Source organism: Massilia sp. TS11, from assembly GCF_022012445.1.
Lineage (GTDB): Bacteria > Pseudomonadota > Gammaproteobacteria > Burkholderiales > Burkholderiaceae_D > Telluria.
The window spans coordinates 169,081-250,287 of the sequence record NZ_JAKLTS010000007.1 but is presented as its reverse complement, the minus strand read 5'-3'; the positions used below and the strand labels follow the sequence as shown (position 1 = coordinate 250,287).

The 81,207-nt window shown below is 65.0% G+C and carries 80 protein-coding genes and 1 tRNA gene (1 of these 81 only partly in view); 26 read left to right on the top strand and 55 right to left on the bottom strand.

Features of this window, described 5'->3' with window-relative positions; genetic code table 11:
- Positions 1 to 166: 166 nt before the first annotated feature.
- From LZ005_RS13215 to LZ005_RS13200, 4 genes are all read right to left on the bottom strand, one after another.
- Positions 167 to 787 carry a hypothetical protein gene (locus LZ005_RS13215; RefSeq protein WP_237808538.1) on the bottom strand — a complete coding sequence of 207 codons (621 nt, stop codon included), beginning with the start codon at positions 785 to 787 and terminating at the stop codon, positions 167 to 169.
- Positions 788 to 885: 98 nt separating this feature from the next.
- The gene (locus tag LZ005_RS13210) at positions 886 to 3,186 is read right to left on the bottom strand and encodes an AAA family ATPase (protein WP_237808537.1); all 2,301 of its coding nucleotides are present in this window, start codon (positions 3,184 to 3,186) and stop codon (positions 886 to 888) included.
- Positions 3,187 to 3,661: 475 nt separating this feature from the next.
- Positions 3,662 to 4,219 carry an outer membrane beta-barrel protein gene (locus LZ005_RS13205; RefSeq protein ID WP_237808536.1) on the bottom strand — a complete coding sequence of 186 codons (558 nt, stop codon included), beginning with the start codon at positions 4,217 to 4,219 and terminating at the stop codon, positions 3,662 to 3,664.
- Between the two features lie 128 nt (positions 4,220 to 4,347).
- Positions 4,348 to 4,938 carry an alpha-ketoglutarate-dependent dioxygenase AlkB gene (locus LZ005_RS13200; protein ID WP_237808535.1) on the bottom strand — a complete coding sequence of 197 codons (591 nt, stop codon included), beginning with the start codon at positions 4,936 to 4,938 and terminating at the stop codon, positions 4,348 to 4,350.
- 41 nt (positions 4,939 to 4,979) lie between these two features.
- On the opposite strand from LZ005_RS13200, the gene LZ005_RS13195 reads away from it, so the two are divergent.
- Positions 4,980 to 5,558, top strand: a complete 579-nt coding sequence (locus tag LZ005_RS13195; RefSeq protein WP_237808534.1) for a molybdopterin-dependent oxidoreductase — start codon at positions 4,980 to 4,982, stop codon at positions 5,556 to 5,558.
- Here the strand turns inward: LZ005_RS13195 and LZ005_RS13190 are convergent, their stop codons facing one another.
- From LZ005_RS13190 to LZ005_RS13150, 9 genes are all read right to left on the bottom strand, one after another.
- Positions 5,559 to 5,921 carry a hypothetical protein gene (locus LZ005_RS13190; RefSeq protein WP_237808533.1) on the bottom strand — a complete coding sequence of 121 codons (363 nt, stop codon included), beginning with the start codon at positions 5,919 to 5,921 and terminating at the stop codon, positions 5,559 to 5,561.
- 147 nt (positions 5,922 to 6,068) lie between these two features.
- Positions 6,069 to 6,578, bottom strand: a complete 510-nt coding sequence (locus tag LZ005_RS13185; RefSeq protein WP_237808532.1) for a GNAT family N-acetyltransferase — start codon at positions 6,576 to 6,578, stop codon at positions 6,069 to 6,071.
- A gap of 22 nt (positions 6,579 to 6,600) precedes the next feature.
- Complete coding sequence (locus tag LZ005_RS13180) at positions 6,601 to 8,427, bottom strand: glycosyl hydrolase family 18 protein (protein WP_237808531.1); 1,827 nt, start codon at positions 8,425 to 8,427, stop codon at positions 6,601 to 6,603.
- 243 nt (positions 8,428 to 8,670) lie between these two features.
- Positions 8,671 to 9,522, bottom strand: coding sequence for a Rossmann-like and DUF2520 domain-containing protein (locus LZ005_RS13175; protein ID WP_237808530.1), 852 nt, complete (start codon positions 9,520 to 9,522; stop codon positions 8,671 to 8,673).
- On the bottom strand, positions 9,522 to 10,100 hold the full coding sequence (locus LZ005_RS13170) for a DUF924 family protein (protein ID WP_237808529.1): 579 nt from the start codon (positions 10,098 to 10,100) through the stop codon (positions 9,522 to 9,524). Before LZ005_RS13170 ends, LZ005_RS13175 begins: the two co-directional genes overlap by 1 nt.
- A gap of 2 nt (positions 10,101 to 10,102) precedes the next feature.
- Positions 10,103 to 10,846 carry an MgtC/SapB family protein gene (locus LZ005_RS13165; protein ID WP_237808528.1) on the bottom strand — a complete coding sequence of 248 codons (744 nt, stop codon included), beginning with the start codon at positions 10,844 to 10,846 and terminating at the stop codon, positions 10,103 to 10,105.
- 10 nt (positions 10,847 to 10,856) lie between these two features.
- On the bottom strand, positions 10,857 to 11,114 hold the full coding sequence (locus LZ005_RS13160) for a hypothetical protein (protein ID WP_237808527.1): 258 nt from the start codon (positions 11,112 to 11,114) through the stop codon (positions 10,857 to 10,859).
- A complete protein-coding gene (locus LZ005_RS13155; RefSeq protein ID WP_237808526.1) occupies positions 11,111 to 12,907 on the bottom strand; it encodes an aminopeptidase P family protein in 1,797 nt (598 codons plus the stop codon). Before LZ005_RS13155 ends, LZ005_RS13160 begins: the two co-directional genes overlap by 4 nt.
- Before the next feature lie 75 nt (positions 12,908 to 12,982).
- Positions 12,983 to 13,669 (bottom strand): Crp/Fnr family transcriptional regulator, encoded by a 687-nt coding sequence (locus tag LZ005_RS13150; protein WP_237808525.1) that lies wholly within the window; start codon positions 13,667 to 13,669, stop codon positions 12,983 to 12,985.
- A gap of 134 nt (positions 13,670 to 13,803) precedes the next feature.
- Here LZ005_RS13150 and LZ005_RS13145 point away from each other — a divergent pair, with 134 nt between their 5' ends.
- The 10 genes from LZ005_RS13145 to LZ005_RS13100 all read left to right on the top strand — a co-directional run bounded on the left by LZ005_RS13145 (position 13,804) and on the right by LZ005_RS13100 (position 25,448).
- Positions 13,804 to 15,750, top strand: a complete 1,947-nt coding sequence (locus tag LZ005_RS13145; RefSeq protein WP_373889330.1) for an AMP-binding protein — start codon at positions 13,804 to 13,806, stop codon at positions 15,748 to 15,750.
- Position 15,751: 1 nt separating this feature from the next.
- Positions 15,752 to 16,567 carry an ABC transporter ATP-binding protein gene (locus tag LZ005_RS13140; RefSeq protein WP_373889329.1) on the top strand — a complete coding sequence of 272 codons (816 nt, stop codon included), beginning with the start codon at positions 15,752 to 15,754 and terminating at the stop codon, positions 16,565 to 16,567.
- A gap of 9 nt (positions 16,568 to 16,576) precedes the next feature.
- Positions 16,577 to 17,473, top strand: a complete 897-nt coding sequence (locus LZ005_RS13135) for a branched-chain amino acid ABC transporter permease (protein WP_237808545.1) — start codon at positions 16,577 to 16,579, stop codon at positions 17,471 to 17,473.
- Positions 17,474 to 17,476: 3 nt separating this feature from the next.
- Complete coding sequence (locus LZ005_RS13130; protein ID WP_237808522.1) at positions 17,477 to 18,535, top strand: branched-chain amino acid ABC transporter permease; 1,059 nt, start codon at positions 17,477 to 17,479, stop codon at positions 18,533 to 18,535.
- Between the two features lie 25 nt (positions 18,536 to 18,560).
- Positions 18,561 to 19,862 carry an ABC transporter substrate-binding protein gene (locus tag LZ005_RS13125; RefSeq protein WP_237808521.1) on the top strand — a complete coding sequence of 434 codons (1,302 nt, stop codon included), beginning with the start codon at positions 18,561 to 18,563 and terminating at the stop codon, positions 19,860 to 19,862.
- 4 nt (positions 19,863 to 19,866) lie between these two features.
- The gene (locus LZ005_RS13120) at positions 19,867 to 20,673 is read left to right on the top strand and encodes an ABC transporter ATP-binding protein (RefSeq protein WP_237808520.1); all 807 of its coding nucleotides are present in this window, start codon (positions 19,867 to 19,869) and stop codon (positions 20,671 to 20,673) included.
- Positions 20,670 to 21,023: an MmcQ/YjbR family DNA-binding protein gene (locus LZ005_RS13115; RefSeq protein WP_237808519.1), complete on the top strand. Its 354-nt coding sequence runs from the start codon at positions 20,670 to 20,672 to the stop codon at positions 21,021 to 21,023. The genes LZ005_RS13120 and LZ005_RS13115 overlap by 4 nt, the downstream gene beginning before the upstream one ends.
- 22 nt (positions 21,024 to 21,045) lie before the next feature.
- Positions 21,046 to 22,305 carry a phenylacetate--CoA ligase family protein gene (locus LZ005_RS13110; RefSeq protein WP_237808518.1) on the top strand — a complete coding sequence of 420 codons (1,260 nt, stop codon included), beginning with the start codon at positions 21,046 to 21,048 and terminating at the stop codon, positions 22,303 to 22,305.
- Between the two features lie 73 nt (positions 22,306 to 22,378).
- Entirely contained in the window at positions 22,379 to 22,966 is a 588-nt protein-coding gene (locus LZ005_RS13105; RefSeq protein WP_237808517.1) for a hypoxanthine-guanine phosphoribosyltransferase, read from the top strand.
- Positions 22,967 to 23,111: 145 nt separating this feature from the next.
- Positions 23,112 to 25,448: a bifunctional diguanylate cyclase/phosphodiesterase gene (locus LZ005_RS13100; RefSeq protein ID WP_237808516.1), complete on the top strand. Its 2,337-nt coding sequence runs from the start codon at positions 23,112 to 23,114 to the stop codon at positions 25,446 to 25,448.
- A gap of 142 nt (positions 25,449 to 25,590) precedes the next feature.
- On the opposite strand, the gene LZ005_RS13095 is transcribed toward LZ005_RS13100, so the two are convergent.
- Positions 25,591 to 26,562: a nitronate monooxygenase family protein gene (locus tag LZ005_RS13095; RefSeq protein WP_237808515.1), complete on the bottom strand. Its 972-nt coding sequence runs from the start codon at positions 26,560 to 26,562 to the stop codon at positions 25,591 to 25,593.
- Between the two features lie 124 nt (positions 26,563 to 26,686).
- On the opposite strand from LZ005_RS13095, the gene LZ005_RS13090 reads away from it, so the two are divergent.
- Positions 26,687 to 27,517 carry an outer envelope protein gene (locus LZ005_RS13090; RefSeq protein WP_237808514.1) on the top strand — a complete coding sequence of 277 codons (831 nt, stop codon included), beginning with the start codon at positions 26,687 to 26,689 and terminating at the stop codon, positions 27,515 to 27,517.
- A gap of 809 nt (positions 27,518 to 28,326) precedes the next feature.
- On the opposite strand, the gene LZ005_RS13085 is transcribed toward LZ005_RS13090, so the two are convergent.
- Genes LZ005_RS13085 through LZ005_RS13075 form a run of 3 tightly spaced genes read right to left on the bottom strand, consistent with a single transcriptional unit; the run spans position 28,327 to position 29,827 of the window.
- Complete coding sequence (locus LZ005_RS13085) at positions 28,327 to 29,220, bottom strand: MBL fold metallo-hydrolase (protein WP_237808513.1); 894 nt, start codon at positions 29,218 to 29,220, stop codon at positions 28,327 to 28,329.
- Positions 29,217 to 29,408, bottom strand: a complete 192-nt coding sequence (locus tag LZ005_RS13080; RefSeq protein ID WP_237808512.1) for a DUF1289 domain-containing protein — start codon at positions 29,406 to 29,408, stop codon at positions 29,217 to 29,219. The genes LZ005_RS13085 and LZ005_RS13080 overlap by 4 nt, the downstream gene beginning before the upstream one ends.
- Positions 29,405 to 29,827, bottom strand: a complete 423-nt coding sequence (locus tag LZ005_RS13075; protein ID WP_237808511.1) for a thioesterase family protein — start codon at positions 29,825 to 29,827, stop codon at positions 29,405 to 29,407. Before LZ005_RS13075 ends, LZ005_RS13080 begins: the two co-directional genes overlap by 4 nt.
- Positions 29,828 to 29,871: 44 nt before the next feature.
- Here LZ005_RS13075 and LZ005_RS13070 point away from each other — a divergent pair, with 44 nt between their 5' ends.
- On the top strand, positions 29,872 to 30,702 hold the full coding sequence (locus tag LZ005_RS13070) for an AraC family transcriptional regulator (RefSeq protein WP_237808510.1): 831 nt from the start codon (positions 29,872 to 29,874) through the stop codon (positions 30,700 to 30,702).
- 20 nt (positions 30,703 to 30,722) lie between these two features.
- Complete coding sequence (locus LZ005_RS13065) at positions 30,723 to 31,682, top strand: DMT family transporter (RefSeq protein WP_373889328.1); 960 nt, start codon at positions 30,723 to 30,725, stop codon at positions 31,680 to 31,682.
- A 5-nt stretch (positions 31,683 to 31,687) separates the two neighbouring features.
- Here the strand turns inward: LZ005_RS13065 and LZ005_RS13060 are convergent, their stop codons facing one another.
- Positions 31,688 to 32,077 carry a VOC family protein gene (locus tag LZ005_RS13060; protein ID WP_237808509.1) on the bottom strand — a complete coding sequence of 130 codons (390 nt, stop codon included), beginning with the start codon at positions 32,075 to 32,077 and terminating at the stop codon, positions 31,688 to 31,690.
- A 69-nt stretch (positions 32,078 to 32,146) separates the two neighbouring features.
- Between LZ005_RS13060 and LZ005_RS13055 the strand changes: the two genes are divergently transcribed.
- Positions 32,147 to 32,881 (top strand): DeoR/GlpR family DNA-binding transcription regulator, encoded by a 735-nt coding sequence (locus LZ005_RS13055; RefSeq protein WP_237808508.1) that lies wholly within the window; start codon positions 32,147 to 32,149, stop codon positions 32,879 to 32,881.
- Here the strand turns inward: LZ005_RS13055 and LZ005_RS13050 are convergent.
- Genes LZ005_RS13050 through LZ005_RS13025 form a run of 6 tightly spaced genes read right to left on the bottom strand, consistent with a single transcriptional unit; the run spans position 32,878 to position 38,297 of the window.
- Positions 32,878 to 33,138 (bottom strand): SemiSWEET transporter, encoded by a 261-nt coding sequence (locus LZ005_RS13050; RefSeq protein WP_237808507.1) that lies wholly within the window; start codon positions 33,136 to 33,138, stop codon positions 32,878 to 32,880. The genes LZ005_RS13055 and LZ005_RS13050 overlap by 4 nt on opposite strands.
- Positions 33,138 to 34,277 (bottom strand): two-component system response regulator, encoded by a 1,140-nt coding sequence (locus LZ005_RS13045; RefSeq protein WP_237808506.1) that lies wholly within the window; start codon positions 34,275 to 34,277, stop codon positions 33,138 to 33,140. The genes LZ005_RS13050 and LZ005_RS13045 overlap by 1 nt, the downstream gene beginning before the upstream one ends.
- Before the next feature lies 1 nt (position 34,278).
- Positions 34,279 to 37,293: a response regulator gene (locus tag LZ005_RS13040; RefSeq protein ID WP_237808505.1), complete on the bottom strand. Its 3,015-nt coding sequence runs from the start codon at positions 37,291 to 37,293 to the stop codon at positions 34,279 to 34,281.
- 41 nt (positions 37,294 to 37,334) lie between these two features.
- Positions 37,335 to 37,529, bottom strand: a complete 195-nt coding sequence (locus LZ005_RS13035) for a cysteine-rich CWC family protein (RefSeq protein WP_237808504.1) — start codon at positions 37,527 to 37,529, stop codon at positions 37,335 to 37,337.
- Positions 37,526 to 37,711, bottom strand: coding sequence for a zf-HC2 domain-containing protein (locus LZ005_RS13030; protein WP_237808503.1), 186 nt, complete (start codon positions 37,709 to 37,711; stop codon positions 37,526 to 37,528). Before LZ005_RS13030 ends, LZ005_RS13035 begins: the two co-directional genes overlap by 4 nt.
- A 10-nt stretch (positions 37,712 to 37,721) precedes the next feature.
- The gene (locus LZ005_RS13025) at positions 37,722 to 38,297 is read right to left on the bottom strand and encodes a sigma-70 family RNA polymerase sigma factor (RefSeq protein WP_373889332.1); all 576 of its coding nucleotides are present in this window, start codon (positions 38,295 to 38,297) and stop codon (positions 37,722 to 37,724) included.
- A 126-nt stretch (positions 38,298 to 38,423) separates the two neighbouring features.
- On the opposite strand from LZ005_RS13025, the gene argB reads away from it, so the two are divergent.
- Both argB and LZ005_RS13015 read left to right on the top strand, forming a co-directional pair.
- Positions 38,424 to 39,350, top strand: coding sequence for an acetylglutamate kinase (gene argB, locus LZ005_RS13020; protein ID WP_237808501.1), 927 nt, complete (start codon positions 38,424 to 38,426; stop codon positions 39,348 to 39,350).
- Between the two features lie 42 nt (positions 39,351 to 39,392).
- A tRNA-Thr gene (locus LZ005_RS13015) sits at positions 39,393 to 39,467 on the top strand.
- 10 nt (positions 39,468 to 39,477) lie between these two features.
- Here the strand turns inward: LZ005_RS13015 and LZ005_RS13010 are convergent.
- The gene (locus LZ005_RS13010) at positions 39,478 to 40,377 is read right to left on the bottom strand and encodes a TraB/GumN family protein (protein WP_237808500.1); all 900 of its coding nucleotides are present in this window, start codon (positions 40,375 to 40,377) and stop codon (positions 39,478 to 39,480) included.
- A gap of 89 nt (positions 40,378 to 40,466) precedes the next feature.
- Between LZ005_RS13010 and slmA the strand changes: the two genes are divergently transcribed.
- The 3 genes from slmA (at position 40,467) to LZ005_RS12995 (ending at position 43,523) form a co-directional block, all read left to right on the top strand.
- Entirely contained in the window at positions 40,467 to 41,042 is a 576-nt protein-coding gene (gene slmA, locus LZ005_RS13005; RefSeq protein ID WP_237808499.1) for a nucleoid occlusion factor SlmA, read from the top strand.
- A 3-nt stretch (positions 41,043 to 41,045) separates the two neighbouring features.
- The gene (pabB, locus tag LZ005_RS13000; RefSeq protein ID WP_237808498.1) at positions 41,046 to 42,857 is read left to right on the top strand and encodes an aminodeoxychorismate synthase component I; all 1,812 of its coding nucleotides are present in this window, start codon (positions 41,046 to 41,048) and stop codon (positions 42,855 to 42,857) included.
- A 63-nt stretch (positions 42,858 to 42,920) separates the two neighbouring features.
- Positions 42,921 to 43,523, top strand: a complete 603-nt coding sequence (locus LZ005_RS12995; protein WP_237808497.1) for a DUF6058 family natural product biosynthesis protein — start codon at positions 42,921 to 42,923, stop codon at positions 43,521 to 43,523.
- Here LZ005_RS12995 and ftrA read toward each other — a convergent pair.
- Both ftrA and LZ005_RS12985 read right to left on the bottom strand, forming a co-directional pair.
- Positions 43,509 to 44,465: a transcriptional regulator FtrA gene (gene ftrA, locus LZ005_RS12990; protein WP_237808496.1), complete on the bottom strand. Its 957-nt coding sequence runs from the start codon at positions 44,463 to 44,465 to the stop codon at positions 43,509 to 43,511. The two genes, LZ005_RS12995 and ftrA, sit on opposite strands and share 15 nt — an antisense overlap.
- Before the next feature lie 44 nt (positions 44,466 to 44,509).
- The gene (locus tag LZ005_RS12985; protein ID WP_237808495.1) at positions 44,510 to 45,106 is read right to left on the bottom strand and encodes a glutathione peroxidase; all 597 of its coding nucleotides are present in this window, start codon (positions 45,104 to 45,106) and stop codon (positions 44,510 to 44,512) included.
- Positions 45,107 to 45,163: 57 nt separating this feature from the next.
- On the opposite strand from LZ005_RS12985, the gene LZ005_RS12980 reads away from it, so the two are divergent.
- Positions 45,164 to 46,204, top strand: coding sequence for a poly(3-hydroxybutyrate) depolymerase (locus LZ005_RS12980; protein WP_237808494.1), 1,041 nt, complete (start codon positions 45,164 to 45,166; stop codon positions 46,202 to 46,204).
- A 96-nt stretch (positions 46,205 to 46,300) separates the two neighbouring features.
- Positions 46,301 to 47,641 (top strand): HD-GYP domain-containing protein, encoded by a 1,341-nt coding sequence (locus LZ005_RS12975; protein WP_237808493.1) that lies wholly within the window; start codon positions 46,301 to 46,303, stop codon positions 47,639 to 47,641.
- A 3-nt stretch (positions 47,642 to 47,644) separates the two neighbouring features.
- Here the strand turns inward: LZ005_RS12975 and LZ005_RS12970 are convergent, their stop codons facing one another.
- The 17 genes from LZ005_RS12970 to LZ005_RS12890 form a co-directional block, all read right to left on the bottom strand.
- On the bottom strand, positions 47,645 to 49,825 hold the full coding sequence (locus LZ005_RS12970) for a xanthine dehydrogenase family protein molybdopterin-binding subunit (protein WP_237808492.1): 2,181 nt from the start codon (positions 49,823 to 49,825) through the stop codon (positions 47,645 to 47,647).
- Positions 49,822 to 50,283: a (2Fe-2S)-binding protein gene (locus tag LZ005_RS12965; RefSeq protein WP_237808491.1), complete on the bottom strand. Its 462-nt coding sequence runs from the start codon at positions 50,281 to 50,283 to the stop codon at positions 49,822 to 49,824. The genes LZ005_RS12970 and LZ005_RS12965 overlap by 4 nt, the downstream gene beginning before the upstream one ends.
- Positions 50,284 to 50,285: 2 nt before the next feature.
- The gene (locus LZ005_RS12960) at positions 50,286 to 50,696 is read right to left on the bottom strand and encodes a nuclear transport factor 2 family protein (RefSeq protein ID WP_237808490.1); all 411 of its coding nucleotides are present in this window, start codon (positions 50,694 to 50,696) and stop codon (positions 50,286 to 50,288) included.
- Between the two features lie 324 nt (positions 50,697 to 51,020).
- A complete protein-coding gene (locus tag LZ005_RS12955) occupies positions 51,021 to 51,443 on the bottom strand; it encodes a F0F1 ATP synthase subunit epsilon (RefSeq protein ID WP_237808489.1) in 423 nt (140 codons plus the stop codon).
- A gap of 52 nt (positions 51,444 to 51,495) precedes the next feature.
- Complete coding sequence (gene atpD, locus LZ005_RS12950; protein WP_237808488.1) at positions 51,496 to 52,899, bottom strand: F0F1 ATP synthase subunit beta; 1,404 nt, start codon at positions 52,897 to 52,899, stop codon at positions 51,496 to 51,498.
- A gap of 35 nt (positions 52,900 to 52,934) precedes the next feature.
- Positions 52,935 to 53,813, bottom strand: coding sequence for a F0F1 ATP synthase subunit gamma (gene atpG / locus LZ005_RS12945; protein ID WP_237808487.1), 879 nt, complete (start codon positions 53,811 to 53,813; stop codon positions 52,935 to 52,937).
- Between the two features lie 61 nt (positions 53,814 to 53,874).
- Positions 53,875 to 55,416 carry a F0F1 ATP synthase subunit alpha gene (gene atpA, locus LZ005_RS12940; protein WP_237808486.1) on the bottom strand — a complete coding sequence of 514 codons (1,542 nt, stop codon included), beginning with the start codon at positions 55,414 to 55,416 and terminating at the stop codon, positions 53,875 to 53,877.
- A gap of 62 nt (positions 55,417 to 55,478) precedes the next feature.
- On the bottom strand, positions 55,479 to 56,018 hold the full coding sequence (locus LZ005_RS12935) for a F0F1 ATP synthase subunit delta (RefSeq protein WP_237808485.1): 540 nt from the start codon (positions 56,016 to 56,018) through the stop codon (positions 55,479 to 55,481).
- A gap of 2 nt (positions 56,019 to 56,020) precedes the next feature.
- A complete protein-coding gene (locus LZ005_RS12930; RefSeq protein ID WP_237808484.1) occupies positions 56,021 to 56,491 on the bottom strand; it encodes a F0F1 ATP synthase subunit B in 471 nt (156 codons plus the stop codon).
- A 41-nt stretch (positions 56,492 to 56,532) separates the two neighbouring features.
- Complete coding sequence (gene atpE / locus LZ005_RS12925; protein WP_373889331.1) at positions 56,533 to 56,802, bottom strand: F0F1 ATP synthase subunit C; 270 nt, start codon at positions 56,800 to 56,802, stop codon at positions 56,533 to 56,535.
- A gap of 76 nt (positions 56,803 to 56,878) precedes the next feature.
- Positions 56,879 to 57,700, bottom strand: coding sequence for a F0F1 ATP synthase subunit A (gene atpB, locus LZ005_RS12920; protein WP_237808482.1), 822 nt, complete (start codon positions 57,698 to 57,700; stop codon positions 56,879 to 56,881).
- Positions 57,701 to 57,724: 24 nt separating this feature from the next.
- Positions 57,725 to 58,096 (bottom strand): ATP synthase subunit I, encoded by a 372-nt coding sequence (locus tag LZ005_RS12915; protein ID WP_237808481.1) that lies wholly within the window; start codon positions 58,094 to 58,096, stop codon positions 57,725 to 57,727.
- A 196-nt stretch (positions 58,097 to 58,292) separates the two neighbouring features.
- Positions 58,293 to 59,168 carry a ParB/RepB/Spo0J family partition protein gene (locus LZ005_RS12910; protein ID WP_237808480.1) on the bottom strand — a complete coding sequence of 292 codons (876 nt, stop codon included), beginning with the start codon at positions 59,166 to 59,168 and terminating at the stop codon, positions 58,293 to 58,295.
- Between the two features lie 12 nt (positions 59,169 to 59,180).
- Positions 59,181 to 59,951: a ParA family protein gene (locus LZ005_RS12905; RefSeq protein ID WP_237808479.1), complete on the bottom strand. Its 771-nt coding sequence runs from the start codon at positions 59,949 to 59,951 to the stop codon at positions 59,181 to 59,183.
- A 114-nt stretch (positions 59,952 to 60,065) separates the two neighbouring features.
- Complete coding sequence (gene rsmG, locus LZ005_RS12900; protein WP_237808478.1) at positions 60,066 to 60,713, bottom strand: 16S rRNA (guanine(527)-N(7))-methyltransferase RsmG; 648 nt, start codon at positions 60,711 to 60,713, stop codon at positions 60,066 to 60,068.
- Positions 60,710 to 62,644, bottom strand: coding sequence for a tRNA uridine-5-carboxymethylaminomethyl(34) synthesis enzyme MnmG (gene mnmG, locus LZ005_RS12895; protein WP_237808477.1), 1,935 nt, complete (start codon positions 62,642 to 62,644; stop codon positions 60,710 to 60,712). The genes rsmG and mnmG overlap by 4 nt, the downstream gene beginning before the upstream one ends.
- 128 nt (positions 62,645 to 62,772) lie before the next feature.
- Positions 62,773 to 63,543, bottom strand: coding sequence for a TSUP family transporter (locus tag LZ005_RS12890; protein WP_237808476.1), 771 nt, complete (start codon positions 63,541 to 63,543; stop codon positions 62,773 to 62,775).
- Positions 63,544 to 63,635: 92 nt separating this feature from the next.
- On the opposite strand from LZ005_RS12890, the gene LZ005_RS12885 reads away from it, so the two are divergent.
- Positions 63,636 to 64,793 carry an iron-containing alcohol dehydrogenase gene (locus LZ005_RS12885; RefSeq protein ID WP_237808475.1) on the top strand — a complete coding sequence of 386 codons (1,158 nt, stop codon included), beginning with the start codon at positions 63,636 to 63,638 and terminating at the stop codon, positions 64,791 to 64,793.
- A gap of 202 nt (positions 64,794 to 64,995) precedes the next feature.
- Here LZ005_RS12885 and LZ005_RS12880 read toward each other — a convergent pair whose 3' ends face one another.
- From LZ005_RS12880 to LZ005_RS12855, 6 genes are all read right to left on the bottom strand, one after another.
- Positions 64,996 to 65,991, bottom strand: a complete 996-nt coding sequence (locus tag LZ005_RS12880) for a branched-chain amino acid ABC transporter permease (protein ID WP_237808474.1) — start codon at positions 65,989 to 65,991, stop codon at positions 64,996 to 64,998.
- A complete protein-coding gene (locus tag LZ005_RS12875; protein ID WP_237808473.1) occupies positions 65,991 to 66,875 on the bottom strand; it encodes a branched-chain amino acid ABC transporter permease in 885 nt (294 codons plus the stop codon). The genes LZ005_RS12880 and LZ005_RS12875 overlap by 1 nt, the downstream gene beginning before the upstream one ends.
- A gap of 9 nt (positions 66,876 to 66,884) precedes the next feature.
- Positions 66,885 to 68,081 (bottom strand): ABC transporter substrate-binding protein, encoded by a 1,197-nt coding sequence (locus tag LZ005_RS12870; RefSeq protein WP_237808472.1) that lies wholly within the window; start codon positions 68,079 to 68,081, stop codon positions 66,885 to 66,887.
- Positions 68,082 to 68,106: 25 nt separating this feature from the next.
- The gene (locus tag LZ005_RS12865) at positions 68,107 to 68,811 is read right to left on the bottom strand and encodes an ABC transporter ATP-binding protein (protein WP_237808471.1); all 705 of its coding nucleotides are present in this window, start codon (positions 68,809 to 68,811) and stop codon (positions 68,107 to 68,109) included.
- The gene (locus LZ005_RS12860) at positions 68,808 to 69,581 is read right to left on the bottom strand and encodes an ABC transporter ATP-binding protein (RefSeq protein ID WP_237808470.1); all 774 of its coding nucleotides are present in this window, start codon (positions 69,579 to 69,581) and stop codon (positions 68,808 to 68,810) included. Before LZ005_RS12860 ends, LZ005_RS12865 begins: the two co-directional genes overlap by 4 nt.
- A 78-nt stretch (positions 69,582 to 69,659) precedes the next feature.
- A complete protein-coding gene (locus LZ005_RS12855; RefSeq protein ID WP_237808469.1) occupies positions 69,660 to 71,276 on the bottom strand; it encodes a GMC family oxidoreductase in 1,617 nt (538 codons plus the stop codon).
- A gap of 539 nt (positions 71,277 to 71,815) precedes the next feature.
- On the opposite strand from LZ005_RS12855, the gene LZ005_RS12850 reads away from it, so the two are divergent.
- Positions 71,816 to 72,526 carry a 5'-methylthioadenosine/adenosylhomocysteine nucleosidase gene (locus LZ005_RS12850; protein ID WP_237808468.1) on the top strand — a complete coding sequence of 237 codons (711 nt, stop codon included), beginning with the start codon at positions 71,816 to 71,818 and terminating at the stop codon, positions 72,524 to 72,526.
- Here the strand turns inward: LZ005_RS12850 and ald are convergent.
- Both ald and putA read right to left on the bottom strand, forming a co-directional pair.
- Positions 72,477 to 73,592, bottom strand: a complete 1,116-nt coding sequence (gene ald / locus LZ005_RS12845) for an alanine dehydrogenase (protein WP_237808467.1) — start codon at positions 73,590 to 73,592, stop codon at positions 72,477 to 72,479. The two genes, LZ005_RS12850 and ald, sit on opposite strands and share 50 nt — an antisense overlap.
- Before the next feature lie 19 nt (positions 73,593 to 73,611).
- Positions 73,612 to 77,232, bottom strand: coding sequence for a trifunctional transcriptional regulator/proline dehydrogenase/L-glutamate gamma-semialdehyde dehydrogenase (putA, locus tag LZ005_RS12840; protein ID WP_237808466.1), 3,621 nt, complete (start codon positions 77,230 to 77,232; stop codon positions 73,612 to 73,614).
- A 205-nt stretch (positions 77,233 to 77,437) separates the two neighbouring features.
- Here putA and LZ005_RS12835 point away from each other — a divergent pair, with 205 nt between their 5' ends.
- A complete protein-coding gene (locus LZ005_RS12835) occupies positions 77,438 to 77,893 on the top strand; it encodes an Lrp/AsnC ligand binding domain-containing protein (protein WP_237808465.1) in 456 nt (151 codons plus the stop codon).
- Positions 77,894 to 77,905: 12 nt separating this feature from the next.
- Here the strand turns inward: LZ005_RS12835 and LZ005_RS12830 are convergent, their stop codons facing one another.
- A complete protein-coding gene (locus tag LZ005_RS12830) occupies positions 77,906 to 78,853 on the bottom strand; it encodes a LysR family transcriptional regulator (protein ID WP_237808464.1) in 948 nt (315 codons plus the stop codon).
- Positions 78,854 to 78,985: 132 nt separating this feature from the next.
- Here LZ005_RS12830 and LZ005_RS12825 point away from each other — a divergent pair, with 132 nt between their 5' ends.
- Positions 78,986 to 79,219 carry a hypothetical protein gene (locus LZ005_RS12825; protein ID WP_237808463.1) on the top strand — a complete coding sequence of 78 codons (234 nt, stop codon included), beginning with the start codon at positions 78,986 to 78,988 and terminating at the stop codon, positions 79,217 to 79,219.
- Between the two features lie 63 nt (positions 79,220 to 79,282).
- On the opposite strand, the gene LZ005_RS12820 is transcribed toward LZ005_RS12825, so the two are convergent.
- The gene (locus tag LZ005_RS12820; RefSeq protein WP_237808462.1) at positions 79,283 to 79,879 is read right to left on the bottom strand and encodes a chalcone isomerase family protein; all 597 of its coding nucleotides are present in this window, start codon (positions 79,877 to 79,879) and stop codon (positions 79,283 to 79,285) included.
- Positions 79,880 to 79,907: 28 nt separating this feature from the next.
- On the bottom strand, positions 79,908 to 81,207 hold the 3' portion of the coding sequence (locus tag LZ005_RS21665) for a methyl-accepting chemotaxis protein (protein WP_269106687.1). It continues 368 nt past the right edge of the window; only the last 1,300 of its 1,668 coding nucleotides appear in the window; its start codon lies beyond the right edge, outside the window — the gene reads right to left on this strand; it ends in the stop codon at positions 79,908 to 79,910.

Sequence of the window (81,207 nt, the reverse complement as noted above, 5' to 3'; positions counted from 1 at the left end):
CGGGTCACCCCGCCGTTGCCGAAATCGAGCCAAATATACGCAGCCCCTTCTGCCCCGCCCCCTTGACCCACGTTTGCCTCCTCCCTTGAGAAACAAAAAACCCGCATAAAGCGGGCTCTTGGGTATTGTTGGTTTAGCGGCAAAGGCAAAAGTCTTCCTACCTTTATTAGAAGTAGCCTCCAAACCTTCTTGATCGCAGGTCCTCATGAACCTCGGTCAGCGACCATTCAGGCAGGTTTTTTCCGTTTGTTTCAAAACCGCCCAACCTATATCTATTTTCACCCAAGACGAGCTTACACGGAATAAGGAGAGCTTCAATTAAGGCCACATCACTTGGCTTAGGATCAATAAGGGCGTGATGGGCAGAAATCTTATTTCGCCATTCCTTGATAGCAGAACCGTTTAACACAGAATCTGAATATTTCAACGAGTAATCTTTAAAAGCAGCAGGATCTCCGCTTAAATTAGACAGGCTCAAATCTCTCTTCACAAGCCCGCACAAAACCCCATTTAATCTTATGAAATTCATCAATGCGACAGCATACCAATGAAATCGAGGCTCAATCAAAAACAACTTATCATTAAACGCTTTAAAAACTGAAACGCCCTTACCGTAACTTTTAAGCTCTTCTTGTTCTTTAAGCTCTTCAGCCTTAACGCTGTCATATATCTGAGCCAACCCGCATGCCATTGATTGCAGGGTCCCCAAATGATTATGAAACTCTTGCCGCAGCGGATTTGAAAGATCATCAGGAATATCGACCTGAAGCACGTCATCAATTCTCATCTAAAGCCCTCACAGTCATTTTTCAGTCAACAAAAGCAGCGGGGGAAACCTAGCAGGCAAGAAGACCGCCATAGCGTTCATGCCGCCGCTGCCGCTTCCTATGCCGTCAAATCGGCTGCCCCTTTTGCCCCACCATCTTGGTCCTCGATTCCTGGCACCTCCGCCGCAGCTGCCATTGGTTCTTCAAGCTCGACGTAGGCATCGCCCATCATCATCTTGTAATGGGCTTCATGGTCCGACAGCTTGAAGATCAAATGGAAGACCTTCATGTAGCTGCCGACCGCGCCTTGATTAAGGCTCACAAAAATGTCGTCCTGGGCATAGTGCGAACCGTCATTCACCCACGACAGAAGGCTGTTGCAGATCATTTGGTCTTTGCCCGGCAGACTCGCGCAAATGTTCCTCGGCTCTATGCCCCCGAAGAACTTGAAGTAGTTCTCGAGGATTCTGCGCATGACGTTTTGAATGTTTAGGAGAGACGGACTCGGATTCTTCACCTCCGACCAAAGCAGCTCATACGAAGTCCTGATCGGGTTGCCTTCATGCTTCTCCAGCTTCGACTGCTTGGCCGGCTTGCGCACGACCCAAAACGTCTCATCTTTGAGAGCCTTGTCCGTCCGGGAGTTGTTGAAAGATACTTCCTTATGGAAATAGACGTTGTGAGTCAAAACGAAAACTTGCTTGATCAGGCTCGACCCGCTGCGCGCTTCATCGAACACCTTTTTGATGAGGCTCCCGACGATGAACAAAATCTCACTATCCAAGCTCGACACCGGGTCATCAAACACCACCACCCGATCCGTGTTGATCCCGCTTTCCGTGTCGCTGCCTTTGAGCAAGTGGTAGAAATACAGGAAGGTCACGAAGGTTTTCTCCCCTTCGCTCAGCGTCTCCTTGGCGTCCGTCTTGTCCTCCCGGATCAGCTTATATGACTTGCCGTCGTCTGCCATCGCCAGAGCAAAGCCGTGGAAACCAAAAGAGGCAAGCAAGGCATTGATCGCATCAATCGTCGGCCTAACGCTCGTGGTCTGCTTTTCTAGCTCCCGAATGGCTGCGTCCCTAGTCCGAGCCTCTTGGCCGAACGTGTCTATCTTGTCCTCAATCGACTTGATAGTTCCTTCCAGCCCAGCCTTCTTGGTCTTGTAATCGCCATAGGCTGCGCCAAGGTCCACTTCCACCAGGTGCTTCCAGACCTCCGAAATCAGTTTGGCTTTTTCCTTCGCGATATTTTTTACCAGATCGTTGTGCTCGGCGACCTTTTTGTTGGCTTCCGAAATCAATCCTTCAATGGCGGAAGCAAGGTTCCCGACCGATTCCAGCTCAAAAATCTGGCTAGGCTCCTTGCTCTTCTTGATCAGTTGCTGCACATTCAGCCGCAGCTTAGCTTCCAGCAAGTCCCTTTCGCTCTTGAACTTCGCGGCATCCAGAAACTTGGAGGGGGCCGCCAATATTTGCCCAAGCTCTTGCAGAACGCGGTCAGTGTCGGTTGTGTAGTTGTCGAGCAACGCCGCGATGGCTTTGCTGTCCCGCTCGAACGACTCGTTGAAATACTCGCTGAGGCTCTTTTCAAACGCCTCGTCTGTCTTTTGCTGGCAGAAGGGGCAAAAACTTTGGTTTGCCTCGTAGTAGCGTCGACCTTCCCTCACCCAATCGCTGTTCCCGAGCTTCTTGATCATCTCGGCGATATTCACGTCTTCCTTACCGATGACTCTGGTTTTGATGATCGGGTCGGCCTCGTATCCCAGCAAGGCGGCAAAGCGGACCTCGGGCACTACCGGCGCCTCGCTGAGAGCCTTCCCGAAAATCGTCTCGGCCCTCTTGTGCAGCTGGTCCAAGGGTACGGCCGCTGACTTGTTGGAGTCTGCTTCCTGAAGCACCTTAGCCTTGAAGTCTTTCTTGCTGTTTCTGAACCCCTCAAACGCATGGGAAAGCTTCTCTTTATGTTTCCCAAAGGCCTCCCAGCAACGTTCCTGAAAGGCGGCTTCCAACTCCGCCAAATCGCCGCGCTTTCCTCGCGTAGCGCCGCCATCCCCGTCAAGAACCTTTTTGAGCTCAGCCACCTTCTCTTTGTAGCTGTCGGCTTCTTCCTTCTTTGCTTTGATCTCTTCTTGAACCTTGACCTGCTTTTCGCCGAGAGTGAAGACACCTTTGAGTTCGGCTGACCGGCTGAAATTGCGCTCCACAAAATCCCGGTTATAGACCAACGCTTGGATCGGACGCCCGTCCTTCCAAGCAACACCGCACGAGGCATACCCCGCCCCATCGGCAATCACCCGGCTGATCGTCGTCTTGCCTGTGCCGTTGGTTCCGAAGATGAAATTTATGCGTCTGAGCGGTCCCAGAACCTCGGGCTGATCACCGTAGGTCGCCGTCTTAGAAAGGGAAATGGTCTCGATCATTCTGATGTCGCCCTTCTCTGCTCTTGAAATTGGCATCACAATATGCCGATTGCATAGAGATTAAACCTACAATCGGTTTAACGGAAGACTATGAATAATCGTCCAAAACACCCAATGTACCCCTTACTTAGGAAGTCCCCAGAAAAAATTCACCCACCGATGCAGGTGAATATTGCCTCAACCATTGTTCGGCGATACTCAAAAACAATTGCAGCTAGGTCTTCTATCTAACCTGAGTTAGCCTTACCAAGAAAGTTGCCAAAATGTCGTTGCCGCAGACTGCGACACCGCGTAGCAAAGGCCTTTGGAGACAAATGACGGTTAGCAGGAATACGAAGCCGACAAGAAGAAACGTCTGGGCGAGGAAGGGGCCAAGCCCAAGCGCATCCGCTACAAGCCGCTCAGCCACTAAGCGGCGCCCCAAAGGAAAAGGCCGGTCCAGGGACCGGCCTTTTTTACATCGGTAACGCGGGAGTTAGAAAGCGAACTTCACGCCGGCGCTCCACACGTCCGGCTTGGCGCCGACGGCGGTCTTGGTGCCATAGCGCTCGTATTCGAGGTTCAGCGCGACTTGCTTGTTCAGCGCGAACTCGGCGCCCAGGCCACCGTAGGCGCGGGTGTTGCTGTCGCTGGTGTTGAGTGCGCCCGAGACGCTGTTCTTCACGCGGGTCAGGCCCAGCTTGCCGTAGACATTGACGGTGTCATTCACCGGCACCGAGTACTTGCCGGCCACGTAGAAGGCATGGCCATCGGACTCGGCAAACTTGCTGGCCGTGCCGGCCGTGTAGTTGTAGGTCGACTTGGCGAAATCGGTGTAGCCGGCTTCCAGGGCCACGTTCTTGTCGAAGTTGTAGCCGCCGAAGATCTTGCCCGAGGCCTTGTAGCCGGTCGAGCCCATATTCGAGGCGCCGGCGATGTCGGCATTGTGGTCCACGGTGGCGACACCCACGCCCACATAGGCGGTGCCCGGTTCAGCAGCGTGAGCGGAGAAAGCGAAAGCGGCGGCGATCAGTGCAAAGACAGTCTTTTTCATAGCGAATCCTTGTTCGTATTGTTACGTCCTGGATCGCAATTCCCAATGAATCGCGATTGGTGACACGATATCAAACAAGTTTTCGCACGTCCGTGCGGAAACCGTAAGAACGGTAAGAAAATGTAAGCTCAGCGAATCAGACGGAAAGTCAGGTTCAGGCGCGGGCCGAGGGCGCGCGTGGCCTTGTGGATGCCGTGCTGCCAGTGCTGCTGCAGCGGGCCGGCCATCAGCAGCAGGTCGCCGTCGGCCAGCGGCAGGCGCAGAGTCTGGCCGCTGCGCTTGTGGCGCAGCACGAAGCTGCGCGTGGCGCCCAGGCTGAGCGAGGCGATCTGCGGCATCGGTCCGAGCTCGGGCTCGTCGTCGCTGTGCATGCCCATGCTGTCGCGCTGGTCGCGGTAGTAGTTGAGCAGCACGCTGTTGAAGGCCAGGCCGGTGGCCGCCTCCACGCTGGCGCGCACGGCCTGCAGCAGGGGCGTCCACGGCTGCGGCGCCAGGGCCAGGCCCGAATAGGTGTAGCCGGCGTCGCCATACCAGGCCGTCAGACGCGGCTGCAGATGGCGGCGGCCGAACACCAGGATCGACTCGGCGCGCCAGGGCGTCTCGGCCTGCAGGCGCGCGAACAGTTCGGCGCTGGGCAGCGGCAGCGCAAACGCGCGCCACAAAATCAGTTCCCCGTCCTGCACAGGCAGGCGTTCGGGGCCGGATGCAAACAGGTCCATTCTTGTTATGATGACAGAATTGCCAAGCAAGGAGACGCCCGATGGACAAACGCCAGTTTCTCACCGCCAGCGCGCTGGCCAGCCTGACGCCGGCACTCGCCAGCGCCGCCCCGCGCGCGCGCGGCCCGATCCTGCTGACCATCAGCGGCGCGATCGGCAAAAGCAACCGCGGCGCGCTCAATCCCCATTTCGACCAGCTGCTGCTCAAGCAGCACCAGAATTTCCAGAAGGCTTTTACCTTCGACGCCGACGCCATCCTCAGCCTGCCCTACTTCCAGATCCGGCCGACCCTCGAGTACGACAACAAGGTGCACACGGTACGCGGCCCGCTGCTGGTGGACGTGCTGAAGGAGGCCGGGGTGCCGGCCACCAGCAATGGCAAACTGGTGTTGCGCGCGATCGACGGCTTTGCCGCCCAGATCAGCCTGGCGCAGGCGCGCGCCCAGCGCTTTATGGTGGCCACCCATCTGGACGAGCAGCCGCTCGCGCTCGGCGGCCTGGGGCCGCTGTGGGCCGTCTATGATGCCGACCGCGTGCCCGAGATGGCCGCGCAGCCGGTCGCCGACCGCTTCGGCCAGTGCCCGTGGGGGCTGTACCACATCGAGGTCAGTGCGGCCTGATCAGGCGTAGGCTTCGGCCAGGGTCATCACGCGCGGGGCGATCTGCACGCCGACGCCGGCGAACAGCTGCTCGATGGCGGCCATCCAGGCCTCGCGCTCTTCATTCTTCCAGCCCTGGAACAGGTCGGTGCCGGGTTTCTGGAAATGCAGATCGAGCACCTTGCCCTTGTCCTTGTGGGTGTAGGCCTGGCGGTGGGTATTCTCGAAGCCCAGCTTGGCCAGCGCTTCGAGCACGGCCGTGGGCGGATTGTCCGGATCGGTAGCCATGTAAATCCCGAAGGTTTTGCCGGGCGGCTTGGCGGCCACGTCCACCTCGTAAATACCGGGGGCCTTGAAAGTAGACGTACTCTTCAGAAACAACATGATTGCTCTCCTTGCTCCACGCTACCACCAGTGTGCTTTAGATGATTTTCTTGAGAAAACACTGGAGCAGCAAGATTATTGCCTTTTACGGCATTTGTCACTCTATCCTGAGAACAATTTGTATCGCGGCGGAATAAACCCGCGGTTTCACACCGCTTCCGGGCGCAACCAGCCCATGGCCACATCATCCTCGAGCTGACCGAGCGGATTGCGGATCCGTTGACGCAAGCGCCCCTCCTCGACGAAGCCGAGCGCGCGGTACAGGGCCTGGGCGCGCGTATTCGAGGCGCGCACCATCAGTTCGACCCGGCCGATATGGGGGTAGTCGCGGACGATGGTGGCGAGCAGGGTCTGAAACAGCTGACGCCCGAGGCCGCAGCCCTGGGCCGCGGGCGCAATGGCGATCGTCAGATCGCCGAGTACGCTGGAGAAGCAGGCCAGACCGGCCGGGGCGCAATGGATCTCGCCGACCACCCGGCCAGCGGACACGGCCACCAGCTCCAGGCCGCCGGCAGCGGCGCGCGCCATGAACCCGGCCACATAGTCGGGCGACACTTCATCGGGAGATCGAGCGATGCCGCCGGGCACCGCCGCCACCTCGCGATACAGGGCGAGGATGGCGTCGGCGTCGGCGGGAGAGGCGGGGCGTATCTGCATACGCCCCATTCTAACGCGGCAATTAGCGGCTGGCGCAGAAACCGATGCTGCTGTTGCTGGCGCCGGCGGCCAGGTTCGGGTTCCAGTCCGGGCCGGCCAGGGTGATGCTGGCCCCGCTCTGGGTGAACTTGCCGTTCCACAGGTTCTGAACCGTGCCCTGCACCGGCAGGCTGATCGACCAGTTATTGATCGCCACGCTGCTGCTATTGGCCACCTTGATCGAGGCGCAGTAGCCGCTGGTCCAGTCGCTGGTGATCGTCACCGAGCCGCTGAGTGCACCTTCCGGCACCGGCGCCGGCGGCGGCGGGGCCTTGGGCGGACGGTTGGCGCAGAAGCCGGCCGTGCGCGGTTCGCCCGGATAGACGACGCGGTTCCATTCCTGGCCCGCGACGCTGAGCTTGCCGTCCGCCACCGTGAACACCGCGTTCCAGCTATTGGCCACCGTATCGCTGAACGGGAAGCTGACATTCCACTCGCCCGCCATCTGGCCCTCGTTATTGACCACCACGCTGGCGCAGTAGCCGCTGCCCCAGTCGCTGCTGATGTTCATGGTCGAGGTGATGATGGCCGGGGTCGGCGGCGGCGGCGGCGGCGGGCCTTCGCCCGGAGCGCTCGGATCGAGGAAGGCCTTCTTCACGGCCGCCATCAGCGGATTGTTGACGCCATCGGTGGTGCCATAGTTGAGCACCCAGACGATGGTGCCGCCCACGCCCGCGTTCGGCGCGGTCGACAGCGCCCAGGCGCCCTTGGCGGCGATACTGGTCGGGTCTTCATAGCTGAGGTAGCCCGAGGTCGGACGGCCCTCGACCGCATAGCCGCCCGGATAGGTGCGGTAGGCGTTCTGGGTGGCGGCGTCCCAGTGGTACTCACCATTGCTCAGGTAGCCATACTTGGCCAGCTTGTTGTAGCTCCAGGTGTAGTCGTTGACGCTCCAGGTGTCCATCGGATAGCCGTCGGTCGACTTGCCGGGCGCGCTGAACGGCGGCTTGTAGTTCATGCCATAGAAGCCGATGCCCATGCCAATCTTGCTACGCGGGATGCCCGCGTCGACATAGGCCTGGACCGAGGAGGCGATGTCCATCGGGCGCTGCGGGTTCTGGCCGGTCAGCGGCGCGAACACCGTGCTCTGCCAGCCCATGCCGAACCAGCCCATGCCGTAGCTCATCAGGTTGAACTGATCGACCATGGCGGCCAGGCGCACCGAGTGGGCCGAGACGCGGTCGATATTGGTGTTCAACATGCCGGCCGGATAGGTGATCAGGAAACCCGACTGGGCCCAGCGCGGGTGGGCGTTGGCGGCCGCGCGCAGGTCGGCCACCAGGGCTTCGAGCAGGTCCTGGTCCGAGGTGGTGGTGACGTTTTCCCAGTCGACGTCGATACCGTCGTAATCATGGGCGGCCAGGTAATCGATTAGGTTCTTGACGAACAGCGGGCGCACGTCCGGCTGGGTGGATTTGGTAAAGCCCGGGCCATCGCCTTCGCCGCCCAGCATCAGCAGGGCTTTGACGTTATTGGCGTGAGCGCGCGCGATCATCCAGTCTTCGACGGTCTGGTTAGGCGCACCCGGACCGACCGATTTCATCGACTGGGCGGTGCCGCCGCCCGGCATCACCTGGCCCGGCTGGCCGCCCATCTGGCCGCCGCCCGGGCCGACGCGGGCGAACACGAAGTGCGTCATGGCGGTGAAGTCGACATACTGGGGTTGCTGGTATTCCGGGTTATCCCAGAAATAGGAGCCGTAGTAAGCCGTCACCCACTTACCAGTGGGGGCGGCTTCGACACAGAGGGGTGCGGCCGTCACACCGGCGGCCAGCACCAGGGCGGCAAGGCGCCTGAGCGAAATTCTCATAGTGGTCAATTCCCGTTTCGTTATTGGACTGACCGGTACTGCGACGTCGATCCAGCACCGGCTGAACCCAGTCTAACTTTCCATACGGAAATTTTGTACCGAATATTTGTCGGGAATTGTCATCAAATTGTCACGCCAGAAAAATCGGGGTCAGACCCCATTTATCCAACGCGCAATTTTCTTTGCCGGACAGATAAATCGGGGTCAGACCCCATTTATCTGGGGCGCAAGTTTGGCTGGGCCTCAGGCGCCTTTGTTGCCGTCCGGGGAAATTGGGGTCTGACCCCGATTTCGCCGTGCGGCAAGATCTTGGGTGGCGGCGGCGAGCGCGGCGTAGAGCGCGCCGCTGGGGGCGTCCCAGGCGCTGACGGCGGCCTGCTGGCGCGCTACCGTGGCCAGGTCGCCGCGCGCGATCGGGCCGCTGAGCGCAGCCTCGGGACCGAGACGCAGTACGTTGGCCAGGGTCTCGCTCGCCAGCGGGGCGGCCAGCGCCCGTGCGACCTCGGGCGCGATCCCGGCCGCCGCGTAGGCGCGCAGGGCCGCGTCCATCACGGCGACAAGGTAGTTGGAGGCGAACACGGCCGCCGCGTGGTAGACGGTCTTGGCCGCGGTGTCGATCGGCACCGGGCGGGCGCCGATTGCTTCCAGCGCCGGCGTCAGCACGGCCAGCGCGGCGGGCGCGCCTTCGATGCCGACGTAGGTGCCGGCGAACTCGGCCGCCACGCGCGCCGGATCGGCGAAGCTGCGGATCGGGTGCGCGCTGGCACAGTGGGCGCCATTGAGCGCAGCCAGCTCGGCCGCGGTCTTGGCGCCGCTGCAATGGAACACGGTGGCGCCGGCGGCGCGCGCGCCGAGGGCGGCCGCCACGCCGGCGATCTGGTCATCGCCGACCGCCACCAGGATCACCTCGGCTGGACGCAGCGCATCCAGGCTGGCGACACCACGCCCGGCGCCGATGAAGGCGACGGCGGCGTCGGCGCTGGCGGCGCTGCGGGTCAGCACGTCCTGCACCGTGAACACGCCGTGCTCATGGAACAGCTTGCCGAGCACACGGCCGACGTGGCCGGCCCCGATCAGGTTCAGGCGCGCGCGCATCAGAAACCGGACCCGGGCTGGGCCAGGTAGGCCAGTTCGTCCGCGCTCGAGGCGCGCCCGAGGATGGCGTTGCGGTGCGGGAAGCGGCCGAAGCGGGCGATCACGCCGCGGTGGCGGTGCGCGTAATCGAGCGCGCCCGCCAGGCTCGGATCGGCCTCGGCCAGGGCGCTGAACAGGGCCACCGACTGCGCCTGCATGGCGGCGCTTTCCGCATGCTCGAACGGCAGGTAGGCGAACCAGCGCTGCAGCGGCGTGAGCGCGCGGTCGGCCCCGCTGGCGACCAGGGCCTGGGCCGCGGCCAGCGCCAGCGTGTCGCCGGCGAAGGCGGCCGCCGTGTCGCGCCCGGCGTTGCGCGTGAACTGGTCGAGCACGATGATGCGCGCCAGCGCGCCGCCCGGGCCTTGCGCATCCCAGTCGCGCAGGCCGCCGTTGACGGCCTGGCTGATGGTCGGCCCGAATTGGTTGCGGATGCTGGCGTCGAAGGCGGGGTCCTTGCGGAACCATTCGGCGCGCTGCTGGCCGTGGCGCGGATCGGCCGCCGGCAGGAACCAGAAATCGAGGACGTCCTGCGGCTGCATGCTCAGTTCCTCGCGTGCGCGACCTGGTAGCCGTCCACGCCCTCGAGCAGGCGCAGGGCGTTACCGAGTTCGCTCAGGGTGGCGCAGTGGTGGCGCGACAGGGCCTGGCAGACGAAGCGCCATTCCTGCTGCTTGCCGTCGGCGCTGATATTGAGCGAGCCGAGGGCGATCTCGTAGCCGTGGTCGAGCGCGAAAGCGCGCATCTGCGCCTCATCGGGAATGACCCCGTGGCCGAAGCGGATCATGATGGCGACCGCATGCCGGCGCGGCAGCATCACTTCGAGCGAGGGCAGGCCGATCATGGCGATCGCGCTGGCGCAGGCCAGCGAAATGGCGGCCAGGTAGAAGTTCAGGCCGACCAGCACGCCGATCACGGAGGCCGCCCACAGCGAAGCCGCGGTCGACAGGCCGCTGATGTTGAAGCCCTCGCGCATGATCACGCCGGTGCCGAGAAAGCCGATGCCGGTAACGATGCCCTGGATGATGCGGGTCGGGTCGGCCGCGGCCGACGCGGGCAGACCGCCGCCGAACCACATGCCGGGGAAGCCGGCGATGATGGTCAGCGCGCACGAGGCCATGCACACCAGGCCATAGGTGCGCATGCCGGCCGCGCGCCCGTGGTAGCTGCGCTCGTAGCCGACCAGCAGGCCCAGGGACAGGGCCCCGAGCAGGTTCATCACGATGATGGTGTTGGCGAACAGCTCGCGCTCGGACCAGTAGGTGGTGAGTGTCTCGATCGTGGGCATCGGCGGCCTCTCAGTCTTGGGTTTTGCGCAGCTGGCGCTCGAATGCGCGGTCATGCTTGCTGACGCGCTTTTCCGCCTGCGGTCCGAGCTTGTCGACGTAGGCGACAAACTCGTCCAGCTCGAGCGGCGCGTGCAGCGGCGCGGCGTCCGGATGTTCGCTCAGCTGGAACAGGCCGGCGCCGGTGATCGTCATGCTCCAGTCACTCTGGCCGGTGCGCCGCTTGAGGCGCTCGACGGCGCTGCTGGCGCGGGTGGAACGGGCGCTCACAGGGCCTCCGTACGTTGTTCGAGCCAGGCGCGCGCGGCCCCGTCCACATGCGGCAGCAGGCGTGCGCGCACGCTGGCGTGGTAGGCGTTGAGCCAGTCGATTTCGTCCTGGCGCAGCAGGCTGCGCTCGATCAGGCGGGTGTCGATCGGGCACAGGGTCAGGGTCTCGAAGGCGAGGAAGTCGCCGAATTCGGTCTGGCCGGCGGCCACCGTCAGCACCAGGTTCTCGATCCGGATGCCCCAGCGCCCGGGGCGGTACAGGCCCGGCTCGTTGGAGGTGATCATGCCCTCTTCCAGCGCCGTTTCGGGCGTCGCCAGGGCGGCCGGCGAAATCGACTGCGGCCCTTCGTGCACATTCAGGAAGTAGCCGACCCCGTGGCCGGTGCCGTGGCCGTAGTCGGCGCCGGCCGCCCACAGCGGCGCGCGTGCGATCGCGTCGAGCATGGGCGAGCGGGTCGCGCGCGGGAAGCGCGCCACCGACAGCGCGATCATGCCCTTCAGGACCAGGGTGAAGTCGCGCCGCTGCGCGGCGCTGGCCTGGCCGACCGCGACCACGCGCGTGATGTCGGTGGTGCCGCCCAGGTACTGGCCGCCGGAGTCGATCAGCAGCAGGCCGTCGGCATTGATGGTAGCGGCCGTGGCCGGATGGGCGCGGTAGTGGATCACCGCGCCATTGCTGTTAAAGCCGGCGATGGTGGAAAAACTCGGGCTGATGAAGCCGGGCCGCGCCACGCGCAGCGCCAGCAGCTGGTCGGCGATATCCGTTTCGCGCAGGGTGCAGGCCGCCGGCCTGGCCAGCTGCGGCTCGAGCCAGGCGAAGAAGGCGCACAGCGCGGCGCCGTCCTGCTCCATGGTGGCGCGCACGTTGGCGATGTCGGCCGCGCTCTTGCGGCTCTTGGCCAGGGTGCTCGGATTGAGCGCCTCGATCACGCGCATGGCGGCCGGCACGCAGTCGCGCAGGCCGGCCGTGATGCGGCGCGGGTCGATCAGCAGGGTCTCGTCCGGATCGAGCGCGCCGACGGCGGCAGCGGCCGCGCCATACGGCGCCAGACGCACGCCGTCGGCGGCCAGACGCGCCTGCAGCTCGGGCGCCAGCTTGGCCGCCTCGACGAACAGGGTGGCGCTGTCGGCGCCCAGCAGCAGATGGGCGCAGAACACCGGGTTGTAAGCGATGTCGCTGCCGCGCAGATTCAGCAGCCAGGCGATGTCGTCGAGGGTCGACACCAGATGGCGCGTGGCGCCGGCCGCCGCCATTGCCGCGCGCACCTGGGCCAGCTTGGCGGCGCGCGTCAGGGTCGCGTAAGGGGCCGCGTGCTCGAATACGGGGGCGGCCGGCAGGCCGGGGCGCGCGGGCCAGATGGCGTCGAGCAGGTCCAGATCGGTGCGCAGACTGATGCCGCGCGCGGCCAGGGTCTGGCGCAGCTGGCGCGCCACGGCCAGGCCGAGCACATTGGCGTCGACGGCGGCCACCTGACCCGGCTGCAGATGGGCGGCCAGCCAGTCGATGTATTGCAGGCTGGCGCCGGAGCTGAGCTTCATCAGCTCGATGCCGCTGCCGGCCAGCTCGGTTTCGGCCTGGGTCCAGTAGCGGCCATCGGTCCACAGGCCGGCATGCTCGGCGCACACGATCAGGGTGCCGACCGAGCCGGTGAAGCCGCTCAGCCACTCGCGCCCCTGCCAGCGCGGCGGCAGGTATTCGGACAGGTGCGGGTCGGAGGCCAGCACGAGGCAGGCGTCGATGGACTGGGCGCGCATGGCGGCGCGCAGCGCAGCCAGCTTGTCGGGGGTCGTCATACTTCTTGGCTAAGGAATGGGATGCGGATGGAAGCGATCATACGCGCTTGGGGCGCGAGATGCGAGGGCGCGCGCTCAGGCCTGGAAGTGGCGCAGGCCTTCCAGATCGAGCACGCGGATGCCGCCGTAGTCGAGCCGCACCAGGCCTTCTTTTTCCAGCAGCTGCAGGGCCTGATTGGCGCGCTGGCGCGAGGCGCCCGACAGATAGCCGACCTCCTCCTGCGAAATCTGCACGAGGGTGCCGATGCCCGGATACAGGTGGGAGTTGAACATCGCGGCCAGGCAGCGCGCCACGCGCGTGTCGACGTCGAGCAGGCGGTCATGCTCGACCTGGCCGATGAACTGGCCGAGCCGCTCGTTCAGCTGCACCAGCAGAAAGCGCGTGAACGGCAAGCTGTGCTCGAGCAGCCATTCGAAGGTGGCGCGCGGCATGCGCGCAATGCGCGAGTCGCGCAGTGCGATCACGTCGTATTTGCGGGTGTCGTCCTTGAGCAGCGAGCCTTCGCCGAACCAGCCGCCGGTCGGCACCCCGGTGAAGGTGACGCTCTTCCCGGACGGGGAGAAGTTGTTCATCTTGACCAGGCCCTCGATGATGCCGACCCAGTTCTCGATGGCCTCGCCCTTGCGGCAGACGAAGCCGCCCTTGGGCACGAACTGCTCGAAGCAGGTGGCCTCCACGCGCGCCATTTCGGCGGGCGTCAGCACCTGGCCCCAGATGGTGGCGCGCAGGTGCTCGATCAGGGTCGGTGTGGGCTGGTCCATTGGTGCGTCGCACAATCGAAAGTCGGGCAATTGTCGTCTGGATGACAACTGCGGAAAAAAACGCAGGCTAATATTGATCCAACAAATCCGCGCCATTGTACTGTCTGCAGGGCGCAGGAAAACAAGAGGGGACAGTGGTGGAGACAAAACAGCAGACCTTCCCCCGGTGTCTGCTCGCCCACGGCACGGTGCGTGGCGAGCGGCCGGCCTTTCGCGAGAAGTATCTCGGCATCTGGCAGGCCTGGACCTGGGGCCAGGTGAACGCCGAAGTGCGCGCCCTGGCCTGCGGCCTGGCCGCGATCGGCTTCCGGCGCGGCATGCACCTGGCGATCATCGGCGACAACCGCCCGCGTCTGTACTGGGCGATGCTGGCGGCCCAGGCCCTGGGCGGCGTGCCCGTGCCCCTGTACCAGGACGCGCCGGCGGCCGACATGGCCTTCGTGCTCGACAACGCCGAGATCCATTACGCCATCGTCGAGGACCAGGAGCAGGTCGACAAGCTGCTCGAACTGCGCGCCGCCAATCCGGCCCTGGCCCACATCATCTACGAGGACGAACGCGGCATGCGCCACTACGCCCAGCCGGGGCTGCAGTCGTATGCGCAGCTGCAGGCCCTGGGGCGCGCGCACGACGCCGCCCACCCGGATTTCTACCTGGCCGAAGTGGCGGCCGGCCAGGCCAGCGACCCGGCCATCATCCTCTACACCTCGGGCACCACGGGCAAGCCGAAAGGCGTGGTGCAGTCGCATGCGGCGCTGCTCGCGGCCGGCGCCGGCGGGGTCGGCTTCGACCAGCTGAGCGAGCGCGAGGACGTGCTGTCCTACCTGCCGATGGCCTGGGTCGGCGACTGCCTGTTCTCGCTGGCGCAGGCGATGACGGCCGGCTTCACCGTCAACTGCCCGGAGTCGGGCGAGACGGTGATGACCGATATGCGCGAGATCGGCCCGACCTATTATTTCGCCCCGCCGCGCGTGTTTGAAAACCTGCTGACCCAGGTGATGATCCGGATGGAGGACGCCAGCCGCATCAAGCGCGCGATGTTCGACTATTTCATGGCGGTGGCGCGCCGCGTCGGCGCCGATATCCTCGACGGCAAAGCGGTGCCGGCCGGCGAGCGCCTGCGCTATGCGCTCGGTAATCTGCTGGTCTACGGGCCGCTGAAAAATGTGCTCGGCATGAGCCGCATCCGCGTCGCCTACACGGCCGGCGCGGCCATCGGGCCCGACCTGTTTCGCTTCTACCGCTCGATCGGCGTCAATCTCAAGCAGCTGTACGGCTCCACCGAAACCTGCGCCTACGTCTGCCTGCAGCCGGACGGTCAGATCAAGTTCGACAGCGTGGGCCTGCCCGCGCCCGGCGTCGAAGTGCGCCTGGCCGACAACGGCGAGGTCCTGGTCAAATCGCCGGCCACCATGGACGGCTACTACAAGCGCCCCGACGCCACCGCCGAAGTGATCGACGCCCAGGGCTACTTCCACACGGGCGACGCCGGCATGTTCGACCACGAGGGCCACTTGCGAATCATCGACCGCGCGGCCGACGTCGGGCGCCTCAACCAGGGCGCCATGTTCGCCCCCAACTACATCGAGAATAAGCTCAAGTTCTTCCCCTTCATCAAAGAGGCGGTCGCCTTCGGGCATGGGCGCGACATGGTCTGCGCCTTCATCAATATCGACATGGAGGCGGTTGGCAACTGGGCCGAGCGGCGCGGCATCGCGTATGCGGGCTATACCGACCTGGCCGGCAACAGCGCCACCTATGAGCTGATCCGCGAATGCGTCGAGAAGGTCAATGCCGACCTGGCCGGCGAGGACCTGATGGCGGCCACCCAGGTGCAGCGCTTCCTGGTGCTGCACAAGGAGCTCGACCCGGACGACGACGAGCTGACGCGCACGCGCAAGGTGCGCCGCAAGTTCATCGCCGACAAATACGCGCTGCTGATCGAGGCTCTGTACAGCGGCAAGAGCTCGCAGTTCATCAGCACCGAAGTCAAGTTCGAGGACGGGCGGCGCGGCAGCATCAGCGCCGACCTGCGCATCGTCGACGCGCGCAGCTTCGCTGCGGTCGGAAAGGCGGCCTGAGATGGACATGCACAATCCGCACGCCCTGCACGCGCCCCAGCGCACGATCGGCGAGGTGATCCTCGACCTGCGCCATATCTCGCTCTCGTTCGGCGGCGTGCGCGCCCTGACCGACATTTCCTTCGACGTGCGCGAGCACGAAATCCGCGCCATCATCGGGCCGAACGGCGCCGGCAAGAGCTCGATGCTGAATGTGATCAATGGCGTGTACCGCCCGCAGCAGGGCGAGATCGCGCTGCGTGGCCAGGTGCGCCGGAATATGGACTGCCACGCGGCCGCCAAGGCCGGCATCGCGCGCACCTTCCAGAATATCGCCCTGTTCAAGGGCATGAGCGTGCTCGACAACATCATGACGGGCCGGAACCTGATGATGAAGTCGCACTTCCTGCTGCAGGCCCTGTACTGGGGCCCGGCGCGGCGCGAGGAGATCGCCCACCGCGCGCGCGTCGAGGAGATCATCGACTTCCTCGAGATTCAGGCGATCCGCAAGACGCCCGTGGGGCGCCTGCCGTATGGCCTGCAAAAGCGCGTCGAACTGGGGCGCGCGCTGGCGGCCGAGCCGCAGATCCTGCTGCTGGACGAGCCGATGGCCGGCATGAATGTCGAGGAAAAGCAGGACATGTGCCGCTTCATCCTCGACGTGAACGACCAGTTCGGGACCACCATCGTGCTGATCGAGCACGACATGGGCGTGGTGATGGACATCAGCGACCGCGTGGTGGTGCTCGACTACGGCAAGAAGATCGGTGACGGCACGCCCGACCAGGTGCGCAGCAATCCGGATGTGATCAACGCCTATCTGGGAAAGACGCATTAAGCCATGAACATCAACTTCTTCTTCGAAGTGCTGATCGGCGGCCTGCTGTCGGGCGTGATGTATGCGCTGGTGGCGATCGGCTTCGTCCTGATCTACAAGGCCTCCGGCGTTTTCAACTTCGCCCAGGGGGCGCTGGTGTTCTTCGCCGCCCTCACCTGCACCGGCATCATCGACAAATTCGGCGTCTCGCTGTGGGTGGCGCTGCCGGCCACCATCGCGGTGATGGTCGTGTGCTCGGTGCTGATCGAGCGGGTGGTGCTGCGGCCGCTGGTCAACCAGCCCGACATCGCCCTGTTCATGGCCACCATCGGCCTGTCCTTCTTCCTCGAAGGCCTGGCCCAGCTGATCTGGGGCTCGCAGGTGCGCAAGCTCGAACTGCCGATCGAGGACGTGCCGATCGACTTCCTGCTCACGCGCTACAACATCATCGTCTCGCAGTTCGACATGACGGCCGCTGCCATCTGCGCGCTGCTGGTGGTGTCGCTCGCCCTGTTCTTCTCGCGCACCCGCATCGGGCGCGCCCTGCGCGCCGTGGCCGACGACCACCAGGCCGCGCTGGCGGTCGGCATTCCGCTCCAGCATATCTGGGCCGTCGTGTGGTCGGCGGCCGGGCTGGTGGCCCTGGTGGCGGGCCTGCTGTGGGGGGCGCGCAACGGGGTCCAGTTCGCGCTCACCTTCGTCGCCCTGAAGGCGCTGCCGGTGCTGATCCTGGGCGGCTTCACCTCGGTGCCGGGCGCCATCGTGGGCGGCCTGATCATCGGCGCCTCGGAGAAAATGGCCGAGGTGTATATCGGCCCGCTGGTGGGCGGCGGCATCGAGGGCTGGTTCCCGTATGTGCTGGCCCTGGGCTTCCTGCTGGTGCGGCCGGAAGGCCTGTTCGGCGAAAAAATCATCCGGAGGATCTGAGCCATGTTCTATCGTGAAGCCGGCCAGTTCAAGACCAGCTATGAGGCCGATGGCCAGATTTTCCCGATCCGCCAGGACCGCATCGCCTTTGCCGTCCTGCTGGCCGTGGCCCTGCTCGTGGTGCCGGCGCTGGCCAGCCCCTATCTGCTGTCGGCGATACTGATTCCCTTCCTGATTTTCGCCCTGGCCGCGCTCGGCCTGAATATCCTGACCGGCTATGCGGGCCAGCTCTCGCTCGGCACCGCCGCCTTCATGGCGGTCGGCGCCTTCGGGGCCTATAACTTCATGGCGCGCGTGCCCGGCATGCCGGTGCTGCTGGCCTTTGTGCTGGGCGGGGTGTGCGCGGCCCTGGTCGGCATCGCCTTCGGCCTGCCTTCGCTGCGCATCCGCGGCTTCTATCTGGCCGCGGCCACGCTGGCCACCCAGTTCTTCGTGGTCTGGTGCCTGACCAAGATCGGCTGGCTGACCAACTACTCGTCCTCGGGCGTGATCACGGCGCAGAAGATCGAGATCCTCGGCTATGCCTTCGACACCCCGGCGCGCAAATACGTGCTGGTGCTGCTGCTGGTGGCGGTGCTGGCCCTGCTCGCCAAGAACCTGATCCGCTCGAATGTGGGGCGGGCCTGGATGGCGGTGCGCGACATGGACGTGGCGGCCGAAGTGATCGGCTTTCGCCTGATGCGCACCAAGCTGCTGGCGTTTGCCGTCAGCTCCTTCTACTGCGGGGTGGCGGGCGCCCTGTATGCGTTCGCCTACCTGGGCACGGTCGAACCCGAGGCCTACAACCTCGACCTGTCCTTCCGCATCCTGTTCATGATCATCATCGGCGGGGTCGGCTCGGTGCTCGGCTCCTTCCTCGGCGCCGCCTTCATCGTGCTGCTGCCGGTCGGTCTGAATATCGTCGCCCACGGCGCCGGCCTGCCCACCAGCGTCGCCTCGAACCTCGAGCTGATGGTGTTCGGCGCGCTGATCATCTTCTTCCTGATCGTCGAGCCGCACGGACTGGCGCGCCTGTGGCAGATCGCCAAAGACAAGCTGCGCCTGTGGCCCTTCCCCCATTAATCACCACGCATAACAAGGAGACAGCATGAAACACGTGAAGATCGCCCTGCTCACCGCCGCCCTGTGCGGCGCCTTCGGCACGGCCCTGGCGGCCGACCAGTTCGTCGCCCTGCCCTCCTACCGCGTCGGTCCGTATGCGGCCGGCGGCAGCGGCTTTTATGGCGGCATGATCGACTACTTCAACCTGGTCAACGCGGCCGGCGGCGTGAATGGCGTGAAGATCAGCTGGGAAGAGTGCGAGACCGAATACAACCCCTCGCGCGGGATCGAGTGCTACGAGCGCCTGAAGACCAAGAGCGGCGGCGCCACCGCCGTCGAACCGCTGTCGACCGGGATCGCCTACGGGGTGCTGGACCGGCTGGCGGCCGACAAGGTGCCGATGACGACGCTCGGCTACGGCCGCTCGGACGCCGCCAACGGCAAGGTCTTCCCCTACGTGTTCCCGCTGATTACCAGCTACTGGAACCAGGCGGCCGGCATGGTGCGCTACCTGGGCGAGAAGGCCGGCGGCATGGAGAAACTCAAGGGCAAGAAGATCGTCCACCTCTACCACGACTCGGCCTTCGGCAAGGAGCCGCTGCCGGTGCTGGAAGCGGAAGCGGCGAAATGGGGCTTTGAGCTGATCAAGATTCCGGTGGCGCCGCCGGGCAGCGAGCAGCAGTCGCAGTGGCTGCAGATCCGCCAGGCCAATCCCGACCACGTGATTCTGTGGGGCTGGGGCGTGATGAATTCGGTCGCGATCAAGACGGCCCAGCGCAATGGCTTCCCGCGTGAGAAGATGCTGGGCGTCTGGTGGGCCGGTTCGGAAGAAGACACGGTGCCGGCCGGCGACGCCGCCAAGGGCTATACGGCGATGACCTACAACACCCCCGGCAATTACCCGCTGCTCGACGAGATCCGCAAGAAGGTCTACGACGCCGGCAAGGGCAATCTGGTCGACCGCAACCGCATCGGCCACATCTACCACCTGCGCGGCGTCACGGCCGGCATCCTGTGGGTCGAGGCGATGCGCAAGGCCCAGGAAAAATTCGGCAAGGGCAAACCGGTCAACGGCGAGCAGATGCGCTGGGGCCTGGAGAACCTCGACATCAGCGAGGCGCGCCAGAAGGAGCTGGGCGCGCTCGGCATGTTCCCGCCCGTGAAGACCAGCTGCGACGACCACGAAGGCTCGGGCGCGGTCAAGGTCCAGCAGTGGGACGGCAACAAGTGGGTGGCCATCACGCCCAACTGGGTGATCGGCGACAAGGCCCTGACCAAGAAGCTGATCGACGAATCCTCGGCCAAGTACGCAGCCGAGAAGAAGATCACGCCGGCCTGCCAGAAGTGATGCCATGAGCGCCCCGGTCCTGGCAGTCAATAACGTCGAGGTCATCTACGACCATGTGATCCTCGTGCTCAAAGGCGTCTCGCTGCAGGTGCCGCAGGGCGCCATCGTGGCCCTGCTGGGCGCCAACGGGGCCGGCAAGTCGACCACCCTGAAGACCATCTCGACCCTGCTGCGCGGCGAGCGCGGCGAGGTCACCAAGGGCGAGGTGCTGTTCAAGGGCGAACGGGTCGACCAGCTGACCCCGAACGCCCTGGTCACGCGCGGCCTGGCCCAGGTGATGGAGGGGCGCCACTGCTTCGCCCACCTGAGCATCGAGGAGAACCTGCTGACCGGGGCCTTCACCCGCAAGGACGGGCGCGCCGCCGTACGCCAGTCGCTCGAACGGGTCTACCACTACTTCCCGCGCCTGCGCGAGCGCCGCCACAGCCTGGCCGGCTACACCTCGGGCGGCGAACAGCAGATGTGCGCGATCGGGCGCGCCCTGATGGCGCGGCCCAGCATGATCCTGCTGGACGAACCCTCGATGGGGATCGCGCCCCAGATCGTGGAGGAGATTTTCGAGATCGTGCGCGACCTCAACCGCAAGGAGGGCGTGTCCTTCCTGCTGGCCGAGCAGAACACCGCGATCGCCCTGCGCTACGCCGATTTCGGCTACATCCTGGAGAACGGGCGCGTGGTGATGGAAGGCGCGGCGGCCGACCTGGCCGATAACGCCGACGTCAAGGAGTTCTACCTGGGCGTGGCCGGCGCCGAGCGCAAGAGCTTCCGCGACATGAAGTTCTACCGGCGCCGCAAACGCTGGCTGGCATGAAGCGCGAACAGGCCCTGGCCGTGTGCCGCGCCCTGCCCGGCGCGACCGAGGACATCAAGTGGCAGGACCAGCTGGTGTTCAGCGTCGGCGGCAAGATGTTCGCCCTGGCCAGCCTGCAGGCGCAGGCCCAGAGCATGTCGTTCAAGGTCGAGCAGGCACGCTTTCTCGAACTGAGCGACCGGCCCGGCATCGTGCCGGCCCCGTATCTGGCGCGCGCCCACTGGGTGCAGGTGCAGGATCTGCGCCGCCTGCCCGCGGCCGAAGGCGAGGCCCTGCTGCGCCGGGCCTGGGAGCTGGTGTTCGCCAAACTGACCCTCAAGGCGCAGGCCGCGATTCTGGCCGGCGTCTGAACCGCACACGCAAGGAGTTCCGATGCAGCAGACCACGCTCGACACCCTCGAAAGCCGCGACCCGCACGAGCGCGAGGCGGCCCTGATGGCGGCCCTGCCCGGGCTGGTGGCGCGGGCCCAGCGCGCGCCCGGCTGGGCGCGCATTCTGGCCGGCGTGGAGCCGGGCGCGATCGACCACCGCGCCGCCCTGGCCCAGCTGCCGGTCACACGCAAAAGCGAGCTGCATGCGCTGCAGCAGGCGGCGCCGCCGTTTGGCGGCCTGGCCGTGGCGGCGCCCGGCCAGCTGCGGCGCGTATTCATGTCGCCCGGGCCGATCTTCGACCCGGAAGGCGCGGGCCCCGACTACTGGCGTTTTGCGCGCCCCATGTACGCGGCCGGGATCCGCGCCGGCATGCTGGTGCAGAACTGCTTTGCCTACCACTTCACGCCGGCCGCGGCGATGGTCGAAGGCGGGGCCGCGCGCATCGGCGCGGCCGTGATACCGGCTGGCGCCGGCCAGACCGAGCTGCAGCTGCAGGCGCTGACGGCGCTGCGCCCGGCCGCCTATGTGGGCACGCCTTCCTTCCTGCGCATCATCGTCGAGAAGGCGCTCGAACAGGGCCAGGACATCTCCAGCCTGGAGCGCGCCGTGGTCGGCGCCGAAGCCCTGCCCGAATCGCTGCGCGCCTGGCTGCGCGCGCACGGCGTGCCGCATGTGTTCCAGACCTATGCCTCGGCCGATTGCGGCTCGATCGCCTACGAGACGGCGCACGAGGGCCAGATCCTGCCCGGCATGGTGCTCGACGAGGACGTGCTGCTCGAGATCGTGCGGCCCGGCTCGGGCGAGCCGGTGGCGCCGGGCGACATCGGCGAAGTCGTGGTCAGCGTCTTCAATCCCGACTATCCGCTGCTGCGCTTTGCCACCGGCGACATGTCGGCCCTGCTGCCGGCCGCGCCCTCGCCCTGCGGGCGCAGCAACCAGCGCATCCGCGGCTGGCTCGGGCGCGCCGACCAGACCACCAAGGTGCGCGCCATGTTCGTGCACCCGGCCCAGGTGGCGAATGTGGTGCGGCGCCATCCGCAGATCCTGAAGGCGCGCCTGGTGGTCAGCGGCCAGATGGCCAATGACGTGATGACCCTGCATTGCGAAGTGGCCGATCCGGCCGCCGAAGCGGCGCTGGTGCCGGCCGTGGTCGAGACCGTGCGCGAGATTACCAAGCTGCGCGCCGAGGTGGTGCTGGCCGCGCGCGGCAGCCTGCCGTCCGACGGCAAGGTGATCGAGGACGCGCGCGACTACACGTGACGCGCTGCAGCGTTGAGAAGCGCGCCCGGACTTGGGATAATGGAGGCCTTGCAGTCAACCCGGATTCGCCATCATGCATGAGTACCAGACCGAACGCGCGCGCGCCCTGATCGCGCATGCCCAAGAAATCGTCAGCCCCGCCGAGGTGCAGGCCGCCGTCCAGCGCGTGGCCGCCACCCTGAACGCGCGCTTTACTGCGGCCGGCGACGACTTTCCGCTGGTGTTGTCGGTCATGGGCGGGGCCGTGGTGTTCACCGGCCAGCTGCTGCCCCAGCTGGCCTTCCCGCTCGAATTCGACTACATCCACGTCAGCCGCTACGGCGACGAGGACCAGGGCGGCCGCGTGATCTGGAAGGTGATCCCGCGCTCGAATGTGGCCGGGCGCACGATCATCGTGGTCGACGACATCCTCGACGAAGGCGAGACCCTGGCCCACGTCAAGCAGCGCCTGCTCGACATGGGCGCGGCCGAAGTCATCATCGCCGTCTTCGCCGACAAGGCGATCGCGCGCGCCAAGCCGATCCAGGCCGACATCATCGGCCTGTCGATCCCCGACCAGTTCGTGGTCGGTTTCGGCATGGACGTGTACGGCTACTGGCGCAATCTGCCCGGTCTGTGGGCCATCCACCCCGACGATCTGAGCGCGCGCAGCGAGGCCTGAGGCGACGGCGGGATTCAAAATCTTTTGATTAATAACAAGAAACTAGCTGTTAAGTTTCTATAAATACCGAATAGAAAGTTTATTTGCGGCAAAAAATGCGCTACCCTCGACGGGAAGCCCTTGTTGTTCTTGCAGTTTTTTGCCCATGGATCCCAGCCGCCCCCTGCCTTTGCGTCATTTTCTCCGATCTCCCGCCGGGATCGTGCTGGTGTACGCCGTCTTCTCGCTGCTCTGGATCTTTCTGACCGGCCATCTGGTGCTGACCCGGCTGACCGACATCGCCACCATCGGCTTCGTCGAAAACCTGAAAGGCTTCCTGTTCGTGGTCGTCACCAGCGGCCTGCTGTACGGGCTGCTGCGCGCCTGGCAGGCCAAGGTCGACCAGGCGACCACGCGCATGCTGCGCCAGCAGGCCCGCCTCGAGCGCGTGCTGCGCGGCTCCAGCGACGGCTGGTTCGACTGGGACCTGGCCAGCGACCGCCTCTACTACTCGCCGCGCTGGATGGCCATGTTCGGCCTGCAGGCCGGCGATCTCGCGCCCGATTCGCGCGGCTGGCGCGGCATCACCCATCCGGCCGACCTGCCCGGCATCGACGCCCTGCTGCAGGAATCCCTGCGCGGCAGCGAGAGCACGGTCTCGTTCGAGGCGCGCGCGCGCCACAAGGACGGCCACTATCTGCCGATCCTGGTGCGCTATCTGATTTCGCGCGACGCGTCCGGCCAGGCCGTGAACGTGGCCGGCACCGTCACCGACCTGTCGGCCCAGAAGCAGGCCGCGCGCCGCCTGCACCAGGCCGCGACCGTGTTCGAGACCACGCGCGAAGGCGTGATGGTGACCGACCCGAACGGGCGCATCACCATGGTCAACAATGCCTTCACCGAGATCAGCGGCTACAGCGAGGCCGAAGTGCTCGGCAAGACCCCGGCCGTGCTCAGCTCCGGCCGCCATGACGCCGACTTCTACCGCGATATGTGGCGCGCCCTGGCCGAGAATGGCTACTGGTGCGGCGAGATCTGGAACCGGCGCAAATCGGGCGAGGTCTATCCCGAGATGCTGTCGGTATCGGCCGTGCGCGACGAGAACGGCGATGTGCTCAACTACGTGGGCGTGTTCGCCGACATCACCCGCATCAAGGATTCCGAGAGCCGGCTCGACTACCTGGCCCACCACGATCCCCTGACCGGCCTGCCGAACCGGCTGATGCTGCTGTCCACGCTCGAACACAGCATCAAGGCGGCCCTGCGCGAACACACGCGCGTGGCCCTGCTGATGCTCGACCTCGACCGCTTCAAGGACGTCAACGACAGCTACGGCCACGCCGTCGGCGACCAGCTGCTGATGCAGGTGTCCGAGCGCCTGCGCGCCTCGCTGCGCGAGATGGACACCGTGGTGCGCCTGGGCGGCGACGAATTCGTGATCGTGCTCGAGCGCCTGGCCCATCCGGAAGACGCCGGCCGCATCGCCAACGACATCATGCTGCGCATGGACCAGGGCTGGCGCCTGCCGAACGGGGTCGAAGTGCGCATCAATGCCTCGATCGGGATCAGCATGTGCCCCGAACATGGCAGCACGGCCGAACTGCTGCTGCAGCAGGCCGACGCCGCCATGTACCAGGCCAAGCAGGAAGGGCGCGCCTGCTTCCGCTACTTCTCGGCCCACCTGACCCAGGCCGCGCGCGACCGCATCGAGATCGAAGCGCGCCTGCACCAGGCCATCCTCAACGAGGCCCTGCGCGTCTACTTCCAGCCCCAGGTCGATTTCGCCAGCGGCCGCATCATCGGCGCCGAAGCCCTGGTGCGCTGGCACGACCCCGAGCAGGGTCTGATCACGCCCGACCGCTTCATCCCGGTGGCCGAGGCCTCGGGCCTGATCAGCGACATCGGCCGCTGGGTGCTCAATGCCACCTGCGTGCAGGGCCGGCGCTGGCTCGACGCCGGCCTGCCGCCGCTGACCCTGGCCGTGAATGTCTCGCCGCGCCAGTTCCTGCAGCAGGATATTCACGCGCTGGTCGAACAGACCCTGGCCGATACCGGCTTCCCGGCCGCCATGCTGGAGCTGGAACTGACCGAGAGCGCGCTGATGGAGCGCGGCGACACCGCGGCCGCCGTGCTGGCCGACCTGCGCCAGCTCGGCATCCGCCTCGCCATCGACGACTTCGGCACCGGCTATTCGTCGCTCGCCTACCTGAAGCGCTTCCCGGTCGATGTGCTGAAGATCGACCGCAGCTTCGTGATCGACCTGCCCGGCCAGCGCGACGACGCGGCGATTGCCGCCACCATCGTCAGCATGGGCCACACGCTCGGCTTCAAGGTGTTGGCCGAAGGGGTCGAGACGGAGGAGCAGCTGCGCTTCCTGCGCGATCAGGGCTGCGATATGTTCCAGGGCTACTACACCAGCCCGCCGGTGCCGGCCGAGCGTTTCGAGGCCCTGCTGCGCGCCCAGGGCGATGGCGCCAGCGCCAGCGAAGCGGCGCGCGCCTGAGTCCGCGATCCTGAACAGCGTCAGCGGGCCGGCATCGCGCTGCGGCGCCTTAGATCAAACATGCTCGTTTTGCGCGGCTGCGCAGTTTCCGGCTTGCAGGACCACGGCAAACGAGCAGGTTTGATACAAGGCGCGCCGCGCCTCAGTCACTGCCCGCGCACAGGCGCCGTTTTGCCGCCACGTATTCAGCCTGCAGACGCGCCACCATCTCAGCCACGGTCGGCACATCGTTCATTAGGCCGACGCCCTGGCCCGCGCCCCAGATATCGCGCCAGGCCTTGGCGCCAGTGTTGCCGCCCGAGCCGAAATTCATCTTGCTCTTGTCGGCTTCGGGCAGATTGTCCGGGTCCAGACCAGCCGCCTCGATCGACTGGCGCAGGTAGTTGCCATGCACGCCCGTGAACAGATTGGTGTAGACGATGTCGGCCGCGCTGGCCTGCACGATGGCGTCGCGGTAGCCCTGGCTGACATTCGATTCCTGCGTGGCCAGCCAGCGCGAGCCGATGTAGGCCAGGTCCGCGCCCATGGCCTGGGCGGCCAGAATGGCGTCGCCGCTGGCGATCGAGCCGCTCAGGGCAATCGGACCATCGAAGAATTTGCGCACCTCGCCCACCAGCGCGAACGGCGACAGCGTGCCCGCGTGGCCGCCGGCACCGGCCGCCACCAGAATCAGGCCATCGACGCCCGCCTCCAGCGCCTTGTGCGCGTGGCGGATCGAGATCACATCATGCAGGACGATGCCGCCATAGCTGTGCACGGCGTCGAGCATCTCCTTGGGCGGCGCGCGCAGCGATGAAATGATGATCGGCACCCGATGCTTGACGCACACCTCGACATCGCGCGCCAGCCGGTCGTTCGACTGGTGCACGATCTGGTTGACCGCGATCGGGCCGACGATGGCATCCGGATGCGCGGCCTGGTAGTCGGCCAGTTCGGCCTGCAAATCCGTGAGCCAGACATCGAGCTGCTCCTGCGGGCGCGCATTCAGCGCCGGGAAAGAACCGACAATGCCAGCCTTGCACTGGGCCGCCACCAGGGCCGGGCCGCTGGCGATGAACATCGGGGAAGCGATCACAGGCAGCGACAGTCGCTGCAGCACGGGAGGCAGGGCCATGTTTTGCTCGCAGAATCAGAATACGGGCAATCATTATGCACAAAAACGAACGGTCGTGCTACTTTTGTGCGGCTGCCGGCTGGTGTAGGATCGTGGCTAACACCTTCACTGCAGGGAATCCACCATGCCGACCACCCGCCTCTGCCTCGCCCTGTGCGCGGTGCTGGGCGCCAGCAGCGCCCAGGCGCTCGACTGGAGCAGCACCGCCGTCAGCTGGCGCTATGGCACGCAATTCGCCGAGCCCTTCAACGGCCAGGACATCCACAAGCACATCCTCGCCCTGACCCATGCCGATGGCTACCAGTACGGCAGCAACTACCTGAATCTCGATCTGCTGTTCTCGGATAAAAACGACGCGCGCAGCCTGGGCAGCGACAGCGGCGCGCGCGAGGCCTATCTCGTGTATCGCCACACGCTCGACCTGGGCAAGCTGGCCGGGCACAAGCTCGATCTGGCCGGCGCGCGCGGGCTCGGTCTGACGGCCGGCTTCGACTGGAACAGCAAGAGCGATGTCGGCTACAACTCGCGCAAGCGCATGCTGGTGCTCGGTCCGACGCTGATGTGGGAGGTGCCGGGCTTTCTGAACACCAGCCTGCTGTATCTGCACGAATCGAATGCGCCGAGCGGCCCATTCGCGCCGATTTCGCAGGTGCGTGGACGCTACACCTACAAGGGCCATGCGATGTTCAACGTGGTCTGGGGCATCCCGGTGGGCGGCGCCAGCTGGGAGGGCTATGCCAATTTCATCGGCAGCAAAGGGCGCGATGAAACGGGCGCGCCGACCGGGGCCGAGCAGAATATCGACATGGCGCTGATGTGGGACATGGGACGCCAGTGGCGCGCCGGCGTCGGCTACCAGTATTGGCGCAATAAATTCGGGAATACCGCGGTCACTACGGGCGGCAAGGGCTATCGGGCCTCGACGCCGATGGTCAGGGTCGAGTTCAAGCTGTGACGCGCGGCGCGGGTCTGAAGACCCGCCCTACGACCGTGGTGTGCGACATGGGTCTGTAAACGCGCCCTACGACTGTGATGTGCAACGCGGGTCTGAAGACCCGCCCTACGACTTTGATGCGCGACGCGGGTCTGAAGACCCGCCCTACGACTGTGATGTGCGACGCGGGTCTGAAGACCTGCCCTACGCCCGTGATGTGCGACGTGGGTCTGAAAACCTGCCCTACGACTGTGATGTGCGGCGCGGGTCTGAAGACCCGCCCTACGACTTTGATGTGCGACATGGGTCTGAAAACCCACCCTACGCCTTTGATGTGCGACGCGGGTCTAAAGACCCGCCCTACGACTTGGGATGCCCGGGTAGGGCGGGTCTTTAGACCCGCGTGCGTCGTCACCCCACATCCACCAGCATCGCCCCATCCCAGCCCAGGTAGGGCGGGTCTTCAGACCCGCGTGCGTCCTCACCCCACATCCACCAGCATCGCCCCATCCCGGCCCGGGTAGGGCGGGTCTTTAGACCCGCGTGCGTCCTCACCCCACATCCACCAGCATCGCCCCATCCCAGCCCAGGTAGGGCGGGTCTTCAGACCCGCGTGCGTCGTCACCCCACATCCACCAGCACCGCCGCATCCCAACCCGGGTGGGGCGGGTCTTCAGACCCGCGCGCGCCCTCACCCCACATCCACCAGCATCGCCCCATCCCAGCCCAGGTAGGGCGGGTCTTCAGACCCGCGTGCGCCCTCACCCACATCCACCAGTATCGCCCCATCCCAACCCGGGTAGGGCGGGTCTTCAGACCCGCGCGCGCCCTCACCCCGCATCCACCAGCACCGCCCCATCCCAGCGCGCCACGCCGGCTTTGACCAAGGCCTTGCCGACCCAGTCCGCCAACGCCGCCGCATCCCAGCCGAAGAAGCGCGCATTGGCGCGCACCAGCACCGGCACCGAGGCACACAGCGCCAGCAAATCCTCGGGCGGAATGCGGCGCCGGTCGAGCAGCAAAAATTTAATCAGCACCTTGGCCGCGTTCTGCGCATTGCGCACCGGGTCGGCCGCCAGAAAATCCAGCCGCGCATAGGCACGCGCAAGCGCACCGCGCACATCGTCGAACGGCGCACCATGGCCGGGAATCACATGGCGCACGTCGAGCTCCTTGATCAGGTCAAGCGTGGCGCGCACCTCCTCGAAGCCCGGCTCGCCGTCCAGCTCCGGGAAGACCACGCCAAAGCCGTTCTCCCACAACGCATCGGCCGCAATCAGGGTGCCATCGTCCGGCTGGAACAGCATCAGCGAATGCGGATCGTGCCCGGGCGCGCCCAGCACCTGCCAGTCCTCGTCGCCCAGGCGCAGCGTGTCGCCCGGCGCCAGCGTGTCATCGAAGCCGAAGCGCGCGATGCGCTGGCCGGTGGCCACATACGACAGGCGCGCCTCGTCCCAGGCCGCGACCTTGTCCGCTTCAGCCGCCGGAATCAGGGTGCGGCAGCCATAGGTCTCGCGCAGCAGCGCATTGCCGCCGCAGTGGTCGGAGTGCAGATGGGTGTTGATGATCTGATCAAGCGCACGCGCGCCGAGCGTGGCGCGCACCAGGGCCAGGGTCTGGTCCGCATGGCCGACGTAGCCGCTGTCGACCAGCACGGCCGACTCGCGCCCGACGAACAGCACATTGTTCGAAGACAGCCAGCCGCGTTCGAACACCTGCCTCATTCGAAGGCCTGCTGTTCGCGCCGGCGGATCTCGGCCCACACGGCGCGCTTGTAGTCCTCGCTGGCACTGCCCCAGGCGACGATCTCATCGATCGTGCGGTAGCAGCCGCGGCACAAGCCGCTGACCGGGTCCATCTGGCAGATGTCGACGCACGGCGAAGGCACCGGCCGCATGTCTTCCGGCCTCATGCCGCGCTCCCCTTGGCCGCCACGCGCGCATTGAATTTGAGCGGATCGATGACCATACGTTCGTGGGTGCCGACGCAGATGCGGTCGCACGCGTCCCAGGCCTCGACGCGAAAGCGCACGCGCCGTCCTTCGACGGCCAGCACTTCGCCTTCGATGCGCAGGTCCATGCCGGGCGGGGTCGGCGCCAGGTGCTCAAAGGCGACCATCACTCCGACCGACTGCTCGCGCGGCCAGTCCATGAATGGCATCATGCCGTGCACGCAGGCCAGCTCCATCATGCCGACCATATAGCCGGTCGCCAGCACGGCCGGCATGTCGCGGCAGAAGGCGGTGTCGTGGTACAGCTCGGGCACGGTGGCGCGCGCCGGCACCGTGTAGGACCACTGAAAACGGTGGCCAGGCTTCAGATCGGGACTCATGGCGTGATTATGCCGCGTTTGGCCAAAGCGGGCATAATGGACCGATGTTCGATCCCGCCACCGAATTCATCCGCTTCAAGACCAGCCCCCACCTGCCCGGTGTGGAGCTGTACACGGCGCGCCTGGTGGACGTGGCCTTTGCCCCGCACGTGCATGAGTCCTACTCGCTGGGCGCGATCGAACATGGGGTCGAGCGCTTTCGCTACCGCGGCAGCGAACATATCGCCCCGGCCGATACCCTGGTCACGCTGAACGCCGACGAAATCCACACGGGCCAGGCCGAAGTGGCCGCCGGCTGGACCTACCAGATGCTCTACATCCCGCCCGAGCTGATGCAGGAACTGGCCGGGCGCACGGTCTGGTTCCGCGAGGCCGCCGTGCATGACCCGGCGCTGGCGCGCGCCTTCCGCCACTGGTTCAGCCAGATGTGGCAGGCGCCCGACGATCTGGCCTTCGTGTCCGGCTTTACGCCCCTGGTCGATGCCATCTGCAGCCGCTACGCCAGCGATAGCGCGCCGCAGACCGCGGGCCGCCTGGCGCAGCGCTCGGCCGCCATGGCGCGCGTGCGCGACTGCATCGAGGCCCATCTCGACGGCACCCTGCGCATCGACACGCTGGCGCGCGAGGCCGGCCTGTCGCTGTTCCACTTCGTGCGCGTGTTCAGCGCCGCCTTCGGCTGCACGCCGCAGCAGTATGTGCAGGCGCGCCGCACCGAGCGCGCCAAGCAGCTGCTCGGCCAGCGCATGCCGCCCAGCGCTGCCGCGGCGGCCGCCGGCATGAGCGATCAAAGCCACCTGACGCGCTGGTTCAAGCGCGCCTATGGCATCACGCCGGCCCAGTATCAACAGCAAATTGGTACAAGACCGCTGGCCTGAGCGCGGCTAAGCTGGGCCCCATGAAAAGTTCCGCTTTGATCGCCGGCGTCCTGTACGCCATGGGCGCCGGCATGTTCTGGGGCCTGGTCTTCGTCGCCCCGCTGATGCTGCCCGAGTATCCGGGCCTGCTGCTGTCCTTCGGCCGCTATCTGGCGTATGGCCTGATCGCGCTGCTGCTGGCCGTGGGCGACCGGCGCCGCATCCTGCGCCTGCCGCGCAGTGCCTGGATCGAGGCGCTCAAGCTGTGCGTGGTCGGCAATCTGCTCTACTACGCGCTGCTGGCCAGCGCCATCCAGCTGGCCGATGCGCCGCTGCCGACCATGATCATCGGCACCCTGCCGGTGGTGATCGCGATCGCCTCCAACTGGTCGCCCGGCCATCCGTCCGAGTCTATCGCCTGGGGCAAGCTGGCGCCGTCGCTGCTGATCATCAGCGCCGGCCTGCTGCTGGTGAACTGGAGCGAGCTGCAGCACATCGGCGCGCGCAGCCTGCACGACTATGCGCTCGGCGCCGTGCTGGCCAGCGCCGGCGTCGCCACCTGGACCTGGTACCCGATCCGCAATGCGCGCTTTCTGCGCGCCCATCCCGAGGTCGGCCCGGCCACCTGGGCCACCGTGCAGGGCCTGGCCACGCTGCCGCTGGCCCTGGCCGGCTTCCTCGGCTATGGCCTGTACGCGCACCTGAGCGGCAGCGGCTTCGCCTGGCCGTTCGGCCCGGCCCCGCTGCGCTTCGTCGGTCTGATGCTGTTCATCGGCCTGACCGCCTCCTGGCTCGGCATCCTGCTATGGAACCAGGCCAGCCAGCGCCTGCCGACCTCCCTGGTCGGCCAGCTGATCGTGTTCGAGACCCTGTTCGCGATGGCCTATGCCTTCTGCCTGCGCGGGACCCTGCCCTCGCTGGCGGTCAGCGCCGGTATCGCCCTGCTGTGCATCGGCGTGGCGGTAGGCACGCGCGCCTTCCGCCGTCACGCGGGCGCCTAGCCGCCTCAGATCGTGATTTCGACCCGGTTGCCTTCGGGGTCGAGCAGCACCGATTCGTAGTAGCCGTCCCCGGTCCAGTGGGCCGGCGACTGCAGCACCGCGCCGCCGGCCACCAGGCGCGCGGTGGTGGCGTCCACCGCCTGCTGCGAGCCGGTCGCCACGGCGATGTGGACGAAGCCCAGCGCCTGAGCCTGGGCCGTATTCGGGTTCGGCGCGATACCCGGCATCTGCATCAGCTCCAGCCGCGCCCCGCTGTCGAAGCGCAGAAAATACGAGGCGAAGCCGTGGGCCGGATTGGTGTAGCGCTCACCGGCCGCGGCGCCGAAGGCCTGCACATAAAAAGCCTTCATCGCTTCCAGATCGCGGGCCCACAGGGCCACATGCTCGATACGCATAAAACCTCACAAAACAGCACAATGTCGCGGTATACTTGCATACAACCGCACAATCACGCAAGAAGCCGCATGTTTGCTCCCGAACGCCGCCAACAGATCCTCGCAGCCCTCGAACAGGCCGGGCGTGTCGAAGTCTGCCGCCTGGCCAGCCAGCTGCAGGTGTCGGAAGACACCGTGCGGCGCGATCTGGCCGCGCTCGCGCAGCAGGGCTTTTTGCAGAAGACCCATGGCGGCGCCGTGCGCCTGGCCCAGGCCAGCCTGCCGCAGCAGGCGCGCCAGCAGCTGCATGGCGCGGCCAAACAGGCCATCGCGCGCGCCGCGGCCGGCCTCGTGGAAGCGCATATGAGTCTGTTCATCGACGCCGGCAGCAGCTGTCTGGCGCTGGCCGAGGCCCTGCCCGCCGTGCCGCTGACGGTGCTGACCAATTCGCTCGACGTGGCGCAGCTGCTGGGGCGCCGGCCCGGTATCGCGCTCAGCGTGTGCGGCGGCCGCTGGCATGCGCAGGATGGCTATCTGGCCGGGCCGCAGGCCCTGGCCAGCGTGCAGGCGGCGCGCGCCGACCTGGCTTTTCTCGGCGCCTGCGCGATTCACCCCACGTTGGGCGTGAGCGCGCAGGGCGCCGACAATGCCGCCATCAAGGCGGCCATGCTGGCGGGTGCGGCGCGCAGCGTGCTGCTGGCCGATCATTCGAAGTTCGGGGAGGTGGCGCCGCACGCGGTGGCGCCGCTGGCCGCCTTCAGCCAGGTGTTCAGCGACGATGCGCCAAGCTGGGCCGAGAACGCGGTGCTGGTCGGCGCCGCCTAGCGCTGGCGGTCAAACAGCCATTTCATCACCAGCACGGTGCCGGCCAGGATCAGGGTCACGCCATTGGCCAGAATGACCGGCCAGGCGCCGATCAGCAGGCCATACAGGAACCACAGGGCCACGCCGATCGTGAAGATCAGGTACATGCCGAGCGAGACGCCTTCGGCCGAGCGGCGCTTCCAGACCAGCCAGACCTGGGGCAGAAAACTGAAGGTGGTGCAGCAGGCGGCCAGAAAGCCAAGCAATTCGATGTTCATCAGGCGGTGCCGGTAAAAGTCTCGTGTTTGCTGCGCGCGCGCGCCATGTCATGGTCGCTGTCGGCGTAGCGCTGCGCGATCGCCACGAACTGGTCCTGGATCGCGAGGAAAGCGTCGAGTATATCCGGATCGAAGTGGCTGCCGCGCCCCGCGCGCATGATCGCCACGGCCTGCTCGTGCGACATGCCGTCCTTGTACACGCGGCGCGAGATCAGGGCGTCGTAGACATCGGCCACCGCCATCAGGCGCGCCGAGATCGGAATCGCATCGCCGGCCAGGCCCTGCGGATAGCCGGAGCCGTCCCACTTCTCCTGGTGGCCGTAGGCGATCTCCTTGGCGAAGGTGAGAAAGTCCACGGTGATGCCCAGCTCGCGCTCGGCCGCCTCGATGGCGTCGCGCCCGAGCGTGGTGTGGGTCTTCATGATCTCGAATTCATGCGGCTCGAAACGGCCCGGCTTGAGCAGGATGCGGTCGGGGATGCCGACCTTGCCGATATCGTGCAGCGGCGCCGATTTGAACAGCAGGCCGATGGTCTGCTCGTCGAGGAAGTAGCCGAAGCGCGGGTGGCTGCGCAGCTGCTCGGCCAGGGCCTTCACGTAATGCGAGGTGCGGCGGATATGGTTGCCGGTCTCGTTGTCGCGCGTCTCGGCCAGCGAGGCCATGGTGTGGATGGTGACGTCCTGCAGTGCCGCGATCTGCTGGACGCGGCGGCCGATTTCAGCCTCCAGAAACTGGTTCTGATCACGCAGGAAGTCCTGCACGCGCTTGATCGACAGGTGGGTCTTCACGCGCGCCAGCACGATCGGCGCCGAAATCGGCTTGGTGATGTAGTCGACCGCGCCCAGATCGAGGCCCTTCTTCTCGTCCTCGACTTCGCTCATGGCGGTGACGAAGATGACCGGGATGTCGCGCGTGGCGGCATCGGCCTTCAGGCGCTGGCACACCTCATAGCCGCTCATCCCCGGCATCATCACGTCGAGCAGGATCAGGTCGGGCTTGACCTCGCCGGCGGCGATCTTCAGCGCGCGCTCGCCGTTCACGGCGACCTTGGTGCGGTAGTCGTTCTCCAGCACCGCGCACAGCAGGTCGATATTGTCGGGGGTGTCGTCGACCACCAGAATCGTCGGTTTGTCTTGCATTTCAAGCCTCCTTGGCCCTTATCGCCAGTCCGAGCGCGGCGGCCGCCGCCTGCAGCTGTTCCAGCGCGCCTTCAAAATCGTATTGGCTGACCTGGCGCCGGATCGCGCGCGCATGCTCGCCCTGCCCGGCCGCCTGCAGCGCCGCCAGCAGCGGCTCCAGGCGCTTGTTGGCGCTGGCGTCGTCCTGCGCCAGCAGGGCCGCCATCTCGGCCAGCAGCTGCGGCAGCTGGTCCGGCGCCAGCACCGGCTGCGCCACGGCCGGGGCGCTGGCCGCCCCCAGCGCCAGGCTGATATGCCCCAGCAGTTCGGCCAGCACCGGCGCCAGCGCATCCAGCGCCGGCGCCAGACTGGCGCTGCCGCCCTGCGCCAGATCCTGTTCGATGCGCTCGGCCAAAGCCGCCACTTCGCTGGCGCCGATATTCCCGGCCAGGCCCTTGAGCGTGTGCGCCTCGCGCTGGGCGGCAGCCAGATCGTTGGCGTCCACCGCCGCGCGCAGGCGCGCCAATGCGTCGTGCTGGGTCTCGGCAAAGCGGCGCAGCAGCTTGCGCAGCAGGCGCGCGCTGCCGCCCAGGCGGGCCAGCGCCTGCGTCGTCTTCAGACCCGGAATCAGCGGCGCCGCGTCCTCGTCGGCGGCGGCCGGCGCCGCCGCGCTGCCCGGATTGGCCGGCTTGACCCAGCGCGCCAGCGTGGCGAACAGCTGGGCCACGTCGATCGGCTTGGCGATAAAGTCGTTCATGCCGGCGGCCAGGCACTTCTCCTTGTCGCCGACCATGGCATTGGCCGTCATCGCGATCACCGGCAGATCGGCAAAGCGCGGATTGGCGCGCAGGCGGCGCGTGGCCTCGTAGCCGTCCATCACCGGCATCTGGCAGTCCATCAGCACGCCGTCGTAGCTGCCCGCCTCCACCTTGGCCACCGCCATCGCGCCATTGCTCGCGATATCCAGGCGCACACCGGCCGCTTCCAGCAGCTCCTGCGCCACTTCCTGATTGACCTCGTTGTCGTCGACCAGCAGCAGCCAGGCGCCGCGCACGGCCTGTTCGGCGGCGCGGTTGTCGGCCTTGCGCCGCTCGCGCCGGCAGCGCGCGACTTCCTTGCCCAGCACGCGGCCGATGGTGTCGAGCAGGGTCGAGGCGCTGACCGGCTTGCTCAGCACGGCGGCGACGGCGTCGCCATCGCGCTCGGCCAGCAGATCGTCGCGGTTGTAGGCGGTCACCAGGATGCAGGGCGCCGCCAGGCCGGCCGCGCGCAGGGCCGCCAGCGCCTGCAGCCCGTTCATGCCCGGCATCTGCCAGTCCATCAGCACCAGGTCGACGGCGGCGCCGCCCTGCACCAGGGCCAGGGCCGCGGCCGCGCCGTCCACGGCCTGCGGCTGGAAATGCAGGGCCGTCAGCATGCTGGCGAAGATCTCGCGCGAGGTGGCGTTATCGTCCACCACCAGCACACGCAGGCCATCGAGGGCGCCGTCCGGCGGCGCCGGCGCAGCCAGTGGCGTCTGCGGCAGGCCAAGCCGCGCCGTGAAGTAGAAAGTGCTGCCCACCCCGGGCGTCGACTGCACGCCGATCTCGCCCTCCATCATCTCGACCAGGCGCTTGCTGATGGTCAGACCAAGGCCGGTGCCGCCGTAGTGGCGCGTGGTCGAGGTATCGGCCTGGCTGAAGGCCTGGAACAGGCGCGCCTGCTGCTCGGGCGTGAGCCCGACCCCGCTGTCGCGCACGGCCACGCGCAGCCAGACCGCATCGAGCCCGCGCTTTTCGGTGCGGATGCTCAGCACGATCTCGCCCGCATGCGTGAACTTGACGGCGTTCGAGGTCAGGTTCATCAGCACCTGCCCCAGGCGCAGCGGATCGCCGACCAGCTCACCCGGCACATCGGGGCCGATGTCGACCAGCAGCTCCAGCCCCTTGTCCTGGGCCTTGAGCACCTGCAGATCGACCACCTGCTGGATCACGTCGTCGAGATGAAAATCGGTGCGCTCAAAATGCAGCTTGCCCGCTTCGATTTTGGAAAAATCGAGGATGTCATTGATGATCCCGAGCAGATTGCGCGCCGCCCCTTCCACCTTCTCCAGATAGCCGCGCTGCTTGGGCGTGAGCTCGGTCTGCAGGGCCAGATGGGTCATGCCGATGATGCCGTTCATCGGCGTGCGGATCTCGTGGCTCATATTCGCCAGAAAATCGCTCTTGGCCTTGGTCGCATCCTCGGCCGCCACCACGGCGCGCTGCAGCTCCTGCTGGCGCGCCAGCGCCGCCATCATGTCGCGCAGCGCGGCCAGCAGCTGCCCGGTTTCATCGCGCGAGCGCACTTCGATCTGGCCATCGAGCTGGCCCTGGGCCACCCGTTCGGCGATCGCGATCGCTTCGCCGAGCGGCCGCGTAATGGTGCGCGCCGACCAGGCGAAACCGACCCCCACCAGCAGGGCCAGGCCGCCGAGGGCGCTCATGACCCAGATCGTGCGCGTCATATCGGCGCTGGCGCGGCCCGCGTTCGACAGCACGAACTCGTTTTCCAGCTTGTCGAGCGCGCGGATCTCGGTCAGCATGCGCTCGAGCGCGCGCGCCGTCATCGTATTCATCTTCGCTTCGGCAGCGGCGCGCTCGTCGGCCTCGACCAGGTCGGCCACCTCGATGAAGGAATTGAAGTACTCGTCGCGCGCGGCGGCGATGCGGCGCACCAGCTGCGGCGCGCCGGCCGCCGTCTGCGCCTTGGCCAGGCGTTCGAGCGCGCTGTCGATGCGCGCGCGCGCCTCGTCGATGCGCGCATAGCTGGCCTCGCGCGCCTTGCGCTCGCGCTGGATCAACAAGGTCACGATCCGGATCGAGGCCTCGCGCGATTCGGCCTGAATCGTGTTCATCGCCTCCAGCGCGGCCCAGTCCTCGTGCAGGATGCGGTCGGTCTCGGCGCGGATCGCCACCATGCGCAGCACCCCGGTCAGGATCACGCCGGCCATCAGCAGCATCAGGATCACGTAGCCGGCGCCGATGCGCGCGCTGATACGGATATCGGAAAATCGCATCACACTTCTCCAGTGAGCCGGCAGGCGGCCGGCGCGCGGATTCAGCCCTGGGCCGGCGGCGTCTGCGCCTGCTGGGCCGCGAGGGCCGCGCGCAGACAGTCCGGACACCAGCAGCGCGCCGCCGCCTCCTGCGGCAGCGGCAGCAGCGGCGGCAGCTGCGCGCACCAGCAGGGCGCGGCGCTGCCTTCTTCCATCGCGCAGACGAAGCTGGCGCCGCAGCGGCTGCAGGTGCTCATTCGGGCGGCAGCCGGCGCATGGCCTGGCGCAGCAGATCCATCTGGCCGTTGAAGCGGCTGCAGGCGCCGCAGGCCAGCAGATGCAGGCGCAGGCGCGTGCGCTCGAGCAGCGAGAGCTCGCGGTCGAGGCCTTCGGACACCAGGCGGTGCGCGTCCTTACACGTGATCTTCACGCCTTCCATGCTCGTCCTTTCAATCGGCTGCGCGCGCGCCGAACCAGTTCAGATCCAGACATTCGCGCAGGCGCAGGCGGGCGCGGTACAGGAGAACCCAGAGATTAGCCGCGCTGATCGCGCATTCCTTACAAATCTCTTCGGTATCGAGTTCGAGCCACTCGCGCATCATGAAAATGCGCGCCATCCGCGCCGGCAGCTTTTCCAGGCACAATTCGAGCACGCGGAAGAAGTCCTTCTGTTCGAGCACGCGCTCGGGCTCGCCCCACTGGCGCGGCAGCTCGCGCGTGTGGCCGTCGGCGGCGAACAGGGCGTCGACGGCCTCGGCCTCGCTCTGCTCGTCGAGCGGCTCGAGCGGGCGTTCGCGCGTGGCCGCGCGCAGATTGTCGATGATCTTGAACTTCAGGATGCCCGTCACATACGTACGCAGGCTCGACTGGCCGGCGAAGCGCTCGGGCTTCTCCAGCACGGCGATCAGGGTGTCCTGCACGGCGTCCTCGGCCAGCGCGCCATCGCGCAGCTGCAGCTGGGCGAAGCGCAGCAACTGGGGGCGCAGGGCTTCCAGCTGGCGGTGCAGGTCCTCGGGCGGCGGCATCATGCGCGGAGCGTAGCCGATCAGGTCTGAAAATACAACACGAAGCCCGTATAATCGCGCTGCCGGCCGCCCCCTGAGCGTAAGCAGGCTGTACAATTCACGCCAAGTTTTTTCCTGGACTCTGCCATGAAGCATTTCTCCCCCCTCTCGCCGGACGCCGCCGACAGCGACCTGTCCGGTGTGCCGCCCCAGATCAAGGCCCAAATCCTGGCAGAGGCGCTTCCCTACATCCGCAACTACCACGGCAAAACCATCGTCATCAAATACGGCGGCAATGCCATGACCGAAGAGAAGCTCAAGCACGGCTTCGCGCGCGATGTCATTTTGCTCAAGTTGGTCGGCATGAATCCCGTGGTCGTGCACGGCGGCGGTCCGCAGATCGACAATGCGCTGAAGAAGATCGGCAAGCAGGGCAATTTCGTGCAGGGCATGCGCATCACCGACGAAGAAACCATGGAAGTGGTCGAGTGGGTGCTGGGCGGCGAAGTCCAGCAGGACATCGTGATGCTGATTAATCACTACGGCGGCCAGGCCGTGGGTCTGACCGGCAAGGACGGCGGCCTGATCCGTGCACGCAAGATGGCCATGCCGGACAAGGACAAGCCGGGCGAGTTCCTCGACATCGGCTTCGTCGGCGAGATCGAGGCGATCAATCCGGCCGTCGTCAAGGCCCTGCAGGACGACGCCTTCATCCCGATCATTTCGCCGATCGGCTTCGGCCAGGACGGCCAGGCCTACAACATCAATGCGGACGTGGTGGCCGGCAAGATCGCCGAGATCCTCAAGGCCGAAAAGCTGATCATGATGACCAATATCGCCGGCGTGCAGGACAAGGACGGCAAGCTGGTCACCGACCTGTCGGCGCGCGAGATCGATGAGATGTTCGCCGACGGCACGATCTCGGGCGGCATGCTGCCCAAGATTTCGTCCGCCCTCGACGCCGCCAAGTCGGGTGTGAACACCGTGCACATCATCGATGGCCGCATCGAACACTCGCTCTTGCTGGAAGTCTTGACCGAACAGGCTTTTGGCACTATGATTCGGTCTCACTAAAAATGCAGCGGCCCACGCGGCCGCTAAATTTTTGCCGGAAAAGCCCTTGTAGCTCAGTGGTAGAGCACTCCCTTGGTAAGGGAGAGGCCACGTGTTCAATCCACGTCAAGGGCACCACTTCCCGCCGTCAGTAGACGCGCTCAAACTTCCAGCCTTTCGCTTCCAGCTTCGCAATCACACTTTGCGGCCCGACCAGGTGCAGCAGGCCGATCGCGACCACCACCTGCCCTTCCTTGTCGAGCAGCGCGCCAATGCGCTCGGCCAGCGGCCCGTTGCGCCCTTCGAGCAGCACCTTCTGCGTGAACACGCCGGAAAAACTGCTGTCGGCGGCGGCGCGCGCGGCCAGCTGGTCAATGGCGGCGCGGTCGGCATGGCCCCAGGCGTCGACCAGATCGTGCAGGTCCTGCAGCTGCTTGCCGGACTCGGCCTGTTCCAGCGCGTCGGTCAGAAAGCGCAGCTGATCGGCATCGGACAGGCGCAGGAAATGGCCAAGCTGCTCGGCCACCGATTCCAGCTCGGCCACTTTGACGCCCTTGGCGCGCGCATACGAAGCCAGATAGCTGTCGCTGGCCAGATCGGCGCGGTAGCCGGCCGCGGCGAACTGCTGCACCGACAGCACCACCGCCAGCGCCCACGGGCGCATGCCCTGCACGGCCGCAAACTGCATGCCGGCGCTGCCGAGCAGCTGGTTGAGGCGCGTGCGCTGCTGCGCGTTCAGGCTGGCATACGGGTTCGGCGCGCCAGGCGGCAGCAGCATGGCCTGCTGCATCACGCTGGCATTTTTGGCCGGATCGGCGGCCTGGTCGATCTCCAGCGCCAGCACGCGCGCCTGGGCAATCGCCTCGAGCAGACGGTTTTCGAGCGGGAAGAAATCGGGGCGGCCGACATGCATGGTGCCGAACACGACCAGGCTCTGCGTGCCCTTGCTCGCCTTGAACAGGGCGCCGCGCGGCACCGGCTCGGCGCGGGCCGGAACGAGGGCAATCAGGAACAGGCTGAAGAAGCCGACTATAATCTGACGACGCACGGAACTCTCCTCGTAAAAGCGCAGGCCAGTGTAACCCGAGGAAGCTGGCACGCGTTACAATTTCCTCAAGCCTCCAACCACCTACACACATGGCATCGACCAAGCCGGGACAACGCAAGCTGCAGATCCTCCAGGCCCTGGCGGCCATGCTCGAGCATCCGCGCGGCGAGAAGATCACCACCGCCGCCCTGGCCCGCCGGCTCGCGGTGTCCGAGGCCGCCCTGTACCGCCATTTCGCCAGCAAGGCCCAGATGTTCGAAGGCCTGATCGATTTTATCGACACCAGCGTGTTCGGCCTGTTCAACCAGATCAGCGAACGCGAGGAGCAGGGCCTGGCCCAGCTTCAGGCCATGCTGCACAGCCTGTTAGGCTTTGCCGCGAATAATCCCGGCATGACGCGCGTGCTGATCGGCGACGCCCTGGTCAATGAGGACGAGCGCCTGCAGGCGCGCATGAACCAGTTCTACGACCGCCTCGAGCTGGCCTGCAAGCAGGCGCTGCGCCTGGCCGCCAGCCAGGGCCATGGCTCGGAGGCCGAAGTGGCCTCGCGCGCGAGCCTGCTGGTCAACTACGTGACCGGGCGCTGGCACCGCTTTGCCAAGAGCGGCTTCACCCACCATCCGCTGGACGGCGCGCCGCACCAGATCGCCTTGCTGCTGAGCTGAACGATGTCCCTGCCGTCCTGCTTCGTCCTGCTCGACGACGCGCGCGAAGACGCCGTCTCGCGCCTGTTCACGGGCCACGTGCGCACGCTGCGCGCGCGCGACCTGGGCGAGTGGCCAGCCCTGCTCGAGCAGCTGCACCAGGCCTCGCAGGACGGGCTGTATCTGGTGCCGCTGTTCAGCTACGAACTGGGCCAGCATCTGCACGGCCTGCCGGCCAAGCCCCTGCCCGGCCCGCTGGCCGAAGTGCTGGTGTTCACCCGGCGCGACAAGCTCCAGCATGCCGAGGTCGATGCCTGGCTGGCGGCGCACAGCAGCGGCAGCGCCGGCCTCAGCGCGCTGCACGCGAATCTCGACGCCGACCAGTTCGCGGCCGCGATCGACCGCATCCGCGCCTACATCGCGGCGGGCGACACCTACCAGGTCAATTACACGCTGCGCCTGCGCGGCGAAGCCTATGGCAGCCCGCTCGACCTGTTCCGCCGCCTGCGCGCGCGCCAGCCGGTGCCGTATGGCGCCCTGGTCCAGCACAGCGACGGCAGCGCCGTGGTCTCGCTCTCGCCCGAGCTGTTCGTGCGCCACGACGACGGCCTGCTGACGGCGCGCCCGATGAAGGGCACGGCCGCGGCCAGCGGCGACCCGGCCATCGACGCCGAACGCGCGCGCGCCCTGGCCGCCGATCCCAAGAACCGCGCCGAAAACCTGATGATCGTCGACCTGCTGCGCAATGATCTGGGGCGGGTGGCGGCCACCGGCAGCGTGCACGCGCCGGCCCTGTTCGAGGTGAACCGCTTCGGCGGCGTGCTGCAGATGACCTCGACCGTGCAGGCGCGCCTGCGCAGCGGCGCCAGCCTCGGCGACATTCTCGACGCGCTCTACCCGTGCGGCTCGATCACCGGCGCGCCCAAGCGCCGCACGATGGAAATCATCGACGAACTCGAGCCCGACGCGCGCGGCCTGTACACGGGCGCGATCGGCTGGATCGATCCGCCCTTCGATGCGCACCTGGTGGGCGACTTCTGCCTGTCGGTGCCGATCCGCACCGTGCTGCTGCAGGCGCCCCGGCATGGCCTGCGCCAGGCCGAACTGGGCGTGGGCGCCGGCATCGTGTATGACAGCGTGGCCGCCGACGAATGGCAGGAGAGCCTGCTCAAAGCCCAGTTCCTCAGCGGCCTGCGCCACGAGTTCGAACTGTTCGAGACCCTGTACGCGAGCAGCACCGACGGGGTGCGCCATCTGGAGCGCCACCTGGCGCGTCTGCAGGCCAGCGCCGCCTACTTCGGCATTGCCTGCGACGTCGAAGCGCTGCGCGCCGCTGTCCGCAGCCACGCGGCCGGCCTGGGCGAGGGCGCCTGGCGTGTGCGCCTGAGTTTGCAGCCGGATGGCAGCCATCAGCTCAGCAGCGCGCCCCTGACCCCGCTGGCGCCGCGGGTGCGCGTGCTGCTGGCCGACACCCCGACCATGGCCGACGATCTGTGGCTACGCCACAAGAGCAGCCAGCGCGCGCGCTACGACGCCGCCTGGCGCGCGGCCGAGGCCGCAGGCGCCTTCGACACCCTGTTCTTCAACGAACGCGGCGAACTGACCGAGGGCGGGCGCAGCAATGTCTTCGTCAAGCTCGACGGCCGCTGGCTGACCCCGCCGCTGAGCTGCGGCGTGCTGCCCGGCGTGATGCGCAGCGTGCTGCTCGCGGACCCGCGCCTGGGCGCGCGCGAAGCCATCATCCGCCGCCACGAGCTGCGCCGCGCCGAAGACCTGCTGGTCTGCAATGCCGTGCGCGGCGCCGTGCAGGCCGAGATCGCGTCCGCCACCGAGTAGTCCGGCCGCATGCTTCGGCCCGGGCCGACACATCGGCCGGCCACCCCGCCCTAGAATGGGCGCATGGAACTTCTCGACTACCTGTATGCCCACGGCCTCAGCGAGCCGGCCCTGCTGGCCGCGCTGGGGCTCACCCGCCCACAGCTGCTGGCCCTGGCCGGCATGCCCCAGCCCAGCTACCGGCTGCGCATCTCGCTCAGCTGTATGTCCTTCTTCGGCACCCATGCCGCGGCCGACCGCCTGGCCATCTACGGCCGCGGCTATGTCGGCTGGGGCCGCGCGCTGCTGGACGGGGCGAACGGCTTGGCCCTGTTCACGGCGCGCTACCGCCAGCGCCTGGCCGAGATCGGCGGCCTGGCCCTGGCCACACCGGCCCAGCTGGCCAGCGAATGGACCCATTTTTTGGACGGCACCTATGGCCTGTGCACGCGCAGCGGCCTGCCCGAGGAAATCGCGGAAAAAGAATGGGCGATCCAGCGCCTGCGCGCGCTGAGCGCAAGTGAGCAAGCACTCACTGCCGACGACATGCAGGAAATCCGCCACTGGATCGCGCGCCTCGATGCCGTCAGCCCGGCCTTTGCGCCGCATGAGCGCTCGCGCAGTTCACGCGCCACCTGGATCGACGGCCTGCGCGCGCGCTATGGCCTGGGCTCAGACGCGCTCTGAAAACTCGCGCCGGTAGGCGGCCGGGGTGGTAGCCGTCAGGCGGCGGAAATGGTGACGCAGGCTGGCTTCGCTGCCAAAGCCGCAGCGGGCGGCGATCTGCGCCAGGCTGAGCGTGCCCGTTTCGAGCAGGTCCTTGGCCACGGCCACGCGCTCGTGGATCAGCCATTCGACCGGTCCCATCCCCGTGGCCTCCTGAAAATGCCGCTGCAGCGTGCGCTCGCTCATGGCCGCGCGGCGCGCCATGCTGGCCAGGGTATGCGGCTCGGCCGGATGGGCGCGCACATGGTCGAGCAGACGCGCCAGGCGGCCGTGCTCGTCGCGCGCCATCGGGCGCGGCAGAAACTGGGCCTGGCCGCCGGCGCGGTGCGGCGGCACCACCAGACGCTGCGCGACCAGATTTCCGACACGCGCGCCGTAATCGCGCCGCACCAGATGCAGCAGCATGTCGAGGCCGGCGGCGGAACCGGCCGAGGTGATGATCTGCCCGGCGTCGACATACAAATCGTCGCGCTGGACCCGGATGCGCGGATAGCGCGCCGCCAGCCGGTCGGCATAGCGCCAGTGGGTGGTGGCGGCCAGCCCGTCGAGCAGGCCGGCCGCGGCCAGCACGAACACGCCCGAACAGATGCTGCACAGGCGCGCGCCGCGCGCGGCCGCGCGCTGCAGGGCCGCCAGCAGCGGCGCCGGCGGCAGTTCATCGGGATCGCGCCAGCCGGGGATGACGATCAGATCGGCCTGCTCCAGCAGCTGCGGCTGGTAAGGCGCGTCCACCTGCACCCCGCCCAGCGCGCGGATCGGCCCGGGTTCGATCGCGCAGACGGCGAAGCGGTACCAGTCGACCCCGAGCTCGGGACGGTCGAGGGCGAACAATTCCACCGTGCAGCCGAACTCAAAGGTGCACAGGCGGTCGTAAGCGAGGGCGAGGACGAGCGGAGCCGGCATGGCGTCATCTTAACGCATGTAAAGATGACGCCATGCCGTTGGACTTACTTGGCGGCCAGGTCTTTCTCGATTTCGGCGACCAGGGTCTTGTCTTCGGGCGTGACCTTGCTCGGGTAGAAGCTGATGACCTTGCCTTCGCGGTCGATCACATACTTGGCGAAGTTCCAGCCCGGGGCCTTGCCGGTGATCTTGGTCAGCTGGGCGTGCAGGGGATTGGCTTCCGGCCCGATCACCGAGGACTTGGCGAACATCGGGAACTTCACGCCATAGGTGTTGTAGCAGAAGTCGGCGATTTCCTTGCTCGAACCGGGCTCCTGCTTGCCGAAGTCATTCGAGGGGAAGCCGAGCACGACCAAACCCTTGTCCTTGTAATTGGCGTAGAGTTTTTCCAGGCCTTCGTACTGGTTGGTGTAGCCGCAATAGCTGGCCGTGTTGACCACCAGGATCACCTTGCCCGCGTACTGGCACAGGTCCTGCGGCGCCTCGTCCTGCAGACGCTTGAAATTCTGTTTCAGGATGGCCGGACAGGCGGCCGGCGCGGCGGCGGCGCCCATCGTGGCGGCCTGGCCGGCGGCGGCCGGGGCGCTCAGCAACATGGCGGCGGACATCAGGGTCAAGACACTCACACAAGCTTTGAACATGATCGACTTCCTGTGGTCTAAACATTGAGGACAGCCATTCTATGTCAATAAAAAATTATGCGCTTCGTCACCACTATTTTCTGCCTGCTGTGGGCGCTGGCCGCCGCCGCCAGCCCGCCGCATCCCCTGCCGCGCCTGCGCGCTGACCTGTCCCAGACCACGGTCTCGGGCGTGTCCTCGGGCGCCTACATGGCTGGGCAGTTCGCGGTCGCCTACTCGGGTCTGGTGCGCGGGGTCGGCCTGGTCGCTGGCGGGCCCTACTATTGCGCCGGGGCCGCCGGCCAGCCGCCCTATGTGCCCTATCTGGTCAACGCCCTGACCCTGTGCATGAATCCCGAGCAGGCCGGGCTCGATCCGCCCGATCCCCAGCTGCTGCTGGAAAAGACCATGGGCTTCTTCCAGCAGGGCTGGATCGACGATCCGGCCAATCTGGCGCGCCAGCGCGTGTATGTGTTTTCCGGCACCCAGGACCAGACCATCACCAGCGCCGTCGGCGCCAGCGCGCGCGATTTCTATCTGCTGGCCGGGGCTGCCAACGTGGTGTTCAACAACGAGGTCGGGGCCGGCCATGGCATGGTCACCGACGATCCGCACGACCAGCCCTGCGCCGCCACGGCCCCGCCCTATCTCAACAACTGCGCGCTGCCGCTGGCGCGCCTGCTGCTGGCCCAGCTGCTCGGTACGCTGGAAGCGCCGTCCACCCAGCCCGAGGGACGGCTGCTGCGCTTCAGCCAGCGCCTGTACGCGGCGCCCGACATCGCCCTGGCCGACAGCGGCTATGTCTACGTGCCCACGGCCTGCCAGAGCGGCGGCTGCCGCGTGCATGTGGCCTTTCATGCCTGCCTGCAAAGCGCGGACCAGATCGGCGAGCGCTATGTCCAGGGCGCCGGCTACAACCGCGTGGCCGACCGCAACCGCCTGATCGTGCTCTACCCGCAGGCCACGCCAAGCGCGCGCTATCCCTACAACCCGCAGGGCTGCTGGGACTTCTGGGGTTACGCCAGCCCGAACCCCTTCGCCCCGCGCTTTTTCGCGCGCGACGGGCCGCAACTGCTGGCCGTGCGCGCCATGCTGGCGCGTCTGGCACAGTCGCCCTGAGGATTAGTTGCGCGCAAACAAATATCTGCACGGCGGTGCGCCCCCGGGCGTGGAAATTCGCTAGAATCTGCCAACCTTGTCAAAAGGCAATAGCCCATGGCCCAGCTACCGACCAGCGTCAACCGCCACTTCCTGAGCAAGGCGCTCGCGCTGAGCGCCGCCTGCGAGGTCGTGGCCACGCAGGACGTGCTTGCGGCCGATGGCGAGCGCCTGCTGCGCACGGGCGGGCGCCTCGGCCACAGCCTGGCCGCCATCCTGCTCGAGGGGCCGCTGCAGGCGCCGCTCGAAACCTGCCTGGCCGCGCGCGGTGGCGTCGACGCGGCCCGCATCGTCGACCTGGGGCGCGGCCTGATCGAACGCTGCGTGCCGCTGGCGCGCATCCTGCGCAGTGTCGGCGGCGCCGGCCCGGCCCCGCTCGGCCTGCTGGCCGCCATCGAATTCTCGCCCGCCACCGGTCTGCTGCTGTCCTGCATGGACGCGCGCCAGCTCGAACACAGCGTGCTGGTCAGCCTGATGTCGCTCGGCCTGGCCAAGAAGCTGCGCCTGACCGAGGACGAGCAGCAGCAGGCGGCCGTGGCCGGCCTGCTGCACGACGTCGGCGAACTGTATCTGGACCCCATGCTGCATGCCAAGGACCAGCGTCTGACGCCGCAGGAATGGGCCCAGCTGATCAGCCATCCGCGCATCGGCCAGCTGCTCGTCAACGAGCTCGAGTCCTATCCGCTGGCGGTCGGGCGCGCCATCAGCGAACACCACGAGCGCTTCGACGGCACCGGCTATCCGCGCCAGGCGGCCGGGCATGCCTTGTCGCCGATCGGCCAGGCCGTGGGCGTGGCCGAGATGATCGCCGGCGTACTCAACAAGGACTACCCGCTCGAACGCGCCGAACTGGCGCTGAAAATCGTGCCGGGCGAGCACCCGGCCGATCTGGTCTCGGCCATTTCGGGCGCGCTGCGCGCCCAGGGCGCCACGGCCCCGCGCGTGGCCGCCGACGAAGCGGGCGACGTCGAGCGCCTGTACTGGCGCATCCGCGGCGCGCTCGACCTCGGCGAAAACCTGCTCGACGCCTCGGTGGCGCGCTCGCCGCGCAGTGCCGAGCTGCTGGGCAATGCGCTGGGCCGCATCGAAAAAATCCAGCGCGCCTTCATCAGCACCGGCCTCGACATCTACCTGCGCAAGAACGTCAATCTCTCGCTCGGCCTCGACGGCGGGCTGATGTTCGAAAAGGTGGTGGCCACGCGCGAAATCTGCTGGCGCCTGCGCGACATCGCGCGCGACCTGGCCCTGCATGCGAGCTCGCCGCACGACCGCACCCTGTTTGCGCCGCTGATCAATCTGCTCGACGACGACCAGGCCGAAGTCGCCCCCATCATCGACGCCGTCCCCGCGCCCCAGGCCCTGGCCCCGCGCGACTGGGGCAGCCAGCCGGCCGTCTGAGGCTCAGGCCAGGCGCAGCGGCAGCTCCGTGCAGCGCTGGCCGCAGGCGGCGGCCACGGCATTCATCACGGCCGGGGCCAGCGGCGGCACGCAGATCTCCCCAAGCCCGCTCGGGGCCAGGGTACTGGGCATGAACACCACGTCCACCGCCGGCATGTCGGTGATGCGCGCCACCTGGTAGTCGTGAAAATTCGAGACCGTCACGCCCGCGGCGTCGACCCCGACCTGCCCATACAGCACCGCCCCGAGCGCGAACGCGATCGCCCCTTCGACCTGGGCGCGCGCGCTGTCCGGATTGACGACGAGGCCGCAGTCGACGGCCACGCACACGCGCTCGACGCGCAGGCGGCGCGCGCCATCGACGTGCACCTGGGCCACCATGCCGACATAGCTGAGGCTCTGAAAATGCGCGGCCACCCCGCGCCCCTGCCCGGCCGCCAGCGGCCTGCCCCAGCCGGCCAGTTCGCCGGCCTTGCGCAGCACGGCCGCCAGGCGCCCGGTGTCGTACCACTGCTCGTAGGGCAGGCTGGTGCGGAAGAACTGGATCTTGCGCGCCGGCTCCAGCAGAGCCAGGCGCCAGGCCAGCGGATCGCGCCCGCTGGCCACGGCCAGCTCGTCGAGCGCGCAATTGGGCGCGATCGCATGGAACACGTCCTGCACGCCGCGCACCCAGGAGCGGCGCAGCGGCGTCTCCACATGGCTGCCCTCGGCGCGCTGGTGCGGCACCGCATACGGCACCCGCGTCGGTCCGCCGCCGACCTCATACACTTCGAGCGCCGCCACCGGCTTGCCGTTCGAGATCGCCGAACCGCCCGACTGCACGCTGTGCTGGCGCCAGAACAGCAGGCCGCCATCGGCATCCAGACCGAGTTCGATCTCGGTCAGCGCCGGCGATTTGTAGAAGCCGTGGCGCAGATCGTCCTCGCGCGTCCACAGCAGCTTGACCGGCGCGCCGATGCGCCGGCTCAGGCGCACGCTTTCGAGCACGAAGTCGTGCAGGGACTTGCGGCCAAAGCCGCCGCCGATCATCGTCACATGCACGCTCACGCGGCTCAGCGGCCAGCCCAGTTCGGCGGCGATGCGTTCGCGCGCTTCGCCCGGATTCTGGGTCGGCGCCCACACCGTGCAGTGGTCGTGCGTGACGGTGGCCGTGCACACCGGCGGCTCCATCGTCGCGTGCGTGATGTAGGGCGTGAAGTAGCGCCGCTTGAGCGTGCGCGTGGCCTGCGCGCGCGCCGCATCGACATCGCCGCGGCTGGTGTAGACGGTGCCGCCGCGGTCGGCCGCCGCTTCCATCGCCGCGCGCAATTGGGCGCTGTCCATCGCCAGGCTGTCGCCGGCCGCCCACTCGGCGCGCACCGCCTTGCGCCCCTGCAGACAGGACCAGGTGTCGCGCCCGATCACGGCCACCGCGTCGAGGGTCGCGGCTTCGGCCGCAAACTGGCCGGGCAGCGCAAACACATCGAGCACGCCCGGCTGGCGGCGCGCCGCCGCCGCGTCGAAGCGGGCCAGGCGCATGCCCGGCAGGGGCGCGCGCACCAGCATCGCGTAGCGCATGCCGGGCAGACGCTGATCGATGCCGTACCGTCCCTGCCCGCGCGTGATGGCGTCCAGATCGATGCCGGCGGTCGGCCGGCCAATCAGGCGAAAGTCCTGCGCCGCTTTCAGCACCGGCTCGGCCGGCACGGCTTCGCGCGCGGCGTCGGCCACCAGGGCGCCATAGGCCAGGCTGCGGCCATCGGGGGCCAGCACCTGGCCCGCCTCGGTGCGCAGACTGTCCGGCGCCAGGCCCCAGCGGCGGCTGGCCGCCAGCACCAGCATGGCGCGCGCCGCCGCCGCGGCTTTGCGCAGCGGCAGCCAGGTCTGGCGGAAGCTGTCGTCGCCGACCGTGTCCTGATCGCCGTAGCGCGCATCGCCGTCGGCGCGCAGCACCTGCACCTGCGCGAGGCGCAGATCGAGTTCCTCGCACATCACCATCGCCAGCGCGGTGCGGATGCCCTGCCCCATCTCGCTGCGCGGCACCACCAGCGTCACGCCTTGCGGGGTAATGCGCACAAAGACATTCGGCGCCAGCGCCGGCGCGGACGCGGCGAACAAGGCGCTCGGCACGCACAGGGCGGCCGCCAGCGCGGCCCCGCCCTGCAGCAGCGCGCGCCGGCGCGGATTGTGCGGCGCGGGCTTCATGCGCCCTCCTTGTGCAGGCGCGCGGCCAGCGCCACGGCCTGCTCGACGCGCGCATAGGTCCCGCAGCGGCAGATGTGGCCGGCCATGGCTGCGCGCACGCTCGCGCTGTCGGTGGCGCCGCCTTGGGCCAGATGGGCCGCGGCCGTCATCATCTGGCCGGCCTGGCAGTAGCCGCATTGCGGCACATTCAGCGCGCGCCAGGCACGCTGCACCGGATGCTTGCCATCGGCCGACAGGCCCTCGATGGTGGTGATGCGCGCCTGGCCCACGCGCGCGACCGGTGTCTGGCAGGCGCGCACCGGCTGGCCGTCGAGGTGCACGGTGCAGGCGCCGCACAGGCCGGCGCCGCAGCCGAATTTGGTGCCGCTCAGTTGCAGGTGGTCGCGCAGCGCCCACAGCAGGGGCATGGCGGGGTCGGCGTCGAGCTCGCGCCAGTGGCCGTTGATGTGCAGGCGCATGCTCACTCCTTGGCCGTGGTGAGGGCGTTCTGGATGCGCCACTGGCCGTCGATCAGCAGCAGCTGCAGGGCTTCGTGGCGCCCGCCCTGCTCGAACACGACGCTGGCCATGCCGTCCGTGACATCGAGCACGCGGATGCTGGGCTGGCGCAGGGCCGGCGCCAGCGAGCGGCCATAGCCGCGCCCCGTCTGGTCGAGCAACAGCAGGCCGCTGACGCTGCGCACGCTGTCGGGTTTCTGGGCCTGGCGCACGGCCACCTGCTGCTGGAACTGGGGCGTGAGCGTGGTCTGCATCTGCGCGGCATTGCCTTCGGCCCAGGCCTGGGCATAGCGCGCGACCACGCTACGGATGGCTTCTTCGCTGGCCGCGTCGGGCGCGGCGGCAAGCAGGAACAACAGGGAGAGCATGGGCATGGCGGTCCTCGGGAAGGGCAATGGCGCCATGCTCGGCCGCGGCGATTAAGGCCATGTTAAGCCAGAAAAGGAAATGGCGGCCGCAGCCGCCATCGTCCCGTTCCCACAGGAACTCAGTGAGGAAATGAATTCCTCAAATCCGCATCGTAATGCGGCGCACTGGAACAACACCTTGTTGATCTTGTGTCGGTGCGCTGGCCTCCCCCCGAAACTGACTACAACCACTATAGCCGCTCAGTTTGAGGTTTCAAGGAGTTTAGTGTTATCCGTATCATCAAAAAGAAAAGGCAGCCGCAGCTGCCTTTGTCTTGGATACTGCTTCGCTCAGCGCTTGGAGCGCAGGCGACGGATCGCGGCCAGCTGGGCCACGGCGGCGGCCAGTTCAGCCTGGGCCTGGGCGTAGTCGATCGAAGCTTCGCGGTTATGCAGGGCTTCTTCGGCGGCCTTCTTCGCTTCCTGGGCCTTGGCTTCGTCGAGGTCATGGCCGCGGATGGCGGTATCCGCCAGCACGGTCACGACGTTCGGCTGCACCTCGAGGATGCCACCGGCGACGAAGACGAATTCCTCTTCGGCCTTGCCCGGCACCTTGATGCGCACGGCGCCCGGCTTGATGCGCGTGATCAGCGGCGTGTGCTTGGGATAGATCCCGAGCTCGCCACCTTCACCCGGCAACGCGACGAATTCGGCTTCCCCGGCGAAGATCTGCTCTTCGGCCGAGACCACGTCCACGTGAATAGTGTTTGCCATAGTTGTCCTATCTGCTCAGGCGCCCCCGCTTGCGCAGGAGCGCCGCACGGCATTAAGCGGCCAGTTTCTTGGCCTTCTCGATCGCCTCTTCGATGGTACCGACCATGTAGAAGGCCTGTTCCGGCAGGTGATCCAGTTCGCCCGACGCGATCATCTTGAAGCCTTTGATCGTGTCTTTCAGCGAGACGTATTTGCCGGGCGAGCCGGTGAACACTTCGGCGACGTGGAAGGGCTGCGACAGGAAACGCTGCATCTTACGGGCGCGGGCCACCACCAGTTTGTCTTCCGGTGCCAGTTCGTCCATGCCCAGAATCGCGATGATGTCACGCAGTTCCTTGTAGCGCTGCAGGGTGCCCTGCACGGCGCGCGCGGTGTCGTAGTGCTCCTGGCCCACGACCAGCGGGTCCAGCTGACGCGAGGTCGAGTCGAGCGGGTCCACGGCCGGGTAGATACCCAGGGCGGCGATGTCACGCGACAGCACGACGGTCGAGTCCAGGTGACCGAAGGTGGTCGCCGGCGACGGGTCGGTCAGGTCGTCCGCAGGGACGTACACGGCCTGGATCGAGGTGATCGAGCCGGTCTTGGTCGAGGTGATACGCTCTTGCAGACGGCCCATTTCTTCGGCCAGCGTCGGCTGGTAACCCACGGCCGAGGGCATACGGCCCAGCAGTGCCGACACTTCGGTACCGGCCAGGGTGAAGCGGTAGATGTTGTCCACGAAGAACAGCACGTCACGGCCTTCGTCACGGAAGGATTCCGCGATGGTCAGACCGGTCAGGGCCACGCGCAGACGGTTACCCGGCGGTTCGTTCATCTGGCCGTACACCATGGCCACTTTCGAGTTGGCCGGGTTTTCCAGATCGACCACCTTGGCATCGGCCATTTCGTGGTAGAAGTCGTTACCTTCACGGGTACGCTCACCGACGCCGGCGAACACGGACAGACCCGAGTGCGCCTTGGCGATGTTGTTGATCAGTTCCATCATGTTCACGGTCTTGCCCACACCGGCGCCGCCGAACAGACCGACCTTACCGCCCTTGGCGAACGGGCACACCAGGTCAATCACCTTGATGCCGGTTTCCAGCAGGTCCTGCGACGGCGACAGCTCGTCGTAGGCCGGGGCCTGACGGTGGATCGATGCGGTGTGCTCGAGCGAGATCGGGCCGCATTCGTCGATCGGGTTACCGAGCACGTCCATGATACGGCCGAGGGTAGCTTTACCCACGGGCACCATGATCGGCTTGCCGGTGTTCTGGATAGCCATGCCGCGGCGCAGACCGTCGGACGAGCCCAGCGCAATGGTACGGACAATGCCGTCGCCCAGCTGCTGCTGCACTTCGAGGGTCAGTTCCGAGCCAGCCATTTTCAGGGCGTCGAAAACCTTGGGCATCGCGTCGCGCGGAAACTCCACGTCCACCACGGCGCCGATACACTGAACGATTTTGCCTTCAGCCATGTTCGTTCCTTCAATATTGTTAAATTCGTTTGCGATTAGACCGCTGCCGCACCGGCAACAATCTCGGACAGTTCCTTGGTGATCGCGGCCTGGCGGGTCTTGTTGTAGACCAGTTTCAGTTCGCCGATCACATTCCCTGCGTTGTCGGACGCGGCCTTCATGGCCACCATGCGTGCCGATTGCTCGGACGCCAGGTTTTCCGCCACGGCCTGATAAATCAGGGCCTCGACATAGCGCACCAGCAGTTCATCGATCACGACCTGGGCTTCGGGTTCGTAGATGTAATCCCACGAATGCGCGCCCTTATCGGCCGTCATCTTCTCTTTCGGCAGGGGCAGCAGCTGTTCAGCGACCGGTTCCTGCTTCATGGTGTTGATGAACTTGGTGTAGCACAGGTACACGGCGTCCAGCTTGCCTTCCTGGTAGGCGTCCAGCATGACCTTGACCGGGCCAATCAGCTTATCCAGGTGGGGCGTGTCGCCGAGCTGCGTTGCATGGGCCACCAGTTTGGCGCCCACGCGATTCAGGAAACTGTAACCCTTGTTGCCAATTGCGACCGCTTCAACCTTGTTGCCAGCCGTTTCCAGCTCGCGCATTTTCGACGTCACCTGGCGCAGCACATTGGTGTTCATGCCGCCGCACAGACCCTTGTCGGTCGTGACGACGATGAAACCCACTGCCTTGGCCTGCTTGGCGTCCTTGGCTTTCGCCATGAACGGGTGCGTGTACTCAGGGTTGGCGTTCGCCAGGTTCGCAGCGATATTCCGAATCTTGTCACTGTAGGGACGGGCGGCGCGCATGCGATCCTGCGCCTTGCGCATTTTCGATGCGGCGACCATTTCCATCGCCTTGGTGATCTTCTTCGTATTCTCTACGCTCTTGATCTTGCCACGTATCTCTTTGCCTGCTGCCATGAGTCCTTACTCCTTGTTCTGAGATCCGGCGCCCCCCGCAGGGAGCGCCATCACGCATTGATTAGAATGCGCCGGATTTCTTGAACTCAGCGATGGCGGCGGCCAGCGTTGCTTCGCCGTCCTTGTCCATCTGCTTGGTCTCTTCGACTTTGGCGAGGAAGTCCGCGTGCTTGGTCTTCATGAAGCTGTGCAGACCGGCTTCAAAGGACAGGACTTTCTTGACGTCGATGTCGTCGAAATAGCCTTTGTTGACGGCGAACAGGGACACGGCCATCAGCGAGATCGGCAGCGGCGAGTATTGCGGCTGCTTCAGCAGTTCGGTCACGCGGGCGCCGCGGTCGAGCTGCTTACGGGTCGATTCGTCCAGGTCCGAGGCGAACTGCGCGAACGCAGCCAGTTCACGGTACTGGGCGAGGTCGGTACGGATACCGCCCGACAGGCCCTTGATGACCTTGGTCTGAGCGGCGCCACCGACGCGCGACACCGAGATACCGGCGTTAATCGCGGGACGGATACCCGAGTTGAACAGCGAGGTCTCGAGGAAGATCTGGCCGTCGGTAATCGAGATCACGTTGGTCGGCACGAAGGCGGACACGTCACCGGCCTGGGTTTCAATGATCGGCAGGGCGGTCAGCGAACCAGTCTTGCCCTTCACTTCGCCGTTGGTGAACTTCTCGACGTAGTCGGGGTTCACGCGGGCGGCACGCTCCAGCAGACGCGAGTGCAGATAGAACACGTCGCCCGGGTAAGCTTCGCGGCCCGGCGGACGGCGCAGCAGCAGCGAGATCTGACGGTAGGCCACGGCTTGCTTGGACAGGTCGTCATACACGATCAGGGCGTCTTCGCCGCGGTCGCGGAAGTATTCGCCCATCGCGCAGCCCGAGTAGGCCGAGATGTACTGCATGGCGGCCGATTCGGAAGCGGAAGCCGCGACCACGATCGTGTATTCCATCGCGCCGTGCTGCTCGAGCGAGCGCACGATGTTCTTGATGGTCGAGGCCTTCTGACCGATAGCCACGTACACGCAGGTCATGTTCTGACCTTTTTGATTGATGATGGCGTCGACAGCCACGGCCGATTTACCGGTCTGGCGGTCGCCAATGATCAGCTCGCGCTGGCCACGGCCGATCGGCACCATCGAGTCAATGGCCTTGAGGCCGGTCTGCATCGGCTGCGACACCGACTGACGCGCGATCACGCCCGGGGCGATCTTTTCGATCGGGGCGGTCAGCTTGCAGTCGACCGGGCCTTTGCCATCGATCGGCTGGCCGAGGGCGTTGACCACGCGGCCACGCAGTTCCGGACCGATCGGCACTTCCAGGATGCGGCCCGTGCATTTCACGGTGTCGCCTTCCGAGATGTGCTCGTAGTTACCCAGAATCACGGCGCCGACGGAGTCGCGCTCGAGGTTCATGGCGAGGCCGAAAGTGTTGCCCGGGAATTCCAGCATTTCACCTTGCATCACGTCGGACAGACCGTGGATACGGCAGATACCATCGGCAACGGAAATCACCGTGCCCTGGTTCTTGACTTCAGCGCCACCTTCAAGGCCCTGGATGCGGCTCTTGATCAGTTCGCTAATTTCCGAGGGATTGAGTTGCATAATTAATCCTTTGTTATTTCACTCAGCTTGCGCGAGGGGATAAGGGTTCGCCTGCGCGACGCTTACGCGGTCAGCGCAACACGCATTTGCTGCAGTTTGGCACGTACCGAAGTGTCGAGGATCTGGTCGCCCACCACCACGCGCACACCGCCGATCAGGGACGGATCAACCGACACCTGCGGATGCAGCTTGCGCGCGAATTTCTTTTCGAGGGTAGCGACGAGGGCGGCTTGTTGTTCGGCCGTCATCTCGAATGCGCTGACGATGCTGACATCGGCGGCGCCTTCGTGGTTGTTTTTCAGCACCTGGAACTGGGCGCCAATCTCCGGCAACAGGGTCACGCGATCATTCTCGATCAGCATGGCCAGGAAGTTCTTCACTTCAGCGTTGACGGGGGATTTGACCAGCGCGAGGATGGCCGCTGCCACATCGGCACCGGACACGTTCGGGTTGCGTGCAAAAGCTTGCACCTCGGGGTGCGCACCGATCTGTGCCAGTTCGGACACGAGATCGGACCACACCGCGAGGTTTTCCTTACCGGCTTGGGCTACGCGGAACAGAGCTTCCGCGTAGGGACGGGCGACGGTTGCGAGTTCTGCCATGATCAGAGCTCGGTGGCGAGTTGATTCAGCAGATCAGCGTGGGCAGCAGCGTTGACTTCGCGCTTGAGAATCTGCTCGGCGCCTTTGACCGCCAGACCAGCGACCTGGGCACGCAGTTCTTCGCGCGCTTTGGTGACTTGCTGTTCGGCGTCGGCTTTGGCCTGGGCCACGATGCGGGCGGCTTCAGCTTGGGCGTTGGCTTTGATCTCTTCAGCGACCAGTTGGGCGCGCTTTTCAGCGTCCGCAATGCGCTTCTGACCTTCGTCGCGGGCGCCTGCCAGTTCTGCCTCGATACGCTTTTCAGCGGCAGCCATGGAAGCTTTGCCCTGCTCCGCCGCGGCCAGGCCGTCGGCGATCCGCTTGGCGCGTTCTTCCAGCGCGGTGTTCAGCGCAGGGAACACAAACTTCATCGAGAACCAGATCAGGACGCCGAAGGTGATCATCTGCCCCACGAGGGACGTATTGATGTCCATACCTTGCTCCTAAGAATTAAGGGTTTGTTCGGGCGATGAAATTACTTGCCAGCGGCGGCCATCACGGCAGCCAGGAACGGGTTGTTGAAGGTGTACAGCAGAGCGACACCGACGCCGATCATCGAGATGGCGTCCAGCAGACCAGCGATCACGAACAGTTTGGTTTGCAGCTGGGGCATCAGTTCCGGCTGACGTGCCGAAGCTTCCAGGAATTTGCCGCCCAGCAGACCGAAGCCGATAGCGGTACCGATGGCGCCCAGACCGATGATGATTGCGGCGGCCAGAACGGTCATAGCTTGCACGTTAGCGATGATAGCTTGCATTTAGTTTCTCCTAATTAAAAAGACTAAGATTTAAAAAAACAGGTTTTACAGCAACTGGTGGTTATCAGTGTTTCTCAACCGCGAGGCTCAGATACACAATCGTCAGCACCATGAACACAAAAGCTTGCAACGTCACCACCAGAATGTGGAAGATTGCCCAGGGACCACCCAGCGGCCACTGTGCCCACCAGGGCAGCAGCGCGATCAGGATGAAAATCAGTTCGCCGGCGTACATGTTGCCGAACAGTCGCAGGGCCAGGGAAATCGGCTTGGCCACCAGCTCAATCATCTGGAAGATGAAGTTGATCGGTGCCAGCACGATGGCCATGGCGCCATGCGCGTGGAAAGGTGCAGTGAACAGTTCTTTGATCCAGCCGCCCAGGCCCTTGGCCGAGATCGAGAAGCCGATGATCATCAGCAGCACGGTCAGCGACATGCCGAAGGTGTGGTTGACGTCGGCGGTCGGAACGACGCGCAGGTAGTGGATGCCCACCATGCCGGCCAGTTTCGGCAGCAGGTCGACCGGCAGGAAGTCCATGGCGTTGAGCAGCCAGGTCCAGACGAAAATGGTCAGGGCCAGGGGGCCGATGACTTTCGATTCAGCGTGGAAGGCCGACTTGATGATGTCGTTGATCATCTCGAGGATCATTTCCACGAAGTTCTGCATCTTGCCCGGCACGCCCGGCGTCGCCTTGCGGGCGGCGCTGGCGAAAATGGCCAGGAAGACGAAACCGAGAATCAGGCCGATCCAGAAGGTATCGAGGTTGAAGCCGTTCGGGCTCAGGTGGGTGAGGTGGTGTTTGATGTACTCGGTCGCATTAGCCGGTGCCGAAGCGTGATGCTCGGCGGCGGCGGCGACTGCACTCGCGGCGTGTTCGGGGCTCATATTAACAATTGCTCAGATTTGTGATTAAACCGTTAGTAATGACAGCCAATTAGCGACAAAGGCTGTCACCGCAAAACCTGCAATCAGCCACAACCAGCTGGCCGATGAAAACAGCACCAGTGCCAAAATAAACAGCAGTACCGTTACAAAAATCTTCAGCATCTCCGCGCGTACATGCCCGCGCAGGGCAGTTCCCGCATCGGGCGGCATCCGCACGATCATCAGCGCATACAGCAGACTGCCTGCCACAGACACCATCCCGCCGTAGGCCGCAGACCAGCCGCTCGGGCGGTCAACAAAGGCGACAACGAGACTGGCAAAAACGGATGCGATGAGAAACTGCAGCGCGACTACCCGGAACACCGGCCAGGCAAATTCTTGTTTTTGTTGACTCATTTGCCGGGTCCTACACGTAATCTATGCACGTAGAGCCTTGAGATTATATGCGGTTAACCTGAGAGAGGTCAAACCTTGTGCACTGCAACAGGGCCCGTGTTTTCACGGTTTTTGATCTGTTGCCCTTCAAAAGTGCAGGGTTTTGTGGCGGATTTGGCAGGGCGGCACGGACCCCGCGGTCCGCGCCGCCTTGTATTTACGCTGCGCGCAGGCGGGCCAGCACGCCGTCGAGGATGTCGAGGTCGGCGAAATCGATGATCAGCTGACCGCGGCCCTTGGCGCCCATCTTGAAACTGACCGGGGTGGCCAGGGTGTCGGACAGTTCTTCTTCCAGGCGCACGATGTCGCCCGGCTTGTCCTTGGCGCGCGCGGCCGGCTTGTCGGCCGCCGCTTCCTGCGAGCGGGCCACCAGCTTTTCCGTCTCGCGTACCGACAGGCGCTTGGCGATCACTTCATTGGCCAATTGAATCTGCGTCGCAGCATCGACGGCCAGCAGCGCGCGCGCGTGGCCCATATCAATATCGCCGGCCATCAGCATGGTCTGCACCGGGGCCGCCAAGTTAATAAGACGCAACAGGTTCGACACGGCCGAGCGCGAACGGCCGACCGCGTTGGCGGCCTGCTCGTGGGTGAAATGGAATTCGTGGATCAGGCGCTGGATACCCTGGGCCTCTTCGAGCGGGTTGAGGTCCTCGCGCTGCATGTTTTCGATCAGGGCCATGGCGGCGGCCTGCTGATCGTCGACTTCGCGCACCAGCACCGGGATCTCGCTCAGGCCGGCCAGCTGGGCGGCGCGGAAACGGCGCTCGCCGGCGATGATTTCGTATTTGGCCTCGCCGATCGGGCGCACCAGCACCGGCTGCATGATGCCCTGGGTCTTGATCGAGGCGGCCAGTTCCTGCAGCGCGCCTTCGTCCATGCGCGTACGCGGCTGATATTTACCGGCCTGCATTTTCTCGACCGGCAGGGTCGAGGGCTGCTGGGTGTTGCTGTCGCTGGTCACATCGGTACCGCCGGCGCCCAGCAGGGCTTCCAGACCACGGCCGAGGCCTTTCATTTTCGCTTTTGCCATTTTTCTCTCTGATTACATGGATTTGATACGTTCAACCATTTCCGCACCGAAGGCGATGTAGGCCTGGGCCCCTTTCGACGAGGGATCGAAGGCCACGCCCGGCATGCCGTAAGACGGCGCTTCGGCCAGGCGCACATTGCGCGGGATGATGGTCTTGAAAACTTTGTCGCCGAAGTGCTGCTCGAGCTGGGCCGACACCTGCTGGCTCAGCGTCATGCGCGGATCGAACATCACGCGCAGCAGACCGATGATCTTCAGGTCGTGGTTGAGATTGGCGTGCACCTTCTTGATCGTGTTGACCAGATCGGACAGGCCTTCGAGCGCGTAGTACTCGCACTGCATCGGAATGATCACGCCGTGCGCGGCGCACAGACCGTTCAGGGTCAGCATCGACAGCGCGGGCGGACAGTCGATCAGCACGAAGTCGTAGTCGGCGTCGACTTTTTCGAGCGCCTGCTTGAGACGGCGCTCGCGATTGTCCAGCTCCACCATCTCGACTTCGGCGCCGGCCAGTTCGCGATTGGCGGGCAGGATGTCGAAGCCGCCGGTCTCGCTTTTCTGGCGCGCTTCCGCCACGCCTGCCGTCCCCAGCAGCACTTCATAGGTCGAGGCTTGCAGCCCCGCCTTGTTGACGCCCGCGCCCATGGTGGCATTGCCCTGCGGGTCCAGATCCACCAGCAGCACACGCTGGCCGATCTTGGCCAGGCCGGCCGACAGATTCACGCTGGTGGTGGTCTTGCCGACCCCGCCCTTCTGGTTCGCGACACAAAAGATTTTAGCCATATTCTCGTTATTTGTTTAAACTGTTTATATCGTTTATACCGTTTACATCATTTAAACCGTTTATACCGTTTATCTGATTTAAATCGTTTATCCGATATAAACCGTTTATATTGTTTATACGGATCGCTCGATGAACACCAAATGACGCTCTACATCCAGCCCTGGCACCCTTAAAGGCTGTAAACCCTTGATTTTCCAGTCGCTCGGCACCCTCTCCTGCTCGTCTTTGGGGGCCGTTCCTTTCAAGGCGATGTAGCGCCCCCCGCTGGCCAACAGGTGCTGCGACCAATTGACGAAATCGCTGAGGTCCGCGAAGGCCCGCGAAGTAATCACGTCAAATTTGTCGCTCGGCTGGTACTGCTCCACCCTGCCCGTCACCACGCTCACATTGGCCAATTTGAGCTGGGCTTTCACCTGGGTCAAAAAGGCCGTTTTTTTGTGTACGGTGTCGATCAGGGTCACTTTCATGTCGGGCCGGCAGATCGCCAGCACGATGCCCGGCAGGCCGCCGCCGGCGCCCACGTCGAGCACATTGTGGGCATCCTGAAAGGCCGGCACGGCGGCCAGCGAATCGAGGATATGCAGGCGGATCATGTCGAGCGGCGCGCGCACGGCGGTCAGGTTGTAGACCGCGTTCCATTTGTGCAGGAGCGCCAGGTAGTCGAGCAATTGCTCGCGCTGGGACGGGCTGAGCGTGATGTTCAGCTCAGCCAGGCCGTCGACCAGAATCTGGCCGAGAATCACACGGTCGAATCCTTTCATCCGGCCGCCGCTTCCATCGGCAGATTGGCGAAGCCGCCATAGCCTTTCTTTTTCAGATGCACGAGCAGCAGCGAGATCGCCGCCGGCGTCACACCCGAGATGCGCGAGGCCTGGCCCAGGGTTTCGGGACGCTGTTTGTCGAGCTTCTGGCGCACCTCGATCGACAAGGCCGTGATCTCCTGATAGTTGAGATTGGGCGGTAATTTCATGTTCTCGTAGTAGTCGTGGCGCTCGACTTCGCGCGCCTGACGCTCGATGTAACCGGCATACTTGAGCGTGATTTCGACCTGCTCTTTCACGGCCGGATCATCGACGCCTGGCCCCGCGAGCGCCTGGCCCTCCTTGCCCTGCATGCTCATCAGGGTGTCGTACTGCACGCCCGGGCGGCGCAGCAGGTCGGCCAGGTTGTACTCGCGTTCGATGGCCTGGCCGAGGATACGCTCGGACTCGGCTGCCTCAAGGATGCGCGGGTTGACCCAGGTGGCTTTCAGCCGTTCGAGTTCGGCGGCGATGGCGTCGCGCTTGCGCGAGAACGCGTCCCACTGGGCGTCGCCGATGCAGCCGAGTTGACGGCCGATCTCGGTCAGGCGCATGTCGGCATTGTCTTCGCGCAGGCTCAGGCGGTACTCAGCACGGCTGGTGAACATGCGGTAAGGCTCCATCACGCCCTGAGTCACGAGGTCATCCACAAGCACGCCGAGATAGGCGTCGGCACGACCCGGCACCCAGGCATCCTTGCCCTGGGTTTGCAGCGCGGCATTCAGGCCAGCCAGCAGACCCTGGGCAGCGGCCTCTTCGTAACCCGTCGTGCCATTGATCTGACCAGCGAAGAACAGGCCCTGGATAGCGCGCGTTTCGAGCGAAGCCTTGAGGCCGCGCGGGTCGAAATAATCGTATTCGATGGCGTAGCCAGGGCGCAGGATGTGGGCGTTTTCCAAGCCGCGCATCGAGCGGACCAGGGCGATCTGCACGTCGAAAGGCAGGCTGGTGGAGATGCCGTTCGGGTAGAACTCATTGGTCGTCAGCCCCTCGGGCTCGAGGAAAATCTGGTGCGAATCCTTGCTGGCGAAGCGGTGGATTTTGTCTTCGATCGAAGGGCAATAGCGCGGACCCACACCTTCGATCACGCCCGTGTACATCGGGCTGCGGTCAAGGCCGGCGCGGATGATGTCGTGGGTTTGCTGATTGGTGTGCGTGACCCAGCACGGCACCTGGCGCGGGTGCATGCCCGCATTGCCCATGACGGAGAATACAGGCACCGGATCAAGGTCGCCCGGCTGCTCACTCATCACCGTGAAGTCGATCGAGCGGCCGTCGATGCGCGGCGGCGTTCCCGTCTTCAGGCGCCCTTGCGGCAGCTTGAGTTCTTTCAGGCGGGCCGAGAGCGACACCGCGGGCGGATCCCCTGCCCGCCCGGCCGCATAGTTTTGCAGGCCGACATGGATCTTACCGTCGAGGAAGGTGCCTGCCGTCAGCACGACGGCGCGGGCACGGAACTGGATACCGAGCTGGGTGACGGCGCCGACGACGCGATCGCCCTCGACCATCAGATCGTCGACAGCCTGCTGGAACAGCCACAGGTTCGCCTGGTTTTCCAGGCGCGAACGGATCGCAGCCTTGTAGAGCACGCGGTCGGCCTGGGCGCGGGTGGCACGGACGGCCGGGCCTTTGGACGAGTTCAGGATACGGAACTGGATGCCGGCCTCGTCGGTTGCGATGGCCATGGCGCCGCCCAGGGCGTCCACTTCCTTGACCAGGTGGCCCTTGCCGATGCCGCCGATCGAGGGGTTGCAGGACATCGCCCCGAGGGTTTCGATGTTGTGGGTAAGCAGCAGCGTCTTCTGTCCCATGCGGGCCGAGACCAGTGCGGCCTCGGTGCCGGCATGGCCGCCGCCGACGACGATGACGTCGAATTCAGTTGGAAAAAGCATGATTGGATGGCTTGAAGCGAGGGGGTAAGTCCAGATTATAGATTTTTTTCGCGCTGGGGTCGCGAAATTGTTTCACGTGGAACAGCGTGGAGACCCGGACGGGGACTGTTCCACGTGAAACAATGGCCTCAGAGATGAGGCTTGAGGAAGGCGTCGTAACTGGTTTTGAGCACCAGCAGGCTGACCACGAGCAGGAAAACTTTGCGCACAAAGCCGCTGCCATGGCGCAAAGCCAGGCGGGTGCCGACCAGCGAACCGGCCACCTGACAAGCCGCCATCAGCAAACCGAGCTGCCAGATCAGATGACCGGACACGCCAAACCACATCAGGGCCGACAGATTGCAGGCAACGTTCACGATCTTGGCCGCGGCCGATGCGCCAAGGAAATCAAAGCCAAAGAAACGCACGAACAGGAAAACCAGGAAGCTGCCCGTACCCGGTCCGAAGAAGCCATCGTAAAAACCGATGGCCGCGCCCATGCCCACGGCCAGCCAGCGTTCCCTGCTGCCGGAATGCAAAGGCGCATGGATGCTGCCGAGGTCTTTCTTGCGGAAGGTGTAGATGGCGACGGCGATCAGCACCAGTGGCAACAGGCCGCGCACAAAGTCGGCCGGAATCCGGGTCACGGTGAAGGCGCCGCAGAAGGCCATGACGAAGGCGGCTACCGCGGCCGGCGCCGCCGCCGACCAGGCGACCTTGACGCGCTGCGCATAGTTGTAGGCCGCGGCCGAGGTACCGAAGATACCCGCCAGCTTGCTGGTGCCGAACAGGGTTGCCGGCGCGGTCGTCGGCAGCATCGAGAACATCACGGGGATCTGGATCAGCCCGCCCCCACCCACCACCGCATCGACCAGTCCGGCGCAAAAGGCCGCGCTGCCGAGCACTGCAAAGTCCAGCATCAATACTTTCCTCAAGTCAGCTAAGCTGACCATTGTACGGAAGAAAGCTGCGCATGGTGTAAGCTAGACATTCCCAGCGACGAGTGAACAACATGGACTCCTTTTTCTTCAGCACGGTCCCGCATCTGGTCTGCGCCGTCGGCGCGGCCAGCCGTCTTGGCGACCACATCCGCGCACACTTTCCCCACGCCCAGCATGTGATGCTGGTGACCGACCCCGGCTTCCTTGCGACCGGCCTGATCGATGGCCCCAAGCAAGGTCTGGCCGACGCCGGCCTGCGCGCCAGTCTGTTTGCCGACGTCGTGGCCGACCCGCCCGAACAGGTGGTCCACGATGCCGTAGCGTTTGCGCGCGAACATGAAGTCGACGTGGTGGTCGGCATCGGCGGCGGCAGTCCGATGGACGTGGCCAAGCTGGTCGCCGTGCTCGCGCGCAGCCACCAGCCGCTGCAAGAAATGTACGGCATCGGTAAAGTGAGCGGGACGCGCATGCCCCTGGTCCTGGTGCCGACCACGGCCGGCACCGGATCGGAGGTGACCAACATCGCCATCGTGACGACGGGCGCGACCAGCAAGATGGGCGTGGTCGCCACCCAGCTGTATGCCGACCTGGCCATCCTGGACGCCGGCCTGACCTACGGCCTGCCGCCTGCGGTCACGGCCGCGACGGGGATCGATGCAATGGTGCACGCCATCGAGGCCTACACCACGCGCCACAAGAAGAACCTGCTGTCCGACATGCTGGCCTGCAAAGCGCTGAGCCTGCTGTACCCGAATCTGCTGCTCGCCTGTGAACATGGCGACGACGCCGGCGCACGCCAGGCCATGCTGCTCGGCGCCATGCTGGCGGGCCAGGCCTTTGCGAATGCACCGTGCGCCGCCGTGCACGCGCTCGCCTATCCGATCGGCGGCATCTTCCATGTGCCGCATGGCCTGTCGAACTCGCTCGTGCTGCCGCATGTGTTGCGCTTCAATCTGCCGGCCGCGGTGACGCAGTATGCCGAACTGGCCAGTCTGCTGATCCCGGGCCTGGCCGGGTCCGAGGAGGCGCGTGCCGACGCCTTGATCCAGGCAATGGCGCAACTGCCGGTCGCCTGCGGGATTCCGACACGCCTGCAGCAGGTCGGTGTCGAGGATAGCGACCTCGACCAGCTGGCGGACGAGGCGATGAAGCAAACCCGTCTGCTCGGCAATAATCCGCGTGAACTTGGCTGGCAGGACGCCCGCGCCATCTATGCGGCTGCGCTCTGATCCGAGCGCAGCCGATGTTGTCAATTATGCTATTTCAGGTGTTCATCGGCGCGTGAACATGTGCCTCGGCGGGCGGGTGTGCAAAAACGCACCAGAACGGCCTCAGCGCTGATTAGACTGGAAGATGGCCCTTGGGTGTATCCAAGGGCCAAAAAGCGCTTAGGCGGCCGCTCAGCGCCTTCCTAAGGCATTCAGAAACAGCCTAGCCCTTGGCAGCCTGGGCCGGGGCTTTGCGGCGCAAGCGTTCAGCGTAGGCCGCGATCTCGCCGACCACACCGCGCCGGAACAGCAACACGCAGATGACGAAGATCAGACCAGTGACCATGCTGACCGATTCACCAATGCTGTTGAACCACTCCACCCCGGTCTGACTGGCCAGCCAGTTGCCGACGTCGCCTAGTTTGTTTTCGAGCATGACGATGATGAAGGCGCCGATCACCGGCCCCACCAGCGTCCCCATGCCACCCACCAGGGTCATCAGGATAACGAGGCCGGAGGTGCTCCAATGCACATCGGTCAGCGTCTCCAGTCCCAGCACAATGGTTTTGGTGGCGCCGGCCAGGCCCGCCAGCGCGGCCGACAGCACAAAGGCCATCAGCTTGTAGCGCTCGGTGTCATAGCCGAGTGAGGTGGCGCGCGCCTCGTTTTCCTTGATGGCCTTGAGCACCTGGCCAAACGGCGAATGCACAATGCGCTGCACGAGTGCAAACCCGCCCACCGCAATGGCCAGCACCACGTAGTAGAGGTGATAGTCATTGGTCAGCGCAAGACTGCCCAGCAGCTGGCCGCGCGGCACACTCTGCAAGCCGTCCTCCCCGCCCGTGAACGGCGCGCGCAGGGCGGCAAAGTAGACCATCTGGGCCAGGGCCAGCGTAATCATCGAAAAATAGATGCCCTGGCGCCGGATCGCCAATCCGCCGATCAGCGCGCCGAGACCCGCACTGGCAGCCACCGCCGCCAGCACCGCCAGTTCCAGCGGCCAGCCGGCATCGCGCAGCAGATAGCCGGCCACATAGCCGGCACTGCCGAAAAAGGCCGCATGCCCGAACGACAGCAGGCCGGTAAAGCCAATCAGCAAATTGAAGGCGCAGGCGAACAGGGCAAAGCACAGCAGCTTCATCAGAAACACCGGGTAGCCGAATGACGGTGCCGCCAGGGCGATCAGCAGGGCCAGCGCGTAAGCGATGCGCTTGTTCATCACTTCTCCTTGCCAAACAGGCCAGCCGGACGCAGCAGCAGCACGATGACCATCACCACAAACACCACCACTTCCGAGCCTTCCGGGTAGTAGACGCGGGTGAAGCCCTCGACCACGCCCAGGCCCAGGCCGGACACAATGGCGCCCAGAATCGACCCCATGCCGCCGATCACCACCACGGCGAAGACGACGATGATCAGGTGCGAGCCCATCAGCGGCGACACCTGGATCATCGGCGCCGCCAGCACCCCGGCCAGGCCGGCCAGGGCCACCCCGAAGCCGTAGGTGAGCGTGACCATCAGCGGCACATTGATGCCGAAAGCCTCGACCAGTTTCGGGTTCTCGGTCCCGGCGCGCAGGTAGGCGCCGAGCTTGGTCTTTTCGATCACGAACCAGGTGCCGAAGCAGACCACGAGCGACACCAGCACCACCCACAGCCGGTAATACGGCAGGATCATGAAACCGAGATTGGCCGCGCCGGTCAGCAGCTCGGGCGTTTCATACGGCTGGCCCGACACCCCGTAGAAGGAGCGGAACACGCCCTCGAGCATCAGGGTGATGCCAAAGGTCAGCAGCAAGCCGTACAGGTGGTCGAGCTTGTAGAGCCAGCGCAGCATGGTCTTCTCGATCACGATGCCAAAGGCCCCGACGATCAGCGGCGCCGCCGCCAGCATCACCCAATAGCTGGCGCCGAAATAGGTGAGCCCCATCCAGGCCACGAAGGCCCCCATCATGTAGAGGGCGCCGTGGGCGAAATTGATGACATTGAGCAGGCCGAAAATCACGGCCAGACCCAGCGACAGCATCGCATAGAAGGAGCCGTTGACGAGGCCCAGCATCAGCTGGCTCATCAGCACCGGCAGCGGCTTACCGAAAATCTCCATGGGCCGGACTTACTTCCAGAGCGAGCACTTGGATTCGGCCTTGGTGGTAAAGGCCTTGTCCCCCGGGATCACCTGCACGACCTTGAAGTAGTCCCACGGATACTTCGACTCGGACGGCTGCTTCACTTCCATCAGATACATGTCGTGCACCATGCGCCCGTCGGGCCGCACAACGCCGTTCTTGGTGAACATGTCGGTGATCTTGGTCTTCTTCAGATAGGCCATGATCTTGTCGCTGTCGTCCGTGCCCGTGGCCTTGACGGCCTTCAGGTAGGTCAGCGCGGCCGAGTAGTCGCCGGCCTGCACCATCGACGGTTCCTTCTTCATCTTGTCGAAGTAGCGCTTGGACCAGGCGCGCGTCTCATCGTTCAGATCCCAGTACCAACCATCGGTCAGATACATGCCCTTGGTGGCGTTCAGGCCGAGCGAGTGGATGTCCGTGATCGACACCAGCAGGCCGGCCATCTTCATCTGCTTGGTGATGCCGAATTCATTGGCGGCCTTGATCGAATTGATCAGGTCGCCACCGGCATTGGCCAGACCCAGGACCTGAGCCTTGGAGCCCTGGGCCTGCAGCAGGAAGGACGAGAAGTCGGAGGCCGACAGCGGGTGGCGCGAGCTGCCCATCACCTGCCCGCCCGCGGCCTTGACCACATTCGCCGCTTCCTTTTCGAGCGAGGTGCCGAAGGCGTAGTCGGCCGTCAGAAAATACCAGGACTTGCCGCCGCGCTGGACGATGGCCCCGCCCGTGCCCTTGGCCAGGGCCACGGTGTCATAGGCGTAGTGCACGGTATAGGCCGTGCAGTCCTCATTGGTCAGCTGGGCCGAACCGGCGCCGACCGAGAAGAAGACTTTCTTCTTCTCCGCGGCGACCTTGGCCATCGTCAGGTTGGCGGTCGAATTGGTACCGCCGATCAGCATGTCGACGCCCTGCTGGTCGAACCATTCGCGCGCCTTGGCGCCGGCGATATCGGCCTTGTTCTGGTGGTCGGCGAAGATGAACTCGATCTTCTTGCCATTGATGGCCCCGCCCATATCGGCGATGGCCAGCTTGACGGCTTCGATCCCGCCCTTGCCGTCGAGGTCGGAATACACGCCGGCCATATCGGTCAGCATGCCGATCTTGATGGTGTCGCCCGACACCTGGGCGAAGGCGGGCATCGTGCACAGGCTGAGTGCTGCAATAGCAAGGGCTTTGCGTTTCATCTTTTTGTCTCCGTTATGGCTAGGTTCACACTCCCAAGAGCTCGGTCAGGACCGGCATCTTGGCATTCAACTCCGATGAAGTGAAAGTCTCGACAATCTGACCGTGCTCCATCACGTAAAAGCGGTCCGCCAGCGGTGCGGCGAAGCGGAAATTCTGTTCCACCATGACGATGGTGTAGCCCTTGGCCTTGAGCGTGGTGATCATGCGCGCCAGGGCCTGCACGATGACCGGGGCCAGGCCTTCGGAAATCTCGTCAAGCAGCAGCAGGCGCGCGCCCGTGCGCAGAATGCGCGCCACGGCCAGCATCTGCTGTTCGCCACCGGACAGGCGCGTACCCTGGCTGTGCTTGCGTTCCTGCAGGTTGGGGAACATCGCGTAGATCTCGTCCACCGACATGCCGCCCTGACCGGCCAGCACCGGCGGCAGCAGCAGGTTTTCTTCGGTCGACAGCGAGGCGAAGATGCCGCGCTCCTCGGGGCAATAGCCGACACCGAGGTGGGCGATGCGGTGCGTGGGCAGGCCGATGGCCTCGGTGCCGTGAATCTTGACCGAGCCTTGGCGCGCGCCGGTCAGGCCCATGATGGCGCGCAGCGTCGTGCTGCGGCCCGCACCATTGCGGCCGAGCAGGGTGACGACCTCGCCTTCCTGCACGCTCAGATTCACGTCATGCAGGATATGCGACTCTCCATACCAGGCATGCAGCTGGCGGATCTCGAGGGCCGCGCTCATCCGTGTGCCCCCGCCAGTTCGCCGTCGGCCGAGCCCATATAGGCTTCCATCACCTGCGGATTTTTCGACACTTCGGCATAACTGCCCTCGGCCAGGATGGCCCCGCGCTGCAGGACCGAAATCGTGTCGCAGATGCCCGAGACCACGTTCATATTGTGTTCCACCATCAGAATCGTGCGGCCCGCGGCCACCTTCCTGATCAGCTCGGTGACGCGGTGCACGTCTTCGTGGCCCATGCCCTGGGTCGGCTCGTCGAGCAGCATCAGTTCAGGCTCCATGGCCAGGGTGGTGGCGATCTCGAGCGCGCGCTTGCGGCCATAGGGCAGATCGGCCGTGAGGGCATCGGCGAATTTGTCGAGGTCGACTTCGGCCAGCAGGGCCATGGCGCGCGCGTTCAGGGTCTGCAGGCTGCGCTCACTCTTCCAGAAATGGAAACTGGTGCCGAGTGTGCGTTGCAGACCGATGCGCACATTTTCGAGCACGCTCAGGTGGGGAAAGACGGCGGATATCTGAAACGAGCGGATGATGCCCTTGCGCGCGATCTGGGCTGGCTTGGCGCGCGTGATGTCGGCGCCGTTGAACAGAATCTCGCCCGCGCTGGGCTCGAGGAATTTGGTCAGCAGGTTGAAGCAGGTGGTCTTGCCTGCCCCGTTCGGGCCGATCAGCGCATGGATCTGCCCGCGCCGCACCCGCAAGTTCACATCATTGACTGCCGTGAAGCCCTTGAACACCTTGCTCAGGTGCCGGGTCTCCAAGATGACGTCCGACATGCTGTCTCCGCTGTCTTATAGTTTGCAGGGGATCATACACACGGCCCCCTGCGCTCACAATACAGCAGAACGACCGCCTCATTGCGCGTTTTTGCACAGGAGCGCGGCCAGACGTTCGGCAATCATCAGCACCGGCGCATTGGTATTGCCAGAAGTAATGCGCGGCATGATGGAGGCATCGGCAATGTGCAGGCCGGCCACGCCCTTCACCCGCAATTCGCTGTCGACCACGGCCATCGGATCATCGGCGCGCCCCATACGGCAGGTGCCGACCGGATGGAAAATCGTGGTGCCGATCATGCCCGCCGCACGCGCCAGATCGGCCTCGGTCTGGAAGTCCGGACCGGGACGGTATTCGACGGGCGCGTACTTGTGCAGGGCCGGCGCGGCCACGATGCGGCGCGTCAGCGCCAGCGCGGCCGCCGCCGTCCGCCGGTCCGCTTCCGTGCTCAGATAATTGGGTACGATCGCCGGCGCGTCCTCAAAGTTCCCCGAGCGGATGCGCACATGCCCGCGCGAGCTGGGGCGCAGATGGCAAACACTGGCCGTAAAGGCCGGAAAATTGTGCAGCGGCTCGCCAAAGCGGTCGAGGGAGAGCGGCTGCACATGGTATTCAAGGTCGGGCGTGGCCACGGCAGGCGAGGAACGCGCAAACGCGCCCAGCTGGGACGGCGCCATCGACATCGGGCCGCTGCGGCGCAGTGCATATTCGAGACCGATGCGGGCCTTGCCGAGCCAGTGATTGGCCAGGGTGTTCAGGGTAGGCGCCTGGCTGACCTTGAAAATCATGCGCAATTGCAGATGGTCCTGCAGATTTTCACCGACGCCAGGCGCATCGAGCACGGGTGTGATGCCGTTTTCCTGCAACAGCGGCGCCGGGCCGATACCCGACAATTGCAGAATTTGCGGCGTGCCGATCGCCCCCGCGCACAGGATGGTTTCGCGCCGGGCCTGGGCCGACCAGCGGCTGCCTCCGCCGACAAAATGCACGCCGCGGCACTGCCCATCGGCGCTTATCTCCAGGCGCTCGACCTGGGAACCGGTCATGATCGTCAGGTTCGGCCGGCGCGAGGCTTCACGCAAAAAGGCCTTGGCCGTGTTCCAGCGCACGCCCTTCTTCTGGTTCACTTCGAAGTAGGCGCAGCCAAAATTGTCGCCGCCATTGAAATCCGCAGTCGGCGGAATACCGGTCTGCTCGGCCGCCTGCCGGAAGGCGTCGAGAATCTCCCAGGACAGGCGCTGCTGCTCCACACGCCATTCACCCCCGGCACCATGCACAGCGCTGGCACCGGCGTAGTGGTCTTCGGTCTTCTTGAACAGGGGCAGCACCTGGTCCCAGTTCCAATTCGCATCGCCACTGACTTCGGCCCAGTGGGCGTAGTCGGCCGCCTGGCCGCGCATGTAGATCATGCCGTTGATCGAGGAGCAGCCGCCCAGAACCTTGCCACGCGGATAGATCAGGCTGCGGCCATGCAGGCCCGCATCCGCTTCCGTGCGGTAGCGCCAATCGGTACGCGGGTTATCGATGCAATACAGATAGCCCACCGGAATATGAATCCAGAGATAATCGTCCTTGCCGCCTGCTTCGATCAGCAACACCTCGGTCTGCCGGTCCTCGGTCAGGCGCTTAGCCAGCAGGCAACCGGCCGTACCGCCGCCAACAATGATGTAATCGTAGGTCCCTGCTGACTCCATACCGGCTCCTTTTGCGTGCCGGAAAGGGTAACAGAGTCAGAAATGAAAACCAATGTGGATAAGTCTCTGGATATCCACAGGGACCGAATGTGCATAAGACGCCGTTTACCCACAAGCCAATTGTTCTCCAGAATTGAGCACTCGCCCATACAGAGCTGTTCGGGCTTTTATACTTTTCCTAAACCAATGATTTTTTTAAGAAAAATCGATTTGTTCACAGAAAACAGGGCCTGTTAACAACTACTATCAAGGGTATACAAGTATCATGTTTATAAAAGGAAGAAGTGCAGGCCAAAATCGGCAAAAAATCGTCCCTGTGAATAAAACCTTGGATATCCACAGGATGAGTTGTTGCTAAATCGGGGAAATCTTCAGGTCCAAAACTTTGTCCCAGATTCATTCAAGCTAAAAGCAAGGCTTATGCAGCAGCTTTTTCATCGCGTAAACGTTTGAGCTTGTTGATAAATTTCGACTTATCCACAGAAAACAGCGCGTTTACCTACTACTACCAGCTTTGTATACATACTCTTTATATTTAAATGCGCATCGGGATCATCAGCGCTCTGTTTGAAGAGCAAGAAGGCATCGTTGACGACATCGTCAACAAAAGCGTCGTCGTGCATGGCAAACGCGAATACACGTGTGGCCAACTATGGGGATGCGAGGTGGTTTGCGTGCTTTCACGCATCGGCAAAGTCGCTGCGGCCATGACGGCGACCATCCTGATCGAGAAATTTGGCGTCACGCATGTGATTTTCACCGGGGTCGCCGGTGCGGGTCATGCCGACGTGAAAGTCGGTGACGTGGTCCTGGCCAGCCAGCTGGTCCAGCACGACATCGATGCGAGTCCCCTTTTCCCGCGTTTTGAGGTACCTCTGACGGGTCGCGCGCATTTCCACACGGATCGGGACCTGAATCAGCATTTGGCGGCTGCAGCGGCCTCCTGGCGCGTCCATCACGGTCTGATTGCCTCAGGCGATCAGTTCATTAACGATGGGGAAAGGATTGCGGCCCTGCGCGATGCCTTGCCCGATGTGCTGGCGGTGGAGATGGAAGGTGCGGCGGTCGCCCAGGTCTGTCACGAACTGGACGTGCCGTTTGCCGTCATCCGGACGATTTCGGACAACGCGAATGAGGAAGCGGCGACGGATTTCATGCTGTTTGTGCGCACCGTCGCCGCCAAAGTGGCTTACGAGATACTCAAGACAACATTGACTCGGCTGGCACGTAGTCGTAACCCAGGTCCTTAGCCACGGCGGCGTAGGTCACCTTGCCCTGGCAGACATTCAGACCATTGCGCAGGTGCACGTCATCCTTCAGGGCCTGCTGCCAGCCCTTGTTGGCCAGGGCGATCGCATGGCCGATGGTGGCGTTATTCAGTGCAAAGGTCGAGGTACGGGCCACGGCGCCCGGCATATTGGCTACGCAGTAATGCACGACGCCGTCGACCACAAAGGTCGGGTCGGCATGGGTGGTTGCATGCGAGGTTTCGAAGCAGCCGCCCTGGTCGATGGCCACGTCCACCACGACCGCGCCCTTTTTCATGCGTGAAATCATGTCGCGCGTCACAAGCTTGGGCGCAGCGGCACCCGGCACCAGTACGCCACCGACGACCAGATCCGCCGTCAACACCGATTCCTCGATCGTATGGGCGTTCGACATCAGGGTGCTGATGCGGTTCCCGAAAACCAGATCGAGCTGGCGCAGACGGTCGATGCTCTTGTCGAGCACGGTCACACGGGCGCCCGTACCGACGGCCATCTGCAAGGCATTGGTGCCGACCACGCCGGCGCCGATGATGACGATGTGGCCGGCAGCCACACCCGGCACGCCGCCCAGCAGCAGGCCCATGCCGCCTTTGGATTTTTCCAGATGGGCAGCGCCGGCCTGGATGGCCATGCGCCCCGCCACCTCGCTCATCGGGGCCAGCAGCGGCAGCCCGCCGCCGGGGCCGGTGATGGTTTCGTAGGCGATGCAGATTGCGCCCGACTTGACGAGGGCGGCCGTCTGTTCCGGGTCCGGCGCCAGGTGCAGGTAGGTGTACAGAATCTGGCCGGGACGCAGCATCGCGCATTCGACCGCCTGCGGTTCCTTCACCTTGACGATCATGTCCGCCTTGGCGAACACTTCCTCGGCGCTGGCGGCCAGGCTTGCGCCGGCCGCCACATACTGCTCGTCCGACAGCCCGATCTCGGCGCCGGCACCTTGTTGCACGATGACGCGATGACCGCGTGTGGTCAGTTCGCGCACGCTGGGCGGGGTCAGCCCGACGCGGTACTCGTGGTTCTTAATCTCTTTGGGTACGCCTACTAACATGTTTCCTCCGATTGGTTTGCTATGCGCCCAAGGTCATCAGGCTCGCATTTCCCCCCGCCGCTGTCGTGTTCACACATACCGCGCGTTCAGCGACTAAACGCCACAGCGGAATAGCACCTTCTTCCGAGGTGTCGATCACACCGACGATGGCCCCGGGTCGGGACGCAAATGCCGGCTTCAAGCCCAGGACGAGGGATGCCTCGACCAGGGCAATCTGGAATTCCTGATCACAGCCTTCGATGCTAGCCGTGCGCTGGATGTGCGCTTTGACTTCATCGGGCAGGCCGGGCGGAATGGCGTGCGCATAGGCTTCCGGAATGATGGCCTCATTGCCGGTGGCCAGCACGGCCGCCAATTGATTGAGCAGCACGCCCACATGGCTGGCCGCGCACAGGACCTTGCCGCGTGCCACAAAGGACAGGGTATTGCGCTCGCCGGTCGGGCCCGGCAGGTTCAGCGTATGGCCGGCGAGCGTCGTGCTCGCGTAGTGTTCAGCCGCATTGACCACGCGCTGATGGCCATGGGTGCGCGCCCATTTCAGCAGGGCTTCCAGGCCCTTGCTGGCCAGACCATCATGCTGCATCAAGGGCGGCGCGCCGCGCTGCAGGCGCTTCAGGTAGAGCGGGCCGCCCGCCTTGGGACCGGTACCGGACTTGCCTTCGCCGCCGAAGGGCTGCACGCCGACGACGGCGCCGACGATATTGCGGTTCACATAGATATTGCCCACATGCGCGCGGCTGGTGACGAAGGCAATGGTTTCATCGATGCGCGAGTGCACGCCCAGAGTCAGGCCATAGCCGGTGTTATTGATCGACTCGATCAGGGCCGGCAGCTCGTTGCGGCGGTAGCGCAGCACGTGCAGCACCGGGCCGAAGACCTCGCGCTGCAGCTCGGCGATGCTGCCGATCTCGATCAGGGTCGGGGCCACAAAGGTGCTGGCGCTGCCGGGTACGGCCAGCTGGAAGAAGTCCTTGGCCTTGGGCTTCATGCGCTCGATATGCGACAGCAGGTTCTGCTGGGCTTCGCTGTCGATGACGGGACCGATATCGGTGCTCAGGCGGTCCGGATTGCCAATGCGCAGTTCCTGCATCGCGCCCTTGAGCATCTTGATGGTCTTGTCGGCGATGTCTTCCTGCAGGCACAGGATGCGCAGGGCCGAGCAGCGCTGGCCGGCGCTGTCAAAGGCCGAGGACAGCACATCATTGACGACCTGTTCCGGCAGGGCCGAGGAGTCGACGATCATCGCGTTCTGACCACCGGTTTCGGCGATCAAGGGAATGTCGCAGGCTTCCTTCACGGCGCGCTGCGCCAGGGTCTGGTTGATCAGCTGGGCCACTTCGGTCGAGCCCGTGAAGATCACGCCCTTGATGCGCGGATCCTGAGTCAGGGCGGCGCCGACCACTTCGCCGCGGCCCGGCAGATATTGCAGGGCGCCGCGCGGCACGCCGGCCGCGTGGAACAGCTCGACCGCACGGTAGGCGATCAGCGGCGTCTGCTCGGCCGGCTTGGCCAGCACCACATTGCCGGCCGCCAGAGCAGCGGCCACCTGCCCGGTGAAAATGGCCAGCGGGAAGTTCCACGGGCTGATGCAGGTGACCGGGCCAAGCGCCAACTGGTTTTGCGCACCACGCACCTGGGCGCCGTAGTAGCGCAGGAAATCGACGGCCTCGCGCACTTCGGCGATGGCATTCGACAGGGTCTTGCCGGCCTCGCGGATGGCCAGGGCCATCAGCTCGGTCTGGTGTTCCTCGAACAGGTCGGCCACGCGCGCCAGGATGGCCGCGCGCTCGCTCGGCGCCGTGGTCTGCCAGTCCATGGCATAGGTGGTGGCAGCGGCCAGCGCGGTTTCCACATCTTCGAGCGTGGCTTCCGCAGCGTGACCAACCACGTCCGACAACTGGGCCGGGTTGCGCACCGGCTGCATGTGCGTGCCGGCCGTGATGGCGCCGTCGATCAGCGGCGCGGCCGCCCATTCGCGCGCGGTGGCCAAGGCCAGGCTGGTGCTGGCCAGCGTGTCTTCGTTCGACAGGTCGATCCCGCGCGAGTTCGCGCGTTCTTTGCCAAACAGGTCGACCGGCAGGGCGATGGCCGGATGGGGCTGGCCGTCATGGCTGCGCGCGACCTCGAAGGGATCGGCGACCAGATGTTCGATACCGATGTTTTCGTCGACGATCTGGTTCACAAACGAGGAGTTGGCGCCATTTTCAAGCAGACGGCGCACCAGATAGGCGAGCAGGGTTTCATGCGAACCGACCGGCGCGTAGATGCGGCAGGCCTTGCCCAGCGCGTCTTTGGGCACCACCTGGTCGTACAGGGTTTCGCCCATGCCATGCAGGCACTGGAATTCGTAATCGTCGACGCCGTTTTCCTTGGCCCAGGTGTAGATCACTGACAGCGAATGGGCATTGTGCGTGGCGAACTGCGGATAGATGACATCGGTCACGCCCAGCAGCTTCTTGGCACAGGTCAGGTAGGACACATCGGTGTGCACCTTGCGCGTGTAGACCGGATAGCCGGGCATGCCGTCCACCTGAGCGCGCTTGATCTCCGAATCCCAGTAGGCGCCTTTCACCAGGCGCACCATGAATTTGCGGCCGCTGCGGCGCGCCAGGTCGACCAGATAGTCGATCACAAACGGGCAGCGCTTCTGATAGGCCTGGACCACGAAGCCAATGCCCTCGAAGCCAGCCAGATCCGGATCGAAGGCCATGGCCTCCATCATGTCGAGCGAAATCTCGAGGCGGTCGGCTTCCTCGGCGTCGATGTTCAGGCCGATGTTGTAGCGTTTGGCCAGCAGCACCAGGGATTTCAGGCGCGGCAGCAGCTCGCCCATCACGCGTTCGTGCTGAGCGCGGCTGTAGCGCGGGTGCAGGGCCGACAGCTTGACCGAAATGCCGGGCCCGTCCTTGATGCCGCGGCCATTGGCGGCGGTGCCGATGGCGTGAATGGCCTGCTCGTAGGCCGCATAGTATTTGACCGCATCTTCTTCGGTCAGAGCCGCTTCGCCCAGCATGTCATACGAATAGCGGTAGCCGCGTGCCTCATTCTCGCGGCTGTTCTTGAGCGCTTCGGCAATCGTCTGGCCGGTCACGAACTGATTGCCGAGCATGCGCATGGCCAGATCGACGCCCTTGCGGATCAAGGGTTCGCCACCCTTGGCGATCAGTTTGTTCAGCGCCGCGCCGAGGCCGGCTTCGCTGCTCGTGCTGACCAGTTTGCCGGTAATCAGCAGGCCCCAGGTGGCGGCGTTGACGAACATCGACGGCGATTCGCCCAGGTGCTTGGACCAGTCGCCCTTGCTGATTTTGTCGGCAATCAGACGGTCGGCCGTGTCGGCGTCAGGAATGCGCAGCAGGGCTTCCGCCAGGCACATCAGCGCCACGCCCTCGTCCGAGGACAGCGAGAACTCGTGCATCAGGGCATCGACACCCGAGGCGCGCGTGCGCTTTTCGCGCACCGCGCTCACCAGTTTTTCGGCCAGCTGACGCGCGGCCGGCAGCGGCCGTGCACCCTGGGCGAACAGCCATTGCACGGCGCTCTGTTCATCGCGGCGGTAAGCGGCGGTAATGGCGGCACGCAGGGGGCTTTGCTGACGGTCTACATCGGCCACCAGGGCGGCGAACGGCGTGGAAGTGCTCATCTAATTTTCTCTCTAAAATCAATCACTTAGGTGCGTGGCAAAACGCCCCGCCGGCGCTGTGCGGGGCGGGGCGTTTCAGAACGCGGAACAATGATTCGATTGTAGAAGGTATTCGTCTGGATTAATTCTGGTATTGCGAAGGACTAGCAATACATAGTTTTTAGTGCGACAATTTGACCAAATAAAATTAAATGGAGACAGACCCATGCTGGATAAGATCAGCAAGCGTATCTTGACCGAGCTGCAAAATGACGGCCGCATTTCGAATGTTGAATTGGCCGCGCGGGTGAATTTATCGCCTGCAGCTTGTCTGGAACGGGTGCGCAAGCTGCATGAATCGGGCTATATCATGGGCTACACGGCCCAGTTGAACCCGCAATTGCTCGATGTGTCCCTGCTGGTGTTTATCGAGGTCGTGCTCGACCGCACCACGCCGGAAGTGTTTGAGTCCTTCAAACAGAGTGTCCAGCTGATTCCCGAAGTCCTCGAATGCCATATGGTGGCCGGCGGCTTCGACTACCTCGTCAAGGCGCGTGTGAAAGACATGGCCGCCTACCGCGAATTCCTCGGCAAGACCCTGCTGCAGAAAGGCGTGCGCGAAACCCACACCTATGCGGTGATGGAAGAGGTGAAAAACACCACCAAGCTGCCGATCAAATAAGCAGCCCGGCGTTCAGCTGTCCGTGGTCGGGCGCAGATTCGGCGCGCTGACGGCTTCCAGATGGCGGCGCAGCCATTTGTGGGCGGGGCTGCGCGCGTCGCGCTCGTGCCAGAGCATGTCCAGATGGACGGCCGGCATCGGGAACGGCAGTTCGCGCGAGACCAGCGCATCGGTCATGCCGGTCGAGGCGATCAGGTGGCGCGGCAGCACGGTGATCAGGTCGGAGTTGGCTACCACCTTGCCGGCGGTGAAGAACTGATTGACCGTCAGCAGAATGCGACGCTCGCGGTGCAGCTGGGCCAGGGCTTCGTCGACCAGGCCGTGCGCGCGGCCCGAGAAGCTGACCAGCAGATGGTTGGCCGAACAATAATTGTCCAGGGTCAGGTCGACCTGGGCCAGCGGGTGGTGCTTGCGCATCACACACACATAATCGCCCGAATACAGGCGCTCATGGCGGATCGGCGAGCTGGTGTCGCTCGACAGCTGGGCCGCCACGCCGGGGAAGAAACCCACGGCCAGATCGATATCGCCGCGCAGCAGCATCGGGCGCGGTTCGCGCGTGGTCAGCGGCACCATGCGGATATTCACCTGCGGCGCTTCACTCTCGATCGAACGCACGAGCGAGGGCAGCCACATGGCCGCCGTCGCGTCCGCCATTGCCAGACGGAAGGTGGCGTGGGCCGTCGAGACATCGAAGGAATCGGGCGCCACCGCCGATTCCAGCGTGGCCAGGGCGCTGCGCACGGCCGGCCACAGGGCCTCGGCGCGCGCAGTCGGCTTGACCCCGTAGGCGGTGCGGATCAGCAGCTCATCCCCGAGACTTTCGCGCAGGCGCTTGATGGCATTCGAGACGGCGGGCTGGGTCATGGCCAGATGCCCGGCGGCGCGCGTCAGATTTTGCTCAGTCATCACGGCGTCGAATACCCGTAATAAGTTCAGATCGAGGGTGAGGAAGCTCATAGTCGTCAAAAAGCCGAGTGAAGGCCCTATTATATTCACAAATCGTATGCTTGGTATCGCATCTTTCAATTAGATTTATATGCTGCGCTGCATTAACATGCCTTACGTCAACATACGAAACGATTGAATGAAATGAGTACCGCCCTGATTGCTGTCCCGACCCTGCTGGTGGCAGCCAATGTGTTCAAGCCCCTGCTCAAGGGTATCGCGCGCGCCACGATGATGGTGGTGAGCAAGCCCGTCAGCAAGGAAGAGCAGGAAGCCCGTCGCCACCTGCGCGACCGCCGTCTGATGCAGCGCATGATGAATAGCTCGAGCGGCCCCAGCCTCTCGAACGAACTGCAGGCCATCGCCGCGCGCGACTGAGCTGCCCTGCTCCCCACAAAAAACGCGGCCGAGGCCGCGTTTTTTTATGCCTGCGCTGAGGGCTTACTTCTCGCCCAGCAGGGCGGGCTTCAGGCTGCTGTCGACCGGCTTCTCGCCGATCCAGATGCGCAGCACGGCATTGTAGAAGGCGACGTCGGGCAGGGTTTCGCCGATCTTCTTGCCGTTCAGTTCGCAAATCGTGCCCTGGCCCGGAATCCAGTCCAGATGCAGGACATCGCCCTTCTTCACGCCCGGAATCGACTGGAACATTTCACCGAAGGCCATGGTCTGGCTCAGGATCTTGGTCGTTTCCGCACGGTCCGTGTTTTCCTTCAGGCCCTTCATGAAGGCGGCGCCGAAGTCTTCCGAGGAAATATCACGCTGCATGATCAGGGTGACGCGGCGCGGCCCTTCGAGTTTCTGGATATCGGCCGGGTTCGATTTCTTCTCGGGCAGATACAGACCGGCCGCATAGACCTTGATAATCAGGCGCGTACGCATGCCGGCGCCGTTCAGCTTCAGTTCCTTGCCGGCCACCTTGGCGGTGTCTTCAAACTTGGCGTCGCCGACGCTGACGGCCGCGCTGGCCAGGCCACTGGCGGCGCTCAGGGCAAGGGCGGCAAACCAGTGGCGCAGGCGGGGGGATGCAAAACTCATCATGTGTGTCTCCGTGTTGATGTTATCAGACTTAAAACTCTTCCCAATCTTCTTCCTGTTTCGGCGCGGCCTGGGGAGCGGGCTTGGGCGCCGCGGCCACTGCCCGCGGGGCGGCGGCCGGCGGCGGCGTCAGCGGGGCGCGCGGCAGATCGTGTTCATTGAGTTTGAACACGGACACCACACGCGCCAGCTTGGCCGCCTGTTCCTGCATCGAGGCCGCCGCGGCGGCCGCTTGTTCCACCAGCGCAGCGTTCTGCTGGGTGGTGTCATCCATATCGGCAATCGCGCCGCTGACTTCGGCAATGCCGGCGCTCTGTTCCTGGCTGGCCGAGGTGATTTCGCCCATGATGTCGGTCACATAGCGCACGCTCGACACCACTTCTTCCATCGTCACGCCGGCCTGCTCGACCAGGGTCGAGCCCTCGCGCACCTTGCTGACCGAATCGCCGATCAGGGCCTTGATCTCCTTGGCGGCGGCGGCCGAGCGCTGGGCCAGGTTGCGCACCTCGCCGGCCACGACGGCAAAACCGCGGCCCTGCTCACCGGCGCGCGCGGCTTCGACGGCCGCATTCAGGGCCAGAATATTGGTTTGGAAGGCAATGCCGTCGATCACCCCGATGATATCCACAATTTTCTTCGAGGACTCGGTGATCGAGCCCATCGTGTCGACCACATGCGACACCACCGAGCCGCCGCGCACGGCCACTTCCGAGGCCTTGGTGGCCAGCTGATTGGCCTGGCGCGCGTTGTCGGCGTTTTGTTGCACTGTGTCAGTCAACTGGCGCATCGAGCGTGAAGTCTGGCCGAGCGACATGGCCTGCTGCTCGGTCCGGGTCGACAGGTCCTGGTTGCCGGTCGCAATTTCACTCGAGGCAGACGCGATCGAATCGGTGCCTTGTCGCACTTCTGCCACAATTTTAATCAGGCTGTCGTTCATATGGCGCAGGGCTTCCATCATCTGGCCGGTCTCGTCCTGGCTGTCGGCCGTGATGACGCTGGTCAGATCGCCCTGGGCCACGCGTTGGGCCACGTCGACCGCCTCGGTCAGCGGGCCGGTAATCGAGCGTGTCGACAGGAAGGCCACGAGCAGGGAAATGGCGCCCGCCACCAGGGTGACGATCAGGATCGTCACGCCCGTCGTGCTGGAGATGGCGGCGGCGTCGTCGCCGGCCTTCTCCATCTCGGCGTTTTGATAGGCAACGAATTTATCGAGCTGTTCGAAATACTTGTTCTGTAGCGGGCGCACCGAGAACATGAATTTGATCAGGGCCTCGTCTTTCTGGTCGCCCTTGATCATCTCGACCAGGGAGGTTGCGGCCGGGCCGAACTTG

Bases quoted from the DNA above. Each gene is read 5' to 3' on its own strand.
- LZ005_RS13215 (WP_237808538.1), bottom strand. From the start codon at position 787: ATGAGAATTGATGACGTGCTTCAGGTCGATATTCCTGATGATCTTTCA.
- LZ005_RS13210 (WP_237808537.1), bottom strand. From the start codon at position 3,186: ATGATCGAGACCATTTCCCTTTCTAAGACGGCGACCTACGGTGATCAG.
- LZ005_RS13205 (WP_237808536.1), bottom strand. From the start codon at position 4,219: ATGAAAAAGACTGTCTTTGCACTGATCGCCGCCGCTTTCGCTTTCTCC.
- LZ005_RS13200 (WP_237808535.1), bottom strand. From the start codon at position 4,938: ATGGACCTGTTTGCATCCGGCCCCGAACGCCTGCCTGTGCAGGACGGG.
- LZ005_RS13195 (WP_237808534.1), top strand. From the start codon at position 4,980: ATGGACAAACGCCAGTTTCTCACCGCCAGCGCGCTGGCCAGCCTGACG.
- LZ005_RS13190 (WP_237808533.1), bottom strand. From the start codon at position 5,921: ATGTTGTTTCTGAAGAGTACGTCTACTTTCAAGGCCCCCGGTATTTAC.
- LZ005_RS13185 (WP_237808532.1), bottom strand. From the start codon at position 6,578: ATGCAGATACGCCCCGCCTCTCCCGCCGACGCCGACGCCATCCTCGCC.
- LZ005_RS13180 (WP_237808531.1), bottom strand. From the start codon at position 8,427: ATGAGAATTTCGCTCAGGCGCCTTGCCGCCCTGGTGCTGGCCGCCGGT.
- LZ005_RS13175 (WP_237808530.1), bottom strand. From the start codon at position 9,522: ATGCGCGCGCGCCTGAACCTGATCGGGGCCGGCCACGTCGGCCGTGTG.
- LZ005_RS13170 (WP_237808529.1), bottom strand. From the start codon at position 10,100: ATGCAGCCGCAGGACGTCCTCGATTTCTGGTTCCTGCCGGCGGCCGAT.
- LZ005_RS13165 (WP_237808528.1), bottom strand. From the start codon at position 10,846: ATGCCCACGATCGAGACACTCACCACCTACTGGTCCGAGCGCGAGCTG.
- LZ005_RS13155 (WP_237808526.1), bottom strand. From the start codon at position 12,907: ATGACGACCCCCGACAAGCTGGCTGCGCTGCGCGCCGCCATGCGCGCC.
- LZ005_RS13150 (WP_237808525.1), bottom strand. From the start codon at position 13,669: ATGGACCAGCCCACACCGACCCTGATCGAGCACCTGCGCGCCACCATC.
- LZ005_RS13140 (WP_373889329.1), top strand. From the start codon at position 15,752: ATGGACATGCACAATCCGCACGCCCTGCACGCGCCCCAGCGCACGATC.
- LZ005_RS13130 (WP_237808522.1), top strand. From the start codon at position 17,477: ATGTTCTATCGTGAAGCCGGCCAGTTCAAGACCAGCTATGAGGCCGAT.
- LZ005_RS13125 (WP_237808521.1), top strand. From the start codon at position 18,561: ATGAAACACGTGAAGATCGCCCTGCTCACCGCCGCCCTGTGCGGCGCC.
- LZ005_RS13120 (WP_237808520.1), top strand. From the start codon at position 19,867: ATGAGCGCCCCGGTCCTGGCAGTCAATAACGTCGAGGTCATCTACGAC.
- LZ005_RS13115 (WP_237808519.1), top strand. From the start codon at position 20,670: ATGAAGCGCGAACAGGCCCTGGCCGTGTGCCGCGCCCTGCCCGGCGCG.
- LZ005_RS13110 (WP_237808518.1), top strand. From the start codon at position 21,046: ATGCAGCAGACCACGCTCGACACCCTCGAAAGCCGCGACCCGCACGAG.
- LZ005_RS13105 (WP_237808517.1), top strand. From the start codon at position 22,379: ATGCATGAGTACCAGACCGAACGCGCGCGCGCCCTGATCGCGCATGCC.
- LZ005_RS13100 (WP_237808516.1), top strand. From the start codon at position 23,112: ATGGATCCCAGCCGCCCCCTGCCTTTGCGTCATTTTCTCCGATCTCCC.
- LZ005_RS13095 (WP_237808515.1), bottom strand. From the start codon at position 26,562: ATGGCCCTGCCTCCCGTGCTGCAGCGACTGTCGCTGCCTGTGATCGCT.
- LZ005_RS13090 (WP_237808514.1), top strand. From the start codon at position 26,687: ATGCCGACCACCCGCCTCTGCCTCGCCCTGTGCGCGGTGCTGGGCGCC.
- LZ005_RS13085 (WP_237808513.1), bottom strand. From the start codon at position 29,220: ATGAGGCAGGTGTTCGAACGCGGCTGGCTGTCTTCGAACAATGTGCTG.
- LZ005_RS13080 (WP_237808512.1), bottom strand. From the start codon at position 29,408: ATGAGGCCGGAAGACATGCGGCCGGTGCCTTCGCCGTGCGTCGACATC.
- LZ005_RS13075 (WP_237808511.1), bottom strand. From the start codon at position 29,827: ATGAGTCCCGATCTGAAGCCTGGCCACCGTTTTCAGTGGTCCTACACG.
- LZ005_RS13070 (WP_237808510.1), top strand. From the start codon at position 29,872: ATGTTCGATCCCGCCACCGAATTCATCCGCTTCAAGACCAGCCCCCAC.
- LZ005_RS13065 (WP_373889328.1), top strand. From the start codon at position 30,723: ATGAAAAGTTCCGCTTTGATCGCCGGCGTCCTGTACGCCATGGGCGCC.
- LZ005_RS13060 (WP_237808509.1), bottom strand. From the start codon at position 32,077: ATGCGTATCGAGCATGTGGCCCTGTGGGCCCGCGATCTGGAAGCGATG.
- LZ005_RS13055 (WP_237808508.1), top strand. From the start codon at position 32,147: ATGTTTGCTCCCGAACGCCGCCAACAGATCCTCGCAGCCCTCGAACAG.
- LZ005_RS13050 (WP_237808507.1), bottom strand. From the start codon at position 33,138: ATGAACATCGAATTGCTTGGCTTTCTGGCCGCCTGCTGCACCACCTTC.
- LZ005_RS13045 (WP_237808506.1), bottom strand. From the start codon at position 34,277: ATGCAAGACAAACCGACGATTCTGGTGGTCGACGACACCCCCGACAAT.
- LZ005_RS13040 (WP_237808505.1), bottom strand. From the start codon at position 37,293: ATGCGATTTTCCGATATCCGTATCAGCGCGCGCATCGGCGCCGGCTAC.
- LZ005_RS13035 (WP_237808504.1), bottom strand. From the start codon at position 37,529: ATGAGCACCTGCAGCCGCTGCGGCGCCAGCTTCGTCTGCGCGATGGAA.
- LZ005_RS13030 (WP_237808503.1), bottom strand. From the start codon at position 37,711: ATGGAAGGCGTGAAGATCACGTGTAAGGACGCGCACCGCCTGGTGTCC.
- LZ005_RS13025 (WP_373889332.1), bottom strand. From the start codon at position 38,297: ATGCCGCCGCCCGAGGACCTGCACCGCCAGCTGGAAGCCCTGCGCCCC.
- argB (WP_237808501.1), top strand. From the start codon at position 38,424: ATGAAGCATTTCTCCCCCCTCTCGCCGGACGCCGCCGACAGCGACCTG.
- slmA (WP_237808499.1), top strand. From the start codon at position 40,467: ATGGCATCGACCAAGCCGGGACAACGCAAGCTGCAGATCCTCCAGGCC.
- pabB (WP_237808498.1), top strand. From the start codon at position 41,046: ATGTCCCTGCCGTCCTGCTTCGTCCTGCTCGACGACGCGCGCGAAGAC.
- LZ005_RS12995 (WP_237808497.1), top strand. From the start codon at position 42,921: ATGGAACTTCTCGACTACCTGTATGCCCACGGCCTCAGCGAGCCGGCC.
- ftrA (WP_237808496.1), bottom strand. From the start codon at position 44,465: ATGCCGGCTCCGCTCGTCCTCGCCCTCGCTTACGACCGCCTGTGCACC.
- LZ005_RS12985 (WP_237808495.1), bottom strand. From the start codon at position 45,106: ATGTTCAAAGCTTGTGTGAGTGTCTTGACCCTGATGTCCGCCGCCATG.
- LZ005_RS12980 (WP_237808494.1), top strand. From the start codon at position 45,164: ATGCGCTTCGTCACCACTATTTTCTGCCTGCTGTGGGCGCTGGCCGCC.
- LZ005_RS12975 (WP_237808493.1), top strand. From the start codon at position 46,301: ATGGCCCAGCTACCGACCAGCGTCAACCGCCACTTCCTGAGCAAGGCG.
- LZ005_RS12970 (WP_237808492.1), bottom strand. From the start codon at position 49,825: ATGAAGCCCGCGCCGCACAATCCGCGCCGGCGCGCGCTGCTGCAGGGC.
- LZ005_RS12965 (WP_237808491.1), bottom strand. From the start codon at position 50,283: ATGCGCCTGCACATCAACGGCCACTGGCGCGAGCTCGACGCCGACCCC.
- LZ005_RS12960 (WP_237808490.1), bottom strand. From the start codon at position 50,696: ATGCCCATGCTCTCCCTGTTGTTCCTGCTTGCCGCCGCGCCCGACGCG.
- LZ005_RS12955 (WP_237808489.1), bottom strand. From the start codon at position 51,443: ATGGCAAACACTATTCACGTGGACGTGGTCTCGGCCGAAGAGCAGATC.
- atpD (WP_237808488.1), bottom strand. From the start codon at position 52,899: ATGGCTGAAGGCAAAATCGTTCAGTGTATCGGCGCCGTGGTGGACGTG.
- atpG (WP_237808487.1), bottom strand. From the start codon at position 53,813: ATGGCAGCAGGCAAAGAGATACGTGGCAAGATCAAGAGCGTAGAGAAT.
- atpA (WP_237808486.1), bottom strand. From the start codon at position 55,416: ATGCAACTCAATCCCTCGGAAATTAGCGAACTGATCAAGAGCCGCATC.
- LZ005_RS12935 (WP_237808485.1), bottom strand. From the start codon at position 56,018: ATGGCAGAACTCGCAACCGTCGCCCGTCCCTACGCGGAAGCTCTGTTC.
- LZ005_RS12930 (WP_237808484.1), bottom strand. From the start codon at position 56,491: ATGGACATCAATACGTCCCTCGTGGGGCAGATGATCACCTTCGGCGTC.
- atpB (WP_237808482.1), bottom strand. From the start codon at position 57,700: ATGAGCCCCGAACACGCCGCGAGTGCAGTCGCCGCCGCCGCCGAGCAT.
- LZ005_RS12915 (WP_237808481.1), bottom strand. From the start codon at position 58,096: ATGAGTCAACAAAAACAAGAATTTGCCTGGCCGGTGTTCCGGGTAGTC.
- LZ005_RS12910 (WP_237808480.1), bottom strand. From the start codon at position 59,168: ATGGCAAAAGCGAAAATGAAAGGCCTCGGCCGTGGTCTGGAAGCCCTG.
- LZ005_RS12905 (WP_237808479.1), bottom strand. From the start codon at position 59,951: ATGGCTAAAATCTTTTGTGTCGCGAACCAGAAGGGCGGGGTCGGCAAG.
- rsmG (WP_237808478.1), bottom strand. From the start codon at position 60,713: ATGAAAGGATTCGACCGTGTGATTCTCGGCCAGATTCTGGTCGACGGC.
- mnmG (WP_237808477.1), bottom strand. From the start codon at position 62,644: ATGCTTTTTCCAACTGAATTCGACGTCATCGTCGTCGGCGGCGGCCAT.
- LZ005_RS12890 (WP_237808476.1), bottom strand. From the start codon at position 63,543: ATGCTGGACTTTGCAGTGCTCGGCAGCGCGGCCTTTTGCGCCGGACTG.
- LZ005_RS12885 (WP_237808475.1), top strand. From the start codon at position 63,636: ATGGACTCCTTTTTCTTCAGCACGGTCCCGCATCTGGTCTGCGCCGTC.
- LZ005_RS12880 (WP_237808474.1), bottom strand. From the start codon at position 65,991: ATGAACAAGCGCATCGCTTACGCGCTGGCCCTGCTGATCGCCCTGGCG.
- LZ005_RS12875 (WP_237808473.1), bottom strand. From the start codon at position 66,875: ATGGAGATTTTCGGTAAGCCGCTGCCGGTGCTGATGAGCCAGCTGATG.
- LZ005_RS12870 (WP_237808472.1), bottom strand. From the start codon at position 68,081: ATGAAACGCAAAGCCCTTGCTATTGCAGCACTCAGCCTGTGCACGATG.
- LZ005_RS12865 (WP_237808471.1), bottom strand. From the start codon at position 68,811: ATGAGCGCGGCCCTCGAGATCCGCCAGCTGCATGCCTGGTATGGAGAG.
- LZ005_RS12860 (WP_237808470.1), bottom strand. From the start codon at position 69,581: ATGTCGGACGTCATCTTGGAGACCCGGCACCTGAGCAAGGTGTTCAAG.
- LZ005_RS12855 (WP_237808469.1), bottom strand. From the start codon at position 71,276: ATGGAGTCAGCAGGGACCTACGATTACATCATTGTTGGCGGCGGTACG.
- LZ005_RS12850 (WP_237808468.1), top strand. From the start codon at position 71,816: ATGCGCATCGGGATCATCAGCGCTCTGTTTGAAGAGCAAGAAGGCATC.
- ald (WP_237808467.1), bottom strand. From the start codon at position 73,592: ATGTTAGTAGGCGTACCCAAAGAGATTAAGAACCACGAGTACCGCGTC.
- putA (WP_237808466.1), bottom strand. From the start codon at position 77,232: ATGAGCACTTCCACGCCGTTCGCCGCCCTGGTGGCCGATGTAGACCGT.
- LZ005_RS12835 (WP_237808465.1), top strand. From the start codon at position 77,438: ATGCTGGATAAGATCAGCAAGCGTATCTTGACCGAGCTGCAAAATGAC.
- LZ005_RS12830 (WP_237808464.1), bottom strand. From the start codon at position 78,853: ATGAGCTTCCTCACCCTCGATCTGAACTTATTACGGGTATTCGACGCC.
- LZ005_RS12825 (WP_237808463.1), top strand. From the start codon at position 78,986: ATGAGTACCGCCCTGATTGCTGTCCCGACCCTGCTGGTGGCAGCCAAT.
- LZ005_RS12820 (WP_237808462.1), bottom strand. From the start codon at position 79,879: ATGATGAGTTTTGCATCCCCCCGCCTGCGCCACTGGTTTGCCGCCCTT.